We start from the raw sequence: 111,509 nt of genomic DNA on the forward strand, positions 1-111,509 counted from the left end.
TTCATCCTCACGAAGTTCGACAAGTTCATGAACTGGGTGCGCGGCTCCTCGATGTTCATGCTGCAGTTCGGGATCGCCTGTTGCAGCATCGAGATGATGCACACCTACGCGGTCAAGCACGACCTCGACCGCTTCGGTGCCGGCGTCCCGCGCGCCTCGCCGCGACAGGCGGACGTGATCATCGTTCCCGGAACGATCGTCTCCAAGTTCGCCCCGCGGATGAAGCGGGTCTACGACCAGATGCCCGAGCCGAAGTTCGTCGTCTCGATGGGATCGTGTACCATCTCTGGGGGCCCGTTCCAGGAAGGGTACAACGTCATCAAGGGTGCCGAGGAGGTCATCCCGGTGGACATCCACGTCCCCGGCTGCCCGCCCCGCCCCGAGGCGCTGATCTACGGCGTCGCGAAACTCCAGGAGCGGATCGCCAACGGCGAGTCCGCGCCGGTCACGGTCAAGCCGTACGAGCTCGAACAGTTCGGCGACCTCGAACAGGACGAACTCGTCGACAAACTGGCCGCCGAGATCGACGAGGAAGACCTCGTGATGCGGTACAACTGGGCTGATTCGCCATGACTCGGAGGTGTCTCGCATGAGTCTCGAAGAACCTGAACCGTCGACGCAGCTCGACGTCGGCGTCACGGACGACGGACTGGATTACGACCAGATCGAGGCGCTGATCGACGACTACGTCATCGGTCGCGAGAGCCACGTCAACGCCGAGGGGTTCGTCATCCGCCCCGACGACGTGCAGGCCGTGCTCTCGACCCTGAAGACCGAGGCCGGGTTCGACTTCTGTTCCTGTGTCACCGCACAGGAGTACCAGGACCGCTACGAGTCGATCTACCACCTCAAAAAGTACGACGACCCGACACAGGAAGTCAGCGTCGTCGTGCCCTCGCCGCGTGACGACCCGCACAACCAGTCCGGTGCCGACGTGTACGAGACCGCCGACTGGCACGAACGCGAGGCCTACGACCTCGTGGGGATCGAGTACGACGACCATCCGGATCTCCGCCGTATTCTCCTCCCCGAGACCTGGCAGGGCCACCCCCTCTCGCTGGACTACAACCAGGACAAGCCCCAGATCGTCCCGCTGCGGGAGCACGCGAACCCGCTGCAAGACGACAAGCAGAGCCCGAGCGACCCGGACACGATGTTCGTCAACATCGGGCCACACCACCCGGCGACTCACGGTGTGCTCCACATCAAGACCGCACTCGACGGCGAGCAGATCGCCGACCTCGAACCCGACATCGGCTACCTCCACCGCTGTGAGGAGCAGATGTGCCAGCAGGGGACCTACCGCCACCAGATCATGCCGTACCCGGACCGCTGGGACTACATCTCGGCCGGGCTGCTCAACGAGTGGGCCTACGCCCGCGCCGCCGAGGACCTGGCGGACATCGACGTGCCCGACTACGCCCAGGTCATCCGAACGATGGGCGCAGAGATGTCTCGGATCGCCGCACACATGCTCGCGGTGTCGACGTTCGCGCTGGACATCAACGGGGACTTCACCGCGACGTTCATGTACGGTATCCGCGACCGCGAGGTCGTCCAGAACCTCCTCGAAGACCTGACCGGCCAGCGGCTGATGTTCAACTACTTCCGGCTGGGCGGCGTGGCCTGGGATCTGCCCGAGCCCCGCGAGGAGTACTTCGAGAAAGTCCGTGACTTCGTCGACGGCCTCCCGGAGAAACTCACCGAGTATCACGACCTGCTGACGAACAACGAGATTCTCCAGATGCGGACCGTCGACACGGGGGTCCTGCCGCCGGAAGACGCCAAGAGCTACGGCGCGACGGGCCCGGTCGCACGCGGTTCCGGCATCGACTACGACCTCCGTCGCGACGACCCCTACGGCTACTACGACGAACTCGACTGGGATGTCGTCACGGAGGACGGCTGCGACAACTTCTCGCGCCTGCTCGTCCGCATGCGCGAGGTCGAGGAGTCGGCCAAGATCATCGAGCAGTGTGTCGACCTGCTGGAAGACTGGCCCGAAGACGAGCGCGAGATTCAGGCCAACGTGCCCCGCACGCTGCGTCCGGACCCCGACCGCGAGATCTACCGTGCGGTCGAGGGCGCGAAAGGCGAGCTGGGGATCTACATCCGCTCGGACGGCACCGACAAGCCGGCGCGGTTCAAGATCCGCAGCCCGTGTTTCAGCAACCTCCACACGCTGCCGACGATGTCGGAAGGCGAGTACATCCCTGACATGATCGCCTCGCTGGGCAGCCTCGACATCGTGCTCGGGGAGGTGGACCGGTAATGCAATCCGAGACGCCGCTTCCCGACACGCTCGCGAACCTGCTCGGACTGGACCCGTCGAACCCGCTGGTCCTGTTCGTGATGGCGGTCGTCGCGTCCGGTGTGATCGCGTCGGGACTGCTCGCCCTGGTCGCCGTCTCGGGGATCTGGGGCAAGCGGAAGATCACGGCAGCGTTCACCGACCGGATCGCTGTCAACCGACACGGGCCGGCGGGCATCCTGATCATCCCGGCAGACGCGCTCCGGCTCCTCTCGAAGGAACTGATCGTTCCGGAGGGCGTCGACCGTCCGGCCTGGGACCTGGGGCCGCTCATCATGGTCTTCTCGGCGCTGGCCGGCTTCGCCGTCATCCCCATGGGGAACGGCATCCAGATCGCCGACCCGGAGACGGGACTGGCCTACGTGTTCGCGATGGCGTCTGTCGCCTCGCTCGGCCTCGTGATGGCCGGCTACTCGTCGAACAACAAGTACTCGTTCCTCGGGGGACTGCGCGCGGTCGCACAGAACCTCGCCTACGAGATTCCGCTGATCCTGACGGGGATGTCCGTGGCGCTTTTCGCCGGGACGCTCCGCCTGAGCGAGATCGTCGCGGCCCAGAGCACGACGCTGTTCAGCCTCGGCGGCCTCGCGATCCCGTCGTGGTACGCGTTCGTCAACCCCTTCGCGTTCGTGCTGTTCATGGTCGCGAACCTCGCGGAGGTCGGACGGAACCCGTTCGACATTCCCGAAGCGCCGACCGAGATCGTCGCCGGGTGGCAGACCGAGTACTCCTCGGTGTACTTCGTGCTCGCGTACCTCTCGGAGTTCATCCACATCTTCCTCGGCGGTGCGATCATCGCGACGATCTTCCTGGGCGGTCCGGCCGGCCCGGTGTTGCCGGGCATCGTCTGGTTCCTGATCAAGATCGTCGGGATCTACCTGTTCACTCAGTGGGCGCGTTCCGCGATCCCACGGGTCCGGATCGACCAGCTCATCGAGATCGGCTGGAAGGGCCTGCTCGTGCTGGCCTTCGCGAACCTGCTCCTGACGGCCGGGATCGTCGGGGTGATCGCCTGATGAACGCGACGACCACAACCCGAGGTGACCTGCTATGATCGGAATCCTGAAATCGATGGCAACGACGATGAAGCACGCGCTGGACGGCGAGACCTTCACGGTCTCGTATCCCGAAGAGGTACCCGAAGTGAGCCCGCGTTTCCGCGGTGTCCACAAGTTCAGCCAGGAGCGGTGTATCTGGTGTCGCCAGTGCGAGAACGTCTGTCCGAACAACACGATCCAGATCGTCACCGACGACCAGCGCAACGGCGAGCAGTACAACCTCCACATCGGCCAGTGTATCTACTGTCGACTCTGCGAGGAGGTCTGTCCGGTCGACGCCATCCTGCTGACCCAGAACTTCGAGTTCACGGCCGACACCAAAGACGAGTTCGCCTACAACAAAGAACAGCTGAAGAACGTCCCGTGGTACAAGGACATCGACCCGCTGCAGTCGCGTGAACCCGACCGCGGCGCGTGGATCGGCGAGGGCGACGGCGAAGTCGACTATCAGTAAACAGTCGTCTCCGGCGACCGCGTCGCCGGTTCACTCGCTCACGCGAACGCTCGCCGGCTCTTTTTCATACTGCCAGAGAACCCCTTCGAGAGCGACGCGGCCGAACGCGACTCGTGGCGACTCCGTCACTGGTGCTCGTCGCGCGCGCTGCGCACCGGCCGCGGATTCGGAGAGCCTGGTCGCCGGGCCAGACCACCATTCTGTGGGGCTTTCCCCCTCACTCGGCAACATTCTCCGGCAATTGCTGTCAGCGAGTGCCAAACCGGCCGTGTTCTGACGAACGGAAAGAGGAATCTTCAAAAGCGCGCCGGCAAGACTGTGCAACAATGATGGGACTGTACGAGACAATAGCGTTCGTGCTGTTCGCGGTGGTTACCATTGCGAGCAGCTGGGGCGTCGTGCTCGTCCGCGACGTCTGGCACTCGGCGCTGTTACTGGGCGTGGCGTTACTGAGCGTCGCGGTCCACTACCTCATGCTCAGGGCCGAGTTCGTCGCCGCGATGCAGATCCTCGTCTACGTCGGCGGGGTTCTGATCCTGATCACGTTCGCGGTGATGCTCACGCGCAAAGACGAGAGCGTCGTCGAGGTGGGGGCATGAGTCGTCCGCAGCTCCACACCGGAACTTCCCTGTGGCCCGGGCTGGCGGCGGTCGCGCTCTTTGGCGTTCTCGCGGCCGCGTTCCTCGGGGCGTCGCTGCCGGAGCCCGCCGGCTTCGGGGCCGACGCACAGATCGTCAAGAGCATCGGGGCGGCGATGTTCAACATCGACCCGACGGCGATCATGGACGAGGGTGCGGTCCCGAGTGAGGGCTTCCTCGCGTTGTTCCTCATCATCGCCGTGGTGCTCGACGCGGCACTCGACGGCGCGCTGATGCTCGCCGAACGCGACGAGGACCACTCCGGTGGTGAGAGCCGATGATCCCCACGCAGTACTATTTGTTGCTCTCGGCCGCGGTCTTCTGTATCGGGATCTTCGGCGTCCTCACCCGCCGGAACGCGCTCATCTTCCTGATGTCCGTCGAGTTGATCCTCAACGCCGCCAACATCAACCTCGTGGCGTTCTCGTTTCAGTACGGGAACCTCTCGGGGCAGGTCTTTGCCCTCTTCGCGATGGGGCTGGCGGCCGCGGAGGTCGCCGTCGGGCTCGGGATCGTCCTCGTACTGTACCGCAACTTCTCGGACATCGACGTGACCGAGGCGACGACAATGAGGTGGTAACATGACTGCATTCGACTACGCACCCGCGATCGCGTTGCTTCCGTTCGTATCGTTCCTCGTCGCGCTGTTCGGCGGGCAGTACCTCCCGAAGAAGGGGGCCCTGGCCGGGATCGCAGCCACGGCCGGTTCGCTCGTGCTGTCGGCGTGGGTCGCGCTGACCGTCGCCGGGGGCCAGACGTACAACGAGGCGCTGTACACCTTCACTGCTGGGCTGGAGACGTTCGAACTGCACCTGGGGATCCTCATCGATCCGCTGACGGCGCTGATGCTGTTGATCGTCTCCTTTATCGCCCTGCTCGTCCACGTCTTTTCGCTTGGCTACATGAACGACGAGGGCGAGACGGGCCTACCCCGCTACTACGCCGGGCTGGGGCTGTTCACCGCGAGCATGCTCGGGTTCGTCTACGCCGACAACATCCTGATGGCGTTCATGTTCTTCGAGCTGGTCGGGCTCTGTTCGTACCTCCTGATCGGCTTCAACTTCCGGGAAGCAGGCCCGCCGAGCGCCGCCAAGAAGGCGTTTCTGGTCACTCGCTTCGGTGACTACTTCTTCCTGATCGGCGTCGTCGGCATCTTCGTCACCTTCGCGGGCGCGACCCAGACGCCGGGCCTGTTCGCCGGTGAGGGCTCGTTCCCCGTCGTCGCGGAACACGCGATCGTCGACGGCGCGACCGAGGGGCTGAACACCTTCGGCTTCGAGCCCCAGACCTGGTTCACGATCCTCGGACTGCTCGTGCTCGGCGGCGTGATGGGCAAGTCGGCCCAGTTCCCGCTGCACACGTGGCTGCCCGACGCGATGGAAGGCCCGACGCCGGTCTCGGCGCTGATCCACGCGGCGACGATGGTCGCGGCCGGTGTCTACCTCGTCGCGCGGATGTACGGTTTCTACGCCCTGACGCCGACGACGCTCGCGGTGATCGCGCTCGTCGGCGGCTTCACGGCCCTGTTCGCGGCGACGATGGGCGTCGTCAAGCAGGAACTCAAGCAGGTGCTGGCGTACTCGACGATCTCGCAGTACGGATACATGATGCTCGCGCTGGGGTCGGGTGGCTACATCGCCGCCGTCTTCCACCTGACCACCCACGCGGTGTTCAAGGCGCTCCTCTTCCTCGGTGCCGGTGCGGTGATCATCGCGATGCACCACGAGGAGAACATGTGGGAGATGGGCGGTCTCAAGGACAAGATGCCCGTCACCTACTACACGTTCCTCGCGGGCTCGCTCGCGCTGGCGGGCATCGTTCCGTTCGCGGGCTTCTGGTCGAAAGACGAGGTGCTGTACGAGGCCCTGATCCACGGGTTCGGGACCGAGGGCGGTCTCGGTATCGTGTTCCTCGTCGCGTACGCGATGGGACTGCTGGCCGTCTTCTTCACCGGCTTCTACACCTTCCGGATGGTCTACCTGACCTTCCACGGCGAGGCCAGGACCGAGACGGCGCGCAAGCCCCACGGCGTTCGCTGGAACGTCAAGGGGCCGCTGACGGTGCTGGGCATCCTCGCGACGACGATCGGCTTCGTCAACCTCGCCCCGGTCAAGAAGCTCACCGGCCTCGAGGTCGACTTCCTTCACAAGTGGCTGCTCGGTTCGGAAGGGTCCGGCTGGGAAGCACTGCTAACCGGCTACGAGCACTACGAACACGTACTCCACGACGGGCCGGCACACGTGGTCGTGGGCGAACCACTCGGTGCGACGGGGACGCTGATCGCTTCCGCACTGATCTCGCTGGGGCTCGCGGTCGCTGGTGTCCTCGCCGCGCGCTCGCTGTACAAGGTGCCCGAACCGGTCGAACACACGGACAAACTCGGATCGATCAAGACGCTGCTCATGCACAACTACTACCAGGACGAGTATCAGGTCTGGCTCGCGACGGGGTTCACCTACCCGCTCTCACGGGCCGCAGACAAGTTCGATCAGGGCGTGATCGACGGCGTTGTCAACGGAATTAGCAGCGTCAGTCTGTTCTCGGGCAGCCGCGTTCGCCGCCTCCAGACTGGCGTCGTCACCAACTACGCGCTGTTCATCACGATCGCACTGGTCGTATTACTGGTCGTCTTCGGCCTCACTGGGGGGTGGTTCTAGATGGTCGCCGTCGCCGCACTACTTGCCGTCACGCTACTCGGTGCCATCGCGACCTTCCTGGTCGACGACCGCTACGCGGCGAAGTTCGCGACCGCTGTGAGCACGATCCCGCTCGTCGGCTCGGTGTGGATGTACTACGTCTACCTCACCGAGTACCAGGGCGTCGGGAACGCCTTGCTCTCGCCCGACACGGTCGCTTTCAGACAGACGATCGACTGGATCGAGCTGGGCGGTTACACGATCCAGTACTCCGTCGGACTGGACGGCGTGAGCATGCCGCTGCTGGCGCTGACCGGCATCCTGACGACGCTCGCACTCGTGAGTTCCTGGACGCCGATCGACGAACGTCAGTCGCAGTTCTACGGACTGATGCTCCTGATGGAGGTCAGTCTCATCGGCGTCTTCTCGGCGCTGGACTTCTTCTTCTGGTTCGTCTTCTGGGAGGGCGTCCTCATCCCGATGTACCTGCTGATCGGGGTCTGGGGCGGCCCGCGCCGGAAGTACGCCGCGATCAAGTTCTTCGTCTACACGAACGTGGCCTCGCTGGTCATGTTCGTGGGCTTTTTCGCGCTGGTGTTCTCGCTGGGCGACTCCATCGCGACGCTCGGCCTGCCGGAGATCACGCAGGCCCTCGTCGCCGGTGAGATGGGGTCGCTCGCCGGTATCGCCGTCGCCGACCTGAAGCTGCTGGCGTTCGTCCTGATGTTCGTCGGCTTCGCGGTGAAGGTGCCGGTCTTCCCGCTGCACACGTGGCTGCCAGACGCTCACGTCGAGGCTCCGACGCCGGTGTCGGTGATGCTGGCCGGCGTCCTCCTGAAGATGGGGACCTACGCGCTCTTGCGGTTCAACTTCACCATGCTGTCGGACGTGGCGACGGGTTCGGTCCTCGCGATCATGCCGGTCGCGATCGCGGTGATCGGCGTGTTCAGCGTCATCTACGGCGCGTTGCTCGCACTCGCACAGCGCGACCTCAAGCGCATCGTCGCGTACTCCTCGATCTCGTCGATGGGATACGTCATCCTCGGGCTGGTCGCGTTCACGCCACACGGCATGGGCGGGGCGACCTTCCAGATGATCTCCCACGGCCTGATTTCCGGGCTGATGTTCATGGCCGTCGGCGTCATCTACAACGAGACGCACACGCGCATGGTCGGCGATATGTCCGGCCTGGCGGATCGGATGCCCTGGACGGTCGGCATCTTCGTCTCGGCGGCCTTCGGGTATATGGGGCTGCCCCTGATGAGCGGGTTCGCCGCCGAAGTGTTCATCTTCCTGGGCTCGTTCGGTGCGACCGACACGCTGGGAACGCTCGCGCCGGTGCTGACTTCGATCGCGATGTTCGGCATCGTCATCGTCGCCGGCTACCTCCTGTGGGCGATGCAGCGGACCCTCTTCGGTGGCTACGAGCTCGAAACCGACTACGAGCTCGACGGTGCGGCGTTCCACGACGTGGCTCCGCTGGCAGTCCTGCTCTTGCTGGTCATCCTGCTCGGGGTCGCGCCCGACCTCTCGTACGGGATGATCCAGGAAGCGGTTAATCCGATCCTCGACATCGGAGGTGGTGTCTAATGGTACAACTTCCAACGTGGACGGCCCTCAGCCCGACGCTCCTGCTCGGTCTGACGGCTATCGTCCTCCTGCTCGTCGATAGCATCGATCCGGACTCCTCGAACAACGAACTGCTGGCCGGCGTCGCGGGGCTCGGCTCGATCGCCGCCGCGGCGACGAGCGTCTGGTTCATCGTCGCCGGGACGGGGCTGCCGGCCGAGAACGGCGAACTGATCTCCCTGTTCGACGACCAGCTCGTCGTCGACCAGATGGCGCTGTTCTTCTCGTTCCTGGTCGCCAGCGTCCTCACGCTGGTGGTCGTCGCCAGCTACGACTACATGGCGGACAAGGCCCGACAGGCAAAATACTACTCCCTGACGGTGATGGCTGCGACGGGGATGAGCCTGCTGGGCAGCGCCAACGGCCTCGCGGTCGCGTTCGTCGCCCTCGAACTGGCCTCCCTGCCGTCGTACGCGCTCGTGGCGATCCTCAAGACGAACAAGGGGAGCGTCGAGGCCGCACTGAAGTACTTCCTCGTCGGTGCGCTCTCATCGGGCGTGTTCCTGTACGGCATCTCGCTGGTGTACGGTGCGACCGGCTCGCTCCAGTTCGACGCCGTCGCAGCGGCACTGACCGACGGCGTGCCCGCGGGCATCCTCGGCATCGGCGTCCTGATGATCGTCGGCGGCGTCGCGTTCAAGACCGCGAGCGTCCCCTTCCACTTCTGGGCACCGGAAGCCTACGAGGGCGCGCCGGCACCGATCTCGGCGTTCCTCTCTTCGGCCTCCAAGGCCGCGGGCTTCGTGCTCGCGTTCCGCGTGTTCGCTACCGCACTCATGGGCGATGCGGTCCTCGCGGTCGTCGACTGGGTGCTGGTCTTCCAGGTGCTGGCGATCGTGACGATGTTCGTCGGCAACTTCGCGGCCGCGACCCAGGAGAACGTCAAGCGGATGCTGGCCTACTCCAGCGTCGGACACGCCGGCTACGTCCTGATCGGACTGGCGGCACTGACCGGCGGCAGCAGTGACGCCTACGTGCTCGGGTCGGGGATGATGCATCTGCTCGTCTACGGCTTCATGAACACGGGCGCGTTCCTGTTCATCGCGCTGGTCGAGTACTGGGACATCGGTCGCACCTTCGAGGACTACAACGGGCTCGCGACCCAAGCGCCCCTGGCCTGTGCGGCCATGACGGTGTTCCTGTTCAGTCTCGCCGGCCTCCCCATCGGCGGGGGCTTCTTCTCGAAGTTCAACCTACTGATGGCGACCGTCCGTTCGGGGACGTGGTTCCTCGGCGCGGCACTGATCGTCAACAGCGCACTGAGCCTCTACTACTACACGCGGGTCGTCAAGGCCATGTGGATCGAAGAGCCCGCCAGCGGCCTGGAGATCGAGCGGTACCCGATCGGGCTGTACACCGCGGTGCTCGTGGCCGCGCTCGTGACGGTCCTGCTCTTGCCGGGCTTCGACGCGGTGTCTCAGACCGCAGAAACAGCTGCGAGCCTGCTCTAAGCGCGCTCGTAGAGGACGACGCCGCCGCTCTCTTCTCGCTCGACGCGACCTCGTTGTTCCAGCACGTCCAGGTGGCCGACAGCCTCGCTCATGCCCGAGAACTGCTCGGTCACGGGGAGGTCACCGAAGAGTCCCTCCATCACGCTGACCGGCGTCGTGGGGCTATCCAGTAGCGTCTCGACATCGTCGGTGCGGTCCTCGTGTTCGGCTCTGATGGCCTCGATGCGTGCGCTTGGCTCCTCGATGTCCGTTCTGTGGCCCGGCAGGAATCGATCGTACCCCGCCGTCGCGAGCCGGTCGAGCGAGTCGTTGTACCGCGGCAGCACCCGCGGCCGCGCCTCGCCGTCGTCGGCCGGCGGCTGGAGGAAAGGGTTCGGCGTGATGTCGGCCAGCACGTTGTCGCCGACGATCGCCCGGCGTTCGCCGTCGGCCTCGAACGCGAAGAGGACCTCGCCGACGGAGTGGCCGACGAGATCGTCGACCGCGACGAGGCTGTCGTCGACGGTGACCTCGTCGCCGGCAGCGACCGACCGATCGACCGTGACGCTGGACGCGTAGTTGAGGAACGCCTCGGGCAGCTGTGTGACGGTCTCGGCGGTCTCGGCCGCCATACCACAGCGCTCGAAGAAGTCCACGAAGTACGCCTGCTCGTGATCGAGTCGTCCCGCGAAGTCTTCGAGGATCGGCGTCGCGGGCTCGCTGGCGACGATTCGGGCACCCCGTTCGCCAAAGCGGTGAGCCAGCCCGAAGTGGTCCGGGTGGGGGTGGGTGATCAACACTTGCTCGATATCGTCGGGCGCGAGCGACCGCGCTTCCAGGGCCGTCAGCAGCTCCGACCACGCTTCCTCGCTGTCGGGGCCGGGATCGACGATCGTCCGACCGGCGAGGTAGCTGTTGACTGGGCCGACCTGAAACGGCGTCGGAAGTGACACACGGCGAAACATACCACCCGTACTCGCTCACGCTGGAAAACAGTTCTCTCAACGCCAGTCGCGCCACAAACGATTTATTCGTCCTCTGCCGAAGGTCAGATATGGACAGGCACGTCGAAGACACACGGTACTACCGCAAACGCGCGGGTACGACGGCGAAGAAAGGCGTCACAGCCGAACTCGAAGCGGCGCGCGAGCGGATCGGGTCCTATCGCCGGACAGAGGCCTGATCGGGAAGACAATTCTTAAGTCGACTCCTCGAATAGCAACAGGTGTCCGGGTTGGTGATCTAGTCGGTTATGATACCTCCTTCACACGGAGGAAGTCGGCGGTTCGAATCCGCCCCAACCCATTTTTGACGACACCACACCGCGAGCGCAGCGAGCGGTCCATGTCGTCAAAACTGTTGACAAGGATTCGAACCCTATCAGTCGCGCGCAGCGAAGCGAGCACGTCTGATTCCGGTTCGAATCCGCCCCAACCCACTTCTGGGACGAACGGACGTGAGAAACGGAGTGAGAACGCTGATGAGAACCCTATCAGTCGCGCGCAGCGAAGCGAGCACGTCTGATTCCGGTTCGAATCCGTCCCAACCTACTTCTGGGACGAACGGACGTGAGGAGCGAACGCGTTCGAGACACGTTGCCACCGGTGCGACGATCCATCAGATGCCGAGCTGGCTCGTCCGTCCCCAACACGTAATCCGCTGGCGGTCGCGTGGCTGGTATGAGCGACGATCCACTGCACGAACGGATGGCCCGCTACGAGCAACTCGCCAGAGAGGCCAGGGAGCGTGCCAGCGAGCGCGACGCCGTCGGTGACGAGGTGGGTGACCGACTCGCCGACGCGATCGCCGAGGCGGTCGACGAGGCGGGTGTCTCCATCGGGGCCGTCGATCGCTCGCGGGACGGTCACCACTACCGGTTCACGGCGCGACTCGACCGCGCGGCGCTGGTCGCGGCCCTGACCGACGCCTTGCCGGCCGGGTTCGTCGTCTCGCACGTCAACGACGACGGATCGCTGAGCATCGAGTGGACGGGCTCGGATCGGACGCCGTCGAAGCGCGAACACGGGGCAGTGTTGAAAGCGATCGTCGCCGAGGCGACCGAGACCGACGCCGACGGACTCATCGAGTCGGTACCGTCTCGGACGGCCGTCCTCGACCGGGCCGAACAACTGGGGATCGACCGGGAGGACGCCGCCGATCGGCTGAGTCGGCTGGCGACGCTCGACGTGGTCGACATCGCCGACGGCCGGGTCTACCCGGACACGAACTTCTCGCGGTACTGAGCGGCGGGTGATCGACGCTCCCCGCGGCTCAGCGTGTCACTCGCTGAGATCGACCGTGCCTTTCGAGTCCCAGATCTCCATCATCAGCTGGGCGAAGGTGGCCGTCCGGACGGGGTAGCCGTCGGCGTTGGTCGCGTCGACGGGCTTGCTGGCGAGCTTCTCGACGATCGTCTCGTTGTAGTCCATGTCCGCGAGCGTCTCGCGCACGTCGAAGGTGAACGTCCCGTCGTCGTCGGTCGTGAGCCATGCGGCGGCCTGTGCCTTCTCGCTGTACTCGATCGTGTACGTCTCACCGCCGACGAGGTCGTAGATGTCGTCGAGGCGTCCGATTTCGAGATCGTCGTCGCCGACCTCGACGAACAGCGTGTCGTCGTCGATGCGGGTGTCGTACCGCTCCATACCCGTACTCGGACGGTGAGACTCAAAAGACGTGGTGCTTTCCGGCGAGGTCGTGTGTCGCTCGCGAGATCCGCCCCCACTGCCTTACCCCTCTGTCGCGAACTGACGACCGTGTCGATCGCACTGACGCCCACGACGGCCGCGGTGTTCGTCAGCGTCGTCCTGATCGCTGGGGTGGTCAACGGCCTCGCCGGCTTCGGTTTCGCACTCGTCGGGACGATGGCACTGGCGACCGTGGTCGAACCGACGACGGCGGTCGTGTTCATGATCGTGCCGATTCTGGCGGCGAACGCCTCGCTCGCTCGGGAACTGTCGGTCGGGGACGTACGCACCTGTGGTCGCCGGTTCGGTCCGCTGCTGGCCGCGGCCCTGGTCGGCACCGTCGTCGGGCTGGCCGCGGTCGATCGACTCCCAGCGGCTCCTCTCAGGCTCGGGCTCGGTGTGGTGACGCTTGGCTTCGTCGCGACGGCCCAGCGAGCGGTGGCGATTCCGGGGTTCGACCGGCTGAAAGCGGGCTGTTTCGTCGAGACGCCACTGGCGATGGTCGCCATCGGCGGCGTCTCCGGCGTCCTCTTCGGCGGGACCAACGTCGGCGTCCAGCTGATCGCCTATCTGCGGAGCCGCGATCTCTCACACGAGCTGTTCGTCGGGGTCGCCGCGATGATCTTCCTGGGCCTGAACGCGGTGCGGGTCGGTGCAGCCGGGGCGCTCGGGCTGTATCCCGACCTCACGACGGTGGCCCTCTCCGTCGCGGCCGCGGTGCCAGCGGTCGCAGGCGTCGCCGTCGGCCGGCGGCTTCGAGTGCGGATTCCAGAGCGGACCCGCCGTCGATTCGTCCTCGGGCTGCTAGCCGTCGTCGGCGTCCGGCTCGTGGTCGGCGGGCTCGGACTCGCCTGATCGCGCAGTCCTGTCGACTCTCTCATCCCTTCCCGGCGAGAGCGTGCGGTTCAAGTATTCCTCGGTGTAACAACTGGGAAATGAGACGACGGAACTTCCTCACGCGAACCGGAGCGGGCCTCGCAAGTCTGACTGCGCTGTCGGGCTGTACCGGTGACGGCGGCGACGGGACCGAGTCGGCGAGTACCGAGAGCGCGACCGACACCGAGGTCACGGAGAGCGCGACCGATACCGAGAGCGTGACCGACGAGGGAACGACGACCGGAACCGTCGAAGAACTGAGCGGGACGCTGTCGGTCGCGACCTACTCGTCGTTCGTCGGCGAAGACACGGCCGGCAACTGGCTCAAATCCGAGTTCGAGTCCGAGCATCCGGACGTGACCGTCGAGTTCGAAACGCCCGAGAACGGGCTCAACCAGTACATCCAGCGCAAGTCCGAGGGCGCGCCGATCGACGCCGATCTGTTCGTCGGGCTCAACACGGGGGAACTCGTCCGGGCCGACGAGCAACTCGACGAGGCGCTGTTCGCGACTGCCAGTGACCGCATCGAAGGGGCGGACACGGTCAAGCCGGAGCTCCAGTTCGATCCCGACGGACGAGTCGTGCCCTACGACACCGGGTACATCAGCCTCGTCTACGACGAGGGCGAGGTCGACGCGCCGGGCACCTTCGACGCCCTGCTCGAACCCGCCTACGAGGACGCGCTGATCGCCCAGAACGCCCAGCAGTCCGACCCCGGTCGCGCGTTCCTGCTGTGGACGATCTACAACAAAGACCCGGACGGCTATCTGGACTACTGGGAGGGGCTGGTCGACAACGGCGTCACGATCCTCTCGGACTGGGAGCCGGCGTACAACGCCTACTCGGATGAGGAGGCCCCGATGGTCGTCTCGTACTCGACCGACCAGGTGTTCTACCACGGCGAGGGCGTCGACATGTCGCGCCACCAGATCGGCTTCCTGAACGATCAGGGCTACGCCAACCCCGAGGGGATGGCCCAGTTCGCCGACAGCGACGACGCCGAACTGGCCCGGGCGTTCGCCTCGTTCGCACTGACAGCTCCGGCCCAGCGCGAGATCGCCACGCGAAACGTCCAGTTCCCGGCCGTCGAGGGCGTCGACCCCGGCGGCGACTTCGGCGAGTACGCGCTGGAGCCCCCCGAGCCGGTCACCTTCACCTACGACGAACTGTCGGGCAACGTGAGCGGCTGGATCGACGAGTGGGCCCGACAGATCGCGAGCAACTAGGATGGACGCCCGGGTCGACAGACTCGCGCTGCCCGTCGGTACCGTCGCGACGCTGGCGACGCTGCTGGTCGTGTTCTACTACCCCGTCGGGAGCGTCCTCGTCGGCGCGGTTCGTGTCGGCGGACAGCTCTCGCTGGCACCGCTGAAGGCCGTCCTCGGCGACCCGTTCTACGCGGATCTGTTCGGCTTTACCGCGTACCAGGCGCTGCTGTCGACGGTCGCCAGCGTCCTCGTCGGACTGCCGGGCGCGTACCTGCTGGCTCGCTTCGAGTTTCCCGGCCGGCGCTTCCTGCGCTCGGTGACGATTCTTCCCTTCGTCTTGCCGTCGATCATGGTCGCGGTGGGCTTTCTGGCGATGTTCGGCCGCACCGGGCTGTTCAACGACCTGCTCGCCGTCGTCGGGCTCGGCCCGGTCGAACTCACCTTCACGCTGGAGATCATCGTACTGGCCCACGCCTTCTACAACGCGCCGCTGGTGACGCGACTGGTGACGGCCGCCTGGGAGTCCGTCGACGCGCGACGCGTCGAGACCGCCCGGACGCTGGGTGCGTCACCGCTCGTGGCGTTTCGCGACGTGGTCGCCCCGCAGTTGCTCCCGGCGCTGTTGACCGCCGCGGTGCTCACCTTCCTCTTTACGTTCATGTCGTTCCCCATCGTGCTGGCGCTGGGCGGGCTCGAATTCGCGACCGTCGAGGTGTGGCTGTTCGCCCGCGTTCGGGACCTCGCGCTGACCGAGGCGGCGACGCTCGGAGCCATCGAAACGGCGCTGTCGCTGGGACTGATCTACGTCTACCTCCGGTTCGAGGCGATGCAACTTCGTGCCGGCGGCGGCTCTCGTTCGATCGACCGAGTGCCGCTGTTGGCCGGCTGGCGGTCGCTGACCGATCCGCGCCGACTCGCGCTCCTGTGTTACGGCGGCGTCGTTCTGGTCCTGTTCGTCGGGCCGCTGGCGAGCCTGGTCGTCGAGAGCGTCACGACGCCCGAGGGACAGCTCACGACCGACTACTACGCCTTCCTGCTGGCCCAGCAGGCTTCGGCCGCCACGGGGACGGTTCAGCCCGTGCCGGCGATCACGAACTCGCTGCTGTTTGCGGCCGGCGCGCTCGTGCTCGCTCTCCCGATGGGCGTCGTCGTCTCGGTGGTCGCCGCCCGCGAGACGCGGGGCTCGCGGGTCGCCGAGGCGCTGCTGACGGCACCGCTCGCGGTCAGCGGGATCGTCCTCGGTCTGGGGATGCTCCGGACGCTCGTGTTCGGGACGGAGCTGTTCGGCCACCGGCTGACGGTCACCGGTCCGGTCGCGATCGTCGCCGCCCACGCCGTCGCGGGCTACCCCTTCGTCACCCGGACGGTGACGCCGGCACTGAGTGCCATCGACGACCGACTCGTCGACGCCGCCCGCTCGCTGGGCGCGAGCCGGACGACGGCTCTCCTCGACGTGGAACTGCCGCTGACCGCCGCCGCGCTCGTGGCCGGGGCGGCCTTCGCCGTCGCCATCAGCATCGGCGAGTTCGACACGACGGTGTTGCTCGCCGAGGGCGTCGACAGCGCGACGATGCCGGTGGCGCTGGAACGGTACACCGGGAACCGATCGCTGGGGCCGAACCTCGGACCGGCGACGGCGATGGGGACGGTGTTGCTCGCGGTGACGACCGTCAGCTTCGTGGTGATCGATCGCGTGGGCGGGCGGTGGGAACGATGACGACACCGGGCGTCGAAATCGAGGGACTGACTGTCGGCTACGACGACGTGACCGCGCTGGACGACGTGTCGCTGTCGGTCACAGACGGCGAGTTCTTCACGCTCGTCGGCCCCTCGGGCTGTGGGAAGACGACGACGCTGCGCTCGATCGCCGGCCTGGAGTCGCCCGATCGCGGGATCGTCTCGATCGGCGGTCGGGACGTGACGGGCGAGTCGCCCGAGGACCGCGAGACGGGGATCGTCTTCCAGAACTACGCGCTCTTTCCCCACATGAGCGTCCGCGAGAACGTCGCGTACGGGCTCCAGTTTCGCGACAGTCCCGCCCGCGACGACGACGAGCGGGTGACGGAACTGCTGGAACTCGTCGAGGTCGCCGACCTCGCCGACCGCGACCCCGACCAGCTGTCCGGTGGCCAGCAACAGCGGGTCGCGCTGGCGCGTGCGCTCGCACCCGAGCCGGCGGTGCTCTTGCTGGACGAACCCCTCTCGGCGCTGGACGCACAGCTGCGCCAGCGCCTGCGCGTCCAGATAAAGCGGATCCAGTCGGAGCTGGGGATCACCACCGTCTACGTCACCCACGACCAGGCCGAGGCGCTGGCGATCAGCGACCGCGTGGCGGTGATGCGCGAGGGCCGCGTCGAGCAGGTCGCGACGCCGGAGACGGTGTATCGCGAGCCGGCGACGCGGTTCGTCGCGGAGTTCGTCGGCGACAACAACGTCTTCGACGGCGTCGTCGCGCCGGACGGGACGCGGGCAACTGTCGGCGACGCTGCCATCGCGCTCCCGACCGGCAGTGACCGCGCTCGCGGCGAGTCCGTCGCCGTCGCCGTTCGGCCCGAAGCGATCACCGTCGGCCGGGACGGTGCGGACACGGCGGCCACGGAGCGGACGGTCTCCCTGCGGGCGACGGTCGAGACGGTGGAGTTCCTCGGTGACGCCTACCGAGTCCACTGCGAGTGGCAGGGCCGGACGCTCGTCGTCAAGACCGACGCCGACGAACCGCCCGCGGGCGACGTGACGCTACGCGTCGACCCGGCGGACGTGCGCGTCCTCTGATACGGAACGTTGTAGGTCGTTACCAGATCGATCGCACGCCGTCGTGCGGTCGACTGGGTGAACGCCTACAACCGTCCGTATGAGGCCAGGGGAGACGGATGGCTGGCTCTTTACCTCCCCGCCACCAACGCCGGCCCATGACAGATCTGGGCAAGATCGACGCCTCGTTCTTCGACGAGACGATCTATCCGAACCTCGGCGCGTCGCGGGCCGACGTGACTGTCGGGCCGCGCCACGGCGTCGACTTCGGGGTCCTCGACGTGGGCGGGCAGGCGGTCGTGATCGCGACCGATCCGGTCTCTCTGCTGCCGGAGCTCGGGCTCGAACGCGCCGGCCGGTTCGCTCTGGAGATCGTCCTGACCGATGTCGCCGTCTCGGGTGTCCCGCCGACCCACCTGGCGATGAGTCTCACGCTGCCGCCGTCCTGGAGCGACGACGACCTCGCGACGGTGTGGCGGGCGATCAGCGACCACGCCGAGCGCCTGGGCGTGAGCATCGTCTCGGGTCACACCGCGCGCTACCCCGGCATCGACAGCTCGTGGGTCGGGGGTGCGACGGTGCTGGGCGTCGGCGACCACGACGACGTCGTCCGCCCCGACGGTGCGACGCCCGGCGACCGGCTCGTCGTGACGACCGGGCCGGCGGCCGAGGTGACGGGCCTGCTCTCGACGCTGTTTCCCGAGCGGCTGGGCGTCGACGCCGAAACCGTCGCGATCGCACAGGAGCGCGTCGACGACATCGCGGCCGTGGCCGACGCGCGGACGGCCTTCGCGGCCAGCGGCGTCACGGCGATGCACGACGCCACGGAGGGGGGCGTCGTCGGCGGGCTGACCGAGATGGCGAGCGGAGCCGGTGTCCGCTTCGAGGTCGACAGCGACCGGATGCCGGTCCGGCCCGGCGTCGAGGCGGTGTGTGACGCCCTCGACGTGGATCCGTGGATGGTGACGAGTGCGGGAACGCTGTTGCTGACCGTCGAGCCGAGGGCCGCGGACGACGTGGTCGAGGCGTTGCGCGATCGCGGGACCCCGGCAGCGACCGTCGGCGAGGTCGTGGCCGGCGAGGGCGTCGTTCGCGACGGGGAGCGCGTCCACCCGCCCAACGGCGACCCCTCGTGGGACGCGTTCGACCGACTGAGCGGGGCCTGATACTGCCGATTGTACGACCCCGCCGACGAGTTCGGCACGCATTTACTCGCGGGGTCCCTTGTGTGGGTATGGTAGCGGACACGAGCGGTCATCGGAACAAGATCGCCTTCGGCCTCGCGTTCGCGACGGTCGTGATCGTTCCCGGGCTGGCGAACTACGCGCTCTCCGGGATCGGACTGGACACCCTCGGCAGCGTCGTCTGGGCGATCGGCTACGGGATCGGTGCGATCGCGATGTGGTCGATCTGGATCAGGCCACTGGAGCTGACCGGGCCCGACGGCGTCGACCCCTCGGAGACCGGCGAGGAACACGTCGACTGAATCAGATACAACGGCTGTAGTAACTCTTTTCAGCCAGTCGGCCACACGTGCAGTATGAGCAAGGACAGTCCTGGGACCGCCGTTCCGGGCCACGGCGCGCGCTCGGGGTGGTCGCGCGAACAGGCGAGTCGCATCGAGCGAACCGACGACACGACGGCACCGATCGTCTACCCGCCCGCGACCGACCAGGCACCCGACGTTCACGTCTGGGACACCTGGCTGTTGCGCGAGCGCGACGGCACGGTCGCCACCGTCGACGGCTACCGTGTCACGTTCTCGCTGACTGCGCCGGCCGATCTCTTGCCGGGCAAGCGCCACGACGTGGCGACGATCCGGTACTTCTACTCGGCCGACGGCCGGACGTGGCAGCCCGGTGGCGTCGTCTTCGAGGAGCCGCTGGGCCAGCGCACCTGGGCCGGCTCCGCGCTGTACGACGACGGCGACATCTACCTCTTCTACACTGCGGCCGGGGAGCGCGGGGCGGACGAACTCACCTACACCCAGCGCATCGTCGCCGCGTCCGGGGGGACACCGCGGACCGACGGCGAGTTCGCCATCGAGGGGCCCTGGACCCACCACGAACTGCTCCGCCCGGATGGCGACCGCTACGAGCGCCAGGACCAGTCTCGCGGCATGACCTACACCTTCCGAGATCCGTGGTTCTTCGAGGACCCTGCGACCGGCGAGACGCACCTCCTGTTCGAGGCCAACACGCCGGTGCCGGCGGCGAGCGACGCCTGCGGCGGCGACCCGGATCTACAGTCGTTCAACGGCAGCGTCGGCCTCGCGCACTCGCCGACGGGTGACCCCCTCTCCTGGGAGCTGTGTGACCCGCTGCTGGATTCGGTCTGTGTCAACCAAGAGCTCGAACGTCCCCACGTCGTCCCCCGGGACGGCCGCTACTACCTCTTCGTCTCCAGCCACGACCACACCTTCGCGCCGGGGCTCGACGGCTACGACGCGCTGTATGGCTTCGTCGCCGACTCCCTGCGTGGCGACTACGTCCCGCTCAACGACTCCGGACTGGTCGTGACCAACCCCGCGAACGCCCCCTTCCAGGCGTACTCGTGGATGGTGTTCCCGCACCGGGAGGAAGTGCTGGTCCAGAGCTTCTTCAACTACTACGACTTCGAGGCCGACTCGATGGATCGGGTCGCAGACCTGCCCGAGTCCGAGCAGCTGCGACGCTTCGGCGGAACGCTCGCGCCGACGCTGCGCCTCCGGGTCGAGGGGACCCACACGGAGATCCTCGGGACGCTCGACCACTGGCAGATCCCGCTGCCCGACGAGGTCCTGCCGCCGACGGACCGAGAGTACTTCGCGGGCGAGAGCGGCGACGGCGGATCGTACTATAGTAGCCATTGAAAATCAATGCACACCCGATCGCACGACGGCAGTGCGATCGGTGTGTAAATCGTTTCAATTGTTACTATACCGCTAGGGACTGCTCCGCGCGGGGTCGCCGGAGTAGACGGTACCACGCCACGTGCAGACGATTCCCCGAGCACGTCCCGATCGACGCCGGTAACGGGTGCTACCAGATCGACGCCAGCTCCCAGGCTTCGACTGTCGGCAGTCGCGCGCGGCCGCCGACGGTCGCGAGGTCGACGCCGGTCGCGTCGTCGCCGGCCGGATAGACGCGGCTCGTCAGGCAGTGGCGCTCGTTGGCGAACAGTTCGACGACCGACCCGTCGACGAACACGCGCAGGTCCAGGGGCTCGTCGTACGGTGTGACGGGCACGTGCTGACTGTCGCTCGTCGCGCGCGGGTCCCTGCTGGAGCGACTGCGATCGACTTCGAGCACGTCGTCTCTCGTGTATCGCAGCGTCGTGCGCTCGTTCTCCGTCGCCGTCCCGAGCAGCGTCACCTCGACGGCGTCGGCGTCGACCAGCGAGAGGCGGGTGGCGAGTTCGAACGAGCGTCCGTCGGTGTCCAGCCGGATCGACTCGCCGTCGTCGAGCGTGACGCTCTCGCGGGACTCGCAGTCGCCACGGAGTTCGGTCAGTTCCCGGGCCGGTCGCTGTCGGAGGCGGCCGTCGTCTCCGAGGGACAGCTCCCGCGGGAGCGACATCGTCCCCGACCAGCCGGCGTCCCACTGGGCGCTCACGTCGCGCGCCTCGGGGACCCATCCCCAGGTGAGCAGGCGGCCGTCGTCTGCCCGGAGCGACTGCGGGGCGTAGTAGTCGCCGCGGTCCAGCGTCCCGCGTCGCTCCGGCTCGAAGGTCGCGCCGTCGAACTGGCCGAGGAAGTAGACCACGTCCTCGTAGTTCGAGACGTGCAACAGCTGCTTCTCCCCGAGGTCGAGTAGCTCCGGGCACTCCCAGACGGTCTCCTGTGGCGTGTCGCGGTCCCCCGAAAGGATCGGGCCACGGTACTCCCACTCACGGAGGTCCGGGGATTCGTACAACAGGACGACGCCGCCACCGTCGGCCAGTCCGGATCCGATCAGCTGGTACCAGGTCTCGCCCTCCTGCCAGACGCAGTGGTCTCGGAACTCCCCGTTCCACTCCTCGGTCGAGAGCAGGTCCGGCTCCGTCGGGGGCGCTTCGATGATCGGATTGTCCGTCGCTTTCTCCCAGCGCCGCAGGGAGGGGTCGTCCGCCGTCGCGAGACAGGGCAGCTGGTCGCGGCCGCGCCCACCCGTGTACACGAGCGTCGCCGCGCCGTCGTCGTCGACCGCACAGCCCGACCAGCAGCCGTCGCGGTCGGGACCGTCCGGCGAGGGCGCGAGCGCAACGGGTTCGTCCTCCCAGTGGAGGAGGTCGTCGCTGACCGCGTGGCCCCAGTGGATCGTGTCGTGGTACGGGCCGCCGGGATTGTACTGGTAGAAGACGTGGTAGCGACCGTTCCACTGGACGACGCCGTTGGGGTCGTTGAGCCAGTTGGCGGGCGTCGAGAGGTGAAACTGCGGGCGGTGTGGATCGTCCTCGAAGCGATCGCGCAGGGCGGCGATCTCGCCGCCGGTCCGTGGTCGTTCGGGGATCGCGCTGTCGGCGGCGTTCGTCAGGACCGCACGGGCGAGCCTGTCGCGCTGGTCGTGGTCGCCGCCCTCGGCCGCGAAGACGAGGCCGTCACCGAGGCCGACGACGGAGCCGTCACCCAGCGACCAGCCCACGACGGTCACGAGGCCGGGCACGTCGTGGTCGGCGCTGACAGTGCTTGCCAGTACCTCGCCACGTTCCGGGAGGATCGAATCGTAGCGCGCGAGCGTCGCGTCGGTGCCGCCTCTGGTGAGCGGCCGGCGCGTGGCCAGTGGCTCGAACAGAGGGTGGTCGTCGTAGGCCGTCTTGATCAGCGGACCGGTCGGGCCGCCGTCTGGGTCCGGCCCGACCGCGTCGGGGGTGACGGGGTCGATGCCGAGATCGTTCACCGCGGTCAGCGCCGCCAGCGAGAGGACGAGCCCGCCGCCCGAGCGGACGAACGCTCGGAGGACGCCGCCGAGGTCGGTAGTCGATCCCAGCTTCGGGGGCTCGTCGGCGTGCCACCAGCAGGTGTCGAACGCCGCCAGCGAGCGGTCGCCGTCGACGAGGTCGCTCACGGCGACGGGCGTCAGGTCCAACCCCGCCGTCTCGGCCCACTCGTCGGCCGCGGCCTGCTCCACGGACCGCCCGCCGTCGTGGAGCGACGCGATACGCACTGCCGTATCAGTCATAAGCAAACAAAGACGAGTACAATCAAAAACGTCCCGCTCTCCGTGCCGCCGTCTCCGTCTCTCCGGTAGTGTCGGCTGTCAGCCACTGAAGCCACTCACACTGCCGAAGTGACGAGGCCGTACCAGACGGACAGCCGACGGTTTGACCGGGGCTACGGAGCCATCCGCGCCCGGGACTTGTACTCGATGATCGTCTCGTGACACCGCGGGCAGACGAACTCCGTCAGCTTCGTCGTCTCGTCGTTGTAGCTCATTCTGACGCCACACGCCGGACAGTTCATTATAGTTCGTGATAGATTCTGCGGTGAGTTAAAGCTTCCGTGGCGGCGTCGTCGAGTGGCGTCCGCTCTCCGAATGACGACCGTCTGACTGAGCTTTAGGTGCAGTTCTCCCCAACAACGAGTCGAATGTTCGATCGTCGTGACACTGACTGTCAAACAGAGTCGCCGATAGTTCGCATCGATCCGACGGCTTTCGAGACGCTGTCGCTGTCGAGACCGGCGGATTCACCGTCGATCGTCCGGTGGTTCGACACGCTGGCGGGCGGCTCCTAGGCGTTCTCGCCGAGGCGCTCTGCGATCCGCTGGGCACCGATCGTCGGGGCGATGTCGGGCTGGTCGGCGGCGATGGCCTCGATCTCGCGGTTCAGCTCCTCGCTGAGTCGGCGCTCGAACTCCTCGACGATCCCCGGGATACAGGCCATTCCGCCCGTGAGGACGATCGGCCGGTCCAGCGCCAGCTGGTACACTTTCATGTAGTCGTTGGCCAGCTCCGGGAGGAACGTGTTGGCGACTTCCTCGACCGCGTCGTCCAGGTACTCGTCGACAGCGTCCATCACCGAGCGTTCGATCGTGAACTCGTGAGAGCCCCCGCCGGGCTGTTGAATGATGTCCGTGAAGGGCTCGAAGTCGACGAAGTCGGCGTGTTCCTCTTTGTACTCGCGGGCCGTCTGGGTATCGATGTTGACCCGCCCCTGGGTCTCTTCCTCGACGTAGTTCGCGATCATGCGGTCGACCTCGTTGCCGGTCACGGCTCCGGTCGTGAACGGCGCGAGCTGTTCACCGCGCCGGTAGGCCGACGCTTCGAGGTTCGTCGATCCCATGTTGACCGCCAGGAAGATCTCGTCGATGGCTTCCAGATCGTCGCCGAAGGCCGGGATCGCACCACAGAGGGACTCGGGGTAGCTCTCGACGAGGTGCTTGCCGATCGAACTGCCCTCGATGACCGAGGTGAGGTTCTCCAGGCCCTGAGGGTTGTCGATCGTCGGAATCGCGTAGACCACGGCGCTGTACTCGGGGAGGTCGTTCTGGTCGATCAACGCCTGGAAGAACGTCTCGGTCAGCTCCGCCCGGTCCTCGTCTTCCGGCAGTCCCGACCGGAGCATGAACTGGACGCGGTCGGGGTACTCTGCGGCTGCCTCCTCGCCGTAGAGTACCTTCTCCTCGCCGGTCAGTGCGTCCTCGTAGGTCGCGAGACAGGTCAGGGTCCTGATGATCTCGTCCTCGGTGCCACGGGCTCCGGGGACGGAGATGACGGTTCGGGTGCTGCCGAGCTTCACGCCGATGGGCACTGCCGCCTCGGCGTCGCCGACCGGTGATTCCTCGTCGACTGACTCCGACTGGTCGCCCGTCGAGGCGTCGTCTGCCGCGTCGTCACTCATGTGCCAGTGGTTTTCCCGCGTCCGATATATATCCCCCGACCGAACTAACAGAGCTGATAATCGAACTGCCAGCAAGCACGCCGCTCGACCATCCGTCCGCGCGACCCGTTCATACCGATTATTGTAGCGATTTACCGGTGATCGTCTACTCCGTGGCGACGATCACCGGTAAGCAACTACAATAAACCGTATCAGGCCATCGAGTGGAGCTTCGCGACGTAGACGAGACTCAGCATGTGATCGTCCACGTCGAGGCTGGCACCGTCGTTGGTCCCCGACTCGTCGATACCACGGAGGTAGTCCGACAGCGACGACTGGACGTCGTCGGTGATCCAGTCGATGTCCTCGTAGTAGTCGAGTGCCTCCTCGGCTCCCTGGTACCCCGAGTGCATCAGGAGGAACTCCAGCCACTCGAAGACGACGAACTCGGCCGCGTAGTTCTCGGGCAACGCCGCCAGATACGGCTTCTCCGTGCCGTCCGAGCCGAGGAAGGGCAGCAGCTCGCGGTAGAGACCGGCACGGAACGAATCGCCCGCGGGAGCGTCGCCGCCCTCGTCCATCGCCATTCCCAGCTCGGCCGGATCGAGCGTCTCCTCGTCGCCCATCCCGTTGCCCGGCCGCTGTTGCTTTGCCATCTTCCGTAACTCGTCGAGATCGTAGTCGCGCGGATTGATGGTCATGATACTGCCCTGTTTCCCCTGCAACGTGTTAAATCTTGCACACAGTCAGACGACCGTCTGACACGCTGAACGACTCGTTCTCTCGCGCCCCCTCGCTGGCTCCCAGTCCAGTCGTTGATAATCGGGAGCGTATTTTTATATTCGGCTAGCGACGACACCCTGATACTTCGACGATGAGTCGCCAATCTGGGTCCACTGTAGCGCGCCTGTGTGTGACGAACGCCAAAGGCGGCACCGGGAAGACGACGGTCGCCGTCAACGTGGCCGGCGCGCTCAACGAACGCGGCCGTGACGTGCTGTTCGTCGACCTCGACCCTCAGGGCAACGCCACGGAGGCACTGGGGCTGGTCGAGAGCTACGACGCCCAGCCACCGACGCTGTTCGACGTGCTGACGAGCGCCGACCAGCGCTCGTCGATCGCGGATCTGATCGTGGACCACGACGAGATGGACGTGGTTCCGAGCAACATCGACATGCTCCAGGTCGAACACGAACTGACCATCGCCGACCTCGTGGCGCGGGTCCAACACGACGACTCGATCGACATCGATCCCGAGACGCTGAGTGACCTCTCGCTGAACGTCACGCCCGATTCTGTCTCGGGCGCGCACGCACTCGACGTACTCGACGAGGCACTCGCCGTGGTCGAGGACGACTACGACTACGTCGTCATCGACTCGCCGCCCTTCTACGGGAAACTCACAGACGCCGGTATCTACGCGTCTCAGAACATCCTCGTCCCGGCGCTGACCGAGGCGTCCTCGGAACGAGCCATCGAACTCCTGATCGACCAGATGGCCGCTCTGGAGGGCCAGACCGGCATCACCGTCAACACGCTCGGCGTGGTCGCCAACCGGGTCGAGAAGACGAACGAAGACGAGACGATGCTGTCGTGGCTCGGCGAGGTGTTCGAGGAGTTCCCGATCTGGGAGGTCCGCAAGCGCGTCGCGCTCCAGCGGGCTTTCACAGCCGGCAGTTCTATCTTCCAGTACGAGGAATCCGTGGACATGGAATCGGTCTTTCTCGACGTTGCGACGGAACTGGACAGACAGTTCGGCCTGCTGGACGAGGAGGTGCCGGCATGAGCGACGACGACGAGCGCATGGACCGCGCCAAACGGATCCGCCGGATGCGCGAAGGCCAGCGGTCCGGCGACGACGCCGACGACTCCGGGGAGGCGGACGCAGACGACACGGAGGCCGACGACGCAGCGACGGACGCAGCCGACGAGCCGGAAGCGCCGACCGACGACGAGTCGGAAACAACTGAAGCAGCCGACGAGCCGGAAGCGACTGCAGAGTCGTCTGACGCTGCGTCCGAGGCAGTCGACGACACGGAGGCCGACGACGAAGCGACGGACGCAGCCGAGGACCCGGCAGTGACGACCGACGACCCACCAGCGACCGACGAGGAGTCACCGTCGGAGACGGAAGCCGACGACGCGGTGACGGACCCGGAGGGCGACACGGCCGCCGAGAGGGACGAACCGAGCGAACGAACGCACGCGACCCCACAGAACGAGGCGGCCCAGCAGCCGGCACGGGCGGACGGCGCCTCCCAGGGGACGGACGGCACACAGACGAGCGACGACAGTATGAACGAGGGCACTTCGGCGAGCGACCCGGAGGAATCGAACACGACCGACGAGGGGTCACCCGACCCCGAGGCAATCGCACAGCGGGCCGCACAGGCGGCGGCCAGTGTCTCGGGCGGCGGGACAGAGACCCAGTCGTCCCAGGCAGGTGGGGGCGAACCGACGCCGGCAGAGACTGCCGCCGCGGTCCAGGAGGCCAGCGGCGTCGAACTCCCCGACCAGGAACAGATCGACGCTGCGCTGGCGGCGTCCGACGAGTCGACCGCGGACGCCGCGAGCACGGAGACAGCACCGTCGGCGGTCGAGTCAGAGAGCACGACGACCGAGGAGTCGACGCGCGTCCTGGAGTTTACGCTCGGCGACGAGCACTACTGCATCGACATCTCGCTGGTCGAGGAGATCGTCAAACGTGACACGATCACGCGCGTGCCAAACACCGACGAGTACATCGAGGGCGTGGTCGACCTGCGGGGCCAGATCACGACGATCCTCGATCCGAAGGCGCTGCTCGACATCGACGCCGAGGGCCAGGAGTCCCTGATGATCGTCTTCGACCCCGAAGCGTTCGACGACCAGGGCGCGATCGGCTGGATCGTCGACGAGGTCCGGCAGGTCGCTCCCGTCGTGGAGTCCGAGATCAACGAGCCCCCGGTCAACGACGAGTACATCCGGGGCGTCGTCGACCGCGACGACGGGTTCGTCATCTGGACGAAACCCGAAGTGGCGATCAAGCTCGCGACCGCCGAGGAGACCGACGACGGGTAGCCCCGGTCATCCGTCTCGTCGGCGCGATACTGCCGGCCGGAACGCTGCGTCTCGCTTCTCGACCGTGGGTGGGAACACCGCGCGAGAGTATGAGGAAAGCCTTATTCGGAACCGAGGGCGGATATACTGTTGATGGGGCTCGAAGAGGAGATCCGCGAGATCGAAGAGGAAATCGCCAGCACGCCCTACAACAAGTCTACAGAGGCTCATATCGGCCGGCTCAAGTCCAAGCTCGCGGAGAAAAAGGAGAAGCTCGAACAGCAAGACTCCTCGGGCGGTGGCGGCGGCTACGCCGTCGAGAAACACGGCGACGCCACCGTCGCGCTCGTTGGCTTCCCGAGCGTCGGGAAGTCGACGCTGTTGAACGCCCTCACGAACGCCGAGAGCGAGACGGGTTCCTACGAGTTTACGACGCTCGACGTGAACCCCGGCATGCTCCAGTACCGCGGGGCCAACATTCAGATGCTGGACGTGCCCGGACTGATCGAGGGTGCGGCCGCCGGCAAGGGCGACGGCCAGGCCGTGCTCTCGGTCGTCCGGACCGCGGACCTGATCGTGTTCGTCCTGTCGGTGTTCGAGATCGACCAGTACCAGCGTCTCAGCGACGAACTGTACAAGAACAAGGTCCGCGTCGACCGATCGCCGCCGCGGGTCTCGATCCGCCGCAAGGCCAAGGACGGGCTCTCGATCAACGCCAGCGTCGATCTCGATCTCGACGAGGAGACGATCAAGGGCGTCCTCCGCGAGCACGGCCACGTGAACGCGAACGTCACGATCGGCGAGCAGGTCGACATCGACCGGCTCATCGACGGCGTGATGGACAACCGCGTCTACGTCCCCTCTGCCGTCGTCGTCAACAAGGCAGATCTCATCGAGCCCGACTACAAGGAGACCGTCGACGCGCAACTGCGCGAGTACGACGTCGATCCCGACGACGCCGTGTTCATCAGCGCCGTCGAAGAGCGTGGACTGGACGCGCTCCGCGAGCGGATCTGGGAGGAACTCGGACTCATCCGGATCTACATGGACAAGCCCGGTCGGGGCATCGACAGGGACGAGCCGCTGATCCTCCGGCGGGGCCAGACCGTTGAAGACGCCTGCGAGAAGCTCGGCGGCGACTTCGAGGAGCGCTTCCGCTTCGCTCGCGTGAGCGGCCCGAGCGCCATGCACGAGGAACAGCAGGTCGGCCAGGACCACGAACTCGAAGACGAGGACGTGCTGCGGATTCTCACGGAGTGACGGATGGACCGACGCCTCGGCGCGATCTTGATTCAGCGAGAGAATCCCGCCGTTCACGGCAGGCGTGAATCGCGTAAGCTCTGTGAGACAATCTTTGTGATTGTTGCCGACTGAATACGTAACATAAGTATTTAGTGGGACAAAAATGTACAAATTCTTGTGCGAACAGAGATAGATGTGGAGCGCGGTGGCGACCTGCATGAGCGGATCAAAGAGTACGCTCGTGAGAATGGTATCCGCCATCCGCGTGCTTACCGTGAGCTCATCGAACAAGGGTTAGAGACGGATGGAAACGACGACTAAGACGCTCGAAGCCACGCTTGTCCCGCCGACAGCACACAAAGAGCGGAAACTGTGTGACCTGCTCGAAACCTACCGGGAGGGGCTTCACGAGGCGTTCGACGCCAGGTGTGACACGATGAGCGCAACCAGCGATGTGGTGACGCCTTACGACCTGCCGTATCAGGCGAAAGCGGCGCTGTGCAACTACGTCCCGCAACTTCACAACACCTACGACGCTCAAGAGTTAGACGATGACCACCCGGTTCGGCTCACCAACCAAGCCGCCGAGTTTGACCACTCTCCGGCGCGTGACTACGAGTTTACGTGGTGGGCACCACAACCCGGTCGTGGGACGAATTTCTGGATACCGCTTCGTATCAATCCCGAACAGGAGGATCTGTGGCACGACCTCGTAGATGGGAACGCTTCGGCAGGCCAACTCCGCCTGCAACGGAACCGCACATCGTGGACGTTACACGTCACTGTCGAGTTTCCGGTCGAAGAACCCGACTACGCGACGGACGGCGACGACGTGACGCACATCGGTCTGGATATTGGTGAAACTGCCCTGATAACGGGCTGTGCCCTCAAGGACGGTTCACCAACTGGCCCGTTCGTGTGTGACGGGAGCCGTGCGAAGCATCTCCGCAAAGAGATGCACACCACCCTGAAACGACTCCAAGAGCGAGACGCCGTCGAGTGGCGGATTGACGAGCGATTCAACCACTACCAGAACGCGCTTACCGATATTGTCGAGAAGGCGTCTCGGCAGGCCGTCGAGTACGCCCGGCAATTCGAGAAGCCGGTGCTGGTAATGGAGAACCTGACGTACATCCGCGAAGAATTGGACTACGGTTCGTACATGAACCGGCGACTCCATGCGTGGGCGTTCGCTCGATTACAGAACCGCGTCGAGGACAAATCGAAAGAGGCCGGTATCCCGGTCGAATACGTCCGACCGGAGTACACCAGCCAGACGTGCCACGCCTGCGGCCACATCGGAAACAGAGCCGCGCAAGCCACGTTCCGGTGTACCAACGACGAGTGTCACATCACGGAGTTTCAGGGCGATATAAACGGCGCAATCAACGTTGCACAACGGGCTGACCCGTGGGGAGAGAGCGTGCCGCTGAAACCGGCAGGCAATGACTCGCCTCGGGATGGGAGTGCCTGTGACAGCACCACGACCCACACCAAGCAGAGCCAACCACGGCAGATGACGCTTAGCGAGGTCGGGTCGGAACCCACTGCCGGTAGTTGACCGGTATTCCCATGTAGGGAAGCCGCGCCGTCATCGGGCTACGCCCGACTGCTTGAGGGATCTTCGATCCCTCTCCGTTCACGGCGCGGAGGATGTCACCTCGGTGCCGTCGCCAGCGCCCTCGCTGGGCGTGTGCTGGGCCGCGAGGACCGCCGCGTGACCGACGGACTGCTCTTGCTCGCCGGACTGACCCAGCTGTCGCTCGCACACGGCTTCGCTCGCCAGCCCGGCCGCTTCGCGATCCCGCTGGGGACGGTGTTCTGTGTCGCCGTCGTCTGGTGGTTCGACTGGTCGACGGTCCGCGCCGGTGTCGGGCTGTCATCGGAGTGACGGCTGGCACTAGGCTTTTCGGCTCGCACCCTCTTCGTTCGCACATGGGACTGACCCTCGACCACACGATGATCCGCGTCGAAGATCTCGACGAATCGCTCGACTGGTACACCACACACCTCGGTTACGAGGAGAAGGGTCGCTGGGAGGCCGAGACGTTCACCAACGTCTTCCTCGGTCCCGAGGACGTACACGAGGACGGTGCCCTGCTGGAACTCACGTACAACCACGACGGGCGCACGTACGAAATGGGCGACGCCTGGGGTCACATCGCGGTCCGCGTCGGGGACGTGACCGAGGCCTACCACGAGCTGATGGACGAGGGCGTCGAAGACTACCGCCCGCCCGAGGAAAACCCCGGCTACGCCTTCGTGAAAGACCCCGACGGCCACGAGATCGAGATCGTCGAACGCGACCACGGCGCACGCTACAGCCTCGATCACACGATGCTCCGCGTTGAGGACGCCGACGCTGCGATCGGCTGGTACGCCCGCAAGCTGGGCTTCGAGCCCGCCGGGCGCTGGGAGGCCGACACCTTCGCGAACTACTTCATGGCCGACCCCGACGCCGCCCAGGAGGCGATGACCGTCGAACTCACGTACAACTACGACGGGCGCACGTACGAGATGGGCGACGCGTGGGGCCACATCGCAGCCCGCGCCGACGACCTCGAAGACGCGTGGGAGTCGCTGATGGTTCGTGAAGCCGAGGAGTACCGCGACCCCGAATCCTGTGACTACAACTACGCGTTCACGAAAGACGCCGACGGCCACGAAGTCGAGATCGTCACGTCGTAAGGCTGTGCCAAGGCGGCGATCTCCTCGCCCTTTCTTTCACACGGAAATTTGCAGGTCTTTGCCAGATCGACCGCACGCCGTCGTGCGGTCGGCTGGGTAAACGCCCACAACCGTCCGTATCAGGGAACGAGCGAGATCAGCGACTTCTTGAGGAGTGTTCGACCCTCCTGGGTAAGCTCTCCCTTCGTCGCGCCGTTCAGTACCGTCGCCGGTGGGATCGTGTACAGCGCCCAGGGCATCAGGTACGACGCGTTACCGAACGAAATCCCATCGAGATGCTTTTCGGTGAGTTCCGGCGTGGTCTGGTGGTATTTTCCGGCACTCGTTCCGATGCACATCACGGTGCAATCGGTGGCGCTGAACGGGTGCGTCTCGTGGGCCAGGACGACGACCGGACGCTGAGAGTGGGCTTCTGTCGGATCCTGTGCCCAGCAAACGTCGCCCGCTGATAGCTTACTCATTCACGCCAGGGTCGTCTTCGAGTGCTTCGAGCTCTGCTTCGAGCTCCTCGTCGGTACGACCGTCGCCGATCTGTCGCTGGGGTTGCTCGGGCTCGGCGTCCGCATCACGATGATGACCGAACAGCCGATTCGCCTGACCGAGGCTGGAGACGTACCGCCGAACGTCGGCCCGTTCGCCGAGTGCGTGATAGTACCCGTCGTCGGTCTTTCCGACGAAGCCCTCGTCGTAGAGACGCTTGAGCGTGGCCGTAGCGGTACCGCGAGGGATCTCCAGCGCGTCCGCGATCTCTCGTGGGGCATATCCCCATTCGGGGTTTCGATAGAGGTGTGCCACGATGTCTGACTTCGTGGTCCCCGGCCGGAGGTCGATCTCGGCGTCGTGATCTTCGAGGAATACGGGCATCGTGTAACCGTATGTAATCGATTATAGCGTAAAACCGCTGCGGTCAGTCGGCGAGATCGGTCGGTGTCTGCGGTCTCTGCACGACCGACACACCTCACGATTGCGCGTCCATCGCTCGCACGAGGAAGATGTCGTCTCCCGTAGGACCGCAAAGCAGCCACGAATCGACGCCGCCGCCTGAACGACAATTCCGCCGATATCGGCCGCGACAGGCCGTGAGTATGTGTGTCATCCTCCCGCGAGTGACCACAAAGCATTTATAACACCCGACTAACGTTTTGACTGTACCCCTACCCATGGTGTCAGTAACGAGTATCCCGGTTCGGTCTGTACGCGGTTCGCCACAAGAGCCGCGTCCGACAGGGAGAAAGCTGCTGGCTCCGATTGCAACAGACAACAAACTATGACAGGAACTAACGATAAGGTTCGCAGCCTGTTCCTCTCTGCGCTGATGGTCATGTCCGTCGTCGCGATGGGCACGGCTTTCACTGCAGGAGCAGTTGCGGACACTAGCGGTAATGCGACTGTCGAAAGCCTCGAGGTTACGCAAAACCGCGTCCTCGAAGCTGACGACTCTCGTAGTAGCGACATTCAAACACAGACCGTCGAATTCGACGCATATCTCGAATCCGGCGACACGGAAGAGATCACGATCGACACGGCCGACGCTGAAGACAACGGCCTGACGATCGACGACGTTTCCGTCGACGGCTCCACGTCTAGCGACGTTTCCGTCGAGGACGTCGACTTCGACGACGACCAGATCACCTTCGATCTGAGCGAGGACGCCGGTGGCTCCACGGTCAATGATGCCACCGTCGCCCTCAACGTCGACTTCGACGTGAGTGACGGTGAGAACGCAAACCGTCTCGAACACGTCGTCACGGCAACTGGTGACGACGGGTCCACGACGCTCTCCCCGGTCACCGCCACGTACAAGATTGCCGGCGATTACTCGAAGACCGTCAACGGCGAGGATTCGGTCTTCGCTGGTGAGACGATCCGATTCACCCCCGGTGCCGAAAACACCCAGATCGAGGTCTACACGACCGACGACGAGGGTGCTCCGACGAACAACCGTGTTGCAAACTTCAACACGGCGTTCGACACCGCGATCAACTTCGACACGTCGAACCTCGACACTGGCGAGACGTACAACGTTCAGATCAGTGGCAGTGGTGTCACCGATACTGACTACGATCTCGCTGTCAACGACCTCGGCCTCGACGCCGAAGCACGTGACACGCAGATCTCCACGGAAGACCGCATCGTCGCGGACATCACGTCGAACGCGAACCTCGACGACCCGTGGACGGCTACGCTCCTCGACAGCGACGGTGAGGCCGTCGAGGACGACAACGGTGATGCAATCGAACGAACTGGTAGCTTCTCCGGCTCCGGTGCAGCAACCGTTCGATTCACCGCTCCGACCGACTCTGACCACTACGGCACTGGCAACTACTCGGTCGAAGTCACGCACGACGACACCGGCATCACGTCGGAAACCGACTCGATCGAAGTCTCGGAAGCCGGTGACGGCGACGTCTCCTTCGCTGGCGACGGCGTCTTCACCGAAGAAGCCGGTGACGTCGCGAACGTCACGGTCGAGATGACCAACACCGACGAAGCGACGGTCACCATCGGTACCGAAGATCAGGGTTACTACATCGTCTACCAGGTCTCTGACGAGAGCGGTGACGGTCAGGTCTCCCTCGAATTCAACAGCTACACCGCAGGCCGCACGTCCCAGGACAACGTCGTCAGCGTCGCTAACTCTGACGACGAGATCGAGTTCCTCACGCAGGGTGGCGACTTCACCAACACCTCCGAGGCTGTCGGCTCCGACACCCTCGACCCGACGGAATACGAGATGAACGCTTCCGTCGGCCACGTCGACATGGGCACCGACGACTACACTGACTCCGACGCGCTCGGCTCGCTCTCGCTGCAGCCGCGCTCGACCGACGGCATGCAGTCGTGGGTCACGCCGAAGGGCACCGACATCAGCGACCTCAGTGATGACGTTGGCAACATCTACGACGAGATCGGCTCGTCGATCACCGAGTCCGGCGAAGTCGCCTACGACGACGGTGACGCCGACGGCGACACCGTCATCCTCCAGCTCGAAGCTGGCGGTATCGAGGGTGCCATCGACCACGCAAATGGTCTGAAGACCCTCATCGACAACAACCAGGACAACGACGACGATGAAGCGATCGACCTCACGATCGAGCAGACCAACGAGGATGCAAACCGGAACGCAAAGACGCTCGACTTCGTGAACGACGACGCGATCTCGGTCATCGAAGACCCCGAGAACAACTCGTACTTCATCGCCGTTGAGCTGTCGAAGGTCGACCAGCCGACCCGCGACCTCGCGGAAGGCGACAACTTCGAGGCGACATTCACCATCGAGGACGACAACGTCCTCAACACGATCGACGACAACGAGGAAGTCACCAGTGACTTCACGCTCGTCGAACCGAACACTGAGCTCGTCACGAACTCTGACGACCTCATCCTGATCGAGTCCGCGTCCGGTCAGACCATCTCGGGTAGCACCAACTACGCGCCTGGCACCGACCTCAACGTTCGGGTCAAGTCCAGCGACACCGCGAGTCCGTTCCAGACTCGCCCCGAGGCAACCGTCCAGACGGACGGTACCTTCACGACCGAAGGTGCTGACTTCAGCGAGGTCTCGCCCGGGACCAACCTGACGCTGCAGACGCGTCGCGGTGGCTCCGCGGTCGGTGACGAGTACGACGGTCGCATCGGCGAAGTCCCGACTGCCTCCGTCAGCATCAGCAACCAGACCACCGACGGCTCCACCGTGACGGTCGACTCGGTTACGACCGAGAACGGTGGCTTCGTCGCGATCCACCTCAACAACGCCAGCGGTGAGGTCATCGGCAACTCCGAGTACCTCGACTCTGGCACCCAGCAGGACGTCGAGATCAGCCTCGACTCCGCTCTGGACGAGAACGCGACGGTCGTCGCGATGCCCCACCAGGACACCAACGACAACGAAGAGTACGACTTCGGCGATGGTGACGGTGCGGACGGTCCGTACACCGAGAACGGCTCGGCAGTGACCGACAGCGCGTCGATCACGATCCAGACCACCGAGGACACGCCGACGCCGACGGACACGCCGGAAGACACGCCGACGGACACGGCGACGCCTGACGAAGGCGAAGACATGACGGACACGCCGACTGACGACGGCGGCGACGAGACCACCACCGGCGACGGTGCTGGCTTCGGCGCAGTCGTCGCACTCGTCGGCCTCCTCGCTGCTGCGCTGCTCGCAACGCGGCGCAACAACTGAGGACACTAACTAACCGGACTTCGTCCGGTCCCTGACTCGCGATTTTTCTTCGGACGCCAGCCCGTGAGTGCCGACAGCGGGCACAACGGCAAAGCATATACCCGCGATTGCGTAACGTAGAGACACGAATGGTCGGTGTCGCCCCGCTTACGTCGGCCGTTGGCGATCCGCTCGCCGTCGCACGGCCGCTCTCGTGGCTGCTCGTGATCAGCTTTCTCGCGACGGGCGTCCTCGCTGCCCACACGGACGCACGCGAGCGAGCGCGTCAGCTCGGCGCTCTCACGTGGGGCGTCTTCGGGCTCTTCTGGCTCGTCCTGGTGCCCCACTTCGTCCTCGTCCAGAAGAGCATCGTCGAGGGGATCGGCAGTATCGCTGCCGTCCCCCTGTCGCTGTACGTCGGCTATCTCCTCTGGAACGGTCGCGACTCGCTGTTTACCCTCTCGAAGGCGATCGGGTACATGGGGCTGCTCTATCTGCCCTTTACGTACCTCCCGCTGCTGGAGTCGAACCCGCTTCGCAGGTGGATGATCGAGGTCGTCGCCTCACAGACGGGGACGCTCCTCTCGCTGATCGGCGTCGAGCCCGAACTCGTGAGAGGGACCAGCGTCCTGAGCGAGGTCCCGTCCTCGGACTACGGTTATCTGAGCACGTTTTACTTCCCGGGCAACGAGCGGCCGATCACGTACACGATCATCGTCGCCTGTACGGGCGTGGGGAGCATCTCGATTCTCGCCGGTGCAATTCTGGCGGTCGAGGCTCCGCTGGGTCGGAAGGCCCGCGCGCTGGCGGTCTCCGTGCCGGTGATTTACGGCCTGAATCTGGTTCGGAACGTGTTCATCGCGACGATGTTCGGGCAACAGCGAATGCAGTGGTTCGTGGGCACGATCACCGGCCTCTTTGGAACGACCGACGAGCAGATGGTGTCGTACTACATCGCCGACCGCCTGCTCGCGCAGTTCGGTTCGGTGGTCGCGCTCGTGGGTATCACGTGGCTGGTAGTGAAGGTGCTGCCCGAAATCCTCTCGCTCGTCGACGACGTGGCGTATCTCGTGACTGGAACGGAGTACGACCTTCGAGAGGAACTGACGGCCGAGCGTGACTAGTCGGCAAGCGGCGCGTCGGCGAGCGTCGTGAGGGCGTCCCGTTCCATCTCGTGGAGGTCGGCGGGGACGACCAGGAGGTGCAGCGGGCCGCCGTAGTCGCCGTCGGCGAGCGCGTCGAGGCTGTCTGCTTCGACGACTGGGTTCGCGCTGCCCGCTCGTGCGACGACGACGCCGAGCGTGTCGAAGTGGTCCGCGAGCAGCCCGGCGGCGTGATCCGCAGTCATGAACTCCTGTTCGCCCTCCCAGTGGGGGTCGTCGACTTTGATGTCCAGGTAGACCAGCGTGTGAAGGCCTCGCTCTCGGTTGGCCGTGATCGTCTCGACGACGCTGTCGGGGACGCCGTCACCACCGTGGGCGTCTTCGAAGGGGAGCGTCGTCGCCTTCCCGAAGCGGTAGTTCTGGAGGCCGGTCAGTGAACTCGCGGCCGTCTGTGCGGTCGTCCCGTGGATCACCCGCGTGTGGATGCCACGCTCCTCGGCCCGCAGGCGGAGGTCGACGTGTGTCGTCGAGACCATCGTATCGCCTGCCGTCACGAAGGCGACGTCACCGTCTTCGGCGGCAGCGAGGAGTTCGTCGGGGGTCTGCTCGACGGCCGCGCGATCGAGCAGTTCGATGTCGATGTCGTGGTAGTACTCCAGCTTCTGGATCGTCGTGCCGATCAGTTTGCTCGTGTAGAACTCGGCGTAGATATCGGTCGCAGTCTGGAGGGCCTCCTTGCCCTCGACCGTGATCGAGCGCTCGTCGTAGAGTCCGAGACCGACGAATGTGAGCATACCCTGTGTCGACGACGCCGGCCAATAAAGGGCGCGAAGCGTCAGGCTTACCGCCTACGGGTGGCCAGTGGCGGTATGGGCGTTCCCTGCGTGCCTGTCGACCGCGAAGCCGGCGAGGAGAGCCGACAGCGCCTCGCGGACGCCGATCTGGTCGCAGAGGGCTACGACATCGTGGTCGACGAGGCGACGATCTACATCCCGATCACGGACCCGGCGGCGGTCCCGGACGATCTCGACGTGGTCGAGTACGACGCCCCGGTCCGCGAGTCCCAGACGATGCCGGCCGATCGGCTCGACTTCGAGCCCAGCTACGAGCGGATCGGCGAGGTGATCGTCGTCGACGAGGACGACCCGGAACGTGCGCGAGTGATCGCCGACGCGATCGTCGCGTCCGATCTCCCGGTTCGGACCGTCCTCAACCGCGCCTCGAAGGTCAAAGGAGAGACTCGCGTCCGTGACTGGGACGTACTGGCCCGGCCCGACGACGAACCGGACCGGCCGGCCACCGAGGTGGTCCACCGCGAGTACGGCTGTGAGTTCCTGGTAGACCTCGACGCGGTGTATTTCTCCCCTCGTCTGGCGACCGAGCGCCACCGCGTCGTCGAGCAGGTGGGCGCGGACGAGCGCGCGCTCGACATGTTCGCTGGCGTCGGCCCCTTCGTGGTGCCCTTCGCACAGCGCGGTGCGACGGCCGTCGGCGTCGACGTCAACCCGACCGCGATCGAGTACCTCCGCGAGAATGCCCGACGGAACGGCGTCGCCGACCGCGTGACGGCTATCGAAGGCGACGTACGCGCGGTGGCTCCCGACTACGAGGACTGGGCCGATCGGCTCGTCATGAACCTCCCGCACAGCGCCGACGAGTTCCTCGACGCCGCCGAGACGATCGCCGCCAACGACTGCGTGCTCCACTACTACGACATCCAGCACGAAGACGATCCCTACGGGCCGGGCGAGCGGGCGATCCGGGCCGCCTTCGAACCCGACTACGACGTGACCGTCGAGACCCGCCACACCGTCCGCTCGTATGCCCCCCACGAGCACAACGTCGTGCTGGACGTTCGGCTCGCTCGGTGACCGTGACTCGGTGTCCCATAATCGCCCGACTTCGGAACCCTTATGATCGTCTTGGGCATCGTACCGTATGCCCGCGCCGGTGTAGCTCAGACTGGCAGAGCGAATCCTTCGTAAGGATTAGGCCGAGGGTTCAAATCCCTCCACCGGCTTTCTACCGCGATCGATACCGAGGAGCGTTGGCCGGTCCGCGTCTCGGCGTGGACACCGCCTCGATTTTGAACGGGTGATCGTCTGGCAGCGTGGCCCCCAGGTCGGGATTGTCGCCTCGCCGTGGCACTCGACCGCAATCTACTACCCGATTTGTGCCCCAGTGTCAGTCGAGATGGAGTCGTACGATATCGTCGTCGCAGGCGGTGGGCCGGCGGGGTTGCAGTTCGCCCGGTCGGTCGTCGGGCGCTCGGATTACTCGGTCGCGGTGCTCGAAGCAAACGACGAACTGGCGGACAACGACAAGTCCACCGGTGGGACCTTCCACCAGGTCGTCGAGGGCTTTGGCGTGCCCGACGAGGTCGTCATGTCCGAGTCGGCCACGGTCCAGTTCGAGGGGCCCAGTGCGCGGGTGACTCTCGACATCCCCAATTACGTCCTCGATTTCCCGGCCTTGCTCGAATTTCTCGGCGCGGACGCGGCCGCCGACGGGGCCGACATCCACACGGGGGTTCGCGTTCGGGAACCGATCGTCGAGGGTGGTACCGTCGTCGGCGTCCGCGGGACCCGCGACGGCGAGTCGGTGACCTACCGGGCCGATCTGGTCGTCGACGCGACGGGACCCGCGGGGACGCTGACGACCCGACTCCACATGTGGGACCGCGAGGCGGCCCAGCGCGGGATCGGCAAGGAGTACGAGGTGACCGGCCGGTACGACCTGTCGTCGATGCTGTTCCGGTTCGACCACGAGTACGCGCCGGGCGGGTACGCGTGGGTGTTTCCGGGCGGTGACGACGTGTTCAAAGTCGGCGTCTGCTGGATCGACGACTTCTACGCGCGTCACAGTCCGCCAGACGACGGGGCGATCGACGACTACGTCGAGCGGTGGGCTCGCAGCGATCCCCGGTGGGAGGTCGACGACGTGCGGGCCGTCCACGCCGGACAGGCGATCTCCGACAACTCGATCAACCGCCGTGCGACCGACGGGCTGGTCGCCGTGGGCGACAGCGTCTCCAGCATCAACCCCCTGTTCGGTGAGGGAATCCGATCGGGCATGGAGTCGGCCGAGATGGCGGCCGAGGTCGCGACGCGGGCCCTCACCGCCGGTGACGTGTCTCGGTCGTTCCTGTCGGCCTACGAGCGCCGCTGGAACCGCGAGAAGGGATCGAACTGGAAGCGCCAGCGCATCGCCGGTGAGTTGCTCTACGACTTCGACGCGGCCCAGCAGAATCGTTTCGTCGCCAACAGCGGCCGCCTCTCGGACGCACAGCTCGATCGCCTCCAGCGGTACGAGCTGACGCTGCCGGATCTGCTCTCGCTGTATCCGTTCCGGCTCGACGACGTTCGGAAAGCACCGACGCTACTGCGACACCTGTGGTGAGTGTCGCGGTCGTCGATCGCTACGCCCGTCGTGCGAGCAGTCCCACCGCGAGGGCGACACCGGCGAGCGCGCCGACGGCACCGAAGCCGGGGCCGGAGCCGGAGTCGGGGACCGGGCTCTGTGCGCGGATCGGCGATTCGATCGCCTCGTCGCTGTCGTAGCGCCACGTCGCCGTCGCGCCCTCGACCGTGTCGGCGTTACTGTCGGTGACGTTGGTCGGCATCGTGACCGTGTAGGTCAGCGCGTAGCCGCTCTGGGAACCCAGCTGCCCGCTGTTCTGGACGAACGAGCGATCGACGAAGGTGACGTTGCCCGCTTCGACGGTCGTCTCGACGCCGCTGCTCGGGCCGGGATTCCACGACGACAGCCGAAGATCGACCGTCACGTTGCCGTCGTCGGCGAGGCTCTGGTTGTACGACACCGACTCCGCGCGGCTCTCGTTGACCCCACGGAGCAGGTACCGCTCGACCGAGCCGTATCCCTCGTCTTCGGCCGTCGACTGGAGACGCTCGTAGGTCGAGGGGGACATCTCGATCGTCGTCTCGTAGGACTCGACCGTGCCGTCGCCGTCGACGGTCGCGTCGACGGCAACGTCGGCACAGCCGCTCAACACCAGGAGGACACCGACTGCGAGTGTCGCGAGCGATCTTCGATTCATGCTCTGGCCTCAGTGCCGCCCGGTAAATGCTTTCTCCAATAGCGTCTCCGTTTGTCCCCGTTCTCCGGAGCCGTCGCGGTACGGCCGTGACAACGGGCCGGAACCGGAGCACGGCCGGGTAGTCGCCAGTCTCAGTGAGTCAACAGGAGGAGTCGCTCGTCGGTCCGGACGAGACAGATCGGGCTGTCGGGATTGCCGAAGGTGTTCTCGCGACGCCGGGAGACGAACAGCTTCTCGAAGGACTCACCACAGGCCGGACAGGCAAACTCCGCACGGTTTTCGAGTGCCATCGTCTCCCGGTCTTCCTTGAGGAGCTTGAGTCCGTGGCGATAGTCGTGTACGTCGAAGCCGTCGCTCACGTCCAGTTCGTCCATACGGGTAGCTGGTGAGAACCGGGCTTGAAACTACCGGCGGCTCAGATCGACAGCTCCGCGCCCACGTACAGCACGACGACGAGGAAGATCCAGACCACGTCGACGAAGTGCCAGTACATCGAGACCGTCGAGACCGACGTGTGTCGCTCTGCGGAGTACTGGCCGTAGATCGCCCGGACGAAGACGATGCCCAGCAGGACGGCACCCATCGTGACGTGGAGTCCGTGGAGGCCGGTCAGCCCGTAGAACGCGGAGGCGTAGGCACCTTCGGCGATGGTGAATCCTTCGCCGACGATGAACTCGTAGTACTCGTAGGCCTGTCCGCCGATGAAGATCACGCCCAGCAGCAGCGTCAGTCCGAGCCATCTGACGAAGCTCTGCCGGTCACCGTCGAGGAGTTTGACGTGTGCGTAGTGCAGCGTCAGGGAACTGATCACGAGGATGATCGTGTTGGCGATGACGAGGTTGCCGAAGACGTTCCCGCCGTGGGGGAGCAGTTCGGCCGACCACACGTTCGCGCCGCGGACGAAGAAGTAGTAGACGAAGCCGGCACCGAAGGTGGCGACCTCGCTACCCAGGAACAGCAGCATCGCGAACCGGAGCGTGCCTCCGGAGTGGTGATCCGTCCCGCGCTCCCAGAAGTTGGCGACGAAGGCGTGGTAGAGCCAGCCATAGAGACCAGCCAGGAAGATTCCGACGGTGGCGACGGTCGTCCCGGCGGCGATCAGCTCGGAGACGACGGGATTCTCTGCCTGTGAGAGGACGAACAGGCCGGCGGCGACGTAGATGCCGGCAGCGCCGATGGCGGTGATGAAGGGCCACCAGCTGGCCTCGCCGAACCCGCGGGGCCAGTCCTCGACGGCGGGGAGATGGTGATCCCCGTGCTCCTCTGACGTGTCTTCGGCTACGGTCATACGCGCTTCTTGCGAGTGGACCATCAAAAGCGCTTCCAACTCCGTGCGCTTCGCACGCGTAGCTGGCCGGTCGGGCGCGAATCGATGCCTTCTCCGTCGCCGAGCCGGAACGGTCGAACAATGCTCCGGCGTCGCGTCGTCGCAGTCGTCGCCCTCGCAGTGCTCGCGGTCGGTCGCGCCGCCGCTCACGGCGGCAGTCTGGCCCAGGACATCCGCGAACCGCTGACGATTCCGACGTGGTTGTTCCTCTCGACCGGCGGGGCGGCGGTCGGCGCTTCGTTCCTGCTCGCCAGCTTCGTCACCGATCGGGCGCTGATCGACGCGATTCACGACTGGCGTCGTGCGGTCGCGGTCCCGGCGCGTCGCGCCGCCGTGGCCTCGCTGCGGGTGCTCGGGATCGCTGGCGTCGTCCTCGTCGTGGTCGTCGGTTACCTCGGACCGACGGATGCGAGTTCGAACGCCGCGATCTTGCTGGTCTGGGTCGGCTGGTGGGCGGGGCTGTCGATGAGCGCGTATCTGGTGGGCAACAGCTGGCCCGCACTCAATCCGTGGCGGACGGTCGCCGAACTGGTGCCCTCGCTCGACCTGCGGTATCCCGACCGGCTCGGCACGTGGCCCAGTGTCTTCGGTCTGCTGGCGCTGGTCTATCTGGAGGTCGTCAGTCCGCTGGCCGAGAACGCGTCGCTGCTCGCGACCACAGTGTTGGCGTACTCCGCCGTGACGCTCGCTGGCGCAGTTCTCTTCGGGCCGTCGACGTGGTTCGGGCAGGTCGACCCGCCGTCGCGCGTGTTTCGCTACTACGGGCGCGTCGCTCCCGTCTCGGCCGACGACGACGGGCTGACGCTGCGCCTTCCGGGAACTGCCCTGTCGGAGCGTCGGCTGGTCGACGGCCGCGACGAGGTCGCTTTCGTCCTCGCTTTGCTGTGGGTGACGACCTTCGACGGGTTCGTCTCGACGCCCGCCTGGCGTGGACTCGCCGGGCCCTTCGTGGGGCTCGGAATTCCGCCGCTGGGCGTCTATCTGCTCGCCCTCCTGCTGGGCTTCGGGCTGTTCTGGTCTCTGTACCTGCTCGCGGCCCGCCTCTCGCGTTCGACTGCAGAGACCTTCCTGACGCCCGCTGCGCTGGCCGCGCGATTCGCGCCGCCGTTGCTCGCGATCGTCGCCGGCTACCACTTCGCTCACTACCTCGACTACTTTCTCGGACTCGCTCCCTCACTGCTCCAGACGCTGGCCGCGCCGCTGACGGCCCGGAGCACCGTTCTGGTGCTCTCGATACCGGGGTGGTTCGGCGGCGTCTCGATGGCCAGCATCATCGTCGGCCACCTGCTCGCGATCTGGGTGGCCCACGCGGCGGCCTACGACCTGTTCCCCGGTCGCTTGCAGGCGATCCGCTCGCAGTATCCGTTCATCGCCGTCATGGTCGTCTACACCATGACGAGCCTCTGGGTCATCTCCCAGCCAGATATTCCACTCCCCTACCTATGAACGAGGACTACCACGTTCCCACGTCAGCCCCGGTGTACGAGTGTGCGTACTGCGGCCGCCCGTTCGCTCGTGAGCGGTTCCGGGCGCTCCACCGCGGTCTCGAACACGCGAGCGACCTCGACGACGACGAGGTCGAACAGTTCCGCGACGCCTACAGCGAGGAAGCGGAGTCGATCGGCATGTTCCGACTGAAGGCGCTTGCGGCGCTGGTGCTCGTGTACTTCGGCTTGCTGATGATCTACGCGACACTGTAGCGGCCGCGGAAAACCTCGAAGCGAAGCTTTCATGCGCGCGAACGGAATACGGACGGGCATGGATCTGCGCGTCATCGAGAAAGAGGAGACGATGCTCTCGATCGAGATTGCCGGCGAGGACCACACGTTCATGAACGTCCTGAAGGGGGCGCTGCTGGAGACCGACGGCGTCACGGCGGCGACCTACGACATGAACCCCGAACAGTCCGGCGGCCAGACCGACCCCGTGCTGACGGTCAAGACCGACGTCGACGTGAACGCGCTGGACGCGCTCGAAGCCGGTGCGGACCGAGTCATGGAGAAAGCCGACGACTTCGAGGCGGCCTTCGACGCCGCGGCCTGATACGGACGGTTGTAGGCGTTTACCCAGTCGACCGCACGACGGCGTGCGGTTGATCTGGTAAAGACCTACAACTTTCCGTATGACGCGCCTGGCTAGCAGACGGCGACGGTGACGAACACGCGGCCGTCCGGTCCGACGTGTACGTCGACGCCGATCGACTCCTGGGTGGCGGTCAGGGCTTCGTCGTTTCCGTCCCAGCTATCGAGCAGCGCCTCGGCCAGCGACGCGTCGCTGTCGAACGCGTCGACCGTCGTTTCCGCGGCGATGTACCGTTCCGTGACGGGATCGTCGCAGTAATCGAACACGCTGTTGCGCTCTTCTTGCCTGAGCTGTCGTCCGTCGCCCGCCACGCTCTGGACGGTGCGCTTGTTGACGTAGGCGGTGTACCACTCCAGATCCGTGTCGTTGGTCAGCGGGCCGACGCCGGCCGCGTCGCGGCGCTCGTTCAGCTGCTCGACGTAGGCAGCCTCGACGGCCGCGATCGATCGGTCGCCGACGCGGTCGCCCTCGCCGGCCACGTCGTCGGGCACCGGTGGCCGCCCCATTCCGGGGAGCGTGACGACGCCCGCGTACGCGAGGACGAGTGTGATCCCCAGAACGGCGGCGATGGCGTACCCGGCGACGTACCGCGGTTCGAGCACGTCGCGATAGGAGGTCCCGCCCAGCTCGTCGAGGTCGTCCCAGTCTGGCTGGCGCTGTTCGAGGTCGACGTTGCCACAGCGCTTGCAGGGCGGTGAGTTCTTGGTGTGCTGGCGGCCACACTCCGTACAGACCCAGACCGGATCGGTCGTTCCGTCGGTCTCGGCCGTCGGGACCTGTTCGACGGCCCGCTCGAACGTGTTGTGCCCGCAGTTGTCACACGGCGGATCGTTCTCTTCGTGTGGTTTGCCACACCAGGTACACCGCCACTCCATTGGCGGCTACTCGGGGACTCGAACGCAAAAGCGTGCTGGTGGTTCGTCGTGGACGCGGCCGCCTGCTGCTGGCCCGGTGCTTAGAACGCGCCCCCGTTACAGACGAAGACGGTCACGAAGATCCGCTCGTCCGGTGCGACGTGGATGTCGACACCGATCGAGTCGTATCGCTCTTCGAGCAACTCGTTTGGGTCCCCCAAAGTGAATATCTGGAGTCCCCGAGCGACAGCAGATTCGTTCTGCACGTCGAAGTTCTCGACCGTTTCCGACGATGTCGCGTGGGGTGCGAACGTAATCTCCGAGTTGCAGTTCGGATCGTGTTGATTGACGGCGTCACGTGGTGTCGGGTCGTCGGCGTCACCGTACTCAGAGCGAACCCATTGTTTGTTGTACGCCGCTGCGGCGTCGTCCAGTGCCGCACCGCTGCTGACTGCTGATGCGTCTTCGGCTGTCCGACGGTCGTTGAGTTCCTCGACGTACGCGTCTTCGACGCTATCGAGCGAGAGGTTGCCGTAGCTTTCGGCGTGGCCTGGTGCGTCCGGCGATCCGACGAACGGAACGGTAATCAGTCCCGTCACACCCAGAGCGAGCGAGCCAACGAGGACGGCGACGAGGAGGTAGCCGGCAGCGTACTTCGGCTCCAGTACGTCCACGAAGCTCGTCCCGCCCAGGTCGTCGAGTTCGTCGTACTGCGGTTGGCGTTTCTCCAGTTGGGCGTTCCCGCAGCGACTGCACGGCGGTGAGTGCTTCTGGTGCTCGCGATCACACTCGGTACAGGCCCAGACCGGGCCGTGATCCTGGCCGTCGCTCTCGTTGAGTTGTTCGATCGCGCGCTCGAACTTGTGGTGGCCACACTCGTCACACGGTGGATCGTCCGCGTCGTGAGGCTTCCCACACCAGGTACACCGCCACTCCATTATCATTACGAACCAAGTAGCCAACAAAAAATGTGTCGAACCTCGCCACGAAACGGAGTGGTCGTCGAGAATCGCTGGAACGCTACAGACGCACCGGAACGCCCATCTCGTCGAGGCGCTGCTTGGTCTCTGCGATGGAGTACTCGTCGAAGTGGAAGATCGAGGCCGCGAGCCCGGCGTCGGCACCGGCCTCCTCGAAGACCTCGTACATGTCTTCGGGACTGCCACAGCCAGAGGAGGCGATCACGGGCGTGGAGACGGCGTCACAGACGGCGCTGGTCAGCGGGATGTCGTAGCCGTCCTTGGTGCCGTCGGCGTCGATCGAGTTGACGAACAGCTCGCCCGCGCCGCGCTGCTCGGCCTCGATGGCCCACTCGACCACGTCGAGGCCGGTTCCTTCGCGGCCGCCCTTGACGGTACACTCGAACCAGCAGGACTCGCCGTCGACGTCCGCGTAGTGTTCGCCTTGCTCGTCGAACCGTCGCCGCGCGTCGACCGAGATGACGATACACTGGCTGCCAAACGCCGCCGCCCCTTCCCCGATCAGTTCCGGTCGCGCGATCGCACCGGAGTTGATCGAGACCTTGTCCGCGCCGGCCCGCAGCGTCTCTTTGATGTCTTCGCGGGTGCGAATTCCGCCGCCGACCGTCAGGGGGATGAACACCTCGTCTGCGACCTGCGAGACGGTGTCGAGCATCGTCTCACGGCCCTCTGCGCTGGCAGTGATATCGAGAAAGACGAACTCGTCGGCTCCGGACTCGTTGTACTTCTTGGCCATCTCGACGGGGTCGCCGGTGTAGGCCAGGTCCTCGAAGTTGACGCCGGTGTAGACGGCGGCGTCGCCGTCCTCGTCTAAGTCCACGTCGATACAGGGGATGATCCGCTTCGTGAGAGTCATTTACTACCCGTCCGTTCGTCGCTCCGGGCTTTGTCGGTTTCGGCTAGCGCATCCGGGACGAGATTCCGACAGGAATAGGTACCACCGCGGGGAACGACCGGACATGAGCGACGACCACGGGCACGACGAGGACCGTCCCGACTACGACCCAGAGCACGTCGAACTGCCAGCGCGCGAGCCGCCGCTGCGCGAGACCGCACCCCAGAGTGAGTTCACGACCGGACAGGTCGGTCGCGGGGCCGCCGTCGCCGCCGTCGGCCTGCTGCTGACGTTCGGGCTGGCGCTGGCGCTGGTGCCGATCTGATCGGTCGCTATCCGTCCGTCGAACCGCCCGAAAACCGCGTTCTACTCCAGTTCGTTCGTGATCGTCGAGCGCAGTCCGGCGATCTCGTCGGCGTTGTAGGCCAGCGACTGACCGTTGACTGTCAGGTCAAGTGCGCCCGACTCGTCGGCCGATCCGAGATCGTAGACGGGCGCGACGCCGTCGAAGGCCTCGCGCACCGCTCGGGCGTCCGCCGTCTCGATCACCACGCGGCCCGGCTGCTCGCCAAAGAGCAGTTCGGCCACACTGCCCTTGTTCGGTGCGTCGATCTCGACGCTCGCGCCGCCATCTTCGTGGACCATCTCCGCCAGTCCGACGGCGAGGCCGCCGTGGCACAGGTCGTGGGTCGCGAGCGTCGCGTCCTCGTTGGCCACGTCGGCGAGCGTCTCGATGAAGGCGTCGGGGGTGTCCAGCAGCGTCGGGAACCGATCCGTGCCGCCGAACTGCGTGAGGTACTCCGAGCCGCCGAGTCGCGGTTCGGCGTCGCCTTCGAGCGCGCGAGCACCGACGAGGAGGAGTTCGCCCTCGCCCGACAGCGACATCGGGGGTGCCTCGTAGCCGTCCTTGGTGCCGACCGCTGCCAGCGTCGGCGTCGGCGGGATCGGGCCGGCCACCGAGTCGTTGTACAGCGAGACGTTGCCACCGACGACGGGGATGTCGAGCGTCGAGCACATGTCGGCGAGCCCGTCGACGATCCCCTTGAACGCGCCGTACACGTCGGGCTTCTCGGGGTTGCCGCCGTTGAGACAGTCGACCGCCGCCAGCGGCGTCGTCCCCTTGGCGGCGAGGTTGGTGGCGTTCTCCAGCGCGACGGCGCGTGCGCCCTCGTAGGGTGCCGTGTCAGTCCAGTTGGGGTCTGCACCGGCCGTGTAGGCCAGCCCGACTCCGGTCTCACCGTCGTCGCCTGCCTGTCCCGCCGCCGCGCCGGCTTCGCGGACGGCAAGTACCGCCGCGTCGTCGCCCGGCGGAGTCGCCGTCCGGACCTGCACCTCGTGGTCGTACTGGCGGTACACCCAGCGCTTCGAGGCGGTGTTGGGGCTGGCGACGACCGACTCGAACGCGTCGTCGAGGGCGACGCCGTCTGGGAGATCGCGCTCTGGCTGTGTCGGCTCCTCGAACGGGAGGTCGTTGAACGGCGCGCCCTCGCCGAGGAACTCGGCGTCGCAGTCGACGACCGTCTCGCCCTCGAACGTACAGACGTAGTCGCCCGTGTCGGTGACCTCGCCGATGACGGAGGCACCGAGGTCGAAACGGTCCGCGATCTCTCGCACGCGGTCGACGTTCTCGGGCGCGACCTCGTAGCACATCCGCTCCTGGCTCTCGGCGAGCAGGTACTCCATGGCGTTCATGTTTGGCTCGCGCTCGTGGACTTCGGTGAGCTCGATCTCCGCACCCAGGCCGCCCTTGGCGACCAGTTCGGAGCTCGCACCGCCGAGGCCGGCCGCGCCGAGATCGCGGGCCGACTCGATCAGCCCCTCGTCGATGAGCTGTTCGTTGGCCTCGATCAGCAGCTTCTCGGTGTACGGGTCGCCGACCTGAACGGCCGGGCGATCCTCGGTCTCGGCGTCCTCCGCGAGGTCCTCGCTGGCGAAGGAGGCCCCGCCGAGACCGTCTCGTCCGGTGGAGTTGCCCACCAGGACGAGCTTGTTGCCCGGCTGCTGTGCGACCGCAGTGATCATCCGTTCTTCGTCGACTAGACCGATACAGGAGACGTTGACGAGCGGGTTGCCCTCGTAGTCCTCGTGGAAGGCCGCGCTCCCGGTGACGGTCGGGACGCCGATACAGTTGCCGTAGTGGCTGATCCCCTCGACGACGCCTTCGAGCAGGTATCGCGAGTGCTCGCGGTCGAAGTCGCCGAAGTACAGCGAGTCCGCCAGCGCGATGGGGTAGGCACCCATCGATAGCGTGTCCCGCACGATCCCGCCGACGCCGGTCGCTGCACCGTCGAACGGGTCGACGTAGGATGGGTGGTTGTGGCTCTCGATCCCCATCGTGATGTACGTGCCGTCGCTGTCGGGCAGTTCCACGACGGCGGCGTCGTCGCCCGGACCGACGACGACCTGATCGCCCTCGGAGTCGAACGCGCCCAGCAGCGGTCGCGACGATCGGTACGCACAGTGCTCGCTCCAGAGGTTCTCGAAGAGGGCCGCCTCGGCCTGGGTCGGTTCTCGGCCGAGCTCCTCGACCACGAGATCGTGGTCAGCATCGGAGAGACTCATTACCTCCCCGTGGCTTCCGGCCGGCTAAATCGCTTTCCATGCGCGCCCGACGCGTCGCAATCCGTCGACGAATACCGCCGGTCCCTGCATACTCAGGGGGTTTTTCATCTGGTGGGAATCCCCGTGGCGGGCTATAAGGGAGTACTACCTACGACGAAGTGTAATGACTGATCCCATCGGAGCCCCTGGAACGAGTATGAGTCGCCGAGAGTTCGTCGCCGCAACGGGCCTGAGCGGTTCGCTGGCACTCGCCGGCTGTCAGGCCCCCACGTCGTCCTCGAAGGTCTCGACGACGAGCGAGACGGCGACGGAGACCTCGATGGCGAGTCAGTCCGAGTCGCTGCCGACGACGTCGCCGCCGGAGATCGTCAACGTCGACGAGCAGGGCGGCGAGGTCACGATTTCGACCGTCGCCTCGAAGCACATGGTCCACCCCGAGGAGACGATGGGCGGCCCGGTCGAACTGCCGAAGGTGTGGGCGTTCCAGGCCGACGACGGCGAGCCCAGCGTCCCCGGTCCGATCCTCCGGACGACCGAAGGCGAGGACATGGAGGTGACGCTCGACAACACCGACGCCAACATGCCCCACACGCTGCACTTCCACGGCGTCCGCAAGACCTGGGAGAACGACGGCGTGCCGACGACGACGGGCATCACGGTCAATCCCGGCGAGAAGCACACCTACGAGATTCCGGCCAACGTCCCCGGGACGCACCTCTATCACTGCCACTACCAGACCCAGCGTCACATCGACATGGGGATGTACGGCATCTTCCGCGTCGACCCGAAGGGGTACGAGGAGGCCGACCAGGAGCTGTTCATGACGCTGAAAGACTGGGACTCCACCCTGAACAAGCAGATGGCCGGCATGGACGCCACCTACAGCCCGCGGGACCGCGACCCCGACGTGTTCACGATCAACGGCAAGAGCGCGCCCCGGACGCTCCATCCCGAAGACGGCTCGCCGGTCATCGTCTCGCAGGGCGACACGGTCCGCATCCATCTCACCAACAACGGGTACATGAGCCACCCGATGCACACGCACAACCACCGCTTCCGCGTGGTCGAGAAAGACGGCTCGAAGGTCCCCGAGGCAGCGCAGTACGAGCAGGACATCGTCAACGTCGCTCCCGCGGAGCGAAAGGCCATCGAGTTCGACGCCGACGCCGACCCCGGCATCTACCTCATGCACTGCCACAAGGTCAGCCACGCGATGAACGGCAACACCTACCCCGGCGGGATGGTCGGCGGCATCGTCTACGAGGAGGCGATGGACTCGGATATCTTCGCCGAACTGATGGACTACGCCGGCTACGAAGGCTAATCGCCGGCTGCGACGGGCATCACGCGGATTCCAGCCTCGTACTGTCGGCTGTCACGTCGTGAGGATATTTACCACTCTGGAGTGGCGCAATCTTTCACAGATGGACAGTCGGTCGTCTCAGTTCGGACGCCCACGAACCGTCGACCCCTTTCCCGTTCTATCGGTCTCGTCGTCGTAGGTTCGTATCAGAAGGTGGTGCCGGCGCGCACACTTTCGCACTCTGAAGTCGTGCGATGTGGACTATATTTATGGGGCACAACGCTTTGGGTATGGATTGGTTTCACTCGAACTCGGACGCCGACTCGAACTCACACACGTCGACTCGACGCCACGTCCTCGCTACTGGCGCTGCCGGCGCGGCGGCGGCGCTCGCGGGCTGTACGATCTCGGGACAACCGGAGCGCGAAACGACGGACGTGGAGTACAGCGTCGCAGATGTCGATTCGGTGGCCGTCGACGGCGACGACGGCGAGACGACCGTCGAGCCCTGGGACGGTGACGAAGTCCAGATTCTGGCGACGAAGTACGCCATCGGCGGGACGGAGCTGAGCGACGTGCAGGTCACCAGAACTGTCGACGACGGACGGCTCTCGGTCGGTGTGAAAGACACGACGGGGGTCGCGATCGGCACCGTCGGGGGCGGACTCGAATCGCTCACGGTGAAGGTGCCGTCCGGCGTCCGGGTCACCGAACTCACCGTCGACGACGGCGACGCGACGATCGGCGACGTGGCCGGGGACCTCGCGCTCTCGGTCGACGACGGCACCGCCGAGGTCGGCCCGCTCGACGGGGGCGTCCAGATCGACGCGGACGACGGCGACATCGAAGTCGGTGCGGTCGACAGCGTCGCGGGGAAGGTCGACGACGGCGGCATCTCGGCGACCGAGGCGACAACGATCGGCGACGTCGAGGCCGACGACGGCGACCTCGACCTCGCCGTCGCGAACGTCGACGGCCCGGCGACCGTCAGCGCCGACGACGGTGACGTGACGCTCCGACTCTCTCCGTCCCTGGATCTCTCGGTTACCGCCCGCAGCGACAACGGGACGGTCACGGTCTCGGACGGCGTGCTAGACGAGGTCGAGAGCGGCGAGGAGGGGACGCGCGGACAAATCGGTGCGGGAACCGATCAGCTGACAGTCGAGGTCGACGACGGCTCGGTCACGCTCGAATCGCTGTAACGCGTCTCACACCACGTAGGACTGCAGTTCACCGCGAGACTGCACGTCGACGAACCGGTAGCGCCGCCCGTCGTCGAGGTCGCCAGCGAAGTCCGGTCCGTCGACGCCGTCCATCCCGTAGACCTCGTCGGCCCCCCGACAGTCGTGGGCCAGGATCGACCGCTCGACGGCTTCGGGCAGGCGCTCGCCGGGCGGGACCTCGACGACGAACAGCCGGTCGGTGAAGCTCTTTGCCGTCCAGGCGTCCTGGACGCCGTTGCGGTCGGCGATCTCCTCGGCCAGCGTGCGCAGCTGTGTGGCACGGTCGCTCATACGCGATGGACGGCGCGTGAGAACGAGGCTCCGATGCCGAAGGTGTTCGCCCGCCTCTGGCCGTCACTGCTCCGAGCGCGTCGCCCCGTGGGTCCCGACGGCGTCAGTCGCCGTCGGTCGGCCGGTCCTCGCCATCCTCGGACCGCAACTCCGACGAGGCTCCGCTCACTTCGCTCTCGGAACCACCGTCGGACCGCAACTCCGACGAGGCTCCGCTCACTTCGCTCTCGGAGCCGCCGTCGGTCAGTGCGGGCAGTCGCTCGGACGCGAACCACTCGAACTCGCGGGCTCGCATGCCGTCGCGGTCGAGGTTCCACGGGTCGTTGCTGGTCACTCGCGGCCCTTCGAGCCACGAGGTGACGACGTTCCAGAGGAAGAGGAGCTGGCCGACGACGAGCAGGACGACGCCCAGCGTCGCGATCTGGTGGAGCAGCGTGAACAGGTCGATCGGACCGACGGCCACGTCGTAGGTCGCGTACCGCCGGGGCATCCCGGCGTAGCCCAGCAGGATCATCGGGAAGAAGGTGATGTTGGTCCCGATCATCGTGAGCCAGAAGTGGGCTTTGGCGAGCGTGCGCTGGTACCAGCGGCCGGTGTAGATGGGGAACCAGTAGTAGATCCCGGCGAACACCGCGAAGGCGATCCCGCCCATGATGACGTAGTGGAAGTGGGCGACGACCTGGTAGGTGTCGTGCAACAGGAGGTCGACGGGGATCGCCGCCTCGAAGACGCCGGTCATCCCGCCGATGACGAAGTTGGCGATGAAGCCGACACAGAAGAGGAACGGTGCGGTCAGCCGCAGGCGGCCGTTCCACATCGTCGCCATCCAGTTGAACGTCTTGACCGCGCTGGGGATCGCGATCGAGATCGTGATCGCCATGAACGCGCCCCGAAGCCGCGGGTCCATCCCGGTCGCGAACATGTGGTGTGCCCAGACGCCAAAGGAGAGGACTCCCAGCGCCAGCGTCGAGTAGACGACGAACTTGAAGCCGAACAGCTTCCGACCGCAGAACTTCGGGAGGATGTAGCTGATCAGCCCCATCGGTGGGAGCACGAGGATGTACACCTCGGGATGGCCGAAGAACCAGAACAGGTGTTGCCACAACAGCGTCCCGCCGCCCTCACCGATCGCGAAGAAGGCCGTTCCCATGTTGCGATCGAGCAGCAACATTACGAGGGCGCTGCCCAGCAGGGGGAACGCAAAGAGGATCTGGCCGGACTGGACCAGCACGGTCCAGCTGAAGATGTCGAGGTTGGCCCAGTCGATGTCCTCGCCCTGTTCGGTGAAGATGGTCGCGATGAAGTTGATCGCACCCATCGTCGCCGAGACGCCGGTCAGGTGCAGCCCCAGGATCATCAGGTCGATCGCGGGGCTTGGCTGATCCAGCGACAGCGGCGTGTACATCGTCCAGGCCGTCTGTGCGGGTGCGATGCCGGGGATGAAGAAGCCGGCCCAGATCAGGACCGCCCCGAAGGGCAACAGCCAGAACGCGATCGCGTTGATCCGCGGGAACGCCATGTCGTCAGCCCCGATCAACAGCGGGACGAAGTAGTTCGAGAACGCCGCCAGGATCGGCGTCCCGAACAGGAACAGCATCGTGATTCCGTGGCTGGTCAGGAGCGCGTTGTACATCGCCGGCTGGAGGAAGTTCGAGGTCGGGGTGACCAGCTCGAACCGCATCAACACGACTGCCACGCCGCCCCAGGCGAAGGCCAGCACTGCGAAGGTCCCGTAGAGCAGTCCGATGTCTTTGTGGTCGACCGTCGTGAGCCAGCGGGTCAGTCCGCCGGGCTTCTCGCCGTGGTGTGCCGTCTCGTCGACCGTCCCGCCACCGCCGCCGACGGCCGGCGTGTACGAGCGCCAGTTCTCTAGCCTCGTTACGACCGCGGCCGCACCGGCCACCAGTGCGACCATCACTGTCGTCAGGACGAGCTGCGTTGCTACCATTGGAGGCCGGTTTCGCCGCTCGCTACATCGGCGTTACTCCGAACACGTTCGTGCGGGTCTTGATGGTCGTTCCCACGACTCACTGTCGCGTCACCTAGAACGGGGTGTCGAATCCGTCTTCCCCGGCAGCGCCGTCGGCCGCCGTGGCGTCGCCCGCGTCGATATCGGAGGGGATCTCGCCGGTCTCTCGGAACACCGTTTCGAGTTCCCGTAGCTTCGCGTTGATCGTCTCACTCTGGTGGTGCATCGGGTCGACCCGGACCCGCACGAGGTCGTACTCGTGGGACTCGCGACAGCCGTTCCAGGCCCGGAACGCGCCGACGGTCAGCGTGTCGCTCTGTGGACAGAACTCGGTCGTCGGCGTGAACTCCGCCCGGAGGACGCGCTCGCCGTCCGTCTCGGTCTCGCGGGCGTACCGAAAGCCCGACTCGGGATGTCGCCGGTCGAGGTTCAGCCGCGCGAGGTTGTAGCCGAAGGTCATGTCGATGACGCCGCGACGCTCGAAGAGCGTCCGGGTCGCCCGGTGGAAGGCGGCGTGTTCGCGGCCGGTCAGGACCGCGCCGTCGAGGAACGGTCCCGGTTCCGGGAGGTGTTCGGGGGCGAACTCGTCGTAGTCGTCGTACTCGGGGCCCTCACCGTCGCGAGCGAATCCGGAGAGGAGGCTCATACGTCAGCGTTGGGCCGCCAGCCCGCTGTGGTTGCTGGCGAACACGTTCGGGCAAACCCAGACCGCGGTCCCGGCCGACGCTCCGATCGTGACCGCAACGTCGATCGACGCCGAACGACGCTACGACGACGCACAGTTCTCCGCACAGACGATCCACGAGACCGAGCGCCAGAAGGTCGTCCTGGGATACTTCGAGCCGGGACAGTTCATCCCCGTCCACGCGCCCGACAGCGACGTGGCGATCACGGTCGTGTCGGGTTCGGGCGTGATCCGCGACGGCGAGACCGACCACGCGGTCGAGCCCGGGAGCGTCGCCGTCGTGCCCGCAGGGACGGAACGCGGGGTGAAAGCCGACGACGGCGAGCGACTTGAGGCGACGCTCGTCACCGCGCCACCGCCGACCGACGCCGAACACGAGCCGGTACGTCGGGGCCTCCAGACGGGACAGTTCGACCCGGACTGATATCGTCGCTCTGGCCGAACACGTTCGGCCAAAGTCCCTCCCGCTCGTGGCCACTACCGTCGACCGATGCCAGCCGAAACACTCGATCTGCGCGAGGTACCGCCGCCACAGCGCCACCCCATGATCCACGAGGCGTTCCAGACCCTCGATAGCGGCGAGGCCCTGGAGATCGTCAACGACCACGAACCGAAGCCGCTGTTCTACGAGTTCCAGGCGGAGGTCGAGGCCTTCGACGCGGAGGGGTACTCCTGTGAGGAGCGCGACGACGGCAACTACGTCGCCCGGCTCCCGAAAGCATGAGCGACACCGAACTGGTCTCGCTGGACGACCTCGACGACGACGGCCGGGCGACGCTGTTCGAGCACGAACCCCACACTGTCCGGCTCAGCCTCGCGGCCGACGAGGGCGTCCCGGCCCACCAACATCCCGACCGCCAGATCGTCTTTCACCAGCTCTCGGGGGAGCTGGACCTCCACCTCGGTGACGAGGTCGTGTCACTGACGGCTGGCGACGTGGTCCGGTTCGACGGCGATCAGGACATCTCTCCCCAGGCCCGGACCGACAGCGAGGCGCTGTTGATCCTCGCGTCTTCGGCCTGACCCCTCGGTTCGACCGTCCCCGGCCTCACCCCCCGTTTTCGCCGCGAACGCACTCATACGGACGGTTGTAGACGTTTACCCAGTCGACCGCACGACGGCGTGCGATCGATCTGGTAACGACCGACAACTTTCCGTATCACCGACTGCCAGAGAACAGCTCCAGGGCGGCCGACAGCGTCTCGTCGTCGCCGTCGCTCGCGGCCCGTTCGAGTTGCGCTTCCGGGACTGCCAGGAGCCGTTCGACGAGGCGGTCGCCGAGTCGCTCTACGGCGTCGCGCTCGCGTTCCGACAGCTCAAGCTCCGACAGCGCTCGCTCGACCTGGCGGTCGCGGACGGACTCGCCGCGTTCTCTGATCCGTTCGATCGCCGCGTTCTCCGCCGACCGGGTGGCGTCGCCCCCGGGTTCGCGGTCCGGCTCCGTCAGGCAGTCGGTCATGCCTTCCAGATCGTCGTCACGGTCACGTCGTCGCCCTCGACGGTGTCGTAGGCGAAGCCGCGGTCGTCGAGTTTCGGGTACAGAAACTCCGGCGCGCGGTCGTTGAACTGGACGACGACCTCGTCGTCGTCGATCTCCGCCAGGGTTTCGAGGGTGTTTTGCAGTGGCTTGGGCGGGCCCAGCGAACGCACGTCGAGTTCGCGGGTCGGTGCGTCGTCGGGTGCGTCGGTCGTCTGCAGGGCCTCGGTCGCGTCCATGCGTGAGCAGACGGCTGCCCCCGGAGCAACCGTTGTCCCGAACGTGTTCGGCCACACCGACAGCACGCTGGCGGACGAACGGACGGGTATGAGCGTCATTCCGGCCGCCGTCGACGAGTCGAGCGGTCCGCCGACTGCGATCCCGCTCGTCCACTTCCTCGTGGCACTGGCGTACCTGGTCGCGGGAGTGGCGACTGCCGCAGTGACGACCGGCTGGGCGGGGCAGGTCGCTCACGTCCACCTGTTCGTCGCGGGCTGGATCTGCCTGACCATCCTCGGGGCGATGACGCAGTTCGTCCCGGTCTGGTCGGGCGTCTCGCTGCACTCCAGACGGCTGGCGGTCCTCCAGTTGCCCCTCGCGGGGCTCGGGTTCGCGGGCCTGGCCGCTGGCTTTCTCACGGGCACGCTCGGGTTGCTCCCGATCGCTGGCGTGCTCGCGGTCGCCGGTGTCTGGCTCTTCGCCTACAATCTCGCCCGGACGCTCGCCGGGGCCCGTCCGTTCGATGCCACGGAGTCACACTTCGTCGTCGCCGTCGGCTGGTTCGTCGTCGTGACCACGCTGGGGATGGTGCTGGCGGTCGACTTCGCCGCGAGCGCGCTCCCCGCTGTGGGCCTCACCCACGCGACCGTTCGCTCGGCCCACGCGACGGCGGCGATCTTCGGTGCCGTCCTCACGACGGTGCTCGGGGCGCTCTACCAGCTGGCGACGATGTTCACCCAGACCGAACTCGGTCCGATCGAGCGGCGCTTCCAGCGGGTCGAAACGCTCGCGTACCCGGTCGGCGTGGCGGCGCTCGTCGTGGGCCGGCTGTTCGGCGTCGCCCCGATCGCCCGCGCTGGCGGGGTGGTCGTCGCCCTCTCCGTGCTGGGCATCGCCGTCGTCGTCGCCAACAGGCTCCGCCAGACTCGCGTCGAGTGGACGCCGATGCTCACCCGGTACGGACTCGCGGCAGCGGGACTGGGCGCGTGGGCGGTCGCGGCGCTGGTCGGCTGGTCGCAGAACGCGCTCGGGCCGGCCGTCACCTTCGGCGGCCCGACGACGGGCCCGCTGTTACTGGCCGGCGGTCTGGCTTTCGTCGTCCTCGGAACGCTGTACCACATCGTTCCGTTTCTCGTGTGGGTCGACCGCTACAGCGATCAGGTCGGCCTCGAACCGGTGCCGATGGTCGACGATCTCTACCTCGATCGGCTGGCGGTCGTCGACGGCGTCGCCTACACCGCCGGGATCGCGCTGGTCGTCCTCGGTTCGGTCGCGCCGACGCTCCTCCCGTCGCCCGCGATCACTGCGGGCTGGGGACTGGCGGCCCTGGGCGCACTCGCCTTCGCGGCGAACCTGCTGCTCGTCGTCGTCGAACACGGCGACTACTCCGTCGGGACCCTCGTCAGTGCGTAAGTGGGGTCGCGTCCGCAAGCGGTGTCGTCAATCGACGTACAGCGAGTAGAGGATGATGGCGAAGGCGACCGTCGTCAGGAGGCTCTGGACGAAGACACTGACCACGAGCCAGTCCTGGAAGCCGCTCCCGGGGAGCCACGAGAGACGGGCCAGGATCCTGGGGACGAAGATGTCGATCACGCCCCCTATCAACGCCCCAAATGTCATTATCCCGAACCCCCACGAGAGGGCCTGTAACTCTCTGGCGCTCGTTCGCTGGTAGGCCCGATAGGAGTAGTACGTAATCAGCCCACCGAGGATGAGCGTGAGCGTCTTCGTCGCGACGATACCGACCTGTGAACTGGGGACATGTGGGCTCATGTTTCTTTTCTGACCTCCGACCAGAGGTTTTCGAGGCGTTCGTCCGGCGTCCGAGGCCGGTGAGAGATCTCCACTTCGAACGTCCGGTCGTCGTCCAGCGAGATGACGACGTCTTCGAAGCTGATCGCGTAGCGGCTGGCGTGTTGCCCGTCCGGACGCACCTCGACGCCCTCGTGGAGCAGCGACGCCTCCGTGAGCAGTTCGAGCTTTCGGTAGGTCGTCGATAGCGGTACGCCGCTTGCCTCCGCGATCTCGCTGGCTGTCATCGGCTCTTCCAGGACGCTGACGATCGCCCGACAGTCCTCGTCGTCCAGCGCGTCGAGCACGTCCTCTAGCGCCGGCGACAACTCGTCTTCGAACGGGTCCCGGACCATCCGTGACAGAGTCTCACCTGTGGAGGGGTAAAACAGCACCGACACGGACTGACGAGTTCGGCCGCCATACTGCGGCTCTTGTCGGTATCGCCGCCGCCCGCGCCGACGGCGAACATGTTCGCCCCGTCGCCCGGTGCTGGGAACCCGACGCGGATTGATGTATTCGGTCGGCCAATCGCCACCTGTATGCAAGTACAACGTGCGACGATCGCGAAGATCATCGCGGTGGTCTTCGTGTTCAATCTGATCGTCATGGGTGGTGGTGCCTGGCTCGCGTACCAGTCGGCACCGCCGATTCCCGACGAAGTCGTCGGACCCGACGGCGACACGATCGTGACCGGACAGGAGATCAGAGACGGCAAGAAGGCGTTCCAGAAGGACGGGCTGATGAACCACGGCTCGATCCTGGGCAACGGTGCGTACTACGGGCAGGACTACACTGCGGACACGCTGGACCTGAAGGTCCAGCACATGCGGGACTACTACGCCCAGGAGCGCCACGACAGCGCGTACGACGCCCTCGAAAGCGACGAGCAGGCCGCCGTCGCCGACGTGGTCGAGCGGGACCTCGACGGCGAGTACGACGGCGGCCCGATCGAGTACTCCGCGGCGGAGGCCTACGCTCACGAGCAGGTCCGCCAGGAGTACGTCGAACGCTACCACGAGGGCGACCACGAGCGCGGCGTGCCCGTCGACATGATCGACAGCGAGGAGGCGGCCCGCCAGTTCGCGGACTTCGCGCTGTGGACGGCGTGGTTCTCCCACACCGATCGACCGGGTGGCGACCACTCCTACACGAACGACTGGCCCTTCCAGCCCGGTGCCGGTAACGACGCGACGGCGGCGGCGATGACCTGGAGCGTCATCGCGATGGTCCTGCTGGTCGCGGGGGCCGGCTTCGGCGTCTGGCTGTACAAGTCGATCTCCCTCCCCGAACCGTCCGCGAAGGGAATTTCCGTCCCCGAACCCGGCGACGTGAAGGTGTTCCCCAGCCAGCGGGCCGCCTTGCGCTTCGTGCCGGTCGCCGCCGGACTCTTCCTGGCACAGGTGTTGTTGGGCGGGTTACTGGCGCACTTCTACATCGAACGCGCCGGCTTCTTCGGCGTCGAAGAGATATTCGGCGTCCACATCCTCCAGCTCCTCCCCTTCGCCATCGCGAAGACCTGGCACATCGACCTGGGGATCCTCTGGATCGCCGCGACGTGGCTCGGGGCCGGACTGTTCCTTCCGCCGCTGCTGACGGGCCACGAACCGGATCGCCAGTCGACGTACGTCAACGGGCTGTTGGCGGCGATCGTCGTGGTCGTCGTCGGCGGTCTCGGCGGGATCTGGCTCGGCTCCAAGGGGTACATCGACGGCAGCCTCTGGTGGATCCTGGGCAACGAGGGCCTGGAGTACCTCGAAGTCGGGAAGCTCTGGCAGTTCGGCATCCTCGCGGGCTTCCTCATCTGGGCCGTCCTCTCGGTTCGGGGCCTGAAGCCGCTGCTCGATAGGGAACCCAGCTACGGGCTCGCACACATGATTCTCTATGCCGGCGGCTCGATCGCCCTGCTCTTTACCGCGGGCTTCCTCTTTACCCCGGACACCAACATCGCCGTCACGGAGTTCTGGCGCTGGTGGGTCGTTCACATGTGGGTCGAAGGGGCCTTCGAGTTCTTCATCGTCGCCATCATCGGGCTGACGCTGGTGTCGATGAATCTCCTGAAGCGCCGCAGCGCCGAGAAGGCGGTCATGCTCCAGGCGCTGCTGGTGATGTCGACCGGCGTCATCGGCGTCTCCCATCACTACTGGTGGATCGGGATGCCCGATATCTGGGTGCCCATCGGGAGCGTCTTCTCGACGCTGGAGCTGATCCCGCTGGTGTTCATCCTCTACGAGGCACTGGGCCAGTACCGCGCTATGACCGGGGCCGGCGAGAGCTTCCCCTACCGGCTCCCGTTCATGTTCATCATCGCCAGCGGCGTCTGGAACTTCGTCGGCGCTGGGGTGCTGGGCTTTTTCATCAACCTTCCGTTGATCAACTACTACGAGCACGGCACCTACCTCACCGTCGGCCACGCCCACGCCGCGATGTTCGGGGCCTTCGGCTTCCTCGCGCTGGGGATGGTCACGTACATGCTACAGATCGCCATCGAACCCGACCGCTGGGACGGCACCTGGCTTCGCTACGCCTTCTGGTGCTGGAACGTCGGGCTGGCGCTAATGGTGTTCGTCTCCGTGCTGCCGGTGGGCTTCCTCCAGCTGGAGACGATCTTCACCGGGAGCTACGCGGCCGGCCGGAGCCTGGCGTTCTACAACCAGCCGATCGTCCAGACCCTGTTCTGGGCTCGTCTGCCCGGTGACACGCTGATGATCCTGGGGACGGCAATCTACGCGGCCGACATCGTGCGCAAACGGTTCGTCCTCCGAAAGACCGCGGCGGATCCGGACATCGACGACGTCGCCGTCGCGAAAGGCGTCCTCGACGACGACTAACCGGGCCTTACCGCCGCTCTTTCGCGTGCTACTTCCGGGTGGATTTCGACGCGCTCCCGTCGGTACGATCTCTCTGCTGACAGGATAAGCAAGGGTTAAACGGGTCGAAAGCATACGGGTGCTAACCCTTCGATGACCACCGACGATCTCGGGGCCGTTCCCGAGTCGCCCGACGCACTGCTTGCCGACCCCCGCATTCGCACCGATCACTTCCGGCTCCTCGAAGATCCGGACGGAGCCGTCCTCCTGATCGGCGTCGTCCACGACCACCCTGCCAGCGTCTACCGTGTCGACAGCGCGATCCGGGCGCTCGATCCCGACACGGTCGCGGTCGAACTCCCGCCACTGGCACTGCCGCTGTTCGAAGCGGGCGGCGAGGGAGAGATGAGCGCCGCACTCGCCGCGACCGACGCCGACAGCGCGGCGATCGACGCTCACGGCCCCCGGTTCCTGGCGGCGCTGGTCGACGAGATCCGCGACCGCTCGCCCGACGGTGAGACGCTCGCTCGAATCGCCTCCAACGCGCTCGCGGTCGGCCGGCAGGCACTGTCCTGTCGTCTCGCGAGCGTCTTCGGTCGCGATCGGTTCCCGACGCCACTGGCCGACGGGGGGATCGACCTCGACGTCGAGCGGCCGGGCGATCCCGCGACCGTCGCCGAACACGAACGCCGACACCTCTCGCGGAGCTTCTCGGTCCTGCGAGCCTTCGAGCGCCCGGCGGCCGACGAGATCGTCGACGCCGCTCGCGAGCGCACGATGGCGCGGGCGTTGGCCGGAACCGACGGGACCGCAGTCGCCGTCGTCGGCTTCGAACACCTCGACGGGATCGTCGCGGAACTGCGGGATCGCGGAGCCACGTCGCTGTCCGTCGACGCAGCGAGTCTGTGCGAGTACGCGGAAAAATAGCCGTCCCGGACGCGACCGGGAGGGCAGTAGCAGCGTCACCGGCTACTGCGGTGGGGGTTCACTGGGATCCGAGTGTAATCAGGGATTGCGCTTGATATGCACCTCGTCGTCCGATATCTGGGACACCTCCGAGTGATTGAGCTCGTACACGTCTTCGCTGTCCGATGTCCAGCCCAGTTTGCTCCGGATGCTCTGGTTCAGTGAGGACTCGGGCTTGACGTGCGCGTTGCTTCCTTTGATGTCTTCGATCGTACCGACCATATTGCCGTCGGCTGTCAGTACGTCCTTGCCTCTGTCTTCGGCCATGAAGTCTCGTGGCATGGTAAACCGCCGTCCCGGGGTCGCCGGGCGGCAACCGTTGAGTGACACCAGCCCGCATTAAGTATAAATTCGTTATTTTCCCAGCTCTCCTCTCGATATCTGTCCCTTTTCGCCGCTCCGCTGACCGTCTCATACCGCCGATCCTACCGATCGTAGGATCGGCTTTTCGCCGTCCGTCTCCCGAACCGGTGCGTCCCCGTTCCCAGCCGGTGGGAACGCGGTCCCCCGGTTTTGTGGGTCGGGTCGTAACTGTTCAGTATGCCAGACGACCCCCTGTCAGTCACCGTCGACGAACCGCGGGACGCTGTCTCTCGGGAGTGGGAACTGTTCGTCCGCGAGCACGAGTCGGACCCGCTCACGCACGCGGGCAGCGTCAGCGCGCCGTCGGCCGACATCGCCCGCGAACAGGCTCGGCAGCTGTTCGACTGGAGCGCCGAGGCGCTGTGGCTCTGTCCCGCCGAGGCGGTCGAGCGGTGCCAGACCGAGCGTGCCTCGGCCGTCGCCGCCACGGAGGTCGACGAGGCGTGATCTCCGTCAGCAAACTCCTCTGTGACCTCGACGCAGAGGGCGACGGGCTGCGCTACGACGCGGCCGAGGACTCTCGGAAAGAACAGATCCGCGACCGCAAGCAGCGCCGGCCGGTCGTCGTCTGGAACGTCACCAAGCAGTGCAATCTCTACTGTGACCACTGTTACGCCGCCGCCGACACCGAGGTCGCCGACGGCGAGCTGTCGACGGCCGAAGGGAAGGCGATGCTCGACGGGCTGGCCGACTACGGCGTCCCCGTCGTCCTCTTTTCTGGCGGCGAACCGCTCGTTCGGGACGACCTCGAAGAGCTGATTGCCTACGCCGACGAACGCGGCGTTCGTCCGGTGCTCTCGACCAACGGCACGCTCATCACCGAGGACCGGGCCCGCTCGCTCCGGGACGCCGGTCTGAAGTACGCCGGTGTCTCCGTCGACGGTCTCCCCGAGCGCAACGACGCCTTCCGGGGGAAAGAGGGCGCGTTCGACGCCGCCGTCCGGGGGATCCGCAACTCCCTGGACGCGGGCCTCAAGACCGGCCTGCGGTACACGATCACAGAACGCAACGCGCCGGACCTCACGGGCGTCGTCGACTTGCTCAGCGACAAGGGGCTCGATCGCTTTTGCTTCTATCACCTCGACTACGGCGGACGGGGGACGGAGATCCTCGACGCCGACCTGACGCCCGAACAGCGCCGCGACGCCGTCGAGACGGTCTGTGACGTGACCCGGGACTACCACGAGCGCGGCGAGGAGATCGAGACGCTGCTGGTCGGCAACTACGCCGACGCCGCTTACATCGTCGAGTACGCGCGCGAACACTACGGCGAGGCCAAGGCCCGCACCGTCTACGAGTACCTCCGGACCAACGGCGGCGATCCCACGGGCGAACGGGTCGCCGACGTGGACTACCAGGGTAACGTCCATCTCACGCAGTTCTGGCAGAACTACTCGCTTGGCAACGTCCGGGACCGCTCCTTCGGCGCGATCTGGGAGGACGAGTCGAACCCCCTGCTCTCGGCGCTCCGGGACCGCGAGTCTCGCCTGACCGGGAAGTGCGCCGACTGTGCGTACAAGGAGGTCTGTCGCGGGGGCTCCCGCCTGCGCGCGCTGACCGTCGAGAACGACCTCTTCGCCCCCGATCCGCAGTGTTACCTCACCGACGAGGAGATCCAGACGCCACCGCCCGCGATGCCCGATACGGGCGCGGGGACGGCGGACTGACTTCGCCCTCGCTATTTTACCGCCCGGAGCGTCGTCGGGGCGTCCCCGGTCGTCACTTCTACGTCGTCGAAACCGGCGCTGCGGAACACGTCTGCGAGCTTGTCCGGGTCGTGAAACCGACCGTTGAACACTGTCCCTATCTTCGCTTCCGATGCACGGTTCTTGTCTCGCAGGGTGAACAGGTACGTCGTCGTATAGTGTCCTTCCGGGGAGGTGAGTGCAGTCGTCGCGTGACGCTTGACCGTGTATCGCTCTGATTCGACAGCCTCGACTGTTCTGTTCCCGTTCGCTACGTCCTCAGTAAACGGTTGAAAGAACGTTCCGAACGCACCTCCCTCTCGGAGACTGTCGTAGGTGTTCACGGCGAGTGCTTGGAGATCTTCGTCTCTAGTGAGGTGGAGTAGTCCACCCATCAGGACCGCCGTATCGAACGTTCGTCCGTGATCTGTGGCACACCAGTCGGTGAAATCCGCCCTCTTCAGGTCCGCGGTGGTCACTTTCTCTCTTGCCACCGCGAGCATCGATTCGTCGCTGTCGACGCCCAGCACTTCGTCGTACTCGTCCTCGATCCGTGCGAGCAGAGGGCCGGTGCCACACCCGAGTTCGAGCACCCGATTCGCATTGTCCGGCTCGAAATGTTCGAGCAGAGATACCTGCTTCGTCCTGTCCAGCACCCGGGAGTGGAAAAAGTCGTACAGCTTCGGATACTCGTAGAACGATCGCTCTCGATGTGGCTGCTCGTTCACGTCCTCGATCACTGCTGCGAGACACATAGGGGGCCAGACGCTGTCGAGGTGCAGAACTGTTTCGGGGGCGTGTCAGGCCATCCCACGCACTGCACGGTCACACCCTCGACAGATCCTCACGAGTCCGCTCTCGCCACGTATCGAGGCCCTTTTGCCCACCGGTCGTATATCGTCGCCCGTGCTAACGGTCGAGCTCCACGCGCACTCGTCGCTGTCCTACGACGGCCGCGATCCGGTCGAGCTCCTGCTCGAACAGGCCGAGGCAGTCGGTCTGGACGCGCTGGCCGTCACCGACCACGACGAGATCGACGCGAGCCTCGAAGCCGCCCGGCTCGCGCCCGAGTATGGATTGATCGGCATTCCGGGGGCGGAGATCTCCAGCCAGGCCGGCCACGTCCTGGGGCTGGGCATCGAGGAGCTCGTCCCGGCCGGGCTCTCCTTTTCCGAGACGCTCGACCGCATCCACGAGCAGGGCGGCGTCGCCGTCGTCCCCCATCCCTTCCAGGAGTCTCGCAGCGGCGTCCTGGACAAGATCTCGAAAGACGAGCTGACGGCGGCCGACGCCATCGAGGTGTACAACTCTCGGCTGCTGACCGGGCGCTCGAACCGGCAGGCCCACCAGTTCGCCAGTCGCCGCGGGCTGCCGATGACCGCCGGCAGCGACGCCCACATCAGCGAGATGGTCGGGCAGGCGGTGACACACGTCGACACCGACGAGCGAAGCGTCGAGGCGATTCTCGACGCCATCCGGGCGGGACGGACGACGGTCGAGGGCAAGCGCACGCCCTGGCACATCAGCTTCCGCCAGGCCGCTGGCGGGGCCAAGCGCCGGGTGAAGAACCGCTTCTCGCAGTTGATCGAATGATCCGGGGTGCCGACGCGTCGCTCGTCCGACGAGCGATCCGGGATCGAGACTCACTGCCGGGGACACGGGGGTTCGCCGGACGACTGTCCGCCGAGGGCCGACCCACGCTCGTCAGGGACGTGCTCGGCCGAGTCCCGCTGTTCGCCGAGCGCGGGGCCGCCGATCCGACCGCCGACGGCGCGTGGGCGTTCGACCCGACGACGCTCGGCGACCCGGTGTCGGTGCCCGCGGGCCACTGTCGGACGGCCGACGAGGACGACGCTCGCTGGACGCTCCCCGAGGGCGACCGGAGCGACGACGACACCGCGGTCGCTGCCGTCCGGCGGGCGATCCGGACCGCGACCGACGCCGTCGATACGGCGTCGACCGCCGTCGCCTTCTCTGGCGGCGTCGACTCCGCGCTCCTGGCCGCACGACTCGACGCGCCGCTGTACGTCGCCGGCTTCGAAGGGAGCCACGACATCGCGGCCGCCCGCTCGGCCGCGGCGGCCCTCGATCGCGAGCTGACCGTCGTCGAGTTCACGCACGACGATCTGGTGAGCGCAGTCCCGCGGATCGCCCGCGCGACGGGACGGACGAACGCCATGGACGTACAGATCGCGCTCCCACTCTTTCTGACCGCCGAGCGGGTCGCAGCCGACGGCTACGACCGCCTCGTCGTCGGGCAGGGTGCCGACGAGCTGTTCGGTGGCTACGCGAAGGTGGCAAACGCCCCCGACGATCACCGCATCGAGGCGGACACGGTCCGTGGCGCACAGCGGGAAGTGATCGCCACGCTGCCCGAGCAACTGGAGCGGGACGTGCTCGCACTGCGAGGGGCGGGCGTCGAACCGGTCGCACCGCTGCTTTCCGACGGCGTCGTCGAGACGGCGCTGGGACTGGTCGGCGAGCAGCTGGTCCGGGGCGAGGACGAACGCAAGTGGGCGCTGCGACGAGCCGCCAGCGAGTGGCTCCCCGAAGAGATCGCGCGGCGAGACAAGAAGGCGGTCCAGTACGGCACGTACGCCGCCCGCGAACTCGACCGACTCGCACGTCGAGACGGCTTCAAGCGCCGGATGGACGATCACGTCACCAAGTACGTCGAGTCGCTACTGTAACGCGACGCCCAGCAGCGTCGCGGTGTTCGCGACGACCGTCGCGACCGTGACCACGGCGAAGAGCGCGAGGAAGATCGCCGCGTCGCGATCCGAGAGCAGCGCCCAGCCACCGACGAGCCACACCATCGCCGCGAACTTTACGAGCCACAGGCCCGGCAGTCCGAGCGCGTCGATCGCGGCCGCGACGACGGCGTTGCCCTCTCGTAGTCCTCGCTCTAAACCGACCATCGTCGTGAGGACATCGAGGACGGTTGCGACGAGAATCGCACTCCAGAGGACGGAGTGGGTCCGGGTCATCTCACGCTCGCGGCGGACGGGCAGCAGTGACTCCTCGCTCACGCTCTCGCAAACGGGCTCGGCGGTCAAAAGTCACCCAGCAACTCAGTTTGGCGTGGTTTAGAGCCAGCCACTGCCGTCGTCATCGTTGCCAGTGTATTTGTCGCGCTCGGGTTCGTCCCCCTGACTCCACAGATCTCCGTCCGCTTCGTCTGCACCGGTTTCCTCGTCGTCGTCCGCTGTCTCTGCTTCGTCGAGTTCGTCTAGCCAGTCGGCGTCCTCGTCCTCGATTTCGGCGTAGGTACGGACCAGCCCACACTCCGGACAGAGCCGGGCTTCGAGCCGGTGTGACCCTCGCAAACCGAGCGATCCCAAGAACCCCTCGTGCTGGTCTTCGGTCCGAGCGCGGACGTTGTTTCCCCCAGCAGACAACTGAGCCGGTTCCATGGCCACGCCACAGTCCGGGCACTGTCGTTCCATGGGCCGGTTTCGTGCAGCGAAGGTTTATTGGTTTAGTTCGCTCTCGACGGCCGCAATCGCACGCTGCCCGATCTCGGCCACGTCCGACGGCAGATCGCCGCGGGTTCGCAGTTCGGCCGCAGTGAGCCACTCCCAGTCCTCGGCCGGCTGTTCGCCTGGTCCGGGCTGGATATCGCGGTGGGGGGCCTCACCGTAGAAGATGAAGTCGACGTGCTGGTGGCCGACGCCCTCGTCGCTGACGTTGATGTCTTCGAGCAGGAAGTGCTGTGGCTGGGGGATCGACCGGGCCGTCTCGCTCTTCAGGTCGCCCTCGGGGGCGAGCAGGTCCACGTCGAAGCCCAGTTCTTCGTGGATCTCTCGGAGGGCAGCCTCGTGGGGGAGTTCGTCGCGGTCGATGTGACCACCGGGCGGGAGCCACATCTCGAGCTTGTCGTGTTCGTGCAGCGCGATGGCACCGCTCTCGACGACGTAGACGGTCGCGACGAAATGCCGGGTCGTTTCCATACCGTCAGTCGAGACGTGATGGCACCAAGAGATTACGATTCAGAGCTGTTGGACTTCCTCTTCGGCTTCCAGCAGCTCGTGGTAGCGGTTGCGGATCGTGACCTCGGAGATGTTCGCGACTTCGCTGACCTCGCTCTGGGTGACCTTCTCGTTGGTCAGCAGCGACGCGGCGTACACGCCGGCCGCCGCGAGGCCGACCGGGGACTTGCCGGAGTGAACGCCCTGCTGTTTGGCGTTCTGGAGCAGCTGGCGAGCCCGGCGTTCGACTTCGTCCGAGAGGTCGAGATCGGAGGCAAAGCGAGGGACGTAGCTCTCGGGATCTGCCGGCTGGATCTCCAGGCCGAGCTCGCGGACGACGTAGCGATAGGTCCGGGCGATCTCGTCTTTCTCGACGCGAGAGACGGCGCTGATCTCGTCGAGCGAGCGCGGCGTGCCGGCCTGACGAGCGGCGGCGTACAGCGACGAGGTGGCGACGCCCTCGATGGAGCGGCCGGGCAGCAGGTCCTCGTCGAGCGCGCGGCGATAGATGACGCTGGCGGTTTCGCGGACGTTCTCGGGCAGGCCCAGCGCCGAGGCCATGCGGTCGATCTCGCCAAGCGCCTGCTTGAGGTTGCGCTCCTTGGAGTCGCGTGTCCGGAATCGCTCGTTCCAGGTACGCAGGCGCTGCATCTTCTCGCGCTGGCGCGAGGACAGGGAGTTGCCGTAGGCGTCCTTGTCCTGCCAGCCGATGTTGGTCGACAGTCCCTTGTCGTGCATCATGTTGGTCGTCGGTGCGCCGACGCGGGACTTCTCGTCTTTCTCGCTGGCGTCGAACGCGCGCCACTCGGGACCGGGGTCGATCTCGTCTTCCTCGACGACCAGTCCGCAGTCTTCACAGACGGTCTCGCCGCGTTCGCTGTCGGCGACCAGATCGCCCCCACACTCTGGACAGACGTGCTCTGATTCGTCCTCGGTCTCCTCTGTGTGCTCGGTCTCGTCCGTAAATCGTCGGATGGTGGTATCGGTCATTGGTTGGAGTGACAGCCGGGTCAGGGACCCGAGAAACCTTCTAGCGATTACACTGTTGTTGTCGCGTCGACTTAAAAGTTTTGGCTATCGGCGAATTCAGATTTCCTGAATCACAAAACAAGCTTTGCTAGTGTGATGTCGCACCCCTACCGAGCGGCGGTCGAACTCCGTTCCGAGCCGCCGTTCCCAGGGTATCGAAACCCTTACCGCCGGGCCACCGCTCCGGGGATGTATGAGTGAATCCGTCGTCGATCCAGACGAGGTCCGTCACGTCGCGGATCTCGCCCGTGTCGACCTCGACGACGACGAGGTCGAACGGTTCACCGAACAGTTCGCGGACATCCTCTCTTACTTCGAGACGCTGGACGAGGTCCCCGAAGTCGAGCGGGAGGCCGAACTGACCAACGTCATGCGTCCGGACGAGACCCACGAGGGGCTCAGCCAGGACGAGGCGCTCGAAAACGCGCCGGACAGCGAGGCCGGCCACTTCAAGGGCCCGAAGGTGTCGTAAGATGGCGACGGAGTACAACGCCTACATCAGCGACGAGACAATCGAGGGCGCGGACGAGGGACCACTCGCCGGGCAGACGGTCGCGGTCAAAGACAATATCTCGACGAAAGGCGTCCAGACCACCTGTGGCTCGTCGATGCTTGCGGGGTACGTCCCGCCCTACGACGCGACGGTCGTCGAACGGCTCACGGCGGCCGGCGCGACCGTCCCCGGCAAGACCAACATGGACGAGTTCGGAATGGGGACGACGACCGAGACCTCGGCCTACGGGCCGGTCGAGAACCCCGCCGCTCCGGGCCACGTCCCCGGGGGCTCTTCGGGTGGCTCTGCCGCCGTCGTCGCTGCGGGCGACGCCGACATGGCCCTGGGGACCGACACCGGCGGTTCGATCCGCTGTCCCGCCGCGTTCTGTGGCGTCGTCGGCATCAAGCCCACGTACGGGCTGGTCTCCCGGTACGGGCTCGTCGCCTACGCCAACAGCCTCGAACAGATCGGCCCGATCGCGCCGACCGTCGAGGAGGCCGCGGAGCTGCTCGAAGTGATCGCCGGTCCCGACGAGCACGACGCGACGACGCGAGATCACGAGGGCGCGACTGAGGGCCTCGCCGACGCCGCCGACGGCGACGTCGACGGGCTCTCGATCGGCGTGCCGACGGAACTCGTCGACGGAGCGGACGAGGCGGTCGTCGAGACGTTCTGGGACGCGATCGACGAACTTGAAGCACAGGGTGCGAGCTACCACGAGGTCGACCTCCCGAGCGTCGAACACGCGGTCGAGGCCTACTACGTGATCGCGATGTCCGAGGCGTCGTCGAACCTCGCACGCTTCGACGGCGTCCGCTACGGCCAGAGCGGCGGCTACGAGGGCAACTGGAACGAGAGCTTCGCCAACGCACGCGAGGACGGCTTCGGCGAGGAAGTCAAGCGACGGGTCCTGCTCGGGACGTACGCGCTCTCGGCGGGCTATCACGACAAGTACTACAAGAAGGCCCAGGACGCCCGCGCGTGGGTCAAACAGGACTTCGATTCGGCACTCGACGAGGCCGACGTGCTGGCCTCGCCGACGATGCCGATCCCGCCGATGGAGATGGGCGAGAGCCTCGACGATCCACTGACGATGTACCTGGCCGACGCCAACACGACGCCGGTCAACCTGGCGAATCTCCCGGCGATCTCCGTGCCTGCCGGCGAGACCGACGACGGACTCCCGGTCGGCCTGCAACTGGTGGGTCCCGCCTTCGGCGAGAAACAGCTGATCCGGGCCGGCAGCGCGCTGGCCTGAGTGGACGGCGAGCGGAGCGAGCCGTTTTTCGCCCACGTTTTTCGAGGAGAGGTTCGCGAGTACCGCGAGCGAACCCGACGACGAAAAAGGTGGTCGCGTGAGAAACAGCTGATCCGGGCCGGCAGCGCGCTGGCCTGAGTGGACGGCAGCACGCTGGCCTGAGTGGACGGCGACCGCTCCGAGACGCGCATTCACAGCGGCGCTCCCCCGTCTGCCACGCTCACCGATACTTTTTCACTGTGCTGGGACGAATCCGTAAATGATGCCCTCCCCCAACTCCCTCGGTACGCGGTTCCGGCTGGCCGCGCTGGTCGCGCTGCTGGTCGCCTTCGACGCGGTCTTCGTCGTCGCCGTCTACTGGCTGGGTCATCTGGCCGCCGGCCTGTTCTCGTGGGCCATCACCTACGAGTCCGCCGGGCTGGTGGTCGACGCGTTGCAGTTCCGGACGCTCCCGTCGCCGCTGGTCGTCGCCGTCGGGACCGCGGCGACGCTGGCGGGACAGTCGGTGTTTGGCTACCGGATGAGCGCCAACACCGTCCCTGGCCAGCGACAGACGTTCCGGGACCTCTTCGCGCCGGTCGCCGATCCGGTCGAACCCGGACAGCCTTTCGGCGGCCTGCTGGCCGACCGCTCGCACGCGGTCTCTGCGGACGATGAGGACGAACGCGATCCACGCGTCGTGCCGACGTTCGACTACGGCGAGTACCGCGAGCGCGTCGCGGCCCGGCTCACCGGGCTGGCACAGCTCTCGGACACACCGATTCCGGACGTGCGGGTCGTCGACAGCGAGACGCCGAACAGCTACGTCGCCGGGCGGCCCGGCGAGCAGATCCTCGTCGTCACGACGGGGCTGCTTCGCACGCTGGACGACGAGGAACTCGACGCCGTCCTGGCTCACGAGCTCGCCCACATCAAGCACGGCGACGCGTTCGTGATGACGGCCGCTGGCTTCCTGCCGACGGTCACGGCCCGCGTCAACGGAGGGACGATCGAGTTCCTCCGCCGATCCGGACTCGGATACCTCCCCGGCGTCGAGCAACCCGAGGACAGTGACACCGTCGCGTTCGGCCAGTTCCACGTCGCGATGGTCGCGCTCTCGCCGATCGTCCTCGCGCTCTCCTCGGCGCTGTGGCTCGCGAGCACGGCCTGTTACCGATCGCTCTCGCGAGTGCGCGAGTTTCACGCCGACGCCGGGGCGGCCGCGATCAGAGGGTCGCCGGCCGCCCTCGTCGGCGCACTGGAGACGCTCGAGGACCTGCGTCCGTCCGAGGACCTGCGGACCGCCCAGACCGGCGTTCGCGAACTGTGCGTGTTGCCCGACGCGATCGACGACGAGGACGGGATCGATGGCGACGATGCCATCGCCCGGACGCGGCGTCGGTGGCGCTCGGTGGCCGCTCGCGCGCTCCCCTCCTCGCATCCGCCGATCGAATCACGGGTCGCCGCGCTCCGAGAGCAGGAGCGCACGGGCCGCCGATAGCGGGACCGTGCGGGGCTCGTCTGTACTGACCACTGCCATGTGGTTAGCAGCCGGGCGACCGAGCGGTCCGAAGGACCCGGACGGTCGCCCGGTCCGCTGAACCGAGCGGGCAAAAGGTGGTTTAGAAGAAAAAGAGGCGCTCGGCGGCGTCCTCGGTCAGCGGCGCACCGTACTCGGAGATCTCGACGGCCTCGGCGTGGTCGACGGCGGCACCGGCGTCCTCGCCGTAGCGGTCTTTCAGCTCGGCACGGAAGCGGTCGGCGACGTTGATCTCGGTGTTGGCGGCGAGGTGGTCGACTCCCTCCTCGGTGAGCCACTCGCGACGGGCGTCAGCGCCCTCGGGGACGTTCTCCAGCTCGCCGAAGGTGTAGGGGAGCCACTCGTACATCTGGGAGACGTGGCAGTCCATCGCGTCGATCTTCCGCTCTTCGACGTCGCTCACGTCGAGGACCACGTCGGGCTCGAAGGGTTCGGGCTTCTGGAAGTGGTCGGCGACGTAGCCGATGACGGGGTTCGACTCCATGGGCTGGGTGCCGGGGACGATGTTGGGAACGATCAGCGAATACGCGGCGTCGCGCACCAGCTGTGCGGTGTAGCGGTGGTCGGGGTGGTAGTCGTTGGGCCGGGGTCCGAGCACCAGATCCGGGTCGACCCGGCGGATGTAGCGGATGAGCTTCTTGCGGTTGGCGAGCGTCGGTTCGAGCAAGCCGTCGGCGATGTCGAACACGTCGTAGTCGATGCCAAGCGTCTCCGCGACGGCCTCGGTCTCGCGCTTGCGTCGCGCAGCGAGCTTCTTGCGGTTCATCTCGTGGTGGCCGGCACTCCCGTCGGTGACGGAGAGGAAGGTCACGTCGTGGCCCGCCGCCGCGTACTTTGCCGCGATACCGCCGGCCTTGATCGAGCAGTCGTCCGGATGCGCACCGATCACGAGGAGGTGCTGTGTCTCGCTCATACCCGTGTCTCGTCGGGGGTGAACGAAACGCTTTGGATATTTCCCGCTGAGAGAACCTGTCAGATGACCTGTTCGTAGATGTCCGCCAGTCGTTCCACGGAGTGTTCGACGCTCGTCTCCCCGCGGCGGTCCAGACAGCGCTCTCGGAGTCGTTCGGACTCGTCGAGCGCCCGCTCGATCGCGTCGCCGAAGGCGTTAGTGTCGCCCTCGGGGTACTTGTAGCCGGTGACGCCGTCGTCGATCGTGCCACTCAGCGCACCGCTGTCGACCCCGACGACCGGCGTCCCACAGGCGTTTGCCTCCAGCGCGACCAGTCCCTGGGTCTCGACCGGGCTGGGGAACGCGAACACGTCGAGTGCGGCGTACAGCTCGGGAAGCTCCGCTCGGTCGAGGAACCCCAGGAAGTGGGCGTCGACGTCTGCCGCCTCGGCCGTCGCTTCGAGGTCCTCGCGAGCGGGTCCGTCGCCGCCGAAGACCAGCGTCACGTCCAGTCCCTCAGCGGCGGCGACGATGTCGTCGAGGCACTTCTCGTAGCCGTGGCGCCCGGTGTATCCCACCAGCGGGCCGTCCGGAAGACCGTGCCGCTCGCGAAACGCCGCCGTCTCCATCGGTGCGAAGAAGTCGGTGTCGACGCCGTTCGCGAGCACTTTCACCGGCGTCGAGACGCCGACGGTCTCCCGGAGGTGTCGAGCGGTCCGTTCGCTGGGCGTGATGACCACGTCGGCACCGTTCAGGAACCACCGCTCGTAGCGGGTCGCGCAGTTGCGAATCAGTCGTTCGATGGTGCCGTTGAGGGAGACGTACTCGGCGTACTCGCCGGTCGGCGTGTGGTAAGACGCCACCAGCGGCGCGTCGTTGCTCCGGGCGAACCGCTTTGCGGCCAGCCCGAGACTGAACGGGGTGTGTGCGTGGACCACGTCGGCCGCCTCGACGGCCGTCGGGATCTGCGGTGCCGCGACGCGAAAGCCCTCGTAGAACGGGAACGGGAGGCTCGACACCGGGTGTTCGCCGGCCGTCGCCTGGTGTTCGCTCCGGGGATAGATCACGTCCATCTCGCTGTCGCGGCGCGTCCACTGCTCTCGCCAGGTCTTGACAGTGTAGGTGACGCCGTTGACCGTCGGGAGGTATGTGTCGGTGAACGCAGCCACGCGCGGCAGTGCCATCGGCGACGTTTGATCGACCACGCCTTAAACCGTTGCTATCTCTCGCCGACAGCCTCTGGCACGTCCCCGTCGAGGACCCGTTCGTAGATGTCCGTCAGCTGTTCGCCGACCCGGTCGAGTCCGTGTTCGCGAGCGGTCGCTTTCGCGTTCTCGCCCAGCCGTTCCCGGAGATCGGGATTCGCTTCCAGCCGTTCGAGCGCGTCGACGAACTCCCGCTCGGACGAGCAGATCAGGCAGTCGTGGCCGTCCTCGTAGTACTCCGAGAAGGCGGGGATGTCCGAAATCACACAGGCTTTCCCGCAGGCCATCGCTTCGAGCACGACGATGCCCTGGTTCTCGACCTTCGCGGGGAACATGAACACGTCGCCGGCCCCGTAGGCCCCGCGGATGTCGTCGACCCACCCCGAGAACGTGACGTTGTCCGGCGGATCACCGGTCCACTTGCGCACCGTCGCGGACGCGCTCGGTCCGGTCTCGTAGGTGCCAAACCAGGTGAAGTCGTAGTCGGTCCGCCGGGCGACCCTACAGAAGGTAGAGAGCCCCTTGCGCTCGAAGACGTTGCCGACGGCGAAGATCCCCATCCCCTCGATGCCGTAGCGCTCGCGGTACTCCTCGCGGAACTCCTCGTACCCCGTCAGCCGGTCGAGGTCGATCCCGTTCGTGATCGGCCGGATCGGCGCGTCGATCGGATACGACTGCAACACCCCTCTCGTGTACTCGCTGGGACACAGCACGAGGTCGGCCTGCGAGTAGAACCACTTGAGGTACCTCCCCAGGGCCGGGGCGACGACGTTGGCCCCGCGGAAACTGTCTCGGAAGTCCTCGCGAGTGACGTGTGCGTGGCAGATTACCGGCGTGTCGGTCCGCTGGGCGTGCTTGATGGTCGCGGCCGTTCCCGGGCCGATCATGTTGCAGTGGACGAGGTCCACGTCGGTGAACGCGCGCCCGCCGGTGAGCTTCGACCGGACGGCGTCGACCGGATGACCGCCCTCCCACGGCGAGGTGACGACCTCGACGTCTCTGTCGGCGAGCGCCGCTCGCTGGTGTTCGACCGACGTACCGATTCCGCTGCGGTCCAGCCAGCCCGCGACCTCCAGGTAGTTCAGCGTGCGCACAGGGATCTGTCCTCCAGTATCCGACAAAAGTCTGTCGGTCCGATGCGAAACGTATTCCCGTCGTGTCGGCGGAGTTGCCGCCGATGGCCGACGAGATCGAGATCGCTCGCGAGCGGATCCGACGACTCCACGACCTCGCTCGCGAGGCGGCCGGCGACGGCAACGACGAGCGTGCTCGGGAGTACGTCCGCCGCGCTCGCCGCGTCGCCGAGCGCAACCGTCTCGGACTCCCGCGGCGGTTCAAGCGTTTCACCTGTGACGCCTGCGACGCCTACCTCCGTCCGAGCGTCAACGCGCGGGTCCGCCTTCGTGACGGCCACGTCGTCGTCACCTGCGACTGTGGGACTCAGGCGCGCTATCCCTACGAGTGACGGCCGACTGCCTGCGTTCCCGTTCCGCCTGTTGACCAAGTGTTTAAGTCCGCAACAGTAAAATCGGGACAGTATGAGTGACAAGGACCGCCGACAGCGGATTCACGAACTCGACGCCACGCTCCGTGTCGGCAAGCAGGGTATCGATCCGGTCGCCGACGAACTCTCGAACCAGCTCGACGACCGCGACCTCGTGAAAGTGAAGTTCCTCCGGTCTGCGCTGGGCGGGACGACGACCGAGGACGAGGCCGACGAGCTCGCCGACCTCGCCGGTGGGACCGTCGTCCAGACGAGAGGTCACACCGCCGTGTTCGAACGATGACGCAGGGGACGCCGGTCGTCGACGATGACCCGACGCCACTGGCCCAGATTCTCGCCGACTTCGGGGTTCCCTACGCCGACTCGATCGGTCAGGCACTGACGTTCGTCGCCGTCTTCCTGGCGATCTACCTGTTCGGCCGCGCCGTGATCCTCCCGGTGGTCAACCGCGCGCTCAAAGCTCGGGACCTCGACGCGCACGCCCGTAAGCCGCTGAAGAAGATCGTCAGTATCGCCGTCGTCTTCGTCGGGATCTCGGTGGCGTTCGGGGCCGCACAGTTCGGCAGCTTCCTCCAGTCACTGGCGACGATCGCCGCCGCCGCGACGCTGGCGATCGGCTTCGCGATGCAGGACGTGCTCTCGAACTTCGTCGCCGGCATCTTCATCTTCACCGACAAACCGTTCCGCATCGGCGACTGGATCGAGTGGGACGACCACGCCGGTGTCGTCGAAGACATCTCGTTGCGTGTCACCCGCGTCCGGACCTTCGACAACGAGCTGCTGACGGTGCCCAACTCTCAGCTGACCGACGGCGTCATCAAGAACCCCGTCGCCAAGGAGCAACTCCGCCTGAAGTTCGTCTTCGGCATCGGCTACGACGACGACATCGACAGCGCAACTGAGATCATCCTCGACGAAGCCGACGAGCACGAGGGGATCCTCGCGGACCCCGAACCGTCGGTGCGCCTGATCGAACTGGGCGACTCCTCCGTGGGACTCCAGTCTCGCATCTGGATCGCGAACCCCTCGCGGGCCGACTTCGTCAAGATCCGTGGCGAGTACGTCAAAGCCGTCAAACAACGCTTCGACGAGGCGGGTATCGACATCCCCTACCCGAACCGCACTATCGGCGGTGGTCTCGAACTGGCCAACGTCGACGGCCTCGTGGAACCGACCGACGACGACTGACCACCGTTTCCATCCGTTCGTCTTCGCGGCCACTCGTCGTCGCAGTGACGAACGTTTTACCGTCAGCTTCCCGACGAACACACAGTGACAGCATTCGATCCAGAGAAGTTCGAACGGAAGTACGAGCACTACTTCGAGGAGCTCGAAACAGCGTACTCGAACGCGTACCAGCAACTCCACGGGCAGGTCGACTCTGCGGTCCTCCGAACGATCGACCGACAGGTGCTCAGTGAGAGCGAACCGGTATACGACGGTGACGGAACGTTCCGCGTCACTCTGCCCGACGACGCGAAAGAGACGGCACGACCACTACCCGGCGACGAAGATACCTTCGATGCCGTCCTCGAGGAGTTCACCGACCGCATCGAGGACGAACTGCGCCGGCTATTCGAGTTCGACGAGTAAGGCTACCGACGACTCTTTTGTGCAAGTGGTGCGCGCGGCGTGTCCGCTGTGGACAGGATAACAGCGTATGAATGAGATGGACAGCGAGATTGCCCGGCGTTCGGGCGCAGGTAGTCCCGTTTGCCTCCTCCACCCCGCGATCCGACGAGCGACAGGTGTACGAGGGTCCGCTGCTCACTTCCGTGCCTGGCGGAGTGCCCTCGTCTAACCACAGGCGAACGCCCCTGCAGGCGCAGCCGTGTGGACCGCTGTCCCCGTTGGACGAGGCTTCGACGTTAGCTCACGGGGCCTGCGTCCGGCAGACCGGACGCCCCCGAGTTTGGTCCCCGCTCAAGACCGTAGTGCGGGCGAGGAGGGGGGCCTAACCCCTCGACCTAGTCCACTCTGAAATCCGCCGCCACAACTTAAGGACCTTTCGGAAAGACGGGACAGCGTGGTGGTCGTCGCCACGCGGCCGGCTAGATGAGCCGCTGGGCGCGTGCGTACCACGCTGCGGCGGCGGGCACACAGAGCGCGGTGACCACGAGCGCCCCGCGGTGATACCCCAGCACGTCTGCCGTCGTGAGCTGTGTCACCATGCTCTGGGGGACCGTAATGGCCCAGACCGCGGCCAGGACCGTCATGAACAGGCCCAGGACCAGCGTCGCCCCGGCGACCAGATCGGGTGGCGACCGGCCCTGTCGCCCCGCGGCGAAGACGATGATCGCCACGCTCGCAAAGAGGCCGACGACGAGCGGACTGATCGCCCCGGCGGCGAAGTACGCGCCCACGGCGCTGCTCTGCTCGACGACCGCGTACGGTGCCGCGAGGACCGCGAGGACGGCCAGCGATGCGACGATGCCGACGGTCGGTGCGAGCCGCAACTGCTCCATACTCGGAGGTGGATCTCCGCCGGTCTTATACTGTCGGTTCGTGGCGGGCGTGGCTTCTTTCCACACGTGGTGTTCGGGAGCCGAAAGGGCCACAAGGGTGACTCACGATAGCTCGGCCATGGGACTCGGAAGCACGGCCAAGAAGGTCCAGAAGCTCGCGGATCTGGCCGAGAAGATGTACAAGCGGATCAACCACATGGTCGAGCAGCTTCAGGACCTTCGGGGGACGGTCGACGAGACGGGGGCACGCGTCGAGGAGATCGAACGGGAGCTCGAACAGCACCGCACGCTGCTGGAGGCGATCGCCGAGGAGCACGACATCGACGTCGACAGCGCCGTCACCGACGCCGTCATTCAGGACGCCGAAGGGGCGGACCCGAGCGGCGACGCGGCATCGCCGGAGGACCCGGACACTGCCGGAACGCCGTCGGAGACCACCGAAGACGCCGACTGACCGAGCGCCCGGCTGGGCCGTCGTGTCACTGACTCATACGGTTTATTGTAGTTGCTTACCGGTGATCGTCGCCACGGAGTAGACGATCACCGGTAAATCGCTACAATAATCCGTATCACCGTAGCCGCTCGTGCTCGACTTTGAGACACCGATCCTGGACGACCCGTAGCCCCGCGTTCTCGGCTCGCTTCGCGGCGTCGTCGTCACGGATTCCCAACTGCGTCCACAGCACGCGCACGTCCTCGCGGTCGAGCGCCTCGTCGACGATACCGGCCACCTCCTCGCTCGGTCGGAACACGTCGACGATGTCGACCGTCGCCTCCACGTCGGACAGCGAATCGTACGCGCGTTCTCCGAGGATCTCGTCGGCGAAGGGATTGACTGGAACGATACGGTAGCCCTGTGATTGCAGATACGCCGGCACGTCGTGGGCCGCTTTCCCGCTCGTCGTCGAACAGCCGACGACGGCGATCGTGTCGTAGTCGAGGATCTCCCGGAGCGTGTCGTCAGAGTCGACGGGCATACGGACATCTACCGACGGCGTCGACAAAAGCGTGCTGTCGATCCTGTCCTGTGCGCCCCCTCCAGCGGTGGTCGTCCTACGGGTTCGCCGACTCGGCCTCGGTCGGGAGATCGACCGCGACGATGCCGCTCTCGTCGAGTTCGACCGTCCCGTCGAACAGCTGCTCGATCGTGTGTAGCGTCTGTTCGTCGTGAGCGGTGGACTCGATGACGTGGAGGCCGACCGCGTCGACGTCGTCGACACGGCTCGTGATCGCGTGCATGAACTCGAAGACCGTCTGTAGCGTCGCGTACATCAGCAGCGTCGACAGCGAATCGACCATCACGCGGTTGCGCTCCCGGCCGAGGTCGCCGTAGAAGTACTCGATGAAGTTCGAGAATCCCAGCCCGATCCCCGTCATGTCGACCGGCGACGTCGCGTACTTGACCGTCAGCGTGTCGGTCGTCGACCGCCCGACGTGCTCGGTGACACAGTCGACGATCCCGATCGCTCGCGCTTCGTCCTCGTCGTCGAACCCGAACTGCCTGGCGACCCGCCGGGCGCTGTCACGCGTCGTGATCACGATCGCCCCCTGGTCGGCGTCGAGCCCGTGGGCGAGAATCTGTCGAGCCAGGCGGCGCTTTCCCGTCAACGGCGGCCCCTTCACGAGGATGTTCGTCCCCGGTGCAACCATCCGTCCGTCAAGTTGTTCCCCCAGATCGTACATCGGTAGTCGTCCGTGTGCGACGCTAGCCAGGCGTGCACAGATACGGTAGCCCATGCTTCCCGTTCAACAGTTATTGCTTTTCGGGATTCGGCAGCAATCGTGGGACGCGAACACGTAACCCGGTGCCCGCGAACCGGGGAGTTTAAACCGGGACGCCCTCATAGCAATTAGCACAGGGCGCTTAGCTCAGCCTGGACAGAGTACGTGGCTTCGGACCACGTTGCCGGGGGTTCAAATCCCTCAGCGCTCGTGGCTTTTCGCGAACGAACGTGAGCGAAAGAGCGGAGCGTACCGGTGATTCGAGCAGATGAGACGATCACGGCGAGTCTCGGCGCGGTCCATCCCCCGGCGCTCGCTTCTCGGCGGCTCGCAAAGACGCGAGCGGCCGGTTCGGGAACGACTGTGGATTTGAACCCTGGGAGTCGCAGCGGTCGAGCAGAGTGAGGCCGACCGTCTCCATCCGGTTCAAATCCCACAGCGCTCGCTTCTCTGCGGCTCGCAAACACGCGAGCCGCTGGTTCGGGAACAACTGAGGATTTCAGAGCCATTTTCAAGCAGTACTGGACTTCGTTTACTCAGCGTTGACCAGCCCTCTCTAACTAAACGATCTCCGAAAATCATTTACTCAACGGAGCGCTATCGAGAGTAATGAAAGACGGGTACCTGATCGATACACCAGCGCCGGGGAAGTACCTGTCCGCCGATTCGACAGCATCACTTCCCGCATCGAAATTCTATCTCCCAGACGATCTTCCACCGTCGTTGGAACTCTCTGCCGAGGTCATCGAGGCACACGGGCGAGCGATGCATTCACTCGGTCGCCTCGACGGTTTCTGGAGTAAGGTCGACGACCCAGAGACTGCCTTTGGCCTGTTTGTGTACAAGGAGGCAGAACAGTCCTCGCAGGTCGAAGGGACGCAGGTGACCGTCTCAGATATGCTTCAGAGAGGGAGCGATTCGAAGGACGTACGAGAAGCTCGGAACTACGCTACGGCGCTCCGGGATGCAACTGAGACGCTGATCAATCAGGGTCGGAGTCGACAGCAGCTCTCGCTCGCTCTCCTGCAATCACTGCACGAGTCGCTGATGGAAACCGGACGAACGGACGACGAGGATCCACGACCGGGCGAGTTCCGGGATCGATACGTCTGGATCGAGGAAGAGCAACAGCGTGGCTACGGTACCGCTGTCCGATTCGCTCCCCCGAAACCGGAGATCGCTGTGTCGAAGATGGACAATTTCGAGGAGTACATGCAGCACGGAGGGTACCCGACGCTCGTCGATATCGGGCTGCTCCATTACCAGCTCGAAACGGTTCATCCGTTCGTCGACGGCAACGGTCGTGTCGGGCGGCTGTTGATCGTCCTGATGCTGATCGCTGACGACATTCTCGTCCACCCGCTGTTCTACCTCAGTTCCTATATTCGTCGTAATCGCGACGAGTACACGGATCGCTTGCTCGCAGTCAACGAGGAGGGAGAGTGGAATGCCTGGCTCGAATTCTTTTTGATCGGAATTCGAGAACAGGCAGACGAAGCCTTTACTCGCGCGAAATTACTGCTTCAGTTGCGGGAGGGATATCGTCAGGAATACAGTGACGCCGCTCCCTCGGTCCAGGCCCTGATCGAAGCTCTGTTCACCGAACCTATCTTCACCGTCTCTCGGGCAGCCGAACTGATCGATATGTCGTACCAGGCAGCGAACAAAGCAGTCGACCGACTCGAAGCAGACGGTGTCGTCGAGGAACTCACTGGTCAAGAACGATATCGTCAGTTTCAGGCGAACGAAGTACTCGGGGTTCTGAACAGAAGTCAGGCTGAGATTCCCGCTCCCGGTGAACTAATAGCTGAGTAAACTGTCGTTCGATCAGAACGCGTTCGGCCGGGATGGATCTACTCGATCGGTCGATTTCCCCATTACGTTCTCCCAGTGGGACTTCTTTCGCTGTCTGGCCGTCTTTGAGACCCGTATAGATCCTCGCAGCGTTGCTCTACTGAAGACCCGTTCAGCAGGCGAACGAGCGCCCTCAGCGCTCGTAGCTTTTCGCGAACGGACGTGGGCGAAAGAGCGGAGCGTACCGGTGATTCGAGCAGACGAGACGATCACGGCGAGTCTCGGCGCGGTCCATCCCCCGGCGCTCGTGACTTTGCGACGGGCGGAGCCGAGGGGGTCGGGCACCGCTCTGACACTGTCGGCTATCTCTTCGTGATACATCTCCTCTCGACCGGATCGAACGCAAGCGCTTTCAGTCGGTCTCGTGATGTCGCTCTCACGATCACTCAGATGGTGGATCGAACCGAACCACCGGAGCCGGCACGGCTCGTCGAGATCGTCGAAACGGAACCGGTCGAACGGGTGCGGGACGCACTGACGGCACTCGCCGCCGCACCCCCGTCCGTTCGGAAGGACGCGGTACGGGCGCTGGGCGACCTCGCGGACGACGCTCCCTCGCGCTTCGACGGTCTGGCTCCCGCAGTCGCCTCGTTTCTCACCGACGAGGAACGCGCGATACGGCTCACGACCGCGAAGCTGTTCGTTGCCGTCGCCGAGGCCGAACCCGACGCCGTCCTCGCGGCCGTCGACGATCTCGGCGCTCGCCTCGCCGACGAGGACGAGTTTTACTACGTCCGTGCTCGCTCGGCCGAAGCGCTGGGATACGTCGCTCTCGACCACCCCGACGCTGTCGCAGCGCCCGACGTGCTCGCCGATCTGCGCGTCGGCCTCGCGTTCGACGAGCCCGAGGTCACGGCAAAACTCGCCAAGGCGCTGGCGTTCGTCGCGCTCGGCGATCCCGACCGACTCCGACACCTCGTCGAACACCTCGGGGATCACCTCGACGCCGAGAGCGAACTCGTCAGGTACCACGTCTGTACGGCGCTGGTCGCGACCGGCTGCGAGCACCCGGAGCGCCTGGCCGACGTTCGGGGGGCGCTCGCTGCGCGCCTGGACGACCCGAATCCGTACGTCCGGGGTCGCGCGGCGGAAGCGTTCGGGACCGTCGGGGCCGACGTTTTCGAAGAGTATCCGACCGCCCGACTGCGGGCGCTGACTGCCGACGACGAGTCGTTCGTCACAGAGCGTGGAGCGTTCGCGCTCACGGCGGAGCGAGGCCGATCAGCGGAACGGCGCTCGGACGACGGCGATCTCGGAACGATCGCGTCGCTTCGCCGGACGACCGGTTCGGTGATCGAGGCGCTGACGACCGCCGACGCCGTCGACGACTGTCCCCACTGCGGGACTGCACTGCCCGAGTCGGGGCCGCCGATGTGTCCCCAGTGTGGCGCGCCGCGATAGTTTCGGCCTGCCTAAAATCCACAACGCATATATATTGTTTAGGCGAGCCAAATCCTATGGCGCGCAACTCGAACGACGCGAACGGAGCGACCGACCGCGAAGTCGTGATCGTCGGCGGTGGCCCCGCGGGCTGTTCGGCGGGCGTGTTTACCGCCCGATACGACCTGGATACGGTCGTGTTCGACCGTGGACGCTCGTCGCTCCGGCGGTGCGCTCACCTCGAAAACTACCTCGGCTTCCCCGCGGGCATGGACATCGAGACACTCTACGATCTGTTCCACGACCACGCCCGAGAGGCCGGCTGTGACCTCCGTTCGGACCTCGTCGAGTCCGTCGAGCGCCGTGACGACGACGGCTTCCTCGTGGAGCTTCAGTCCGGCGACCCGGTCACGACCGACCGAGTCGTCGCTGCGACGCGATACGGCGGGGAGTACCTCCTGTCGCTGGACGAGGCCGCGATGGTGACGACCCGCGAGCACGACGGCGAGGTACACGAGACCTTCGACGACACCTATCCCGCGGCGGACGGGACGACGCCGATCGACGGGCTGTACGTCGCCTCGCCCTCCGGAGCGTCCCGGCAGGCGATCGTCGCTGCCGGGCGGGGCGCGCGGACGGCCCTGAGCGTCGTCGAAGACGTTCGCCGCGGCCGCGGCGTTCCCGAGCCGGTCGTCGATCACTACGACTGGGTCCGTCGGCGCGCGGAGCTAGACGAGGAGTGGGACGATCGGGACCGGTGGCGCGAGTGGTTCGCCCAGCGGCTTCCGGACGAGCTCGATCCCGAATCGCCGGCACTGGCGTCCGTTCGCGAGTCCGAGATCGATCGGGTGTTCGAGAGCTACGTCGACGAAGACGAGATCGAGCGACGGCGCGAACGCGGCCAACAACGACTCCTCGATCACGTCGACGACGATCTGATCGTCGAACGGGCCCGTGTCATCGAGGACCGAACTGCGCCAGAGCGTGCCGACGACTGACGCCGACCGTCCGTCTGTGACGTACCCGCCACCCCGAACGAGCGACCATCTCACGACGGGAAGTCGTCCGACTGCCGTGTCGCTCGTGAGTGCCGGCGATCTCGTCGGCGTCGCCGGAGCGGAGACCGTAGCGGTTATATGCTTTTAGGTAAACCTAAAAATATAGTCGCGGACGCCGGTGACGGCGACAACCCACGGTGAGAGACAGATGATCGGGACGACACTCGCAGAGCTTCGAGAACGCGTCGAACGGCTCGCCACGGACGACGGTTCGTACCGCGTCGTCTGTGGTCGGACTGGCGAGCGACCGGTCCCCGTCGCGACACTGCGCTTCGACAGTCGCTCGACGGCACGCCTCGCGGTCCGTGCGACCGAACAGTACCGGAGCACGCTTCGCACGTACGATCCTCGGACGCCGCGATACGACCTGATCGTCTGCGAGGAGTCGGACCCGTTCGGCGACCGGGCGCTCTCTGCGGGCTCCCGTCCGGACACCGACGCCGCGGTGCCGTCGGTGGCTGACGCCTGCGATTCGAACGAGGGGACACAACGGCGCATCGAGTTCTGTCACCGGGTCGCCGCAGCCGTCTTCGAGGCGCTGTCCGACGGCCCGTACGACGACCTGGAGACCGCCATCGTGGATGCGTACTTCGAACTCGCAGAGACCGTCGACGACCCGGACGACCTCTGTCTGTGCTTGCTGGAGTGTCTCGCTACCGAGTTCGACGCGCGACTGCGCCCCGACCAGCAGGCAGCACTGTTGACCGACGCGGCGTCGCAGCTGACGCCCGTCGATCGGACCCGGCAGCCGGTCGCCACGGCACTGGCGGCGCTCCAGCGTCGCGGCCTCGTCGGGGAGTTCAGCTGTCGCTCGACCTCGATCGACCGGGAGAACCGACGACGGACCGTCCAGGCGACGCTCTCTGCGTACGCACTGTCGGTCCGGGACGGTCGACTGCCGGTGCTTCCGGTGGCAGTCGAACTGTCGCGCCACCAGCCCGAGTGGTCACTGTCGGGGTTCCGCGTCGTCGACGCGGACCGCGGCTGGCGTCTCGTCGTCGAACTCGGCGGCAGCGAGCCGATGTCGCTCTCGACCGTCCCGGTCCAGTCGCCGTAGCGCCCCGGACGGCCACCCACTCCGCATCGACTGCGATCGGGCCTCGTTCTCAGTCGATAGGAACGCCACTCTCGCTTGAAGGGGTCTCACACGGTAGTTTCACGTAGATCGATCGGCGTCCCCGTCGTGCCCACTGGACGCAGAAACGCAACAGCCAAACCCACACCAATGTTACCGAACGTCACCACCACGGTCATGGTCATCGTCCTCGTGATCAGTACGGTCATCTTCGGCGGGCTCATCGCGTATCTCGCGCACCGTGCCGCCCGCCGATTACACTCCCGACCGATGCAACTGTTCAGCGTCGGGTTCGCCATTCTGACGGCCGGCCTGGCTACCAGCGGGGTGCTCGCAGTGCTCTTTCGCCTCGACGCGAAGGAGGGACTGCTGATTCAGGGCGTGTTCGTCCTCGTCGGCCTCGGCGTCCTCCTTCGGTCGATCTACATGCGCAGCCCGAACGTCGGCGTCTGATGCCGTCGCCCGTCGCTGGCAACTACCGATCTCCGGCGACACGAACGAACGCCATCGGATGAGGGTATGGGCACCGGGTGGACGCTGACAGACCTTCCGACGCCCGCGAGATCGACGGCGAACCGTTCGACGACACCGGTGAGTGCGCACGGATCGCCATCAGCGGACGAGGCGCTGCCGTTCGTGAACAGCTTTGCGCTCGCGCCGCCGTACGATGTCCTCGAAGAACACGGATTCGAGTGTGTGACCTACAATCTGTTGCCGGATTTATGGGAAATGGAGGTAGAACATGGATAAACGTCTCTATATCCCGACATCTGCTGATTTTTCACTCTCTTTATATTCGTATATCGCACTTCACACCTACTTTCACCTCGGCCGACGGTTCATTCGCTTCGCTGTCATCGATCTGATTCGGAGACGAAGCCGTTCGGGACAACCACTTCCTCGAACGGCGCGAAACGTCCGCCCGATGACCGAAGACTACGACGACCTGCCGCTGGTGTACTCGTGCTCTGGGTGTTCGAGTGCGGCCCAGATGGCCAACGACCTCGCCGTACGACTCGACCGCGAGCGCGTGGCGGAGATGTCCTGTATCGCGGGCGTGGGTGCAGACGTCGACCCGCTCGTGGAGACGGCAACTGCCGGGCGACCGATGGTCGTGATCGACGGGTGCCCCCTGGAGTGTGCGCGCAACAGCCTCGAACGCCACGACGTGGCCCCGGACCGTCACGTCAACCTCGCCAAACGCGGCGTGGCGAAGGAGTATCACACGGACTACGACGACGATCAGGCCGAGCGCCTGTTCGAAGACCTCCGCGCGACGATCGAAGACCTCACCGCGACGGCCTGATCTCCCGGCCGGCAATGTGGTGTGTGTGTCGAGCCCGGCCGGAGATCCGCCTCGATCCCGGTGCGTTGAAGCCGTCGCAGTCCCGAGCCCCGATATGCAGAGTCCCGAAGAGTGGACGGCGGCGGACGTACGCGAGTTGCACGACGACCTCGTCTCGCTGTACGAACCGGTCGCACAGACCGAGGCACACGGGGCCGACGCCGACGCGGAGCCGGGCGAGGGCGTCCGACAGCTCGTGACGACGATCCTCTCCCAGAACGTCGCCGACGAGAACACGCGCCGGGCCTCGGAGTCGCTGTTCGAAACCTACGAGGACTTCGCGGCAATCGAGGCGGCCGACCACGACGAGCTGGCCGAGACGATCCGCGTCGCCGGCCTCCCGGACCAGAAGGCGGCCCGTATCCAGCGTGCGCTGACCGCGATCCGCGAGGAGACCGGCGGGGCCTACTCGCTGGCCTTCCTCGACGCGCTGCCGACAGCGGAGGCGAAGGCGTGGCTCACCGACATCAAGGGCGTGGGTCCCAAGACCGCGAGCGTCGTGCTGAACTTCCACTTCGGGAAGCCGACGATGGCCGTCGACACGCACGTCGAGCGCGTGTCCAAGCGATTCGGACTCGTCCCGGAAGACGCGAGCAACGAGCGCGCCCACGACGCCCTCGACGCGGTCGTGCCGGACGAACTCACGTATCCGCTGCACGTCCTGCTCATCCGCCACGGGCGCACGCACTGTTCGGCGCGGAACCCGGACTGTGACAACCCGGTCTGTGAGCGCTACTGCGACTGTGAGGGCTGTGGGAGCGACTGACGGCTGGGAGCTTCTGACCGACGGGAACAGTGGTCGCCGTTTATGATCCAGGGGCGAGTCTGTCCGAGTGGAAACACCATGTACGACACCGTTCTGGTCCCGACCGACGGCAGCGACCACGCCGAACGGGCGGGGGCCCACGCCGCGTTCCTCGCGCGGGCGTTCGACGCGTCGATCCACCTCCTCAACGTCGTCGACCTCCAGGCGGCGGCCGGCCCGATGAACGCCGGTGGCGTCGACGAGGCCTACGTCGAGCGCCTCGAATCGGAAGGCGAGGCGACGATCGGGGCGCTCGAACCGATCTTCGAGGATGTCCCGGTCGAGACGGCCGTCGTCCGGGGACGGCCCAGCGAAGCGATCCTCGACTACGCCGCGGAACACGACGCGGATCTGCTGGCGATGGGGACCCACGGCCGGACTGGTCTCGAACGGTACATCGCCGGGAGCGTCGTCGAACACGTCGTCCGTCACGCGACCGTCCCGGTCCTGACGACTCGTGCGGTCGAGACCAGCACCGTCGACGACGGCTACGACGAGATCGTGATCCCGACCGACGGGAGCGAGCCGTCGACGGCGGCGGTCGAGCACGGCCTCGCCATCGCCGAGCGGACCGACGCCCGAGTACACGCGATCAACGTCGTCAACGTCGCGACGCTGTCCTCGGGCCCGGACCAGACCGCGCCCACGGAGCTGCTAGCGGAGTTCACTGCCCGCGGCGAGCGTGCTACCGAGGAGATCGCGACGGCCGCGGCCGATCGCGGGCTCGACGCCACGACGACGGTCCGCGAGGGATTCCCGGCCCGAGACATCCTCGACTACGTCGAAGCGAACGACGCCGATCTGGTCGCGATGGGGACGGCGGGGCGAAGCGGCCTGAACCGCTTCCTCCTTGGCAGCACCACCGAGCGCGTCATCCGCCACTCCCCGGTACCGGTCTGTGCGGTCAACGCTCGGGACGCGGAGTGAGCACCGGCCGGCCCGCCCGGGACTCGATCACAGGGCGTAGGCGAGCCGTTCGCCCACGTCGAGGCCGTTGCGAAGCGCCGCGTGGAGGCGGGCCTCTCCGGCGACCCAGTCGCCGACCGGATAGAGTCCGTGCTCGTTGGCCGAGGCGACCGGGCCGGACTGGACGCCCGCGTCCGGGAGCGCGTAGCGCCACCCCTGGTGGTCGGTCCAGTCCGGCTCGGTGAGCCGGTCGTCGCCGACGACGGCCGCGGTCAGTTCGGCTAGCTCGGCGACGTTGTCGGCGGGATCGCCGTCGTAGTTGTCGACCGACCACCCCGGGCTCGCCTGGACGACGAGCAGACTCTCCCCGTCTGGGACGTGGCCGCGCTTGCACTCCTCGCGAGCGATCCAGCCCACGTCGTGGTCGTCGTCGGTGTTGATGAGCGCGTAGTAGGGGCGGTCGAGTTCGAACTCGTAGTGGAGCACGGCCGTCCAGATCGTCCGGTAGGGCACGTCCGTCGCGGCCGCGGCCAGCCGTTCACGCACGGGATGCTCCCACTCCGCGCCGTCGAGCAGCGCCGCGGTCTGGGGTGCCGGCGGATTCAGCGCCAGTGCGTCGAAGGGACCCCACTGCCGGCCGTCGGTGTCAGTCAGCTCCCACTGGTCGGTCTCCGGGAGCCGGCGAACGGCCTCGACCCGCGTCCGGCGGTGGACGGTCGCGTCGGTCTCGGAAAACAGTCGCTTCGCGATCTGGGTGAGGCCCGACTCGTAGCTCCACCTGTGTTCGTCGGTGTCTCGTCCCTCGGAGACCGTTCCGTCCCCGTCGAAGGTGTAGATCGGCTCGGTCACGTCGACCCGTCCCGCCTCGCCCAGCGTCTCGCGGACGAGGTCCGCGACGCGCTCGTCGTCGGACTTCAGGTAGTTCGCGCCGTAGTCGTAGGTCAGCGAGCCGTGCCGCCGGGTCGCGGCCCGCCCGCAGACGCCGCCGGACTTTTCGAGGACCGTCAGATCTGCCGACGGGTGGGAGCCGTCGACCACGTAGCTGAGTGCCGCTGCGCCAGCGCCCGCGCCGACCACGCCAACGTCGACCATACGGGTAGAAGGGCCACCAGGCAGATAAAACGGCGACCAACACAGTTGGATCGGTCGCGTTCGCGGCGGCGTCGCGACGCCCGATCCGTCCGAAACGGTGGTAGGAACGGCTTACTCGCGCACGAACAGCCGCTGTACGGCGGTGACGAGGCGGGCGGCGGGGCCAGAGTCGCCGAGGTCGTCCGCGCTCGCGTCACCCGTCACCTGCTCGACCGTGTTGCGAACGTCGCGGACGAACGGGCCGGGATCGTCGGTCGAGAGGTAGTCGAAGCGGGGATGCCCGAGCAGCGACGCCGCGATCTCCCCGGCACGGACCGGGAACGAGGGGCGTTCGACCAGCGGGTACTCCTCGGTCAGGACGCTGTGGAGGTGCAGCGCTTCGCCCCGGAGGAGGTGTCCCCCGATCCCGACCTCGTAGTCGGGTGCGCCGTCGATGGGGCGATCCGTCGCCTGCGCCCAGGCGAGCAGGGGGAAGTCGACGCCGGCCTGGACCGTGAAGGGCAGCGACGACCAGAACCGGGGGTTGATCTCCATCAGCTTGAACGCCCCCGTGCGCGGGTCTCGCAGGAACTCCACCATGGCGACGCCGTGCCAGTCGAGTTCGTCCAGCAGCGCCCGCCCGGCCCGCTCCAGGGCCGGGATGTCGACGGACTCGCGGAACGCGCTCGGGCCGCCACAGTACTTCCAGCCGCGACGCTGGCGGTGCTGAAACGTCGCGACCGGGCTGCCGTGGTCGTACTGGGCGAAGAAGCCGTACTCCTCGATCGTCGGGACGTACTCCTGGACGAGGGGTACGTGGCCCATCTCCTCGACGATCGCCTCGCCGTCGGGTCGCTCGCCCGGTTCGAGGTACGCGGTCGAACTCCACTGGGTCTCGGGGTCCTCGAAGCGGTCGGCGTACTCCGGTGCGCGGAAGGTGTAGCGGGGCTTGACGATGCACTCTGCCTCCCAGTCGGTCCACTCCGAGAGCGTCCGGGTCCGGGGCGTGGCGACGCCGGCCCGGTCGGCGGCCTCGAACAGCGCCACCCGATCTTGCACCCGTCGCAGGGTCGCAAGCGTCGGCCACGGCGTTCCGACGTGCTCGCGAAACTGGTCGCGGTTGCGCGCCAGGGCGTACACGTCCGGTTCGCGAAAGGGGAGGATCGTCGCCACGTCGTCGCGCCGGGCCAGTTCCAGCAGCGCCGTCTCGTAGCCCGGAAAGTCCACCGCCGGATCGGGGACGCTGACCGATTCCTCGCAGTACGCCGACTCGGCGGCCGGTGGGGTGTCGTGCTCGGAGGCGACGATCGCCGGGATCGATCGGCGACCGAGCGACCGGACCGCCGCGGTGCTACTCGCCGTGTCGATTCCGGGCACGACCACGCCCTCCCGGCGACCGTCTCGCGTGCCAGCCATACCCCTTCCATGGGCGGACTGCGGTTTTGTTACGGAGTTCCTGTCGACGCGCCCGAACCGGGGCGACGAGCGACGGCGGCGACGGCCGGCGGGACACGCCAGCAGCGGCGAGTAACTCCGTCCTACGGCAGCCGTAAGCTCGTCGTACGCGGTCACCGGCGGGTCCGCGTGCGAGCGTTGCGCCGCCTTCGAAACGGTCGTTCTCTCCGATAGTTGCAACCAACCCGTACGCAACCGCCGCTATCCCGGTCGTATCTGGCGGTTATCGGTGCCCCAGACCGTCAGAACGCTTAGGTGTGTAATCACTCGCTACTCGTACATGGCTGATGAACAGTCTGACCGTACCGACAGTAAGACGACGCTACTGGGCCGCCGCGACGCGCTGAAAGTGCTCGGGGGCACCGCGCTCGTCGGGATGGGCGTCGGGTCCGCGACCGGACAGAGCGAGACCGAGTCGTTCGTCATCGACGCCAGCGAGGCGACGTGGAGCTACGTCATCGAGACGACCGGCGACGTGACGCGCGTCCCGACCGACGGCGACGTCGACGACAGCATCTCCGACGGGACGATCCAGGGCACCGTCTCCTCGGGCCTCGCCGCCTACGAGCTGACGGGCGACGTGACGGCGCTGACGATGGACGGCCCGTCGACGTTCTCCTTCGGACCCGACGCCGGGGGGCAGCTCCGAGAGCGCCACGAGATCGCGATCTCCTCGCCGACGGAAGTCGCCTACGAGCTGACGACCACCGGCGAGATCACGAAGCTCACGGACGTGGGTAAACTGTCCGCCGAGACCGAGAACGACGTGATCACCCAGAACGACGACGGCACGTACACCGTCGAAGGCTACACGGGCAACGGCTACGGCGACTCCTACGAGTTCCCGGGCAGCGTCGTCGCCTTCTCACCGAAAGACGCCGACGCGAACGTCACGCTCGACGGGGACTCGATCTCCCCCTACGACCTCGTCGGCGAGGACGAGCCAAGCCAGACGCTGGCGGTCGTCTCACAGACGGAGGTTTCCTACGAGTTCACCGTCGACGGCTCCGTCGAGAAGGTCCTCGACGCCGGCCGGAACTCCGCCGAGACCGAGAACGACGTGATCGCCGAGAACGACGACGGCACGTACGCCGTCGCGGGCTACACGGGCAACGGCTACGGCGACTCCTACGAGATCACGGGCGAGGTGAGCGACTTCGCCCCGGTCGAGGGCGACTACACGCTGTACCTGGACGGTGACCAGATCGCGCTCTCGGAGCTGACCGGTCAGGAGTCGACGGACGACTCGACGGACTCGACCGATGACGGCGACTCGGACGACTCGACGGCGTCGACGAGTCCGGTGATCGGCGGCGGCGACGGCTACGCGGACGCCGTCGAGCCGGCGCAGGCGACCGTCACCGTCGACTCGGTGTCCGAGCTGGTCGACGCGCTGGGTAGTGCCACCAGTGGCGACGTGGTCTACGTCGACGGGAGCGCCGAACTCGACCTCGGTTCGCGGGACATCACCGTCCCGGCCGGCGTCACGCTGGCGAGTGACCGGGGCGTCGACGGGGCTGCCGGTGGCCACCTCTACACCACGTCGGTCATGTGGCCGCTGGTCTACGTCTCCGGGGGCGCTCGCGTCACCGGACTGCGCGTCAGCGGCCCGAGCTACTCCTACCGCGAGTACGACGCCGACGCGGTCGACATGGGACTGCGGGTCACTGGCAGCGGCGTCGAGATCGACAACAACGAGATCTGGGGGTTCACCCACGCGGCGGTCCGACCGGCCGGCGACACGCACGTCCACCACAACCACATCCACCACAACCCGATGGACGGCCTGGGTTACGGGGTCAGCACCACGTCGGGCCAGCCGCTCATCGAGTACAACGAGTTCAACTACAACCGCCACAGCATCGCCAGCGGCGGCGGCAACGGCTACGTCGCCCGATACAACTACTTCGGCTCCGCGGCCGTCGACCACGTGATGGACATGCACCGACCCGGCGGTACGACCATCGAGATCCACCACAACACCGTCGAGGCCGTCACACACGTTCAGGACAGCGGCCGCACGGAAGCCGTCGCGATCCGGGGGACGCCCAGTGACGTGGCCGACATCCACGGCAACTGGTTCTACAACCCCAACGAACCGAAGCCGACGCCCGAGGGCTGGGACGGGAGCGCGATCACACAGGTCCACACCAGCGACTGGCAGAACGTCGAGTTCTGGAACAACCACTACGGCAGCGACGAGCCGGCACCGGACATCGGCTGTCCGCGGTAGCGAGGGGTTCGTTTCGCGCTGGCGGTTCTCGTCTCGGGGGCAGGCGGGGGACACCCAGTCGAACCGGTACTCGCCACTTACCCGTTCGTAAGAGCTGCCATTACAATGACGACGGGGGGTCACGCTTCGCCTGTGTCACGAGATTCGCAGCCCCGCCGCTCTCGCCGTGCCTTCCTCGCGCTCACAGCGGCAGCCGTCGGCTCGCTCGCCGGCTGTCCGGGTGGTGGTCCGGAGACTGAGACGCCGGTGCCGCCCGACGACGGGACCCGGACGCCGGGGGAGACGACGGAGACGCCGGTCCAGACGACCGAGAGACAGTCCCGGTTCGACGAGGTGATCGACATCACCGAGGTCGGCGGTGCGGCCGACGGCTCGGAACCGATCACCGATCTGCTGGCCGAACACGCGGCCGACGATACGCTGATCGAGTTCCCGGCCGGGACCTACGCGGTCGATCACCTCTCGCTGACCGGGCTCCGCAACGTCGGACTCCGTGCGGTCGACGGGGCCGACGTGTCGTTCGTTCCGACTGCTCCCGCCAGCGAGCTGGGCACGACGCTCCTGCGACTGGTCGATCTCAAGCGGTTCCTCTTCGAGGGGATCGATCTCGACTTCCGAGCCGAGGGGGACGGCGGCATGATGTACGTACTGGGGACCGACGACTTCGCCGTCCGCGATGTCACGGTCAGGGGCCAGTATCCGCCCGACGTGTCCGGGTTCCGGTTCGAGGCGGTCACGCCAGACAGTACCGCCCTCGTCGAGAACGTCCGTCTCTCCGGTGGCTCGACCGACGATTCGGACTCCGTCGGAATCTACGTCGGCCACAACCACGCCGGGACCCTGACCGTCCGGGACTGCGTGGTGGAGAACTTCCCGAACAACGGGATCTACGCGTCGTCGCCGGGCCGCCAGGACGGTCTCTCGGGATCGAACGGACCCGTCCACGTCCGGGGCGGGCGCTACCGGAACAACAACATCGCCAACGTCAGGCTCGGCTCGACCGGTTCGTCGGTCAAGCGCGCGACCGTCGTCGTCGACGAGGTCCCGCCGCGTCACACCAACGGGCTCGATCCCCGCGGGATCAGGATGCGGGCCCGCGAAGGCCAGGTCGTCGAGGACTGCGAGGTCCGCATCGAGGGGCAGGTTCCGACGAGCTCCGGCGGGATCGTGCTCCACTCGGAGGCGGGCCGGGCGACGATCAGAGACTCGACGGTGACCGTCGACACCGACGGCGTCCCGGCGATCAACGCCCTCCGTCCCGCCGACAGCCAGCGAGGGCCGGTCGTCGAGAACGTCACCATCAGCGGCCGCGCGGCGACGGAACACGCGATCGACATCACCAGGCGAAACGGCACCCGCATCCGGGGCTCGCGGATCGAACAGACGGGTCCACGCCGCTCCGGAATCCGGTTCGAACAGTCGCGTGACTGTCTCGTCGCCGATACGAACTTCGACGTGACCGGCAATCCGATCACCGCGATCAACTCCGAGGTCGTGCGCCAGAACGTCTCGCACGACCCGCCGGAAAAGAGATCCGAGTAGCGCGGCCCGGCGGCACTTCTCCGAGGACGACACGGCGAGAGCGCTGACTGTCGTCGCGATCTTCGATCGCCGAAAAGAGAGTAGCCGTGTTACCTGATCCGGACGCGCAGCCAGCGAACTGCGCTCTCTCGGGACGGCTCCCCCGGTGGCTCCCCCTCGTAGAGGAGGTAGGTCAGTTCGAGCGGGCGGTCGCCGCGTTCGAGGTCGAGTGCGTACGTCGCCGTCCCGGTCCCGCCGTCGCCGAGCGTGAGCGACGTGCGACCGAGGGTCCGTTCCTCGACGACGCCGCGGTCGGTGGCGATGCCGGTCCGGGCGACGACGGTGTAGTTCGCACCGGGACGTTCCGGGCTCTCGACGACCAGCTCGTGGACCGACTCGTTGCCGATCGTCTCGGCGGTCGCCATCACCCGCTCGCCGTCGGGTCCGTCGGTGGTGAGGTAGAACTCCGTGACTTCCTGACCGCTGTCGGCCGTCGCGACGACGCCCCCGGCACCCACGGCGGCGACGCTCAACAGGACGGCGACGATCAGGAACACCTGCGTCTTCGGCCGTTCGGTCGTCCCCGCCAGCGCCCGGCGCAGCGGCGTCGTCACCTCGAACCGCTCTCCGACCGGCAACCGCTCGCGTCTGACGAGCGCGATCACGCCCGCGGCGATCGTCACCGCGGCGACGGTGTCGAGGACGGGGACGAGCGTCAGCGACCAGACGGCCTCGACGGCGACTCCGACCAGCGGGACGACGAACAGGCTCAGCCCGACCGCGAGCGCGGCGCGCTCGATCGCCGTCGGGCCGTCCACGGTCGTCTCGGTCTCTCGACGGGCCGCCGGATACAGGGCCGCGACGACGGCGTACCCCGGCACGAACAGCAAGAGCGGGACCGCGAGGACGGCCCTCGCGGCGACTGGGAGCCCGAGCGGGAGCGAGAACAGGATCGCCCCCACGAGGGCCAGCAAGACGACCGCTGCGACGTCGATCGACGACGCCAGCCGCGGCAGCGCGACCGACGACGACTGGACAGTTCTGTCTGACATTGGGCTGGATTCTGAATCTCCGCGCATAGTTATGCTCCGTCTATCCCGTCGATACCGGTACAGACGGTGACGTTGCTGTTCGCGTAGAGCCGGTGCATATCCTCGCGACACACCTCCGAGGGTGCGACCCTGCGCGTCCGCGACTCGTTGTCGACGAGGAGCACCGGCGCGCCGGTCGACTGGTACTTCCGGTAGACGACGGTGTCGTGGTAGATCTCGCCGTCCTCGACGGCCAGCATGTTGGCCGGCGTCGCACCGCTGCGCTCGAACACCGTCCGATAGGGGTGGTCGGTGTAGACCGGATCGGCCACTTCGGGCCGCGTCGCTCCGACCGTCTCGACGGCCGACAGCTCCGTCTCGTCGTAGGCGTAGGTCGAGTACTCCTGGTCGAAGACCGGGCTGTCCGGGGTCCCCTTGTGGTTGATCGCCATCGCACCGGGGACCACCAGCGCGAACACGAGCAGGCCGGTCATCGCCATCCGTGGCGAGAGCCGGCGCACCGCGAACCGGCAGCCAAGCGCCGCGAGCAGCGCCATCGGGACGTACATGAACGCGTACCAGCGGCCGGGCAGGAAGGTCGTAAAGCCAAACAGCGGGAGTCCGAAGGTAAACGTCGCCAGCACCACCGCGGCCGCGGCGTAGGTCACCGTCGCCGGAGTGGCGTTGCGTCGGCGGAAGACGGCGACGGTCCCGATCACGACCGCGAAAAACAGCGCGAAGAAGCCGAGCGCGTCCGCGAAGGCGACGTCGATCGGGACGCCCGCAGCGCTGCTGGCACCGCCCGCGCCGCCCGGATCCGACCCGGCGAGGTTGAGGAAGCCGACGGAGGTCGCGATCGCCCGGTCGACGGTGTCGAGCAGTTCCAGGGCGAACACGCTGTCTCGGTACGGCGTGATCGACCAGAGCGCTGCCACGAAGGCGGTGACGAGCGCGAAGACCGGCCACAGCGACCCCGCGCGGTCGAAGTCGCCGGGCAGCACCGATCCGAGCGACCCCACCACGGCACCGACGCCCAGCACCACCAGCAGGATGAACGCCGAGATCTGGTGGGTCAGCGCGGTCGCGATCCCGAACGCCACGACGATCGCGTACGTGGCGCGTCTGGTGTCGCCAGCGAGGAGCCGCGTCGCTCCGGCCAGCGCTCCGAGGAAGAAGACCAGCCCCATGCTGGTCGGGATGATGTGGACGCCCCACCGGATCACGTGATCGGCCATCACGAACAGGCCCGCTGCCAGCAACGCCCAGCGGCGGTCGAACAGCAGCGTCCCGATCGCGTACACCAGCAGCGTCGACAGCGGGAGCGCGAGCCCCATCGAGACGTAGGTGGCCGCTCGCAGGCCGACACCGATGGCGTCGGCCGCGATCACCACCAGGACGTGAAAGAGCGGCGCAGTCCGGTACTTCACGTCGGCGATCGCCGACAGCGAGTCCGTCGACTGGATGGCCGCCGCGTAGTCCGTGAGGTGCGTCCAGCTGTCGACGCCGATCAGTCCGGGCGTCGAGAGCAACGCGGTGAACCTGACGACGAGCGCCAGCGCGAGCAACTGGCCCAACACGAGTCCGGGATCGAGTGCGTCGTCGTCGAGAAACAGGATCTGTGCGAGGATCGCGGTCCCGACGAGCCCGCTGGCCAGCAGGAACGCCGTCGTCCGACCGCCGGCACTCGCGCCAAACAGCGCGAGCCCGCCGATCCCAAGCGCCGTGAGGCCCGCGACGACACGCCCGTCGACGCCGACGCGTCGGCGCTCGATCGCGCGCTCGGACTCGCCAGCACGGACGCGTCCGACGAGATACACCAGGCTCCCGAGGCCCAGCACCGGTGGGAGGACCTGGATGAACAGCTGTCCGGAGAGGAATCGAAGCGGGAAGAGGACGACCGCGACCGCGAGGCCGGCGAGCCCCACGAGGAGGTCCGGCTCCGCCGGGAGTCGCTCGCGGGGCGTCGCGCTAGCCATCGACGGTCACCCCCCGTGCGCCGGCTCGTCGATACACCGACGCGATGTTGCGGGCCATCTCCGGCAACCCGAGCGCCGCGACCTGTTCGCGGCCCTCAGAGACCGGTGCGGCCCGGAGCGTCGCGACGAGTCGCTCGACGAGCTCGTCGTCGTCGGCACAGACCCCCGAGTAGTCGAGGGCCGCGACGTAGTCGGACACGTCTCCCACGTCGGTCGAGACGACGGGGCAGTTACACGCCAGTGCTTCTTTCACCGTGTTCGGTGACCCCTCGCGTCGAGAGGTCAGGAGCATCACGTCTGTTGCGTTCATGTATCGTGGTATCTCTCCGTGGTCGACGCCGCTCACCGTCCGGAGCGCGACGTGTCCATCGAGGCGCGACGCCGCGTCGTCGACGACCGCGCGGGCCCGTGGGAAGTCCTTGATCGGGCGCTCGGGGTCGTAGGGAAACAGGACGATCCGGGCGTTTTGATCCCACCCGAGTTCGTCGCGGGCGCTCGCCTGTGCGGTGGGGCTGAACCGCTCCATGTCGACGCCGTGGGGAATGACGTGGGCGTCTCGGTCGAGTTCGGTCGCCATCGCGTCGGACATGACGATCACTTCGTCACACCGATTGGCACACCACGTCGACAGCCGTCCGTACGACCCCAGCAGGTCCGACCCCCACAGCGAGAGGACGACCGGACGACGCCGCTGGGCGAGGGCGGCCGGGGCTGTCAGCCCGTAGTTGGCGTGGACGACGTCGTACTCCGACAGCGACTTGCGCAGCGTCGCCCCGTAGAAGCGCGCGTAGTGGCGCAACCGCCGGGTTCCGTCCTCGCTGTTGGGGACCGCCACCGTATCACAGTTCAGCCCCAGGTCTTCGAGCGCGTCGACCTGTTGTCTGTAGAACGATGCGTCTTCGTTGGTCACCAGCATGAGCACGTCACCCATCGGCGATCACCTCGACGACGCGCTCGGCCGCGTCGCCGTCGCCGTAGGGGTGGCCCCTGTCGGTGGCGTCGACCGGCGTCGCCAGCGCGTCGCGGATCGCCGTCGTCCGTGCGCCGACGAGCCTGTTCCACCCCTCGGCGACCGTCTCGTCCCACTCGGTCTCCTCGCGCAACGTCACGCAGGGCGTTTCGAGGAAGAACGCCTCCTTCTGGACGCCCCCGGAGTCGGTGACCACCCGATCGGCGGCGTCGAGCAGGCGGACGAAATCCAGGTAGCCGACGGGGTCGATACAGTGCAGTTCGGACTGGACCGTCTCGAACAGCCCCTGATCTCGGAGCGCGGCCGCAGTCCGGGGGTGAACCGGAAAGACGACCGGCGCGGGGTGGGTCACCAGCGCCTCCACGATGGCGGCGAGGCGGTCGGGATCGTCGGTGTTGCGGGGCCGGTGTACCGTCGCGAGGACGAACGACTCGTCGAGCCCGAGCCGATCGAGGACGGCCGACTCGTCGCGCGCGATCCGCTCGGCCCAGCGGAGCGCGTCGTACATCACGTCGCCGGTCTCGTGGACCCGATCACCCAGCCCCTCCCGTTCGAGCGTCTCGGTCGCCGCCCGGCAGGGCGTACAGAGCACGTCGGCGACGTGATCCGTGACGATGCGGTTGGTCTCTTCGGGCATCGATCGCGTCCCGCTCCGCAGTCCGGCCTCGACGTGAGCGACCGTCACGTCTCGGTTGGCCCCGACGAGCGCTCCGGCAACCGTCGAGTTCGTATCGCCGTACAACAGCAGTACGTCGGGCGCTTCCCTGGCGACGATCGGGTCCAGTCGTTCCATGATCTGGGCGGTCTGGACCGCGTGGGTGTGCGAGCCCACTCCGAGGTTGTAGTCGGGCTGGTCCAGATCCAGGTCGTCGAAGAACACCGCCGACAGCTCTTCGTCGTAGTGCTGGCCGGTGTGTACGAGCACCTCCTCGTGGTCGGGTGCGAGCGCACGCGAGACGGGGAACGACTTGACGAACTGTGGACGCGCGCCGACGACGGTGAGGACCCTCATGTTCCCACCGCCACGAGCACGTCCCGGACGAACGAGGCCACGTCGATGGTCTCTGCGACGAACTCGCCGCGGCGGCGGTCCCAGTCGCCGTCGTCGTCCGCGAGCAGCGTCTCGATTCGGTCGTGGGCCTCCGCCTCGTCGTCGGTCGAGAACACGAGCCCGTACTCTGCGAGTCGCCGGAAGTTCGCCATGTCGTCGCCGCCCGCAAAGGAGTTACAGCGCACGGCCGGCGTCCCGAGCAACGCCGCCTCCGTCGCCATCGTCTGGGAGTCGCCGACGTACAACTGCGCGAACGCCAGCAGGTGGTGGAGGTCGGCCGGCGCGACCGGGAGTCGGTACTGGTCGAGGGGCGCGTCGAGTGGCTCCTCGGACGTGATGTACACCTCGCCGGCCTCGGCGAGCGTCTCGACGATCGCCTCCTTGCCGGCCCGCGAGAGGCCCCCCTCGCCCACGTCGTGCTGTGCGTCCCAGGAGACGAACCGGACCAGCGAGTAGTCGGCCGACGGGTCCACTCCGGCTGCCCTGACCACTTCCCGGTCGGGCTCGAACCGCTCGGGGTGGAGGTAGGCAAGTTCGTGGAGCCCCTCGTAGCGCACGTGGCGCGCGTCGACCTCTCCGTCGTACCACGCCGGTGTACAGACCACGTCCGCGAAGGGGAAGGCGAGGCGGTTGGTCAGCGCCGCCGGCTCGCTGTCGGTCAGGACGACGCTCTTGGCTCCGAGGGCGGTCGCCACGTGGGCCGCTGCGACCCCGCCGATCGCGGTGACCACGTCGGGCTGGAAGCGCCGCGCCGTCGCCAGCAAGCGCAGCTCGTACAGCGCCTGCACGCCGATCCGTCCCAGCGTCGACTGGCCCGAACCGGCGAGCACGCTGTGCTCGATGTCGAAGGCGGTCAGCAACTCGGTGGCCACGTCCTTCTCGCGCGTACAGACGCGTACCTCGTGCCCGTCGGCGGTCAGCTCCTCGATGACGGGGCGATAGAAGTGGACGTGGGCGGGGTGCTGAATCGTGATCAGGACCCGAAGCCGCTCTGTCTGTTCCGCTGGTGGCGTCCCGACTCCGTTTTGATCGGGGGGGACGGTAGCGTTCCGTGGCGTGTCTGTGGCTGTTACGGCCGAGGCGTGTCTCCGACGCATCACTCGGTGGTGACCGGGTGAGTGTTTTGTTATGGCCGACCTACGCCCTCGCACACGGCAGCCGGCGGCCACGGCGTCGCAGGGGCCTCGGCGAGTTCTCCGGCGTTCTCGCCTCCGGTCGCCTCTCACTCGATGGGAGCGCGGGCGCGCGACGAGGCAGGAAGAGTCCCGTCGTCGTCCGTCGTGACTCGCCGTCGACGAGCGCGGAAAATGGAAGCGGGGAAAGGGGAGTGGGGTGGGGGTGGGGGGTGGGGGTGGGCAAGTGGCGACGAGTCGGGGGGACGGAGACAGCCACTGTGTGGGGGGATTCGCTCCCCAGATACCACGTATCGGCCCAGGGGTATTGTTAGTCGATTCGTACCGCTCTGGCGTCGACGTGGGAGCGTCGACGACTCGTGGTAAGACCGACGAAACGCTCCTCCGTGCAAAATGGTGACAGTAAGATAATACATAACCTTCCGTATCCGGCCGCCACCTCTCACCGATGACCGAACACGGGTCGCTGCCGACTGACGCCTCGGACGACAAGCCAGACCACGTGCTTCGACTGCTCGCCTCGGAGACGCGGCGTGCAACGCTACGGGAACTCCGCTCGGAGCCGTCTCGATCGCTCGACGCCCTCGCGGACGCCGTCGCCGACAGCGGGGACGTCTCGGTCGAGTCCACGGAGCGACTCTCTCGCCGCCTCCATCACTGCCACCTCCCTCGGCTCGAAACGGCCGGCGTCTGTCGGTACGATCCCGACAAGTCGCGGGTCGACTACGTCGGCGACGAGACGGTCGAAGCCGTGCTCTCGCTGCTAGAGGAGTGATCGCTCGGCCCTCGGACGCGGGGCCGTCCGAGACGCCGCTGTGCCGGCGACGAACGCTCCGATATCGGTCTGGCTCGCGTCGCCCGCTCGTGGATCCCCTCGCCGTCGCCGAATCACGGTCGGGCAGCCGGGAGCGACACCGGCGGTCACGAGAGGGTCCACAAGAGTTACGTCTGTACAATCCGACTTCCTGTCACGTATGCAGTTCGCTCTCGTCTCTCCGCCTGCACGTCTGTGTCGTCCGGACTCGACATCGCCCTCCAGTTCGAGCGGCCGGGCAGCGTACGACGGCGTCCCGGTGCGACGCCGCGCCCCTCGCCGCGTCCCGACCGCTGGAGCAGCGACCGCCACCGTCGACGGTTCGAGGACGGTGAGACGAAACAGATGAACGACGATCTCGTCGTCGAGTACGATGCGGAGTTCGACCGCCACGTCGTCGAGTTCGACGCCGACGACGATTGGTCGACCAGCGAGATGGTCGTCTACGCGATGTCGGAGGTGTCGGGTGAAGAACCGACGGCACTGCGACCGCTGGGGACGGTGATCGATCCGGACGCGCTGGACACCATCTTCGATAGATGTCCCGACGACGGTCGCGGAGACGCCCACATCTCCTTCGAGTACGAGGGCTACGAGGTGACGGTGTACAGCCACGGTCGCCTGACGATCACCGAGCCCCGGTCCTGATCTGTCCGAGATTCCCGAAACGGGCTCGCTCGTGTGTGTCACTCGCCAAATCACGAAGAGTACTTACGGGGTCGACGGCTACCCTCTGTGCGTATCAGATGCGGTTCTCTTCAACTGACGGCCGGGGCGTGTCGGCCGATACTGCCCGTACCGGTGGGTACCGTGATGGGACGACGAGGCATGACAGCGAACACTGACGACGCCAGGCGGCGGGCAATCGACAAGCTCGAAGGCCTCGGACTGAGTGCGTACGCCGCGCGCACGTTCGTCGCGCTCGTCGAACTCGAGAGCGGCACGGCGAAGTCGATCAGCGCTACAGTAAATGTCCCGCGCACGCGAGTGTACGACGCCGCCGACGAACTGTCCGAGTGGGGACTCGTCGAGATCGAGTCGGCGACTCCGCGCCGATTTCACGCGGTCTCGATCGAGCACGCGCTGTTCGTGCTGGGGACCGAGTACACCGACCGGATCGACGACGTGACGGCGGCACTGGAGGCGGTCGGCTCGACGGAGTCGTCGCTGTCGCGGGACGACCTCTGGCTGTCGAGCGATCCGGCGGCGATCACGGAGCGAATGAGCGCGGTCGTTGCCGACGCCCAGGAGTCGGTGTTGCTGGCGGCGACCGACGACCGGCGGGCCGAGCCAGTCGCGGACGCCCTCGTCACGGCTGCCCAGCGCGGCGTCGAGGTCCGTGCGATCGGCGTCGACGACCGGTTCGACGAGAGCCCGGTCACCGTCGTGGACGACGACCGACCGTGGAATCCGGCCGTGTTGCCCCTCTCGACGGTGCTGCTCGCCGACCACGAGGACGCCGTGGTGACGTTCCAGTCCGAGGAGCCGCTGGCGTTCTGGAGCCGCGGCGAGTCGAACAATCTGCTCGTCCTCCTGCGGGCGTTGCTGGGGATCGAGTAGCGATGGCAGTCGTCGGCTTACTCCTCGAAGGCCCACAATAACCAAACCGCTCCTCACGGACAGCGTGAACGAACCATGCCGTCAGTGACCGATCGGACGACTGCGGGGACGGAGTACAGGGCGATCGTCGAGCGATACGACGCGCGGCCGAACCAGTGTACGATCTTCCGGGCGACAGACGAGCACGCGGCCGCCTGGATCTCGGCCGACGAAGCGACCTACGTCGATCTGGCCCTGGTTCGGTAGCACGCCTTCTCGCGGACCGTCGCCGTACCCGAGTACCGTGCGTTCGGCGTTCGGACTGTCGACAGTCACTGCTTCGCGATAGCCGTGTCTCCGGGGTCGCGAGATTCGGCTCGGACGGACGACTGACCGTCTCATACGGATTATTGTAGCGATTTACCGGTGATCGTCTACTCCGTGGCGACGATCACCGGTAAGCAACTACAATAAACCGTCTCGGCCGCTCGCACAGAAAACCGGACCCGGTCCCGCCGACCGTCCTAGACCGTGCTCTGCTCGTCGGTCTGTCGGTCGACGTACTCGTTGACGATCGCACAGCAGCCGAACGCGACGAGCACGACCGGGACGACGACGCCGACGCTGACGGCCGGGACGATCAGTGCGAGTCCGTACAGTGCGGTCCCGCCGGCAGCGAGCCCCGCGTAGTACCGGGGCCAGGGACGGTCCTCGTCGTCGCCGATGTCGAGGAACTCTTCGAGCTGGTCGGCGTTCGGTCCGAGACTGATCGTCCCCCGGTTCTGATCGAACGCCACGACGTTCATGTCGTCCATCTTGGGCAGATGGCACTGATAGAGGCCGACGTAGACGCGCTTGCGCTCGCTCGAAGAGATCGCCTGGACGGTCGTGTCGTTCTCGATGGCGGCGATGTGTTCGGCGAGATCGCTCAGCGAGACCGTCTCGTCGTCGGCCGCTTCGAGGTACCGCAACACTTCGCGGCGACGCTGGTTTTTCAGTAACTCGAACACCCGATCGACCGGTAAGGGTGCCGGCTCGTCCGCCGTCACCTCAGCCCCTTCCTGCTGGGCTGACTCCGTCGTCTCGTTCGTGTCGCCGACCGATCCACCCTCCGTCTGTGTTGACTCATCGCGCGTTGCGCTCATAGTAGTCTCCCAGTGTTCGCTGATTCATGTTCGTGACCTCCGTTGATCGTCCATTACCGGCTTGTGTCTGTGTCTGTTTCCTCGGTGACCCCGTACCGGTGACGCGACGCCAGCACCCACCATGGATCCTGGCCTCGGTCCAGTGGACGTATACTCACACCACCGGGAGACTTTTAATTGTTTCCTATACTTAACTTCTATTCTGAATGTTACTGCATCTGTAACATTTGTCAAATTGGGTATTATAGGCGACAGCCGGTGGTTACTCCGACTGACCGAACGTATAATCTGTTCTTTCTGCCGAAATGCAGACATCTATGGGAATATTGATATTTACCGAAGAATTACTAATTGTCCTCTCCCCATCGCGCTGTTGGCCGCCACCGGCTCGTCGTCCGCACGACCCGTGGTCGCGAAGGGCACCGAGGACGGCCGACAGTATCATACGGACGGTTGTAGCGATGTACCGGTGAGCGTTGGGACGGGTAGACGCTCACCGGTACGCAACGCCAACGTTCCGTATTATACGGACGGTTGTAGGCGTTTACCCAGTCGACCGCACGACGGCGTGCGGTCGATCTGGTAAAGATCTACAACTTTCCGCATCAGTCGGAGGTCGCGGGCCCGCTCCCGATCGTGTACACCTCGCCGGCCGTCGCCGGGTCCGTCAGTGCGTCTCGACCGTCGACGACGACCGGATCGGCGAGTCGGTCCCAGGGCACGTCGTCGAACGCGTCGTGGGCCGTCACCAGTACGAGCGCGTCCGGGTCGATCGCGGGGAGCTCCGACAGCGTCGCCGGCCGCCCCGGGAAGGCCGCGAGGTCGCTGCACACCGGATCGACGGTGTACACGTCGGCACCGGCCGCCGACAGCGCGGCGGTGATCGTCCAGGCCGGCGACGCCCGCGTCTCGTCGATCCCCGGACGGTAGGTGACACCGAGGACGGCGACGCTCGCGTCTCCGATCTCCGTGCCGGCGTCGACGAGCTGCTCGACGGTCTTGTGAACGGTGAACTCCTCCATCCGCTCGTTGACCCGGCGGGCCGTCTCCAGCAGCGGTGTCGACGTCTCGACGGTGTCGATGACGAAGTGGGGGTAGTAGGGGATACAGTGCCCGCCGACGCCGGCACCGGGATCGTGGAGCTCGCAGTACGGCTGGGTGTTGGCCGCCTCGATCGCTTCGCGCACGTCGATCGCGAGCCCGTCGGCCAGCCGTCCCAGTTCGTTGGCCAGCGCGATGTTGACGTCCCGGTAGAGCCCTTCGAACAGCTTGACGCACTCGGCGGTCGTCGGATCGCTCACGGGAATGACCTCGTTGCTCGTGAGTTCGCCGTACACCAGCTTCGCGACGCGCGTGCTCTCTTCGTCGACGCCACCGACGATCTTCGGGTAGCTGCCGGTGATGTCTTCGAGCGCGCGTCCGCTGGCCGTCCGCTCCGGACAGAACGCGAGCGCGAACTCGTCGGGGGCCAGCCCGCTCTTCTCGACGAGCCGTGGCCGTAGCACGTCGACGCACGTGCGCGGGGGGAGCGTCGATTCGAGGAACACCGCGTCGCCTGGTGCCAGTCCAGCAGCCACGTCGTCGACGACCGACTCCACTGCGGACAGGTCCGGACTGTCCGCGTCGTCGAGCAGCGTCGGGACGATGACGACGTGTAGCGCCGCCGACTCGGCGGCGTCGACCCCGTCGGTGGTGGCACGCAGCGACTCCGTCTCGACGGCCGTCTCGACGGCGGTGTCCAGTCCCGGTTCGTCCTCGACCGGGGACTGACCGTCGTTGACCGCGTTCACGACGGCGCTGTCGATGTCGACGCCGGTCACGTTTCCCGACCGGTCGGCGAACACCGCCGCGAGGGGCAACCCCATCTTGCCGAGGCCGTAGACCGCGACCGGAACGCCGCCTTCCCTGAAGGCCCGTCGCTGCTCGTCGGCCGGACGGTCACTGCCGTACAGCCGACACAGTGTCGTACTCATCCGTCGATTCCTCCGTCCGGCGTGGCCGGTCCGTGATCTGTCGTCACCATCTGGTTTGCCCGTCCGACGAGAGCGACATTGTTACGAACACCATTGCCCGGACGTACGACGGCGTTATGGCTCGCGTGATTGCCTCTCTCGTCGCGGTGGCGTGGCTCGCTCGAACGTGACGCATCAGAGACCATTTCCGGCGCGGTTCGTCGCCCGGTGGCGACTCCGCGCCCGTCGTGTCGGCCGTCTGGGACTGCGACACCACCGCGTCGCCGATCGGTAATCCGACCGTAGCGACTGTCTGGACGGCGAGGTCACCGGGTAACCTCACTGTTACTAAACTATGGGCGAGGGTCATATGTGCTGTATCGATTGTATATGCCGGACGCTGCGGGACAATCCGAAAACGTTCGATGTTCAGCAACAACGATGAACTCTCACAAGACACGGTGTTCGACGTGCTTAGCAGCGCGCGGCGGCGGGAAACGATCGCGATCTTACGGGAGGAGGAGACTCCGATCGAACTGACGACCCTGGCGGAGATCGTGGCCGCCCGAGAGAACGACACGACCGTCGAGGAGCTCTCCTCGCAGGACCGCAAGCGCGTGTACGTCTCTCTCTACCAGACTCACGTGCCGAAGCTCGTCGACGTCGGGGTCGTCGAACACGACGCCGACACGGGCGAAGTGTGGCTCACGTCCCAGGCCAGCGCGATCGAACCGTACCTGCACAACCCCGAACAGTCCAGACGGTGGCACCGGTATTACCTGGTCGTGGCGGTCGTCGGTGGACTGGCGTTTCTGGCAACGTCGTTCGGCGCGCTCCCGTTCGTCTCGGGAGCGCTGCTGGGCCAGATTCTCGTTCTCGCGTTCGTTCTCCTCGCGGGTGCGCAGTTTCTCCTCGCGTGGCAGCGCCGCCTCTGACCCGCCGTCTGGGACTGTCCGTGGCGCGTCGCACTGTCGGCCTCTCGTCGCGGCTCGCCGGCCCGATGTGCCGACGCTCACCGATCGATAGCCGACAGTGCCACCGGCTCGACGCCACGGCTGATGGTCGGTGGAATGCGGTATGAGAATGAGGTGGTCAGTCGTCGGTGCTCGAGTCTGGTAGCAGCTGTTCCGGTGTCCGTTCGTAGACCGGCGTCTCTGCGAACTCTGTGATCCGTTCCATTTCGCGCTCCGAGATGTGCTGAACCATCGGCATTGTCTGGGTCGTACGATCCTATAGTAATTGTGTCCGTAGCGAGTTCCCGGCCCACGGAAGCGACGAGTTACCGCACGGAAGCCACAGCGTTCTCGGGCTGTCGGGACCGACCGGCGTCTCCGAGATGGATCTGGCAGTGCTGGCCGTCCGTCTGTACAACGTTGGGGTCGCGGATAGCCCGGTCCACACGGTGGCGCTGCTGTCCGTGGCTCGTCGGCGAGCGCCGACGGGCCTCACACCATGTTCTCGGCTTCGATCGTCTGCCAGACCCGGTCGCCCTCCTCCGTGAGGCCGTAGACGCGCCCCTTCTTGCGCTCGTCGGAGACGAGCAGATCGACCAGCTCGCTCTCTCGGAGCTCCTGGAGCGCCCGCGAGACGTGGGCCAGGCCCACGCTGGCGTCGTCGGCGATGTTCGACGGCGTCGACGGTCCCTCGTCGAGGCGACGCATCGCGGCGACCCTGTAGCGCGAGCTGATGACGAAGCTCACGTCGTCCCAGTCGGGGTCGGTCATGACCGTCTCGCCCCCGATCGGTCCGTCGCGCCACTGGGTGACGGCACGCGACAGCGTCCGGTAGTACTGTGGAGTATCACTGTCGCTATAAGCGAGTCGAGTCGGACATAAAGACAGTCGGTCGTTAATCCCGTTCACGCTCAGTAAGCGGGTCTTTCTCGCGTGGTCTCCTCTGCCGACGGTCAGCAGGCGGTCCGTATGCAGTGGTCGGTCGGCCAACGAGCGCCTTCACATATGGCGTCCATAACAATACCACTCGGTTTCCGACCATCAGTCGTGACTTTCAGACGTGTTCGAACCCCTTCAGAGAGCGTTATCGACCGCGCGGGGCGTATCGAGGCCGGAGTACGAGCGACGCGACCAACGACCGACGCCACCTGATGTGGCCCTGGGAACACCTCGCCTGTGGCTACGTCGCCCTCTCGGTACTGTCTCGTCTCCGCGACGGCGATCGGCCCACGGGTCCACAGACCGTCGCCGTCGCGGTCGGGACGCAGTTTCCGGACCTGGTCGACAAACCGCTGGGCTGGGGGACGACGCTGCTGCCCTCCGGCATCTCGTTGGCCCACTCGCTGCTGGTCGCCGTCCCGCTGTCGGCCGCCGTCGTCGCCGTCGCGCGCGAGACCGGCCACGGACGGGTCGGCTGGGCGTTCGCGATCGGCTACCTCGCTCACCTGCCCGGCGACGTCGTCTATCCGATGGCACTGGGCGGACCGCCCCGGCTGGCCTTCCTGTTGTGGCCGCTCACGGAGAGCGTCGCGTCCGCGCCGGTCTCGATCACCGGCCACGTCTGGGCACTCCTCGCCCAGTTCGTCGCCCTGCTGGCCACGCCCGCGGGACGAGTGTACGTCGTCCTCGAACTCCTCCTGGTGGGCGGGGCGATCCTCGCGTGGGTGCTGGACGAGACGCCCCTCGTACCCGACGCCCGGTAGCAGCGGTCAACCGACGAGTGTCACCGGTGTCGTTCGACGCGAACTGGCCAGTACACCGAAAGAACCCACAAAAGCGCACGGGAGGTACTGTATAGCATGGGTGCCGAGCATCACGACGACCAGTTAGCTGCCGTGGAGTTCGACGACGAGCTGTCGTCGTCGTCGGTGACCGTGACGACGGTCTCCGTCGACGACCTCTTCGATGTCCTCGCACGTCCCGCGAACCGATACGTCTTGACGTATCTCCTGCGGGACGAGGGACCGGTCTACGCACACGAACTGGTCGAATACATCGTCGACGAGACCGATCCGCCCGAGGGCCTCTCGGAACAGGAGTATCGTGGCCAGATCGACTCGCGACTGCTCCACGTCTCGCTGCCCAAGCTCGAAGACGTGGGACTGATCGAGTTCGACGGTCGCCGACAACGAATCTCCGAGACCGACGAGACGACGGCCGCACTGCCGTACCTCCGCTTTGCACTCGCCCAGCAGCAAAGCCACGACGACTGATACGGATCGCTGTCCCCGTTTTTTCTGTCGACCTGGACCGGTGTAACTGTTCGTCCGGGACTGTCCGTGCGGACCCCGGCGGCGACGGGATCGCGGCCGCCTCCCAGCAGTGATCGCCGACGCCACGAGCGGCGGGGCGTCTCGGGACCGACGCGCCCGTCTCTCCGGGACAGGAGATCCCTTACGGATTCATCACGCGGCTAACCAGATCTCCACACTCCTATCATCTCCATAACAAAGGCGTCTGTCGCGGAGTGACCTGACGAACACTGGCCCTCAGTGTGGATACTATGACAAACGCGAGAATCGGTGACGGGAGTTACGTAGCACCGGAGGCCGTCGTGGGTCGCGACGAGGACGCGGAGACGACCCCACGACTCGGCGAGAACGCAACGATTCGATCGGGGACCGTGATATACGGCGACGTGACGATCGGCGACGACTTCTCGACCGGGCACAACGCCCTCGTCCGAGACGGAACGGTCGCGGGCGACGACGTGCTCGTCGGGACCAACACGGTCGTCGACGGCGACGTGACGATCGGCTCGCACGTCAGCCTCCAGACCGGCGTGTACGTCCCGCCGGAGACGACGATCGGAGACGAGGTCTTCCTGGGGCCCCACGCCACGGTCACGAACGACAACTACCCGATCCGCTCGGCGAGCGAACTCGACGGCGTCACGATCGAAGAGCACGTCTCGATCGGAGCCAACGCGACGATCCTGCCCGGGGTGACGATCGGTGAGCAGTCGTTCGTCGCCGCCGGGACCGTCGTCACGGCCGACGTTCCGCCCGAGACGCTCGTCGTCGGTGCGCCCGGCCGACACGAGGAACTGCCCGCCTCGCTCCAGGGAGGGAACCGGATCGAATGAGCTCTCAGATCGACCTCGACGAGATCTCACTGGCCGACCCGGTCGTCGAGGACCGCGAACAGCGCCGCGTCCGGTCTGTCCTCGAAAGCGGGCACCTCGCGGCCGGCAGCGAGGTCGCTGCCTTCGAAGCGGCCTTCGCGGACTACTGTGGGACCGACCACGCCGTCGCCACCAGCAACGGGACGACCGCGCTCCACGCGGCGCTGGCGGCGCTCGGCATCGGCGAGGGCGACCGCGTACTCACCACGCCCCTGTCCTTCGTGGCGACGGCCAACGCGATCCGGCTGGTCGGCGCAGAGCCGGTCTTCGCCGACGTGGATCCCGACTCGTACAACCTCGATCCCGAGGCCGCCAGCGAGCGCGTCGACTCCCTCGACGGCGACGTCGACGCCATCATGCCGGTCCACCTCTACGGGCTCCCCGCCGAGATGGATCGGTTCAGAGCGCTGGCCGACGCCTGCGACGCGACCCTGATCGAGGACGCCGCACAGGCCCACGGGGCCACCTACCGCGGCGAGCCGGTCGGATCGCTGGGCGACGCGGGCTGTTTCTCCTTCTATCCGACCAAGAACATGACGACCGGCGAGGGCGGGATGGTCGTCACCGACGACGACGCGGTCGCTCGTCGGCTCCGCTCGTTCATCAACCACGGGCGCGATCCCGAGGACGGCTCCGTCCACCGCTCGGTCGGCCACAACTTCCGGATGACCGACATCGCGGCCGCCATCGGACGGGCACAGCTAGAGCGGCTGCCCGACTTCGTCGAGTCCCGGCGTGCGAACGCCCGGCGACTCTCCGAGGGGATCGATGCCCCGTCGATCACGACGCCGACGGAGGCGGCGTACAAGCGCCACTCGTACCACCAGTACACCGTCCGCTCGCCCGAACGAGACGCGCTGGCGTCCGGCCTCGAACGAATCGGGAT

At 66.2% G+C, this 111,509-nt stretch carries 116 protein-coding genes, 3 tRNA genes and 1 other RNA gene (2 of these 120 cut by a window edge); 75 read left to right on the forward strand and 45 right to left on the reverse strand.

The window, feature by feature from the left end; all coding sequences use genetic code 11:
• The 10 genes from HMUK_RS09185 to HMUK_RS09230 all read left to right on the forward strand — a co-directional run.
• Positions 1-573 carry the 3' portion of an NADH-quinone oxidoreductase subunit B gene (locus HMUK_RS09185; protein WP_015762873.1) on the forward strand. Its footprint begins 117 nt before the window's first position, so the window shows 573 of its 690 coding nt (coding positions 118-690); its start codon lies off the left edge, out of view; its stop codon occupies positions 571-573.
• Between the two features lie 16 nt (positions 574-589).
• A complete protein-coding gene (locus tag HMUK_RS09190; RefSeq protein WP_015762874.1) occupies positions 590-2,272 on the forward strand; it encodes an NADH-quinone oxidoreductase subunit D in 1,683 nt (560 codons plus the stop codon).
• The gene (locus HMUK_RS09195; protein ID WP_015762875.1) at positions 2,272-3,327 is read left to right on the forward strand and encodes a complex I subunit 1/NuoH family protein; all 1,056 of its coding nucleotides are present in this window, start codon (positions 2,272-2,274) and stop codon (positions 3,325-3,327) included. Before HMUK_RS09190 ends, HMUK_RS09195 begins: the two co-directional genes overlap by 1 nt.
• Before the next feature lie 34 nt (positions 3,328-3,361).
• Positions 3,362-3,823, forward strand: coding sequence for a NuoI/complex I 23 kDa subunit family protein (locus HMUK_RS09200; RefSeq protein ID WP_015762876.1), 462 nt, complete (start codon positions 3,362-3,364; stop codon positions 3,821-3,823).
• 329 nt (positions 3,824-4,152) lie between these two features.
• On the forward strand, positions 4,153-4,422 hold the full coding sequence (locus HMUK_RS09205; RefSeq protein ID WP_164731981.1) for an NADH-quinone oxidoreductase subunit J: 270 nt from the start codon (positions 4,153-4,155) through the stop codon (positions 4,420-4,422).
• Positions 4,419-4,742 carry a hypothetical protein gene (locus HMUK_RS09210; protein ID WP_015762878.1) on the forward strand — a complete coding sequence of 108 codons (324 nt, stop codon included), beginning with the start codon at positions 4,419-4,421 and terminating at the stop codon, positions 4,740-4,742. Before HMUK_RS09205 ends, HMUK_RS09210 begins: the two co-directional genes overlap by 4 nt.
• Positions 4,739-5,041 (forward strand): NADH-quinone oxidoreductase subunit NuoK, encoded by a 303-nt coding sequence (gene nuoK / locus HMUK_RS09215; RefSeq protein ID WP_015762879.1) that lies wholly within the window; start codon positions 4,739-4,741, stop codon positions 5,039-5,041. Before HMUK_RS09210 ends, nuoK begins: the two co-directional genes overlap by 4 nt.
• A 1-nt stretch (position 5,042) precedes the next feature.
• Positions 5,043-7,118 carry an NADH-quinone oxidoreductase subunit L gene (gene nuoL / locus HMUK_RS09220; RefSeq protein WP_015762880.1) on the forward strand — a complete coding sequence of 692 codons (2,076 nt, stop codon included), beginning with the start codon at positions 5,043-5,045 and terminating at the stop codon, positions 7,116-7,118.
• Entirely contained in the window at positions 7,119-8,687 is a 1,569-nt protein-coding gene (locus tag HMUK_RS09225; protein WP_015762881.1) for a complex I subunit 4 family protein, read from the forward strand. It abuts the gene before it with no gap.
• Entirely contained in the window at positions 8,687-10,177 is a 1,491-nt protein-coding gene (locus tag HMUK_RS09230; RefSeq protein ID WP_015762882.1) for an NADH-quinone oxidoreductase subunit N, read from the forward strand. The genes HMUK_RS09225 and HMUK_RS09230 overlap by 1 nt, the downstream gene beginning before the upstream one ends.
• On the opposite strand, the gene HMUK_RS09235 is transcribed toward HMUK_RS09230, so the two are convergent.
• Complete coding sequence (locus HMUK_RS09235; protein WP_015762883.1) at positions 10,174-11,121, reverse strand: MBL fold metallo-hydrolase; 948 nt, start codon at positions 11,119-11,121, stop codon at positions 10,174-10,176. The genes HMUK_RS09230 and HMUK_RS09235 overlap by 4 nt on opposite strands.
• Positions 11,122-11,210: 89 nt before the next feature.
• Here HMUK_RS09235 and HMUK_RS18015 point away from each other — a divergent pair, with 89 nt between their 5' ends.
• From HMUK_RS18015 to HMUK_RS09245, 3 genes are all read left to right on the forward strand, one after another.
• On the forward strand, positions 11,211-11,339 hold the full coding sequence (locus tag HMUK_RS18015; RefSeq protein ID WP_015762884.1) for a hypothetical protein: 129 nt from the start codon (positions 11,211-11,213) through the stop codon (positions 11,337-11,339).
• Between the two features lie 48 nt (positions 11,340-11,387).
• Positions 11,388-11,461 (forward strand) — tRNA-Val (locus HMUK_RS09240).
• A gap of 374 nt (positions 11,462-11,835) precedes the next feature.
• A complete protein-coding gene (locus HMUK_RS09245) occupies positions 11,836-12,399 on the forward strand; it encodes a hypothetical protein (RefSeq protein WP_015762885.1) in 564 nt (187 codons plus the stop codon).
• A gap of 36 nt (positions 12,400-12,435) precedes the next feature.
• On the opposite strand, the gene HMUK_RS09250 is transcribed toward HMUK_RS09245, so the two are convergent.
• Entirely contained in the window at positions 12,436-12,798 is a 363-nt protein-coding gene (locus tag HMUK_RS09250) for a hypothetical protein (protein ID WP_015762886.1), read from the reverse strand.
• Positions 12,799-12,909: 111 nt separating this feature from the next.
• On the opposite strand from HMUK_RS09250, the gene HMUK_RS09255 reads away from it, so the two are divergent.
• The 7 genes from HMUK_RS09255 to HMUK_RS09285 all read left to right on the forward strand — a co-directional run bounded on the left by HMUK_RS09255 (position 12,910) and on the right by HMUK_RS09285 (position 20,526).
• Complete coding sequence (locus tag HMUK_RS09255; RefSeq protein WP_049940884.1) at positions 12,910-13,695, forward strand: sulfite exporter TauE/SafE family protein; 786 nt, start codon at positions 12,910-12,912, stop codon at positions 13,693-13,695.
• Positions 13,696-13,775: 80 nt separating this feature from the next.
• The gene (locus tag HMUK_RS09260; protein WP_015762888.1) at positions 13,776-14,942 is read left to right on the forward strand and encodes a thiamine ABC transporter substrate-binding protein; all 1,167 of its coding nucleotides are present in this window, start codon (positions 13,776-13,778) and stop codon (positions 14,940-14,942) included.
• A gap of 1 nt (position 14,943) precedes the next feature.
• Positions 14,944-16,641, forward strand: a complete 1,698-nt coding sequence (locus tag HMUK_RS09265; protein WP_015762889.1) for an ABC transporter permease — start codon at positions 14,944-14,946, stop codon at positions 16,639-16,641.
• Positions 16,638-17,696 (forward strand): ABC transporter ATP-binding protein, encoded by a 1,059-nt coding sequence (locus HMUK_RS09270; RefSeq protein ID WP_015762890.1) that lies wholly within the window; start codon positions 16,638-16,640, stop codon positions 17,694-17,696. Before HMUK_RS09265 ends, HMUK_RS09270 begins: the two co-directional genes overlap by 4 nt.
• Before the next feature lie 137 nt (positions 17,697-17,833).
• On the forward strand, positions 17,834-18,841 hold the full coding sequence (locus HMUK_RS09275; protein ID WP_015762891.1) for an AIR synthase family protein: 1,008 nt from the start codon (positions 17,834-17,836) through the stop codon (positions 18,839-18,841).
• A gap of 68 nt (positions 18,842-18,909) precedes the next feature.
• A complete protein-coding gene (locus tag HMUK_RS09280; RefSeq protein ID WP_015762892.1) occupies positions 18,910-19,161 on the forward strand; it encodes a hypothetical protein in 252 nt (83 codons plus the stop codon).
• Positions 19,162-19,215: 54 nt separating this feature from the next.
• The gene (locus tag HMUK_RS09285; protein WP_015762893.1) at positions 19,216-20,526 is read left to right on the forward strand and encodes a glycoside hydrolase family 68 protein; all 1,311 of its coding nucleotides are present in this window, start codon (positions 19,216-19,218) and stop codon (positions 20,524-20,526) included.
• A 169-nt stretch (positions 20,527-20,695) separates the two neighbouring features.
• On the opposite strand, the gene HMUK_RS09290 is transcribed toward HMUK_RS09285, so the two are convergent.
• The 3 genes from HMUK_RS09290 to HMUK_RS09300 all read right to left on the reverse strand — a co-directional run bounded on the left by HMUK_RS09290 (position 20,696) and on the right by HMUK_RS09300 (position 25,153).
• Complete coding sequence (locus HMUK_RS09290; RefSeq protein WP_015762894.1) at positions 20,696-22,813, reverse strand: glycoside hydrolase family 32 protein; 2,118 nt, start codon at positions 22,811-22,813, stop codon at positions 20,696-20,698.
• Between the two features lie 550 nt (positions 22,814-23,363).
• Positions 23,364-24,473, reverse strand: a complete 1,110-nt coding sequence (locus HMUK_RS09295; RefSeq protein ID WP_015762896.1) for an acetate and sugar kinases/Hsc70/actin family protein — start codon at positions 24,471-24,473, stop codon at positions 23,364-23,366.
• A 191-nt stretch (positions 24,474-24,664) separates the two neighbouring features.
• On the reverse strand, positions 24,665-25,153 hold the full coding sequence (locus HMUK_RS09300; RefSeq protein WP_015762897.1) for a FlaD/FlaE family flagellar protein: 489 nt from the start codon (positions 25,151-25,153) through the stop codon (positions 24,665-24,667).
• A 173-nt stretch (positions 25,154-25,326) separates the two neighbouring features.
• On the opposite strand from HMUK_RS09300, the gene HMUK_RS09305 reads away from it, so the two are divergent.
• The 6 genes from HMUK_RS09305 (at position 25,327) to HMUK_RS09330 (ending at position 31,421) form a co-directional block, all read left to right on the forward strand.
• Entirely contained in the window at positions 25,327-26,238 is a 912-nt protein-coding gene (locus HMUK_RS09305; protein ID WP_015762898.1) for a ParA family protein, read from the forward strand.
• Positions 26,235-27,512, forward strand: a complete 1,278-nt coding sequence (locus HMUK_RS09310; RefSeq protein ID WP_015762899.1) for a chemotaxis protein CheW — start codon at positions 26,235-26,237, stop codon at positions 27,510-27,512. The genes HMUK_RS09305 and HMUK_RS09310 overlap by 4 nt, the downstream gene beginning before the upstream one ends.
• A gap of 132 nt (positions 27,513-27,644) precedes the next feature.
• Positions 27,645-28,751, forward strand: a complete 1,107-nt coding sequence (locus tag HMUK_RS09315) for an OBG GTPase family GTP-binding protein (protein WP_015762900.1) — start codon at positions 27,645-27,647, stop codon at positions 28,749-28,751.
• Positions 28,752-29,037: 286 nt separating this feature from the next.
• Positions 29,038-30,294: an RNA-guided endonuclease TnpB family protein gene (locus HMUK_RS09320; protein WP_015762901.1), complete on the forward strand. Its 1,257-nt coding sequence runs from the start codon at positions 29,038-29,040 to the stop codon at positions 30,292-30,294.
• A gap of 132 nt (positions 30,295-30,426) precedes the next feature.
• Positions 30,427-30,624, forward strand: coding sequence for a hypothetical protein (locus HMUK_RS09325; RefSeq protein ID WP_015762902.1), 198 nt, complete (start codon positions 30,427-30,429; stop codon positions 30,622-30,624).
• A gap of 44 nt (positions 30,625-30,668) precedes the next feature.
• Positions 30,669-31,421 carry a VOC family protein gene (locus tag HMUK_RS09330; RefSeq protein WP_015762903.1) on the forward strand — a complete coding sequence of 251 codons (753 nt, stop codon included), beginning with the start codon at positions 30,669-30,671 and terminating at the stop codon, positions 31,419-31,421.
• 119 nt (positions 31,422-31,540) lie between these two features.
• Here the strand turns inward: HMUK_RS09330 and HMUK_RS09335 are convergent, their stop codons facing one another.
• On the reverse strand, positions 31,541-31,882 hold the full coding sequence (locus HMUK_RS09335; protein WP_015762904.1) for a hypothetical protein: 342 nt from the start codon (positions 31,880-31,882) through the stop codon (positions 31,541-31,543).
• The gene (locus HMUK_RS09340; protein WP_015762905.1) at positions 31,875-32,285 is read right to left on the reverse strand and encodes a winged helix-turn-helix domain-containing protein; all 411 of its coding nucleotides are present in this window, start codon (positions 32,283-32,285) and stop codon (positions 31,875-31,877) included. Before HMUK_RS09340 ends, HMUK_RS09335 begins: the two co-directional genes overlap by 8 nt.
• A 403-nt stretch (positions 32,286-32,688) precedes the next feature.
• Between HMUK_RS09340 and HMUK_RS09345 the strand changes: the two genes are divergently transcribed.
• Together HMUK_RS09345 and artA are read left to right on the forward strand one after the other, a co-directional pair.
• A complete protein-coding gene (locus HMUK_RS09345; protein WP_015762906.1) occupies positions 32,689-35,613 on the forward strand; it encodes a DUF7282 domain-containing protein in 2,925 nt (974 codons plus the stop codon).
• A gap of 128 nt (positions 35,614-35,741) precedes the next feature.
• The gene (artA, locus tag HMUK_RS09350) at positions 35,742-36,716 is read left to right on the forward strand and encodes an archaeosortase A (RefSeq protein ID WP_015762907.1); all 975 of its coding nucleotides are present in this window, start codon (positions 35,742-35,744) and stop codon (positions 36,714-36,716) included.
• Here artA and dph5 read toward each other — a convergent pair.
• On the reverse strand, positions 36,713-37,489 hold the full coding sequence (gene dph5 / locus HMUK_RS09355; protein ID WP_015762908.1) for a diphthine synthase: 777 nt from the start codon (positions 37,487-37,489) through the stop codon (positions 36,713-36,715). The genes artA and dph5 overlap by 4 nt on opposite strands.
• A 75-nt stretch (positions 37,490-37,564) precedes the next feature.
• Between dph5 and HMUK_RS09360 the strand changes: the two genes are divergently transcribed.
• The 3 genes from HMUK_RS09360 to HMUK_RS09370 all read left to right on the forward strand — a co-directional run bounded on the left by HMUK_RS09360 (position 37,565) and on the right by HMUK_RS09370 (position 40,094).
• The gene (locus tag HMUK_RS09360; RefSeq protein ID WP_015762909.1) at positions 37,565-38,566 is read left to right on the forward strand and encodes a class I SAM-dependent methyltransferase; all 1,002 of its coding nucleotides are present in this window, start codon (positions 37,565-37,567) and stop codon (positions 38,564-38,566) included.
• Positions 38,567-38,641: 75 nt separating this feature from the next.
• Positions 38,642-38,715 (forward strand) — tRNA-Thr (locus tag HMUK_RS09365).
• Between the two features lie 173 nt (positions 38,716-38,888).
• Positions 38,889-40,094 (forward strand): NAD(P)/FAD-dependent oxidoreductase, encoded by a 1,206-nt coding sequence (locus tag HMUK_RS09370; RefSeq protein WP_049940796.1) that lies wholly within the window; start codon positions 38,889-38,891, stop codon positions 40,092-40,094.
• Between the two features lie 19 nt (positions 40,095-40,113).
• On the opposite strand, the gene HMUK_RS09375 is transcribed toward HMUK_RS09370, so the two are convergent.
• The 3 genes from HMUK_RS09375 to HMUK_RS09385 all read right to left on the reverse strand — a co-directional run bounded on the left by HMUK_RS09375 (position 40,114) and on the right by HMUK_RS09385 (position 42,040).
• Complete coding sequence (locus tag HMUK_RS09375) at positions 40,114-40,752, reverse strand: hypothetical protein (RefSeq protein ID WP_015762911.1); 639 nt, start codon at positions 40,750-40,752, stop codon at positions 40,114-40,116.
• 131 nt (positions 40,753-40,883) lie between these two features.
• Complete coding sequence (locus tag HMUK_RS09380; protein ID WP_015762912.1) at positions 40,884-41,126, reverse strand: DUF7385 family protein; 243 nt, start codon at positions 41,124-41,126, stop codon at positions 40,884-40,886.
• Between the two features lie 41 nt (positions 41,127-41,167).
• Positions 41,168-42,040, reverse strand: a complete 873-nt coding sequence (locus HMUK_RS09385; RefSeq protein ID WP_049940797.1) for a cytochrome c oxidase subunit 3 — start codon at positions 42,038-42,040, stop codon at positions 41,168-41,170.
• 120 nt (positions 42,041-42,160) lie between these two features.
• Here HMUK_RS09385 and HMUK_RS09390 point away from each other — a divergent pair, with 120 nt between their 5' ends.
• From HMUK_RS09390 to HMUK_RS09400, 3 genes are read left to right on the forward strand one after another with little or no spacing between them, the layout of a single operon-like run.
• Positions 42,161-43,525, forward strand: a complete 1,365-nt coding sequence (locus HMUK_RS09390; RefSeq protein WP_015762914.1) for a hypothetical protein — start codon at positions 42,161-42,163, stop codon at positions 43,523-43,525.
• Complete coding sequence (locus HMUK_RS09395) at positions 43,522-43,779, forward strand: DUF7410 domain-containing protein (RefSeq protein ID WP_015762915.1); 258 nt, start codon at positions 43,522-43,524, stop codon at positions 43,777-43,779. Before HMUK_RS09390 ends, HMUK_RS09395 begins: the two co-directional genes overlap by 4 nt.
• A gap of 58 nt (positions 43,780-43,837) precedes the next feature.
• Positions 43,838-44,122, forward strand: a complete 285-nt coding sequence (locus tag HMUK_RS09400; protein ID WP_015762916.1) for a DNA-directed RNA polymerase subunit L — start codon at positions 43,838-43,840, stop codon at positions 44,120-44,122.
• A gap of 92 nt (positions 44,123-44,214) precedes the next feature.
• On the opposite strand, the gene HMUK_RS09405 is transcribed toward HMUK_RS09400, so the two are convergent.
• The 3 genes from HMUK_RS09405 to hisF form a co-directional block, all read right to left on the reverse strand.
• A complete protein-coding gene (locus HMUK_RS09405) occupies positions 44,215-45,036 on the reverse strand; it encodes a hypothetical protein (RefSeq protein ID WP_015762917.1) in 822 nt (273 codons plus the stop codon).
• An 80-nt stretch (positions 45,037-45,116) separates the two neighbouring features.
• A complete protein-coding gene (locus HMUK_RS09410; protein WP_126967135.1) occupies positions 45,117-45,953 on the reverse strand; it encodes a hypothetical protein in 837 nt (278 codons plus the stop codon).
• 82 nt (positions 45,954-46,035) lie between these two features.
• A complete protein-coding gene (hisF, locus tag HMUK_RS09415; protein WP_015762919.1) occupies positions 46,036-46,851 on the reverse strand; it encodes an imidazole glycerol phosphate synthase subunit HisF in 816 nt (271 codons plus the stop codon).
• Between the two features lie 103 nt (positions 46,852-46,954).
• On the opposite strand from hisF, the gene HMUK_RS09420 reads away from it, so the two are divergent.
• On the forward strand, positions 46,955-47,155 hold the full coding sequence (locus tag HMUK_RS09420; RefSeq protein WP_015762920.1) for a DUF7550 family protein: 201 nt from the start codon (positions 46,955-46,957) through the stop codon (positions 47,153-47,155).
• 41 nt (positions 47,156-47,196) lie between these two features.
• Here the strand turns inward: HMUK_RS09420 and purL are convergent, their stop codons facing one another.
• Positions 47,197-49,392, reverse strand: coding sequence for a phosphoribosylformylglycinamidine synthase subunit PurL (gene purL / locus HMUK_RS09425; protein ID WP_015762921.1), 2,196 nt, complete (start codon positions 49,390-49,392; stop codon positions 47,197-47,199).
• A gap of 163 nt (positions 49,393-49,555) precedes the next feature.
• On the opposite strand from purL, the gene HMUK_RS09430 reads away from it, so the two are divergent.
• Both HMUK_RS09430 and HMUK_RS09435 read left to right on the forward strand, forming a co-directional pair.
• Positions 49,556-50,716 (forward strand): multicopper oxidase domain-containing protein, encoded by a 1,161-nt coding sequence (locus HMUK_RS09430; protein ID WP_049940798.1) that lies wholly within the window; start codon positions 49,556-49,558, stop codon positions 50,714-50,716.
• A gap of 269 nt (positions 50,717-50,985) precedes the next feature.
• On the forward strand, positions 50,986-51,897 hold the full coding sequence (locus HMUK_RS09435) for a DUF4097 family beta strand repeat-containing protein (protein WP_126967136.1): 912 nt from the start codon (positions 50,986-50,988) through the stop codon (positions 51,895-51,897).
• Between the two features lie 6 nt (positions 51,898-51,903).
• On the opposite strand, the gene HMUK_RS09440 is transcribed toward HMUK_RS09435, so the two are convergent.
• From HMUK_RS09440 to HMUK_RS09450, 3 genes are all read right to left on the reverse strand, one after another.
• Positions 51,904-52,209 (reverse strand): hypothetical protein, encoded by a 306-nt coding sequence (locus tag HMUK_RS09440; RefSeq protein WP_015762924.1) that lies wholly within the window; start codon positions 52,207-52,209, stop codon positions 51,904-51,906.
• A 103-nt stretch (positions 52,210-52,312) separates the two neighbouring features.
• Positions 52,313-54,157, reverse strand: a complete 1,845-nt coding sequence (locus HMUK_RS09445) for a cbb3-type cytochrome c oxidase subunit I (protein WP_015762925.1) — start codon at positions 54,155-54,157, stop codon at positions 52,313-52,315.
• Positions 54,158-54,251: 94 nt separating this feature from the next.
• Positions 54,252-54,824 (reverse strand): hypothetical protein, encoded by a 573-nt coding sequence (locus tag HMUK_RS09450; RefSeq protein WP_015762926.1) that lies wholly within the window; start codon positions 54,822-54,824, stop codon positions 54,252-54,254.
• 88 nt (positions 54,825-54,912) lie between these two features.
• On the opposite strand from HMUK_RS09450, the gene HMUK_RS09455 reads away from it, so the two are divergent.
• From HMUK_RS09455 to HMUK_RS09465, 3 genes are all read left to right on the forward strand, one after another.
• Positions 54,913-55,287 (forward strand): cupin domain-containing protein, encoded by a 375-nt coding sequence (locus tag HMUK_RS09455; RefSeq protein ID WP_174259122.1) that lies wholly within the window; start codon positions 54,913-54,915, stop codon positions 55,285-55,287.
• A gap of 66 nt (positions 55,288-55,353) precedes the next feature.
• Positions 55,354-55,587, forward strand: coding sequence for a DUF2249 domain-containing protein (locus HMUK_RS09460; RefSeq protein ID WP_015762928.1), 234 nt, complete (start codon positions 55,354-55,356; stop codon positions 55,585-55,587).
• On the forward strand, positions 55,584-55,886 hold the full coding sequence (locus tag HMUK_RS09465; RefSeq protein ID WP_015762929.1) for a cupin domain-containing protein: 303 nt from the start codon (positions 55,584-55,586) through the stop codon (positions 55,884-55,886). Before HMUK_RS09460 ends, HMUK_RS09465 begins: the two co-directional genes overlap by 4 nt.
• Before the next feature lie 136 nt (positions 55,887-56,022).
• On the opposite strand, the gene HMUK_RS09470 is transcribed toward HMUK_RS09465, so the two are convergent.
• Together HMUK_RS09470 and HMUK_RS09475 are read right to left on the reverse strand one after the other, a co-directional pair.
• Positions 56,023-56,322, reverse strand: a complete 300-nt coding sequence (locus HMUK_RS09470; RefSeq protein ID WP_015762930.1) for a hypothetical protein — start codon at positions 56,320-56,322, stop codon at positions 56,023-56,025.
• Positions 56,319-56,579 (reverse strand): DUF2249 domain-containing protein, encoded by a 261-nt coding sequence (locus HMUK_RS09475; protein WP_015762931.1) that lies wholly within the window; start codon positions 56,577-56,579, stop codon positions 56,319-56,321. Before HMUK_RS09475 ends, HMUK_RS09470 begins: the two co-directional genes overlap by 4 nt.
• Positions 56,580-56,667: 88 nt before the next feature.
• Between HMUK_RS09475 and HMUK_RS09480 the strand changes: the two genes are divergently transcribed.
• Entirely contained in the window at positions 56,668-57,972 is a 1,305-nt protein-coding gene (locus HMUK_RS09480; protein ID WP_015762932.1) for a hypothetical protein, read from the forward strand.
• 27 nt (positions 57,973-57,999) lie between these two features.
• Here HMUK_RS09480 and HMUK_RS09485 read toward each other — a convergent pair whose 3' ends face one another.
• Positions 58,000-58,332, reverse strand: a complete 333-nt coding sequence (locus HMUK_RS09485; RefSeq protein WP_015762933.1) for a DUF7521 family protein — start codon at positions 58,330-58,332, stop codon at positions 58,000-58,002.
• Positions 58,329-58,706 carry a winged helix-turn-helix domain-containing protein gene (locus tag HMUK_RS09490; protein WP_015762934.1) on the reverse strand — a complete coding sequence of 126 codons (378 nt, stop codon included), beginning with the start codon at positions 58,704-58,706 and terminating at the stop codon, positions 58,329-58,331. Before HMUK_RS09490 ends, HMUK_RS09485 begins: the two co-directional genes overlap by 4 nt.
• Positions 58,707-58,892: 186 nt before the next feature.
• On the opposite strand from HMUK_RS09490, the gene HMUK_RS09495 reads away from it, so the two are divergent.
• Positions 58,893-61,181: a nitric-oxide reductase large subunit gene (locus HMUK_RS09495; RefSeq protein WP_015762935.1), complete on the forward strand. Its 2,289-nt coding sequence runs from the start codon at positions 58,893-58,895 to the stop codon at positions 61,179-61,181.
• Between the two features lie 132 nt (positions 61,182-61,313).
• Entirely contained in the window at positions 61,314-62,087 is a 774-nt protein-coding gene (locus tag HMUK_RS09500; protein WP_015762936.1) for a TraB/GumN family protein, read from the forward strand.
• A 78-nt stretch (positions 62,088-62,165) separates the two neighbouring features.
• Here the strand turns inward: HMUK_RS09500 and HMUK_RS09505 are convergent, their stop codons facing one another.
• On the reverse strand, positions 62,166-62,408 hold the full coding sequence (locus tag HMUK_RS09505) for a hypothetical protein (protein ID WP_015762937.1): 243 nt from the start codon (positions 62,406-62,408) through the stop codon (positions 62,166-62,168).
• Positions 62,409-62,666: 258 nt separating this feature from the next.
• On the opposite strand from HMUK_RS09505, the gene HMUK_RS09510 reads away from it, so the two are divergent.
• Both HMUK_RS09510 and HMUK_RS09515 read left to right on the forward strand, forming a co-directional pair.
• Positions 62,667-62,936 (forward strand): Htur_1727 family rSAM-partnered candidate RiPP, encoded by a 270-nt coding sequence (locus HMUK_RS09510; protein WP_015762938.1) that lies wholly within the window; start codon positions 62,667-62,669, stop codon positions 62,934-62,936.
• The gene (locus HMUK_RS09515; protein ID WP_015762939.1) at positions 62,933-64,156 is read left to right on the forward strand and encodes a TIGR04347 family pseudo-SAM/SPASM protein; all 1,224 of its coding nucleotides are present in this window, start codon (positions 62,933-62,935) and stop codon (positions 64,154-64,156) included. Before HMUK_RS09510 ends, HMUK_RS09515 begins: the two co-directional genes overlap by 4 nt.
• A gap of 11 nt (positions 64,157-64,167) precedes the next feature.
• Here HMUK_RS09515 and HMUK_RS16780 read toward each other — a convergent pair whose 3' ends face one another.
• On the reverse strand, positions 64,168-64,929 hold the full coding sequence (locus HMUK_RS16780; RefSeq protein WP_015762940.1) for a class I SAM-dependent DNA methyltransferase: 762 nt from the start codon (positions 64,927-64,929) through the stop codon (positions 64,168-64,170).
• Between the two features lie 151 nt (positions 64,930-65,080).
• Between HMUK_RS16780 and HMUK_RS09525 the strand changes: the two genes are divergently transcribed.
• Positions 65,081-65,767, forward strand: coding sequence for a PHP domain-containing protein (locus tag HMUK_RS09525; RefSeq protein WP_015762941.1), 687 nt, complete (start codon positions 65,081-65,083; stop codon positions 65,765-65,767).
• A complete protein-coding gene (locus HMUK_RS09530) occupies positions 65,767-66,864 on the forward strand; it encodes an asparagine synthase C-terminal domain-containing protein (RefSeq protein WP_049940886.1) in 1,098 nt (365 codons plus the stop codon). Before HMUK_RS09525 ends, HMUK_RS09530 begins: the two co-directional genes overlap by 1 nt.
• On the opposite strand, the gene HMUK_RS09535 is transcribed toward HMUK_RS09530, so the two are convergent.
• The 4 genes from HMUK_RS09535 to HMUK_RS09550 are packed head-to-tail and all read right to left on the reverse strand — an operon-like array spanning position 66,856 to position 69,132.
• Complete coding sequence (locus HMUK_RS09535; RefSeq protein WP_015762943.1) at positions 66,856-67,203, reverse strand: DUF5658 family protein; 348 nt, start codon at positions 67,201-67,203, stop codon at positions 66,856-66,858. The two genes, HMUK_RS09530 and HMUK_RS09535, sit on opposite strands and share 9 nt — an antisense overlap.
• Before the next feature lie 57 nt (positions 67,204-67,260).
• A complete protein-coding gene (locus HMUK_RS17760) occupies positions 67,261-67,620 on the reverse strand; it encodes a hypothetical protein (RefSeq protein WP_015762944.1) in 360 nt (119 codons plus the stop codon).
• Between the two features lie 24 nt (positions 67,621-67,644).
• On the reverse strand, positions 67,645-68,124 hold the full coding sequence (locus tag HMUK_RS09545; protein WP_015762945.1) for an NUDIX hydrolase: 480 nt from the start codon (positions 68,122-68,124) through the stop codon (positions 67,645-67,647).
• A 39-nt stretch (positions 68,125-68,163) separates the two neighbouring features.
• Positions 68,164-69,132: a transcription initiation factor IIB gene (locus HMUK_RS09550; protein ID WP_015762946.1), complete on the reverse strand. Its 969-nt coding sequence runs from the start codon at positions 69,130-69,132 to the stop codon at positions 68,164-68,166.
• A gap of 232 nt (positions 69,133-69,364) precedes the next feature.
• On the opposite strand from HMUK_RS09550, the gene gatC reads away from it, so the two are divergent.
• The 3 genes from gatC (at position 69,365) to HMUK_RS09565 (ending at position 72,405) form a co-directional block, all read left to right on the forward strand.
• Complete coding sequence (gene gatC, locus HMUK_RS09555; RefSeq protein ID WP_015762947.1) at positions 69,365-69,643, forward strand: Asp-tRNA(Asn)/Glu-tRNA(Gln) amidotransferase subunit GatC; 279 nt, start codon at positions 69,365-69,367, stop codon at positions 69,641-69,643.
• 1 nt (position 69,644) lies between these two features.
• On the forward strand, positions 69,645-70,925 hold the full coding sequence (gatA, locus tag HMUK_RS09560) for an Asp-tRNA(Asn)/Glu-tRNA(Gln) amidotransferase subunit GatA (protein ID WP_015762948.1): 1,281 nt from the start codon (positions 69,645-69,647) through the stop codon (positions 70,923-70,925).
• Positions 70,926-71,187: 262 nt separating this feature from the next.
• Complete coding sequence (locus HMUK_RS09565; RefSeq protein ID WP_015762949.1) at positions 71,188-72,405, forward strand: M48 family metalloprotease; 1,218 nt, start codon at positions 71,188-71,190, stop codon at positions 72,403-72,405.
• A gap of 121 nt (positions 72,406-72,526) precedes the next feature.
• On the opposite strand, the gene HMUK_RS09570 is transcribed toward HMUK_RS09565, so the two are convergent.
• Genes HMUK_RS09570 through HMUK_RS09580 form a run of 3 tightly spaced genes read right to left on the reverse strand, consistent with a single transcriptional unit; the run spans position 72,527 to position 75,635 of the window.
• Positions 72,527-73,357 carry a PIG-L deacetylase family protein gene (locus tag HMUK_RS09570; protein WP_015762950.1) on the reverse strand — a complete coding sequence of 277 codons (831 nt, stop codon included), beginning with the start codon at positions 73,355-73,357 and terminating at the stop codon, positions 72,527-72,529.
• A 59-nt stretch (positions 73,358-73,416) separates the two neighbouring features.
• Positions 73,417-74,520, reverse strand: coding sequence for a glycosyltransferase (locus HMUK_RS09575; protein WP_015762951.1), 1,104 nt, complete (start codon positions 74,518-74,520; stop codon positions 73,417-73,419).
• Between the two features lie 35 nt (positions 74,521-74,555).
• The gene (locus tag HMUK_RS09580) at positions 74,556-75,635 is read right to left on the reverse strand and encodes a glycosyltransferase family 4 protein (RefSeq protein WP_015762952.1); all 1,080 of its coding nucleotides are present in this window, start codon (positions 75,633-75,635) and stop codon (positions 74,556-74,558) included.
• Positions 75,636-75,718: 83 nt separating this feature from the next.
• On the opposite strand from HMUK_RS09580, the gene HMUK_RS09585 reads away from it, so the two are divergent.
• The 4 genes from HMUK_RS09585 to HMUK_RS09600 all read left to right on the forward strand — a co-directional run bounded on the left by HMUK_RS09585 (position 75,719) and on the right by HMUK_RS09600 (position 77,638).
• A complete protein-coding gene (locus HMUK_RS09585; protein WP_015762953.1) occupies positions 75,719-76,006 on the forward strand; it encodes a ribonuclease P protein component 4 in 288 nt (95 codons plus the stop codon).
• A 73-nt stretch (positions 76,007-76,079) separates the two neighbouring features.
• Positions 76,080-76,328: a YhbY family RNA-binding protein gene (locus HMUK_RS09590; RefSeq protein ID WP_015762954.1), complete on the forward strand. Its 249-nt coding sequence runs from the start codon at positions 76,080-76,082 to the stop codon at positions 76,326-76,328.
• Positions 76,325-77,233, forward strand: a complete 909-nt coding sequence (locus HMUK_RS09595) for a mechanosensitive ion channel family protein (RefSeq protein WP_015762955.1) — start codon at positions 76,325-76,327, stop codon at positions 77,231-77,233. Before HMUK_RS09590 ends, HMUK_RS09595 begins: the two co-directional genes overlap by 4 nt.
• 84 nt (positions 77,234-77,317) lie before the next feature.
• A complete protein-coding gene (locus tag HMUK_RS09600; RefSeq protein WP_015762956.1) occupies positions 77,318-77,638 on the forward strand; it encodes a DUF5783 family protein in 321 nt (106 codons plus the stop codon).
• Between the two features lie 74 nt (positions 77,639-77,712).
• On the opposite strand, the gene ffs is transcribed toward HMUK_RS09600, so the two are convergent.
• An RNA gene (ffs, locus tag HMUK_RS16785) (signal recognition particle sRNA) lies at positions 77,713-78,023 on the reverse strand.
• A 73-nt stretch (positions 78,024-78,096) separates the two neighbouring features.
• Positions 78,097-78,510, reverse strand: a complete 414-nt coding sequence (locus HMUK_RS09605; protein ID WP_015762957.1) for a DUF7548 family protein — start codon at positions 78,508-78,510, stop codon at positions 78,097-78,099.
• A 118-nt stretch (positions 78,511-78,628) separates the two neighbouring features.
• On the opposite strand from HMUK_RS09605, the gene HMUK_RS09610 reads away from it, so the two are divergent.
• On the forward strand, positions 78,629-78,964 hold the full coding sequence (locus HMUK_RS09610; RefSeq protein WP_015762958.1) for a DUF5798 family protein: 336 nt from the start codon (positions 78,629-78,631) through the stop codon (positions 78,962-78,964).
• Positions 78,965-79,079: 115 nt separating this feature from the next.
• On the opposite strand, the gene HMUK_RS09615 is transcribed toward HMUK_RS09610, so the two are convergent.
• Together HMUK_RS09615 and HMUK_RS09620 are read right to left on the reverse strand one after the other, a co-directional pair.
• A complete protein-coding gene (locus HMUK_RS09615; protein WP_015762959.1) occupies positions 79,080-79,487 on the reverse strand; it encodes a CoA-binding protein in 408 nt (135 codons plus the stop codon).
• A gap of 76 nt (positions 79,488-79,563) precedes the next feature.
• The gene (locus tag HMUK_RS09620; RefSeq protein ID WP_049940888.1) at positions 79,564-80,193 is read right to left on the reverse strand and encodes an RAD55 family ATPase; all 630 of its coding nucleotides are present in this window, start codon (positions 80,191-80,193) and stop codon (positions 79,564-79,566) included.
• Positions 80,194-80,368: 175 nt separating this feature from the next.
• On the opposite strand from HMUK_RS09620, the gene HMUK_RS09625 reads away from it, so the two are divergent.
• From HMUK_RS09625 to HMUK_RS09665, 9 genes are all read left to right on the forward strand, one after another.
• Positions 80,369-80,443: transfer RNA gene (locus tag HMUK_RS09625), tRNA-Arg, on the forward strand.
• Positions 80,444-80,841: 398 nt separating this feature from the next.
• Positions 80,842-82,047 (forward strand): Fic family protein, encoded by a 1,206-nt coding sequence (locus HMUK_RS09630; protein WP_015762961.1) that lies wholly within the window; start codon positions 80,842-80,844, stop codon positions 82,045-82,047.
• A 429-nt stretch (positions 82,048-82,476) separates the two neighbouring features.
• Complete coding sequence (locus HMUK_RS09635; protein WP_015762962.1) at positions 82,477-83,487, forward strand: HEAT repeat domain-containing protein; 1,011 nt, start codon at positions 82,477-82,479, stop codon at positions 83,485-83,487.
• Positions 83,488-83,543: 56 nt separating this feature from the next.
• Entirely contained in the window at positions 83,544-84,464 is a 921-nt protein-coding gene (locus HMUK_RS09640; protein WP_015762963.1) for an NAD(P)/FAD-dependent oxidoreductase, read from the forward strand.
• A gap of 208 nt (positions 84,465-84,672) precedes the next feature.
• On the forward strand, positions 84,673-85,581 hold the full coding sequence (locus HMUK_RS09645; protein ID WP_015762964.1) for a DUF7551 domain-containing protein: 909 nt from the start codon (positions 84,673-84,675) through the stop codon (positions 85,579-85,581).
• Between the two features lie 195 nt (positions 85,582-85,776).
• Complete coding sequence (locus HMUK_RS09650) at positions 85,777-86,052, forward strand: DUF7521 family protein (RefSeq protein WP_126967139.1); 276 nt, start codon at positions 85,777-85,779, stop codon at positions 86,050-86,052.
• 472 nt (positions 86,053-86,524) lie between these two features.
• The gene (locus HMUK_RS09655; protein ID WP_015762967.1) at positions 86,525-86,905 is read left to right on the forward strand and encodes a putative zinc-binding protein; all 381 of its coding nucleotides are present in this window, start codon (positions 86,525-86,527) and stop codon (positions 86,903-86,905) included.
• A 94-nt stretch (positions 86,906-86,999) separates the two neighbouring features.
• A complete protein-coding gene (locus tag HMUK_RS09660) occupies positions 87,000-87,710 on the forward strand; it encodes an endonuclease III domain-containing protein (RefSeq protein ID WP_015762968.1) in 711 nt (236 codons plus the stop codon).
• 78 nt (positions 87,711-87,788) lie between these two features.
• Complete coding sequence (locus HMUK_RS09665; protein WP_049940889.1) at positions 87,789-88,676, forward strand: universal stress protein; 888 nt, start codon at positions 87,789-87,791, stop codon at positions 88,674-88,676.
• Between the two features lie 27 nt (positions 88,677-88,703).
• Here the strand turns inward: HMUK_RS09665 and HMUK_RS09670 are convergent, their stop codons facing one another.
• On the reverse strand, positions 88,704-89,747 hold the full coding sequence (locus HMUK_RS09670; protein ID WP_015762970.1) for an NAD(P)/FAD-dependent oxidoreductase: 1,044 nt from the start codon (positions 89,745-89,747) through the stop codon (positions 88,704-88,706).
• Positions 89,748-89,858: 111 nt separating this feature from the next.
• Positions 89,859-91,142 carry a carboxylate--amine ligase gene (locus HMUK_RS09675; protein ID WP_015762971.1) on the reverse strand — a complete coding sequence of 428 codons (1,284 nt, stop codon included), beginning with the start codon at positions 91,140-91,142 and terminating at the stop codon, positions 89,859-89,861.
• A 319-nt stretch (positions 91,143-91,461) separates the two neighbouring features.
• On the opposite strand from HMUK_RS09675, the gene HMUK_RS09680 reads away from it, so the two are divergent.
• Positions 91,462-93,414, forward strand: coding sequence for a hypothetical protein (locus HMUK_RS09680; protein WP_015762972.1), 1,953 nt, complete (start codon positions 91,462-91,464; stop codon positions 93,412-93,414).
• Positions 93,415-93,546: 132 nt separating this feature from the next.
• Complete coding sequence (locus HMUK_RS09685) at positions 93,547-94,956, forward strand: right-handed parallel beta-helix repeat-containing protein (RefSeq protein ID WP_126967140.1); 1,410 nt, start codon at positions 93,547-93,549, stop codon at positions 94,954-94,956.
• 89 nt (positions 94,957-95,045) lie between these two features.
• On the opposite strand, the gene HMUK_RS09690 is transcribed toward HMUK_RS09685, so the two are convergent.
• The 5 genes from HMUK_RS09690 to HMUK_RS09710 are packed head-to-tail and all read right to left on the reverse strand — an operon-like array spanning position 95,046 to position 101,060.
• On the reverse strand, positions 95,046-95,987 hold the full coding sequence (locus tag HMUK_RS09690; RefSeq protein WP_126967141.1) for a DUF1616 domain-containing protein: 942 nt from the start codon (positions 95,985-95,987) through the stop codon (positions 95,046-95,048).
• A 29-nt stretch (positions 95,988-96,016) separates the two neighbouring features.
• Positions 96,017-97,942 (reverse strand): hypothetical protein, encoded by a 1,926-nt coding sequence (locus HMUK_RS09695; RefSeq protein ID WP_015762975.1) that lies wholly within the window; start codon positions 97,940-97,942, stop codon positions 96,017-96,019.
• Positions 97,935-98,873, reverse strand: coding sequence for a glycosyltransferase (locus tag HMUK_RS09700; RefSeq protein WP_015762976.1), 939 nt, complete (start codon positions 98,871-98,873; stop codon positions 97,935-97,937). Before HMUK_RS09700 ends, HMUK_RS09695 begins: the two co-directional genes overlap by 8 nt.
• A complete protein-coding gene (gene wecB / locus HMUK_RS09705; protein WP_015762977.1) occupies positions 98,866-99,924 on the reverse strand; it encodes a non-hydrolyzing UDP-N-acetylglucosamine 2-epimerase in 1,059 nt (352 codons plus the stop codon). Before wecB ends, HMUK_RS09700 begins: the two co-directional genes overlap by 8 nt.
• The gene (locus tag HMUK_RS09710) at positions 99,921-101,060 is read right to left on the reverse strand and encodes a DUF354 domain-containing protein (protein WP_015762978.1); all 1,140 of its coding nucleotides are present in this window, start codon (positions 101,058-101,060) and stop codon (positions 99,921-99,923) included. The genes wecB and HMUK_RS09710 overlap by 4 nt, the downstream gene beginning before the upstream one ends.
• A 484-nt stretch (positions 101,061-101,544) precedes the next feature.
• Between HMUK_RS09710 and HMUK_RS09715 the strand changes: the two genes are divergently transcribed.
• From HMUK_RS09715 to HMUK_RS17610, 4 genes are all read left to right on the forward strand, one after another.
• Positions 101,545-101,871: a DUF7344 domain-containing protein gene (locus HMUK_RS09715; RefSeq protein ID WP_015762979.1), complete on the forward strand. Its 327-nt coding sequence runs from the start codon at positions 101,545-101,547 to the stop codon at positions 101,869-101,871.
• A 234-nt stretch (positions 101,872-102,105) separates the two neighbouring features.
• Entirely contained in the window at positions 102,106-102,558 is a 453-nt protein-coding gene (locus HMUK_RS09720; RefSeq protein WP_049940800.1) for a HalOD1 output domain-containing protein, read from the forward strand.
• Between the two features lie 180 nt (positions 102,559-102,738).
• Positions 102,739-103,470 (forward strand): TrmB family transcriptional regulator, encoded by a 732-nt coding sequence (locus HMUK_RS09725; RefSeq protein WP_223270947.1) that lies wholly within the window; start codon positions 102,739-102,741, stop codon positions 103,468-103,470.
• Positions 103,471-103,545: 75 nt separating this feature from the next.
• Positions 103,546-103,716 carry a DUF7511 domain-containing protein gene (locus HMUK_RS17610; protein ID WP_015762982.1) on the forward strand — a complete coding sequence of 57 codons (171 nt, stop codon included), beginning with the start codon at positions 103,546-103,548 and terminating at the stop codon, positions 103,714-103,716.
• A gap of 257 nt (positions 103,717-103,973) precedes the next feature.
• Here HMUK_RS17610 and HMUK_RS09730 read toward each other — a convergent pair whose 3' ends face one another.
• Positions 103,974-104,594 (reverse strand): DUF7344 domain-containing protein, encoded by a 621-nt coding sequence (locus HMUK_RS09730; protein ID WP_015762983.1) that lies wholly within the window; start codon positions 104,592-104,594, stop codon positions 103,974-103,976.
• A gap of 605 nt (positions 104,595-105,199) precedes the next feature.
• Positions 105,200-106,567 (reverse strand): nucleotide sugar dehydrogenase, encoded by a 1,368-nt coding sequence (locus HMUK_RS09735; RefSeq protein ID WP_015762984.1) that lies wholly within the window; start codon positions 106,565-106,567, stop codon positions 105,200-105,202.
• Between the two features lie 404 nt (positions 106,568-106,971).
• Between HMUK_RS09735 and HMUK_RS09740 the strand changes: the two genes are divergently transcribed.
• Positions 106,972-107,481, forward strand: coding sequence for a DUF7344 domain-containing protein (locus tag HMUK_RS09740; RefSeq protein WP_015762986.1), 510 nt, complete (start codon positions 106,972-106,974; stop codon positions 107,479-107,481).
• Positions 107,482-107,991: 510 nt separating this feature from the next.
• On the opposite strand, the gene HMUK_RS09745 is transcribed toward HMUK_RS09740, so the two are convergent.
• The gene (locus HMUK_RS09745; RefSeq protein ID WP_049940890.1) at positions 107,992-108,270 is read right to left on the reverse strand and encodes a winged helix-turn-helix domain-containing protein; all 279 of its coding nucleotides are present in this window, start codon (positions 108,268-108,270) and stop codon (positions 107,992-107,994) included.
• Positions 108,271-108,650: 380 nt separating this feature from the next.
• On the opposite strand from HMUK_RS09745, the gene HMUK_RS09750 reads away from it, so the two are divergent.
• The 4 genes from HMUK_RS09750 to HMUK_RS09765 form a co-directional block, all read left to right on the forward strand.
• On the forward strand, positions 108,651-109,202 hold the full coding sequence (locus HMUK_RS09750) for a metal-dependent hydrolase (RefSeq protein WP_015762989.1): 552 nt from the start codon (positions 108,651-108,653) through the stop codon (positions 109,200-109,202).
• 96 nt (positions 109,203-109,298) lie between these two features.
• Entirely contained in the window at positions 109,299-109,712 is a 414-nt protein-coding gene (locus HMUK_RS09755) for a DUF7344 domain-containing protein (RefSeq protein ID WP_015762990.1), read from the forward strand.
• Between the two features lie 290 nt (positions 109,713-110,002).
• Entirely contained in the window at positions 110,003-110,584 is a 582-nt protein-coding gene (locus HMUK_RS09760; RefSeq protein WP_015762991.1) for an acyltransferase, read from the forward strand.
• Positions 110,581-111,509, forward strand: partial view of a DegT/DnrJ/EryC1/StrS family aminotransferase gene (locus HMUK_RS09765; RefSeq protein WP_015762992.1) — the 5' portion only. It continues 187 nt past the right edge of the window; 929 of the gene's 1,116 nt are visible here — the first part of the coding sequence; the start codon lies at positions 110,581-110,583; its stop codon lies off the right edge, out of view. Before HMUK_RS09760 ends, HMUK_RS09765 begins: the two co-directional genes overlap by 4 nt.

The organism is Halomicrobium mukohataei DSM 12286 (genome assembly GCF_000023965.1).
In the GTDB taxonomy this organism is placed as follows: domain Archaea; phylum Halobacteriota; class Halobacteria; order Halobacteriales; family Haloarculaceae; genus Halomicrobium; species Halomicrobium mukohataei.

Coding starts and splice junctions, on each gene's coding strand:
- HMUK_RS09190 (WP_015762874.1), top strand. CDS start 590: ATGAGTCTCGAAGAACCTGAACCGTCGACGCAGCTCGACGTCGGCGTC.
- HMUK_RS09195 (WP_015762875.1), top strand. CDS start 2,272: ATGCAATCCGAGACGCCGCTTCCCGACACGCTCGCGAACCTGCTCGGA.
- HMUK_RS09200 (WP_015762876.1), top strand. CDS start 3,362: ATGATCGGAATCCTGAAATCGATGGCAACGACGATGAAGCACGCGCTG.
- HMUK_RS09205 (WP_164731981.1), top strand. CDS start 4,153: ATGGGACTGTACGAGACAATAGCGTTCGTGCTGTTCGCGGTGGTTACC.
- HMUK_RS09210 (WP_015762878.1), top strand. CDS start 4,419: ATGAGTCGTCCGCAGCTCCACACCGGAACTTCCCTGTGGCCCGGGCTG.
- nuoK (WP_015762879.1), top strand. CDS start 4,739: ATGATCCCCACGCAGTACTATTTGTTGCTCTCGGCCGCGGTCTTCTGT.
- nuoL (WP_015762880.1), top strand. CDS start 5,043: ATGACTGCATTCGACTACGCACCCGCGATCGCGTTGCTTCCGTTCGTA.
- HMUK_RS09225 (WP_015762881.1), top strand. CDS start 7,119: ATGGTCGCCGTCGCCGCACTACTTGCCGTCACGCTACTCGGTGCCATC.
- HMUK_RS09230 (WP_015762882.1), top strand. CDS start 8,687: ATGGTACAACTTCCAACGTGGACGGCCCTCAGCCCGACGCTCCTGCTC.
- HMUK_RS09235 (WP_015762883.1), bottom strand. CDS start 11,121: ATGTTTCGCCGTGTGTCACTTCCGACGCCGTTTCAGGTCGGCCCAGTC.
- HMUK_RS18015 (WP_015762884.1), top strand. CDS start 11,211: ATGGACAGGCACGTCGAAGACACACGGTACTACCGCAAACGCGCGGGT.
- HMUK_RS09245 (WP_015762885.1), top strand. CDS start 11,836: ATGAGCGACGATCCACTGCACGAACGGATGGCCCGCTACGAGCAACTC.
- HMUK_RS09250 (WP_015762886.1), bottom strand. CDS start 12,798: ATGGAGCGGTACGACACCCGCATCGACGACGACACGCTGTTCGTCGAG.
- HMUK_RS09260 (WP_015762888.1), top strand. CDS start 13,776: ATGAGACGACGGAACTTCCTCACGCGAACCGGAGCGGGCCTCGCAAGT.
- HMUK_RS09265 (WP_015762889.1), top strand. CDS start 14,944: ATGGACGCCCGGGTCGACAGACTCGCGCTGCCCGTCGGTACCGTCGCG.
- HMUK_RS09270 (WP_015762890.1), top strand. CDS start 16,638: ATGACGACACCGGGCGTCGAAATCGAGGGACTGACTGTCGGCTACGAC.
- HMUK_RS09275 (WP_015762891.1), top strand. CDS start 17,834: ATGACAGATCTGGGCAAGATCGACGCCTCGTTCTTCGACGAGACGATC.
- HMUK_RS09280 (WP_015762892.1), top strand. CDS start 18,910: ATGGTAGCGGACACGAGCGGTCATCGGAACAAGATCGCCTTCGGCCTC.
- HMUK_RS09285 (WP_015762893.1), top strand. CDS start 19,216: ATGAGCAAGGACAGTCCTGGGACCGCCGTTCCGGGCCACGGCGCGCGC.
- HMUK_RS09290 (WP_015762894.1), bottom strand. CDS start 22,813: ATGACTGATACGGCAGTGCGTATCGCGTCGCTCCACGACGGCGGGCGG.
- HMUK_RS09295 (WP_015762896.1), bottom strand. CDS start 24,473: ATGAGTGACGACGCGGCAGACGACGCCTCGACGGGCGACCAGTCGGAG.
- HMUK_RS09300 (WP_015762897.1), bottom strand. CDS start 25,153: ATGACCATCAATCCGCGCGACTACGATCTCGACGAGTTACGGAAGATG.
- HMUK_RS09305 (WP_015762898.1), top strand. CDS start 25,327: ATGAGTCGCCAATCTGGGTCCACTGTAGCGCGCCTGTGTGTGACGAAC.
- HMUK_RS09310 (WP_015762899.1), top strand. CDS start 26,235: ATGAGCGACGACGACGAGCGCATGGACCGCGCCAAACGGATCCGCCGG.
- HMUK_RS09315 (WP_015762900.1), top strand. CDS start 27,645: ATGGGGCTCGAAGAGGAGATCCGCGAGATCGAAGAGGAAATCGCCAGC.
- HMUK_RS09320 (WP_015762901.1), top strand. CDS start 29,038: ATGGAAACGACGACTAAGACGCTCGAAGCCACGCTTGTCCCGCCGACA.
- HMUK_RS09330 (WP_015762903.1), top strand. CDS start 30,669: ATGGGACTGACCCTCGACCACACGATGATCCGCGTCGAAGATCTCGAC.
- HMUK_RS09335 (WP_015762904.1), bottom strand. CDS start 31,882: ATGAGTAAGCTATCAGCGGGCGACGTTTGCTGGGCACAGGATCCGACA.
- HMUK_RS09340 (WP_015762905.1), bottom strand. CDS start 32,285: ATGCCCGTATTCCTCGAAGATCACGACGCCGAGATCGACCTCCGGCCG.
- HMUK_RS09345 (WP_015762906.1), top strand. CDS start 32,689: ATGACAGGAACTAACGATAAGGTTCGCAGCCTGTTCCTCTCTGCGCTG.
- artA (WP_015762907.1), top strand. CDS start 35,742: ATGGTCGGTGTCGCCCCGCTTACGTCGGCCGTTGGCGATCCGCTCGCC.
- dph5 (WP_015762908.1), bottom strand. CDS start 37,489: ATGCTCACATTCGTCGGTCTCGGACTCTACGACGAGCGCTCGATCACG.
- HMUK_RS09360 (WP_015762909.1), top strand. CDS start 37,565: ATGGGCGTTCCCTGCGTGCCTGTCGACCGCGAAGCCGGCGAGGAGAGC.
- HMUK_RS09370 (WP_049940796.1), top strand. CDS start 38,889: ATGGAGTCGTACGATATCGTCGTCGCAGGCGGTGGGCCGGCGGGGTTG.
- HMUK_RS09375 (WP_015762911.1), bottom strand. CDS start 40,752: ATGAATCGAAGATCGCTCGCGACACTCGCAGTCGGTGTCCTCCTGGTG.
- HMUK_RS09380 (WP_015762912.1), bottom strand. CDS start 41,126: ATGGACGAACTGGACGTGAGCGACGGCTTCGACGTACACGACTATCGC.
- HMUK_RS09385 (WP_049940797.1), bottom strand. CDS start 42,040: ATGACCGTAGCCGAAGACACGTCAGAGGAGCACGGGGATCACCATCTC.
- HMUK_RS09390 (WP_015762914.1), top strand. CDS start 42,161: ATGCTCCGGCGTCGCGTCGTCGCAGTCGTCGCCCTCGCAGTGCTCGCG.
- HMUK_RS09395 (WP_015762915.1), top strand. CDS start 43,522: ATGAACGAGGACTACCACGTTCCCACGTCAGCCCCGGTGTACGAGTGT.
- HMUK_RS09400 (WP_015762916.1), top strand. CDS start 43,838: ATGGATCTGCGCGTCATCGAGAAAGAGGAGACGATGCTCTCGATCGAG.
- HMUK_RS09405 (WP_015762917.1), bottom strand. CDS start 45,036: ATGGAGTGGCGGTGTACCTGGTGTGGCAAACCACACGAAGAGAACGAT.
- HMUK_RS09410 (WP_126967135.1), bottom strand. CDS start 45,953: ATGGAGTGGCGGTGTACCTGGTGTGGGAAGCCTCACGACGCGGACGAT.
- hisF (WP_015762919.1), bottom strand. CDS start 46,851: ATGACTCTCACGAAGCGGATCATCCCCTGTATCGACGTGGACTTAGAC.
- HMUK_RS09420 (WP_015762920.1), top strand. CDS start 46,955: ATGAGCGACGACCACGGGCACGACGAGGACCGTCCCGACTACGACCCA.
- purL (WP_015762921.1), bottom strand. CDS start 49,392: ATGAGTCTCTCCGATGCTGACCACGATCTCGTGGTCGAGGAGCTCGGC.
- HMUK_RS09430 (WP_049940798.1), top strand. CDS start 49,556: ATGACTGATCCCATCGGAGCCCCTGGAACGAGTATGAGTCGCCGAGAG.
- HMUK_RS09435 (WP_126967136.1), top strand. CDS start 50,986: ATGGATTGGTTTCACTCGAACTCGGACGCCGACTCGAACTCACACACG.
- HMUK_RS09440 (WP_015762924.1), bottom strand. CDS start 52,209: ATGAGCGACCGTGCCACACAGCTGCGCACGCTGGCCGAGGAGATCGCC.
- HMUK_RS09445 (WP_015762925.1), bottom strand. CDS start 54,157: ATGGTAGCAACGCAGCTCGTCCTGACGACAGTGATGGTCGCACTGGTG.
- HMUK_RS09450 (WP_015762926.1), bottom strand. CDS start 54,824: ATGAGCCTCCTCTCCGGATTCGCTCGCGACGGTGAGGGCCCCGAGTAC.
- HMUK_RS09460 (WP_015762928.1), top strand. CDS start 55,354: ATGCCAGCCGAAACACTCGATCTGCGCGAGGTACCGCCGCCACAGCGC.
- HMUK_RS09465 (WP_015762929.1), top strand. CDS start 55,584: ATGAGCGACACCGAACTGGTCTCGCTGGACGACCTCGACGACGACGGC.
- HMUK_RS09470 (WP_015762930.1), bottom strand. CDS start 56,322: ATGACCGACTGCCTGACGGAGCCGGACCGCGAACCCGGGGGCGACGCC.
- HMUK_RS09475 (WP_015762931.1), bottom strand. CDS start 56,579: ATGGACGCGACCGAGGCCCTGCAGACGACCGACGCACCCGACGACGCA.
- HMUK_RS09480 (WP_015762932.1), top strand. CDS start 56,668: ATGAGCGTCATTCCGGCCGCCGTCGACGAGTCGAGCGGTCCGCCGACT.
- HMUK_RS09485 (WP_015762933.1), bottom strand. CDS start 58,332: ATGAGCCCACATGTCCCCAGTTCACAGGTCGGTATCGTCGCGACGAAG.
- HMUK_RS09490 (WP_015762934.1), bottom strand. CDS start 58,706: ATGGTCCGGGACCCGTTCGAAGACGAGTTGTCGCCGGCGCTAGAGGAC.
- HMUK_RS09495 (WP_015762935.1), top strand. CDS start 58,893: ATGCAAGTACAACGTGCGACGATCGCGAAGATCATCGCGGTGGTCTTC.
- HMUK_RS09500 (WP_015762936.1), top strand. CDS start 61,314: ATGACCACCGACGATCTCGGGGCCGTTCCCGAGTCGCCCGACGCACTG.
- HMUK_RS09505 (WP_015762937.1), bottom strand. CDS start 62,408: ATGCCACGAGACTTCATGGCCGAAGACAGAGGCAAGGACGTACTGACA.
- HMUK_RS09510 (WP_015762938.1), top strand. CDS start 62,667: ATGCCAGACGACCCCCTGTCAGTCACCGTCGACGAACCGCGGGACGCT.
- HMUK_RS16780 (WP_015762940.1), bottom strand. CDS start 64,929: ATGTGTCTCGCAGCAGTGATCGAGGACGTGAACGAGCAGCCACATCGA.
- HMUK_RS17760 (WP_015762944.1), bottom strand. CDS start 67,620: ATGGAACGACAGTGCCCGGACTGTGGCGTGGCCATGGAACCGGCTCAG.
- HMUK_RS09545 (WP_015762945.1), bottom strand. CDS start 68,124: ATGGAAACGACCCGGCATTTCGTCGCGACCGTCTACGTCGTCGAGAGC.
- HMUK_RS09550 (WP_015762946.1), bottom strand. CDS start 69,132: ATGACCGATACCACCATCCGACGATTTACGGACGAGACCGAGCACACA.
- gatC (WP_015762947.1), top strand. CDS start 69,365: ATGAGTGAATCCGTCGTCGATCCAGACGAGGTCCGTCACGTCGCGGAT.
- gatA (WP_015762948.1), top strand. CDS start 69,645: ATGGCGACGGAGTACAACGCCTACATCAGCGACGAGACAATCGAGGGC.
- HMUK_RS09565 (WP_015762949.1), top strand. CDS start 71,188: ATGCCCTCCCCCAACTCCCTCGGTACGCGGTTCCGGCTGGCCGCGCTG.
- HMUK_RS09570 (WP_015762950.1), bottom strand. CDS start 73,357: ATGAGCGAGACACAGCACCTCCTCGTGATCGGTGCGCATCCGGACGAC.
- HMUK_RS09575 (WP_015762951.1), bottom strand. CDS start 74,520: ATGGCACTGCCGCGCGTGGCTGCGTTCACCGACACATACCTCCCGACG.
- HMUK_RS09585 (WP_015762953.1), top strand. CDS start 75,719: ATGGCCGACGAGATCGAGATCGCTCGCGAGCGGATCCGACGACTCCAC.
- HMUK_RS09590 (WP_015762954.1), top strand. CDS start 76,080: ATGAGTGACAAGGACCGCCGACAGCGGATTCACGAACTCGACGCCACG.
- HMUK_RS09595 (WP_015762955.1), top strand. CDS start 76,325: ATGACGCAGGGGACGCCGGTCGTCGACGATGACCCGACGCCACTGGCC.
- HMUK_RS09605 (WP_015762957.1), bottom strand. CDS start 78,510: ATGGAGCAGTTGCGGCTCGCACCGACCGTCGGCATCGTCGCATCGCTG.
- HMUK_RS09610 (WP_015762958.1), top strand. CDS start 78,629: ATGGGACTCGGAAGCACGGCCAAGAAGGTCCAGAAGCTCGCGGATCTG.
- HMUK_RS09615 (WP_015762959.1), bottom strand. CDS start 79,487: ATGCCCGTCGACTCTGACGACACGCTCCGGGAGATCCTCGACTACGAC.
- HMUK_RS09620 (WP_049940888.1), bottom strand. CDS start 80,193: ATGTACGATCTGGGGGAACAACTTGACGGACGGATGGTTGCACCGGGG.
- HMUK_RS09630 (WP_015762961.1), top strand. CDS start 80,842: ATGAAAGACGGGTACCTGATCGATACACCAGCGCCGGGGAAGTACCTG.
- HMUK_RS09635 (WP_015762962.1), top strand. CDS start 82,477: ATGGTGGATCGAACCGAACCACCGGAGCCGGCACGGCTCGTCGAGATC.
- HMUK_RS09640 (WP_015762963.1), top strand. CDS start 83,544: ATGGCGCGCAACTCGAACGACGCGAACGGAGCGACCGACCGCGAAGTC.
- HMUK_RS09645 (WP_015762964.1), top strand. CDS start 84,673: ATGATCGGGACGACACTCGCAGAGCTTCGAGAACGCGTCGAACGGCTC.
- HMUK_RS09650 (WP_126967139.1), top strand. CDS start 85,777: ATGGTCATCGTCCTCGTGATCAGTACGGTCATCTTCGGCGGGCTCATC.
- HMUK_RS09655 (WP_015762967.1), top strand. CDS start 86,525: ATGACCGAAGACTACGACGACCTGCCGCTGGTGTACTCGTGCTCTGGG.
- HMUK_RS09660 (WP_015762968.1), top strand. CDS start 87,000: ATGCAGAGTCCCGAAGAGTGGACGGCGGCGGACGTACGCGAGTTGCAC.
- HMUK_RS09665 (WP_049940889.1), top strand. CDS start 87,789: ATGTACGACACCGTTCTGGTCCCGACCGACGGCAGCGACCACGCCGAA.
- HMUK_RS09670 (WP_015762970.1), bottom strand. CDS start 89,747: ATGGTCGACGTTGGCGTGGTCGGCGCGGGCGCTGGCGCAGCGGCACTC.
- HMUK_RS09675 (WP_015762971.1), bottom strand. CDS start 91,142: ATGGCTGGCACGCGAGACGGTCGCCGGGAGGGCGTGGTCGTGCCCGGA.
- HMUK_RS09680 (WP_015762972.1), top strand. CDS start 91,462: ATGGCTGATGAACAGTCTGACCGTACCGACAGTAAGACGACGCTACTG.
- HMUK_RS09690 (WP_126967141.1), bottom strand. CDS start 95,987: ATGTCAGACAGAACTGTCCAGTCGTCGTCGGTCGCGCTGCCGCGGCTG.
- HMUK_RS09695 (WP_015762975.1), bottom strand. CDS start 97,942: ATGGCTAGCGCGACGCCCCGCGAGCGACTCCCGGCGGAGCCGGACCTC.
- HMUK_RS09700 (WP_015762976.1), bottom strand. CDS start 98,873: ATGGGTGACGTGCTCATGCTGGTGACCAACGAAGACGCATCGTTCTAC.
- wecB (WP_015762977.1), bottom strand. CDS start 99,924: ATGAGGGTCCTCACCGTCGTCGGCGCGCGTCCACAGTTCGTCAAGTCG.
- HMUK_RS09710 (WP_015762978.1), bottom strand. CDS start 101,060: ATGCGTCGGAGACACGCCTCGGCCGTAACAGCCACAGACACGCCACGG.
- HMUK_RS09715 (WP_015762979.1), top strand. CDS start 101,545: ATGACCGAACACGGGTCGCTGCCGACTGACGCCTCGGACGACAAGCCA.
- HMUK_RS09725 (WP_223270947.1), top strand. CDS start 102,739: ATGACAGCGAACACTGACGACGCCAGGCGGCGGGCAATCGACAAGCTC.
- HMUK_RS17610 (WP_015762982.1), top strand. CDS start 103,546: ATGCCGTCAGTGACCGATCGGACGACTGCGGGGACGGAGTACAGGGCG.
- HMUK_RS09730 (WP_015762983.1), bottom strand. CDS start 104,594: ATGAGCGCAACGCGCGATGAGTCAACACAGACGGAGGGTGGATCGGTC.
- HMUK_RS09735 (WP_015762984.1), bottom strand. CDS start 106,567: ATGAGTACGACACTGTGTCGGCTGTACGGCAGTGACCGTCCGGCCGAC.
- HMUK_RS09740 (WP_015762986.1), top strand. CDS start 106,972: ATGTTCAGCAACAACGATGAACTCTCACAAGACACGGTGTTCGACGTG.
- HMUK_RS09745 (WP_049940890.1), bottom strand. CDS start 108,270: ATGACCGACCCCGACTGGGACGACGTGAGCTTCGTCATCAGCTCGCGC.
- HMUK_RS09750 (WP_015762989.1), top strand. CDS start 108,651: ATGTGGCCCTGGGAACACCTCGCCTGTGGCTACGTCGCCCTCTCGGTA.
- HMUK_RS09755 (WP_015762990.1), top strand. CDS start 109,299: ATGGGTGCCGAGCATCACGACGACCAGTTAGCTGCCGTGGAGTTCGAC.
- HMUK_RS09760 (WP_015762991.1), top strand. CDS start 110,003: ATGACAAACGCGAGAATCGGTGACGGGAGTTACGTAGCACCGGAGGCC.